General features: G+C 72.7%; 104 protein-coding genes and 2 pseudogenes (1 of these 106 only partly in view). 36 read left to right on the top strand and 70 right to left on the bottom strand.

What is annotated here, in order from left to right:
* The 3 genes from AC3A5R_RS00530 to AC3A5R_RS00520 form a co-directional block, all read left to right on the top strand.
* On the top strand, window positions 1-2,525 hold the 3' portion of the coding sequence (locus AC3A5R_RS00530) for a helix-turn-helix transcriptional regulator (protein WP_487618840.1). It extends 469 nt beyond the left edge of the window; the window shows 2,525 of its 2,994 coding nt (coding positions 470-2,994); its start codon lies beyond the left edge, outside the window; it ends in the stop codon at window positions 2,523-2,525.
* Window positions 2,526-2,611: 86 nt separating this feature from the next.
* Window positions 2,612-2,875, top strand: a complete 264-nt coding sequence (locus AC3A5R_RS00525) for a hypothetical protein (RefSeq protein ID WP_487618839.1) — start codon at window positions 2,612-2,614, stop codon at window positions 2,873-2,875.
* Between the two features lie 35 nt (window positions 2,876-2,910).
* Window positions 2,911-3,333: an ester cyclase gene (locus tag AC3A5R_RS00520; RefSeq protein ID WP_487618838.1), complete on the top strand. Its 423-nt coding sequence runs from the start codon at window positions 2,911-2,913 to the stop codon at window positions 3,331-3,333.
* Between the two features lie 56 nt (window positions 3,334-3,389).
* Here the strand turns inward: AC3A5R_RS00520 and mraY are convergent, their stop codons facing one another.
* Entirely contained in the window at window positions 3,390-4,502 is a 1,113-nt protein-coding gene (mraY, locus tag AC3A5R_RS00515) for a phospho-N-acetylmuramoyl-pentapeptide-transferase (RefSeq protein WP_487618837.1), read from the bottom strand.
* Between the two features lie 338 nt (window positions 4,503-4,840).
* Between mraY and AC3A5R_RS00510 the strand changes: the two genes are divergently transcribed.
* Window positions 4,841-5,665: a bestrophin-like domain gene (locus AC3A5R_RS00510; protein ID WP_487618836.1), complete on the top strand. Its 825-nt coding sequence runs from the start codon at window positions 4,841-4,843 to the stop codon at window positions 5,663-5,665.
* A 10-nt stretch (window positions 5,666-5,675) separates the two neighbouring features.
* Here AC3A5R_RS00510 and AC3A5R_RS00505 read toward each other — a convergent pair whose 3' ends face one another.
* The 4 genes from AC3A5R_RS00505 to AC3A5R_RS00490 all read right to left on the bottom strand — a co-directional run bounded on the left by AC3A5R_RS00505 (window position 5,676) and on the right by AC3A5R_RS00490 (window position 8,309).
* Window positions 5,676-6,341 (bottom strand): hypothetical protein, encoded by a 666-nt coding sequence (locus tag AC3A5R_RS00505; protein ID WP_487618835.1) that lies wholly within the window; start codon window positions 6,339-6,341, stop codon window positions 5,676-5,678.
* Window positions 6,342-6,426: 85 nt separating this feature from the next.
* Window positions 6,427-6,681: a hypothetical protein gene (locus AC3A5R_RS00500; RefSeq protein WP_487618834.1), complete on the bottom strand. Its 255-nt coding sequence runs from the start codon at window positions 6,679-6,681 to the stop codon at window positions 6,427-6,429.
* Window positions 6,682-6,881: 200 nt separating this feature from the next.
* Window positions 6,882-7,262, bottom strand: a complete 381-nt coding sequence (locus AC3A5R_RS00495) for an SHOCT domain-containing protein (RefSeq protein WP_487618833.1) — start codon at window positions 7,260-7,262, stop codon at window positions 6,882-6,884.
* Window positions 7,263-7,373: 111 nt separating this feature from the next.
* On the bottom strand, window positions 7,374-8,309 hold the full coding sequence (locus AC3A5R_RS00490; RefSeq protein ID WP_487618832.1) for a universal stress protein: 936 nt from the start codon (window positions 8,307-8,309) through the stop codon (window positions 7,374-7,376).
* 145 nt (window positions 8,310-8,454) lie between these two features.
* Between AC3A5R_RS00490 and AC3A5R_RS00485 the strand changes: the two genes are divergently transcribed.
* Window positions 8,455-9,126: a BON domain-containing protein gene (locus AC3A5R_RS00485; protein WP_487618831.1), complete on the top strand. Its 672-nt coding sequence runs from the start codon at window positions 8,455-8,457 to the stop codon at window positions 9,124-9,126.
* 12 nt (window positions 9,127-9,138) lie between these two features.
* On the opposite strand, the gene AC3A5R_RS00480 is transcribed toward AC3A5R_RS00485, so the two are convergent.
* From AC3A5R_RS00480 to AC3A5R_RS00460, 5 genes are all read right to left on the bottom strand, one after another.
* Window positions 9,139-12,039 carry a cation-translocating P-type ATPase gene (locus AC3A5R_RS00480; protein ID WP_487618830.1) on the bottom strand — a complete coding sequence of 967 codons (2,901 nt, stop codon included), beginning with the start codon at window positions 12,037-12,039 and terminating at the stop codon, window positions 9,139-9,141.
* Window positions 12,008-12,565: a dsRBD fold-containing protein gene (locus tag AC3A5R_RS00475; protein WP_487618829.1), complete on the bottom strand. Its 558-nt coding sequence runs from the start codon at window positions 12,563-12,565 to the stop codon at window positions 12,008-12,010. Before AC3A5R_RS00475 ends, AC3A5R_RS00480 begins: the two co-directional genes overlap by 32 nt.
* A gap of 137 nt (window positions 12,566-12,702) precedes the next feature.
* Entirely contained in the window at window positions 12,703-13,581 is an 879-nt protein-coding gene (locus AC3A5R_RS00470) for a universal stress protein (protein ID WP_487618828.1), read from the bottom strand.
* Window positions 13,582-13,588: 7 nt separating this feature from the next.
* The gene (locus AC3A5R_RS00465; protein ID WP_487618827.1) at window positions 13,589-14,050 is read right to left on the bottom strand and encodes a DUF6069 family protein; all 462 of its coding nucleotides are present in this window, start codon (window positions 14,048-14,050) and stop codon (window positions 13,589-13,591) included.
* A 214-nt stretch (window positions 14,051-14,264) separates the two neighbouring features.
* Window positions 14,265-15,098 carry an IclR family transcriptional regulator gene (locus AC3A5R_RS00460; RefSeq protein WP_487618826.1) on the bottom strand — a complete coding sequence of 278 codons (834 nt, stop codon included), beginning with the start codon at window positions 15,096-15,098 and terminating at the stop codon, window positions 14,265-14,267.
* 186 nt (window positions 15,099-15,284) lie between these two features.
* Between AC3A5R_RS00460 and aceB the strand changes: the two genes are divergently transcribed.
* On the top strand, window positions 15,285-16,907 hold the full coding sequence (gene aceB / locus AC3A5R_RS00455; RefSeq protein ID WP_487618825.1) for a malate synthase A: 1,623 nt from the start codon (window positions 15,285-15,287) through the stop codon (window positions 16,905-16,907).
* Window positions 16,908-16,983: 76 nt separating this feature from the next.
* On the opposite strand, the gene guaD is transcribed toward aceB, so the two are convergent.
* The 26 genes and pseudogenes from guaD to AC3A5R_RS00325 form a co-directional block, all read right to left on the bottom strand.
* Window positions 16,984-18,273 (bottom strand): guanine deaminase, encoded by a 1,290-nt coding sequence (guaD, locus tag AC3A5R_RS00450; RefSeq protein WP_487618824.1) that lies wholly within the window; start codon window positions 18,271-18,273, stop codon window positions 16,984-16,986.
* The gene (gene xdhC / locus AC3A5R_RS00445) at window positions 18,270-19,139 is read right to left on the bottom strand and encodes a xanthine dehydrogenase accessory protein XdhC (protein WP_487618823.1); all 870 of its coding nucleotides are present in this window, start codon (window positions 19,137-19,139) and stop codon (window positions 18,270-18,272) included. Before xdhC ends, guaD begins: the two co-directional genes overlap by 4 nt.
* Window positions 19,136-21,631: a xanthine dehydrogenase molybdopterin binding subunit gene (gene xdhB / locus AC3A5R_RS00440; RefSeq protein ID WP_487618822.1), complete on the bottom strand. Its 2,496-nt coding sequence runs from the start codon at window positions 21,629-21,631 to the stop codon at window positions 19,136-19,138. The genes xdhC and xdhB overlap by 4 nt, the downstream gene beginning before the upstream one ends.
* A complete protein-coding gene (locus AC3A5R_RS00435) occupies window positions 21,628-23,169 on the bottom strand; it encodes a xanthine dehydrogenase small subunit (RefSeq protein ID WP_487618821.1) in 1,542 nt (513 codons plus the stop codon). The genes xdhB and AC3A5R_RS00435 overlap by 4 nt, the downstream gene beginning before the upstream one ends.
* A gap of 196 nt (window positions 23,170-23,365) precedes the next feature.
* Window positions 23,366-24,205, bottom strand: a complete 840-nt coding sequence (locus tag AC3A5R_RS00430; protein ID WP_487618820.1) for a bifunctional allantoicase/(S)-ureidoglycine aminohydrolase — start codon at window positions 24,203-24,205, stop codon at window positions 23,366-23,368.
* Entirely contained in the window at window positions 24,202-25,572 is a 1,371-nt protein-coding gene (gene allB / locus AC3A5R_RS00425) for an allantoinase AllB (RefSeq protein ID WP_487618819.1), read from the bottom strand. Before allB ends, AC3A5R_RS00430 begins: the two co-directional genes overlap by 4 nt.
* Window positions 25,554-26,483 carry a fumarylacetoacetate hydrolase family protein gene (locus AC3A5R_RS00420; RefSeq protein ID WP_487618818.1) on the bottom strand — a complete coding sequence of 310 codons (930 nt, stop codon included), beginning with the start codon at window positions 26,481-26,483 and terminating at the stop codon, window positions 25,554-25,556. Before AC3A5R_RS00420 ends, allB begins: the two co-directional genes overlap by 19 nt.
* On the bottom strand, window positions 26,480-27,634 hold the full coding sequence (locus tag AC3A5R_RS00415; protein ID WP_487618817.1) for a glycerate kinase: 1,155 nt from the start codon (window positions 27,632-27,634) through the stop codon (window positions 26,480-26,482). Before AC3A5R_RS00415 ends, AC3A5R_RS00420 begins: the two co-directional genes overlap by 4 nt.
* Before the next feature lie 11 nt (window positions 27,635-27,645).
* On the bottom strand, window positions 27,646-29,415 hold the full coding sequence (gene gcl / locus AC3A5R_RS00410) for a glyoxylate carboligase (protein WP_487620090.1): 1,770 nt from the start codon (window positions 29,413-29,415) through the stop codon (window positions 27,646-27,648).
* Window positions 29,416-29,474: 59 nt separating this feature from the next.
* Window positions 29,475-30,377 (bottom strand): annotated as a pseudogene (locus AC3A5R_RS00405) (2-hydroxy-3-oxopropionate reductase); the annotation flags it as partial.
* Window positions 30,378-30,407: 30 nt separating this feature from the next.
* Complete coding sequence (locus AC3A5R_RS00400; RefSeq protein WP_487618816.1) at window positions 30,408-31,247, bottom strand: hydroxypyruvate isomerase family protein; 840 nt, start codon at window positions 31,245-31,247, stop codon at window positions 30,408-30,410.
* A gap of 214 nt (window positions 31,248-31,461) precedes the next feature.
* Window positions 31,462-31,788 carry a hydroxyisourate hydrolase gene (gene uraH / locus AC3A5R_RS00395; RefSeq protein ID WP_487618815.1) on the bottom strand — a complete coding sequence of 109 codons (327 nt, stop codon included), beginning with the start codon at window positions 31,786-31,788 and terminating at the stop codon, window positions 31,462-31,464.
* Window positions 31,788-32,318 carry a 2-oxo-4-hydroxy-4-carboxy-5-ureidoimidazoline decarboxylase gene (gene uraD / locus AC3A5R_RS00390; protein ID WP_487618814.1) on the bottom strand — a complete coding sequence of 177 codons (531 nt, stop codon included), beginning with the start codon at window positions 32,316-32,318 and terminating at the stop codon, window positions 31,788-31,790. The genes uraH and uraD (AC3A5R_RS00390) overlap by 1 nt, the downstream gene beginning before the upstream one ends.
* A complete protein-coding gene (gene uraD / locus AC3A5R_RS00385; RefSeq protein ID WP_487618813.1) occupies window positions 32,315-34,249 on the bottom strand; it encodes a 2-oxo-4-hydroxy-4-carboxy-5-ureidoimidazoline decarboxylase in 1,935 nt (644 codons plus the stop codon). The genes uraD (AC3A5R_RS00390) and uraD (AC3A5R_RS00385) overlap by 4 nt, the downstream gene beginning before the upstream one ends.
* 9 nt (window positions 34,250-34,258) lie before the next feature.
* Window positions 34,259-35,173 carry a factor-independent urate hydroxylase gene (gene pucL / locus AC3A5R_RS00380; protein WP_487618812.1) on the bottom strand — a complete coding sequence of 305 codons (915 nt, stop codon included), beginning with the start codon at window positions 35,171-35,173 and terminating at the stop codon, window positions 34,259-34,261.
* 223 nt (window positions 35,174-35,396) lie between these two features.
* Entirely contained in the window at window positions 35,397-36,638 is a 1,242-nt protein-coding gene (locus AC3A5R_RS00375) for a DUF6986 family protein (protein ID WP_487618811.1), read from the bottom strand.
* A gap of 117 nt (window positions 36,639-36,755) precedes the next feature.
* Window positions 36,756-37,334 (bottom strand): alpha/beta hydrolase-fold protein, encoded by a 579-nt coding sequence (locus AC3A5R_RS00370; RefSeq protein WP_487618810.1) that lies wholly within the window; start codon window positions 37,332-37,334, stop codon window positions 36,756-36,758.
* A gap of 94 nt (window positions 37,335-37,428) precedes the next feature.
* Entirely contained in the window at window positions 37,429-38,553 is a 1,125-nt protein-coding gene (locus AC3A5R_RS00365) for an alkaline phosphatase family protein (protein WP_487618809.1), read from the bottom strand.
* Window positions 38,554-38,564: 11 nt separating this feature from the next.
* Complete coding sequence (locus AC3A5R_RS00360) at window positions 38,565-38,705, bottom strand: hypothetical protein (protein ID WP_487620131.1); 141 nt, start codon at window positions 38,703-38,705, stop codon at window positions 38,565-38,567.
* Window positions 38,706-38,746: 41 nt separating this feature from the next.
* Window positions 38,747-38,821, bottom strand: a pseudogene (locus AC3A5R_RS00355) (hypothetical protein); the annotation flags it as partial.
* A 347-nt stretch (window positions 38,822-39,168) separates the two neighbouring features.
* Complete coding sequence (locus AC3A5R_RS00350) at window positions 39,169-39,978, bottom strand: phosphotransferase family protein (RefSeq protein WP_487618808.1); 810 nt, start codon at window positions 39,976-39,978, stop codon at window positions 39,169-39,171.
* A gap of 99 nt (window positions 39,979-40,077) precedes the next feature.
* Entirely contained in the window at window positions 40,078-41,370 is a 1,293-nt protein-coding gene (locus AC3A5R_RS00345) for an FAD-dependent oxidoreductase (RefSeq protein ID WP_487618807.1), read from the bottom strand.
* A gap of 54 nt (window positions 41,371-41,424) precedes the next feature.
* Window positions 41,425-42,165, bottom strand: a complete 741-nt coding sequence (locus AC3A5R_RS00340) for a maleylpyruvate isomerase family mycothiol-dependent enzyme (protein ID WP_487618806.1) — start codon at window positions 42,163-42,165, stop codon at window positions 41,425-41,427.
* Window positions 42,165-43,004, bottom strand: a complete 840-nt coding sequence (locus tag AC3A5R_RS00335) for a fumarylacetoacetate hydrolase family protein (protein ID WP_487618805.1) — start codon at window positions 43,002-43,004, stop codon at window positions 42,165-42,167. Before AC3A5R_RS00335 ends, AC3A5R_RS00340 begins: the two co-directional genes overlap by 1 nt.
* Window positions 43,001-44,164, bottom strand: coding sequence for a cupin domain-containing protein (locus tag AC3A5R_RS00330; RefSeq protein WP_487618804.1), 1,164 nt, complete (start codon window positions 44,162-44,164; stop codon window positions 43,001-43,003). The genes AC3A5R_RS00335 and AC3A5R_RS00330 overlap by 4 nt, the downstream gene beginning before the upstream one ends.
* Before the next feature lie 38 nt (window positions 44,165-44,202).
* Window positions 44,203-45,552 carry an MFS transporter gene (locus tag AC3A5R_RS00325; RefSeq protein ID WP_487618803.1) on the bottom strand — a complete coding sequence of 450 codons (1,350 nt, stop codon included), beginning with the start codon at window positions 45,550-45,552 and terminating at the stop codon, window positions 44,203-44,205.
* Window positions 45,553-45,651: 99 nt separating this feature from the next.
* Here AC3A5R_RS00325 and AC3A5R_RS00320 point away from each other — a divergent pair, with 99 nt between their 5' ends.
* Window positions 45,652-46,437 (top strand): IclR family transcriptional regulator, encoded by a 786-nt coding sequence (locus AC3A5R_RS00320; RefSeq protein WP_487618802.1) that lies wholly within the window; start codon window positions 45,652-45,654, stop codon window positions 46,435-46,437.
* A gap of 12 nt (window positions 46,438-46,449) precedes the next feature.
* Here AC3A5R_RS00320 and AC3A5R_RS00315 read toward each other — a convergent pair whose 3' ends face one another.
* From AC3A5R_RS00315 to map (AC3A5R_RS00300), 4 genes are all read right to left on the bottom strand, one after another.
* On the bottom strand, window positions 46,450-47,031 hold the full coding sequence (locus AC3A5R_RS00315) for a dihydrofolate reductase family protein (RefSeq protein ID WP_487618801.1): 582 nt from the start codon (window positions 47,029-47,031) through the stop codon (window positions 46,450-46,452).
* Between the two features lie 77 nt (window positions 47,032-47,108).
* Window positions 47,109-48,587, bottom strand: a complete 1,479-nt coding sequence (locus AC3A5R_RS00310) for an FAD-dependent monooxygenase (RefSeq protein WP_487618800.1) — start codon at window positions 48,585-48,587, stop codon at window positions 47,109-47,111.
* 125 nt (window positions 48,588-48,712) lie between these two features.
* Window positions 48,713-49,477, bottom strand: a complete 765-nt coding sequence (locus AC3A5R_RS00305) for a class I SAM-dependent methyltransferase (RefSeq protein WP_487618799.1) — start codon at window positions 49,475-49,477, stop codon at window positions 48,713-48,715.
* A gap of 110 nt (window positions 49,478-49,587) precedes the next feature.
* Complete coding sequence (gene map, locus AC3A5R_RS00300; protein ID WP_487618798.1) at window positions 49,588-50,367, bottom strand: type I methionyl aminopeptidase; 780 nt, start codon at window positions 50,365-50,367, stop codon at window positions 49,588-49,590.
* A 64-nt stretch (window positions 50,368-50,431) separates the two neighbouring features.
* On the opposite strand from map (AC3A5R_RS00300), the gene AC3A5R_RS00295 reads away from it, so the two are divergent.
* From AC3A5R_RS00295 to AC3A5R_RS00275, 5 genes are all read left to right on the top strand, one after another.
* Window positions 50,432-50,722, top strand: a complete 291-nt coding sequence (locus tag AC3A5R_RS00295; RefSeq protein WP_487618797.1) for a helix-turn-helix domain-containing protein — start codon at window positions 50,432-50,434, stop codon at window positions 50,720-50,722.
* 91 nt (window positions 50,723-50,813) lie between these two features.
* On the top strand, window positions 50,814-51,170 hold the full coding sequence (locus AC3A5R_RS00290) for a cupin domain-containing protein (protein WP_487618796.1): 357 nt from the start codon (window positions 50,814-50,816) through the stop codon (window positions 51,168-51,170).
* Between the two features lie 1,078 nt (window positions 51,171-52,248).
* Complete coding sequence (locus AC3A5R_RS00285) at window positions 52,249-52,431, top strand: hypothetical protein (RefSeq protein WP_487618795.1); 183 nt, start codon at window positions 52,249-52,251, stop codon at window positions 52,429-52,431.
* Window positions 52,432-52,510: 79 nt separating this feature from the next.
* Window positions 52,511-52,900 (top strand): MerR family transcriptional regulator, encoded by a 390-nt coding sequence (locus tag AC3A5R_RS00280; protein WP_487618794.1) that lies wholly within the window; start codon window positions 52,511-52,513, stop codon window positions 52,898-52,900.
* Window positions 52,901-52,953: 53 nt separating this feature from the next.
* Window positions 52,954-54,000, top strand: coding sequence for an aldo/keto reductase (locus AC3A5R_RS00275; RefSeq protein ID WP_487618793.1), 1,047 nt, complete (start codon window positions 52,954-52,956; stop codon window positions 53,998-54,000).
* A 69-nt stretch (window positions 54,001-54,069) separates the two neighbouring features.
* On the opposite strand, the gene AC3A5R_RS00270 is transcribed toward AC3A5R_RS00275, so the two are convergent.
* A complete protein-coding gene (locus AC3A5R_RS00270) occupies window positions 54,070-54,840 on the bottom strand; it encodes a DUF5995 family protein (protein ID WP_487618792.1) in 771 nt (256 codons plus the stop codon).
* Between the two features lie 113 nt (window positions 54,841-54,953).
* On the opposite strand from AC3A5R_RS00270, the gene AC3A5R_RS00265 reads away from it, so the two are divergent.
* From AC3A5R_RS00265 to AC3A5R_RS00245, 5 genes are read left to right on the top strand one after another with little or no spacing between them, the layout of a single operon-like run.
* A complete protein-coding gene (locus tag AC3A5R_RS00265) occupies window positions 54,954-55,565 on the top strand; it encodes a hypothetical protein (RefSeq protein WP_487618791.1) in 612 nt (203 codons plus the stop codon).
* The gene (locus tag AC3A5R_RS00260) at window positions 55,562-56,401 is read left to right on the top strand and encodes a hypothetical protein (RefSeq protein WP_487618790.1); all 840 of its coding nucleotides are present in this window, start codon (window positions 55,562-55,564) and stop codon (window positions 56,399-56,401) included. Before AC3A5R_RS00265 ends, AC3A5R_RS00260 begins: the two co-directional genes overlap by 4 nt.
* 9 nt (window positions 56,402-56,410) lie before the next feature.
* Window positions 56,411-57,064 (top strand): MBL fold metallo-hydrolase, encoded by a 654-nt coding sequence (locus AC3A5R_RS00255; RefSeq protein ID WP_487618789.1) that lies wholly within the window; start codon window positions 56,411-56,413, stop codon window positions 57,062-57,064.
* A 60-nt stretch (window positions 57,065-57,124) separates the two neighbouring features.
* Window positions 57,125-57,937: an ABC transporter ATP-binding protein gene (locus AC3A5R_RS00250; RefSeq protein ID WP_487618788.1), complete on the top strand. Its 813-nt coding sequence runs from the start codon at window positions 57,125-57,127 to the stop codon at window positions 57,935-57,937.
* The gene (locus AC3A5R_RS00245) at window positions 57,913-59,487 is read left to right on the top strand and encodes a hypothetical protein (protein ID WP_487618787.1); all 1,575 of its coding nucleotides are present in this window, start codon (window positions 57,913-57,915) and stop codon (window positions 59,485-59,487) included. The genes AC3A5R_RS00250 and AC3A5R_RS00245 overlap by 25 nt, the downstream gene beginning before the upstream one ends.
* Window positions 59,488-59,599: 112 nt before the next feature.
* On the opposite strand, the gene ppgK is transcribed toward AC3A5R_RS00245, so the two are convergent.
* Both ppgK and map (AC3A5R_RS00235) read right to left on the bottom strand, forming a co-directional pair.
* A complete protein-coding gene (gene ppgK, locus AC3A5R_RS00240) occupies window positions 59,600-60,364 on the bottom strand; it encodes a polyphosphate--glucose phosphotransferase (RefSeq protein WP_487618786.1) in 765 nt (254 codons plus the stop codon).
* Between the two features lie 92 nt (window positions 60,365-60,456).
* Complete coding sequence (map, locus tag AC3A5R_RS00235) at window positions 60,457-61,335, bottom strand: type I methionyl aminopeptidase (protein WP_487618785.1); 879 nt, start codon at window positions 61,333-61,335, stop codon at window positions 60,457-60,459.
* A 131-nt stretch (window positions 61,336-61,466) separates the two neighbouring features.
* Here map (AC3A5R_RS00235) and AC3A5R_RS00230 point away from each other — a divergent pair, with 131 nt between their 5' ends.
* Entirely contained in the window at window positions 61,467-61,694 is a 228-nt protein-coding gene (locus AC3A5R_RS00230; RefSeq protein WP_487618784.1) for a methionine aminopeptidase, read from the top strand.
* 75 nt (window positions 61,695-61,769) lie between these two features.
* Here the strand turns inward: AC3A5R_RS00230 and panB are convergent, their stop codons facing one another.
* The gene (gene panB, locus AC3A5R_RS00225) at window positions 61,770-62,663 is read right to left on the bottom strand and encodes a 3-methyl-2-oxobutanoate hydroxymethyltransferase (RefSeq protein ID WP_487618783.1); all 894 of its coding nucleotides are present in this window, start codon (window positions 62,661-62,663) and stop codon (window positions 61,770-61,772) included.
* 265 nt (window positions 62,664-62,928) lie between these two features.
* Between panB and AC3A5R_RS00220 the strand changes: the two genes are divergently transcribed.
* The 4 genes from AC3A5R_RS00220 to AC3A5R_RS00205 all read left to right on the top strand — a co-directional run bounded on the left by AC3A5R_RS00220 (window position 62,929) and on the right by AC3A5R_RS00205 (window position 71,061).
* Complete coding sequence (locus AC3A5R_RS00220; RefSeq protein WP_487618782.1) at window positions 62,929-65,265, top strand: immune inhibitor A domain-containing protein; 2,337 nt, start codon at window positions 62,929-62,931, stop codon at window positions 65,263-65,265.
* Window positions 65,266-65,383: 118 nt separating this feature from the next.
* A complete protein-coding gene (glnA, locus tag AC3A5R_RS00215; protein ID WP_487618781.1) occupies window positions 65,384-66,721 on the top strand; it encodes a type I glutamate--ammonia ligase in 1,338 nt (445 codons plus the stop codon).
* 30 nt (window positions 66,722-66,751) lie between these two features.
* A complete protein-coding gene (locus tag AC3A5R_RS00210; protein WP_487618780.1) occupies window positions 66,752-69,781 on the top strand; it encodes a bifunctional [glutamine synthetase] adenylyltransferase/[glutamine synthetase]-adenylyl-L-tyrosine phosphorylase in 3,030 nt (1,009 codons plus the stop codon).
* Window positions 69,778-71,061, top strand: coding sequence for an MFS transporter (locus tag AC3A5R_RS00205; protein ID WP_487618779.1), 1,284 nt, complete (start codon window positions 69,778-69,780; stop codon window positions 71,059-71,061). The genes AC3A5R_RS00210 and AC3A5R_RS00205 overlap by 4 nt, the downstream gene beginning before the upstream one ends.
* A 169-nt stretch (window positions 71,062-71,230) precedes the next feature.
* On the opposite strand, the gene AC3A5R_RS00200 is transcribed toward AC3A5R_RS00205, so the two are convergent.
* The gene (locus tag AC3A5R_RS00200) at window positions 71,231-72,244 is read right to left on the bottom strand and encodes a peptidoglycan-binding domain-containing protein (protein WP_487618778.1); all 1,014 of its coding nucleotides are present in this window, start codon (window positions 72,242-72,244) and stop codon (window positions 71,231-71,233) included.
* A gap of 432 nt (window positions 72,245-72,676) precedes the next feature.
* Complete coding sequence (locus AC3A5R_RS00195; RefSeq protein ID WP_487618777.1) at window positions 72,677-74,092, bottom strand: MFS transporter; 1,416 nt, start codon at window positions 74,090-74,092, stop codon at window positions 72,677-72,679.
* Window positions 74,093-74,363: 271 nt separating this feature from the next.
* Between AC3A5R_RS00195 and AC3A5R_RS00190 the strand changes: the two genes are divergently transcribed.
* Complete coding sequence (locus AC3A5R_RS00190) at window positions 74,364-74,768, top strand: response regulator transcription factor (RefSeq protein WP_487618776.1); 405 nt, start codon at window positions 74,364-74,366, stop codon at window positions 74,766-74,768.
* 82 nt (window positions 74,769-74,850) lie between these two features.
* Here AC3A5R_RS00190 and AC3A5R_RS00185 read toward each other — a convergent pair whose 3' ends face one another.
* The 3 genes from AC3A5R_RS00185 to AC3A5R_RS00175 form a co-directional block, all read right to left on the bottom strand.
* A complete protein-coding gene (locus AC3A5R_RS00185; RefSeq protein WP_487618775.1) occupies window positions 74,851-75,228 on the bottom strand; it encodes a DUF202 domain-containing protein in 378 nt (125 codons plus the stop codon).
* Entirely contained in the window at window positions 75,225-75,599 is a 375-nt protein-coding gene (locus AC3A5R_RS00180; RefSeq protein ID WP_487618774.1) for a YidH family protein, read from the bottom strand. The genes AC3A5R_RS00185 and AC3A5R_RS00180 overlap by 4 nt, the downstream gene beginning before the upstream one ends.
* Window positions 75,600-75,685: 86 nt before the next feature.
* Entirely contained in the window at window positions 75,686-76,948 is a 1,263-nt protein-coding gene (locus AC3A5R_RS00175) for an FUSC family protein (protein WP_487618773.1), read from the bottom strand.
* 237 nt (window positions 76,949-77,185) lie between these two features.
* Here AC3A5R_RS00175 and AC3A5R_RS00170 point away from each other — a divergent pair, with 237 nt between their 5' ends.
* Both AC3A5R_RS00170 and AC3A5R_RS00165 read left to right on the top strand, forming a co-directional pair.
* The gene (locus tag AC3A5R_RS00170; protein ID WP_487618772.1) at window positions 77,186-77,314 is read left to right on the top strand and encodes a hypothetical protein; all 129 of its coding nucleotides are present in this window, start codon (window positions 77,186-77,188) and stop codon (window positions 77,312-77,314) included.
* A 145-nt stretch (window positions 77,315-77,459) separates the two neighbouring features.
* Window positions 77,460-78,422 (top strand): DUF1254 domain-containing protein, encoded by a 963-nt coding sequence (locus AC3A5R_RS00165; protein ID WP_487618771.1) that lies wholly within the window; start codon window positions 77,460-77,462, stop codon window positions 78,420-78,422.
* A gap of 93 nt (window positions 78,423-78,515) precedes the next feature.
* Here AC3A5R_RS00165 and glnA (AC3A5R_RS00160) read toward each other — a convergent pair whose 3' ends face one another.
* The gene (glnA, locus tag AC3A5R_RS00160; RefSeq protein ID WP_487618770.1) at window positions 78,516-79,940 is read right to left on the bottom strand and encodes a type I glutamate--ammonia ligase; all 1,425 of its coding nucleotides are present in this window, start codon (window positions 79,938-79,940) and stop codon (window positions 78,516-78,518) included.
* Between the two features lie 177 nt (window positions 79,941-80,117).
* Between glnA (AC3A5R_RS00160) and AC3A5R_RS00155 the strand changes: the two genes are divergently transcribed.
* Window positions 80,118-80,600: an RDD family protein gene (locus AC3A5R_RS00155; RefSeq protein WP_487618769.1), complete on the top strand. Its 483-nt coding sequence runs from the start codon at window positions 80,118-80,120 to the stop codon at window positions 80,598-80,600.
* An 81-nt stretch (window positions 80,601-80,681) separates the two neighbouring features.
* Here AC3A5R_RS00155 and AC3A5R_RS00150 read toward each other — a convergent pair whose 3' ends face one another.
* The 5 genes from AC3A5R_RS00150 to lipB all read right to left on the bottom strand — a co-directional run bounded on the left by AC3A5R_RS00150 (window position 80,682) and on the right by lipB (window position 85,398).
* A complete protein-coding gene (locus AC3A5R_RS00150) occupies window positions 80,682-81,413 on the bottom strand; it encodes a DUF4191 domain-containing protein (RefSeq protein WP_487618768.1) in 732 nt (243 codons plus the stop codon).
* Between the two features lie 5 nt (window positions 81,414-81,418).
* Complete coding sequence (gene lipA, locus AC3A5R_RS00145; RefSeq protein WP_487618767.1) at window positions 81,419-82,444, bottom strand: lipoyl synthase; 1,026 nt, start codon at window positions 82,442-82,444, stop codon at window positions 81,419-81,421.
* Between the two features lie 114 nt (window positions 82,445-82,558).
* Window positions 82,559-83,647 (bottom strand): DUF2705 family protein, encoded by a 1,089-nt coding sequence (locus AC3A5R_RS00140; protein ID WP_487618766.1) that lies wholly within the window; start codon window positions 83,645-83,647, stop codon window positions 82,559-82,561.
* Window positions 83,644-84,606: an ABC transporter ATP-binding protein gene (locus tag AC3A5R_RS00135; RefSeq protein WP_487618765.1), complete on the bottom strand. Its 963-nt coding sequence runs from the start codon at window positions 84,604-84,606 to the stop codon at window positions 83,644-83,646. The genes AC3A5R_RS00140 and AC3A5R_RS00135 overlap by 4 nt, the downstream gene beginning before the upstream one ends.
* A gap of 114 nt (window positions 84,607-84,720) precedes the next feature.
* Window positions 84,721-85,398: a lipoyl(octanoyl) transferase LipB gene (gene lipB, locus AC3A5R_RS00130; RefSeq protein WP_487618764.1), complete on the bottom strand. Its 678-nt coding sequence runs from the start codon at window positions 85,396-85,398 to the stop codon at window positions 84,721-84,723.
* Window positions 85,399-85,455: 57 nt separating this feature from the next.
* Here lipB and AC3A5R_RS00125 point away from each other — a divergent pair, with 57 nt between their 5' ends.
* Together AC3A5R_RS00125 and AC3A5R_RS00120 are read left to right on the top strand one after the other, a co-directional pair.
* Window positions 85,456-86,532: a Gfo/Idh/MocA family protein gene (locus AC3A5R_RS00125; protein WP_487618763.1), complete on the top strand. Its 1,077-nt coding sequence runs from the start codon at window positions 85,456-85,458 to the stop codon at window positions 86,530-86,532.
* Window positions 86,533-86,660: 128 nt separating this feature from the next.
* Window positions 86,661-88,343, top strand: coding sequence for a serine/threonine-protein kinase (locus AC3A5R_RS00120; protein ID WP_487618762.1), 1,683 nt, complete (start codon window positions 86,661-86,663; stop codon window positions 88,341-88,343).
* Here AC3A5R_RS00120 and AC3A5R_RS00115 read toward each other — a convergent pair.
* The 3 genes from AC3A5R_RS00115 to lpdA are packed head-to-tail and all read right to left on the bottom strand — an operon-like array spanning window position 88,321 to window position 92,557.
* Window positions 88,321-89,226 carry a TIGR01777 family oxidoreductase gene (locus AC3A5R_RS00115; RefSeq protein ID WP_487618761.1) on the bottom strand — a complete coding sequence of 302 codons (906 nt, stop codon included), beginning with the start codon at window positions 89,224-89,226 and terminating at the stop codon, window positions 88,321-88,323. The two genes, AC3A5R_RS00120 and AC3A5R_RS00115, sit on opposite strands and share 23 nt — an antisense overlap.
* 39 nt (window positions 89,227-89,265) lie before the next feature.
* Complete coding sequence (gene sucB, locus AC3A5R_RS00110; RefSeq protein ID WP_487618760.1) at window positions 89,266-91,146, bottom strand: 2-oxoglutarate dehydrogenase, E2 component, dihydrolipoamide succinyltransferase; 1,881 nt, start codon at window positions 91,144-91,146, stop codon at window positions 89,266-89,268.
* 31 nt (window positions 91,147-91,177) lie between these two features.
* Window positions 91,178-92,557 carry a dihydrolipoyl dehydrogenase gene (gene lpdA / locus AC3A5R_RS00105; protein ID WP_487618759.1) on the bottom strand — a complete coding sequence of 460 codons (1,380 nt, stop codon included), beginning with the start codon at window positions 92,555-92,557 and terminating at the stop codon, window positions 91,178-91,180.
* A 189-nt stretch (window positions 92,558-92,746) separates the two neighbouring features.
* On the opposite strand from lpdA, the gene AC3A5R_RS00100 reads away from it, so the two are divergent.
* Both AC3A5R_RS00100 and AC3A5R_RS00095 read left to right on the top strand, forming a co-directional pair.
* Window positions 92,747-93,094 carry a hypothetical protein gene (locus AC3A5R_RS00100; RefSeq protein WP_487618758.1) on the top strand — a complete coding sequence of 116 codons (348 nt, stop codon included), beginning with the start codon at window positions 92,747-92,749 and terminating at the stop codon, window positions 93,092-93,094.
* A gap of 158 nt (window positions 93,095-93,252) precedes the next feature.
* A complete protein-coding gene (locus tag AC3A5R_RS00095; protein ID WP_323098732.1) occupies window positions 93,253-93,441 on the top strand; it encodes a DUF5302 domain-containing protein in 189 nt (62 codons plus the stop codon).
* 150 nt (window positions 93,442-93,591) lie between these two features.
* Here the strand turns inward: AC3A5R_RS00095 and AC3A5R_RS00090 are convergent, their stop codons facing one another.
* A complete protein-coding gene (locus AC3A5R_RS00090) occupies window positions 93,592-95,076 on the bottom strand; it encodes a leucyl aminopeptidase (protein ID WP_487618757.1) in 1,485 nt (494 codons plus the stop codon).
* A gap of 230 nt (window positions 95,077-95,306) precedes the next feature.
* On the opposite strand from AC3A5R_RS00090, the gene gcvT reads away from it, so the two are divergent.
* Window positions 95,307-96,425 carry a glycine cleavage system aminomethyltransferase GcvT gene (gene gcvT / locus AC3A5R_RS00085; RefSeq protein ID WP_487618756.1) on the top strand — a complete coding sequence of 373 codons (1,119 nt, stop codon included), beginning with the start codon at window positions 95,307-95,309 and terminating at the stop codon, window positions 96,423-96,425.
* Window positions 96,426-96,495: 70 nt separating this feature from the next.
* Here the strand turns inward: gcvT and AC3A5R_RS00080 are convergent, their stop codons facing one another.
* Genes AC3A5R_RS00080 through AC3A5R_RS00055 form a run of 6 tightly spaced genes read right to left on the bottom strand, consistent with a single transcriptional unit; the run spans window position 96,496 to window position 102,209 of the window.
* Window positions 96,496-97,308 (bottom strand): adenosylcobinamide-GDP ribazoletransferase, encoded by an 813-nt coding sequence (locus tag AC3A5R_RS00080; RefSeq protein WP_487618755.1) that lies wholly within the window; start codon window positions 97,306-97,308, stop codon window positions 96,496-96,498.
* Window positions 97,301-97,891, bottom strand: coding sequence for a bifunctional adenosylcobinamide kinase/adenosylcobinamide-phosphate guanylyltransferase (locus AC3A5R_RS00075; RefSeq protein ID WP_487618754.1), 591 nt, complete (start codon window positions 97,889-97,891; stop codon window positions 97,301-97,303). Before AC3A5R_RS00075 ends, AC3A5R_RS00080 begins: the two co-directional genes overlap by 8 nt.
* Window positions 97,888-98,760, bottom strand: a complete 873-nt coding sequence (locus tag AC3A5R_RS00070) for an ECF transporter S component (RefSeq protein ID WP_487618753.1) — start codon at window positions 98,758-98,760, stop codon at window positions 97,888-97,890. Before AC3A5R_RS00070 ends, AC3A5R_RS00075 begins: the two co-directional genes overlap by 4 nt.
* Window positions 98,757-100,385 (bottom strand): ABC transporter ATP-binding protein, encoded by a 1,629-nt coding sequence (locus AC3A5R_RS00065; protein ID WP_487618752.1) that lies wholly within the window; start codon window positions 100,383-100,385, stop codon window positions 98,757-98,759. The genes AC3A5R_RS00070 and AC3A5R_RS00065 overlap by 4 nt, the downstream gene beginning before the upstream one ends.
* Window positions 100,382-101,458 carry an energy-coupling factor transporter transmembrane component T gene (locus AC3A5R_RS00060; protein ID WP_487618751.1) on the bottom strand — a complete coding sequence of 359 codons (1,077 nt, stop codon included), beginning with the start codon at window positions 101,456-101,458 and terminating at the stop codon, window positions 100,382-100,384. Before AC3A5R_RS00060 ends, AC3A5R_RS00065 begins: the two co-directional genes overlap by 4 nt.
* A gap of 19 nt (window positions 101,459-101,477) precedes the next feature.
* Entirely contained in the window at window positions 101,478-102,209 is a 732-nt protein-coding gene (locus AC3A5R_RS00055) for an SCO2322 family protein (protein ID WP_487618750.1), read from the bottom strand.
* A gap of 305 nt (window positions 102,210-102,514) precedes the next feature.
* On the opposite strand from AC3A5R_RS00055, the gene AC3A5R_RS00050 reads away from it, so the two are divergent.
* Both AC3A5R_RS00050 and AC3A5R_RS00045 read left to right on the top strand, forming a co-directional pair.
* A complete protein-coding gene (locus AC3A5R_RS00050) occupies window positions 102,515-102,730 on the top strand; it encodes a hypothetical protein (RefSeq protein ID WP_487618749.1) in 216 nt (71 codons plus the stop codon).
* On the top strand, window positions 102,727-104,088 hold the full coding sequence (locus tag AC3A5R_RS00045) for a serine hydrolase domain-containing protein (protein ID WP_487618748.1): 1,362 nt from the start codon (window positions 102,727-102,729) through the stop codon (window positions 104,086-104,088). Before AC3A5R_RS00050 ends, AC3A5R_RS00045 begins: the two co-directional genes overlap by 4 nt.
* Window positions 104,089-104,170: 82 nt before the next feature.
* On the opposite strand, the gene AC3A5R_RS00040 is transcribed toward AC3A5R_RS00045, so the two are convergent.
* The 3 genes from AC3A5R_RS00040 to AC3A5R_RS00030 all read right to left on the bottom strand — a co-directional run bounded on the left by AC3A5R_RS00040 (window position 104,171) and on the right by AC3A5R_RS00030 (window position 106,300).
* Window positions 104,171-104,758 carry a DUF3043 domain-containing protein gene (locus AC3A5R_RS00040; protein WP_487618747.1) on the bottom strand — a complete coding sequence of 196 codons (588 nt, stop codon included), beginning with the start codon at window positions 104,756-104,758 and terminating at the stop codon, window positions 104,171-104,173.
* A 62-nt stretch (window positions 104,759-104,820) separates the two neighbouring features.
* Window positions 104,821-105,408, bottom strand: coding sequence for a protein-L-isoaspartate O-methyltransferase family protein (locus AC3A5R_RS00035; protein ID WP_487618746.1), 588 nt, complete (start codon window positions 105,406-105,408; stop codon window positions 104,821-104,823).
* A gap of 85 nt (window positions 105,409-105,493) precedes the next feature.
* Window positions 105,494-106,300, bottom strand: a complete 807-nt coding sequence (locus AC3A5R_RS00030; RefSeq protein ID WP_487618745.1) for a methyltransferase domain-containing protein — start codon at window positions 106,298-106,300, stop codon at window positions 105,494-105,496.
* A 95-nt stretch (window positions 106,301-106,395) separates the two neighbouring features.
* Between AC3A5R_RS00030 and AC3A5R_RS00025 the strand changes: the two genes are divergently transcribed.
* On the top strand, window positions 106,396-107,763 hold the full coding sequence (locus tag AC3A5R_RS00025) for a M20/M25/M40 family metallo-hydrolase (RefSeq protein ID WP_487618744.1): 1,368 nt from the start codon (window positions 106,396-106,398) through the stop codon (window positions 107,761-107,763).
* Window positions 107,764-107,781: 18 nt separating this feature from the next.
* Here the strand turns inward: AC3A5R_RS00025 and AC3A5R_RS00020 are convergent, their stop codons facing one another.
* A complete protein-coding gene (locus AC3A5R_RS00020) occupies window positions 107,782-108,603 on the bottom strand; it encodes a metallophosphoesterase family protein (RefSeq protein ID WP_487618743.1) in 822 nt (273 codons plus the stop codon).
* A gap of 4 nt (window positions 108,604-108,607) precedes the next feature.
* A complete protein-coding gene (gene nadA / locus AC3A5R_RS00015) occupies window positions 108,608-109,810 on the bottom strand; it encodes a quinolinate synthase NadA (RefSeq protein WP_487618742.1) in 1,203 nt (400 codons plus the stop codon).
* Between the two features lie 128 nt (window positions 109,811-109,938).
* Here nadA and AC3A5R_RS00010 point away from each other — a divergent pair, with 128 nt between their 5' ends.
* Together AC3A5R_RS00010 and AC3A5R_RS00005 are read left to right on the top strand one after the other, a co-directional pair.
* The gene (locus tag AC3A5R_RS00010; protein ID WP_487618741.1) at window positions 109,939-110,676 is read left to right on the top strand and encodes an SDR family NAD(P)-dependent oxidoreductase; all 738 of its coding nucleotides are present in this window, start codon (window positions 109,939-109,941) and stop codon (window positions 110,674-110,676) included.
* On the top strand, window positions 110,673-111,866 hold the full coding sequence (locus AC3A5R_RS00005; RefSeq protein ID WP_487618740.1) for an S-adenosylmethionine:tRNA ribosyltransferase-isomerase: 1,194 nt from the start codon (window positions 110,673-110,675) through the stop codon (window positions 111,864-111,866). Before AC3A5R_RS00010 ends, AC3A5R_RS00005 begins: the two co-directional genes overlap by 4 nt.
* Window positions 111,867-112,014 lie beyond the last annotated feature (148 nt).

The following is a 112,014-nucleotide window of genomic DNA, read 5'->3' as shown; positions in this document are numbered from 1 at the left end:
GAGCGGGCGCGGCGGGACAGCAGGGTGGCGACCTCGAGTACCGGGTCGTCGAGGAGGTCGTCGACCTCGTGGAGGCGGAGTGTGCAGAACGCGCGGTGCTGCTCGTCGCAGAGGACGTCCACTGGGCCGACGGGGCGAGCCTCTCGGCACTCTCGGCCATCGTCCGGCGGCTGTCGCTGTCGCCCCTGCTCGTCGTGGTCTCGACCCGGACGTCGCCGCTGTCATCGGAGGTCGTCCGCCTCCTCGAGGACCTGACGGCGGCCGGCGCACACTCTGTACGCCTGGGGCCGCTGGGCGCCGCCGAGGTGGCCGCTCTTGCCGCCGGGGAGCTCGGCGCCCCGCCCGGTCCCGCCCTCAGTGTCCTCCTCGACAAAGCCGGGGGAAACCCGTTGTGGGCCAAGGCGATTCTGCGGACGCTCACGCAGGAGGAGCTGCTGCGCGGCACCGACGACGGCACGATCGAGACGACAAGCATCGAGCTGCCGTCCTCGCTGAACGACCTCGTCGTCCGTCGGTTGCAGGCCTTGTCGCCGACGACCCTGGACCTGCTGCGCGTCACCGCCGCGCTCGGGGACGCGGTGTCGGTCCGCGACGTCGCGCTGGTGTCGCACCAGCCGGCCACCGAGGTCGTCCGCGGCCTCGGCGAGGCCTTCGACCTGCAGCTGCTCGACGAGGTCGACGGCCGGGTCGTCTTCCGCCACCAGCTGGTCCACCACGCCATCTACGAGCACACACCGGCGTCGTCCCGTCGCCTCCTTCACCGCGAGGCTGCCGCGACGCTGAGGACGGCAGGTGCCGAGCGGCTCGAGGTGGCGGGCCACCTGTTGCTCGGCGCCGAGGAAGGTGACGTGGAGGCGGTCGCCTGGCTGCGGGAGGCTGCCCGCGACGCGGCGGCACAGGCACCCGGTGCGGCGGTCGACCTCCTCCAGCACGCCGAGGCGTTGCTGCCCGCGGGCCAGGAGGACGCCGATCACGTGGCGGCAGAGGTGGTGCAGGCACTGCTCCGCGCCGGCAGGGTGGCCGAGGCGTCAGGGCGGGCCGAGGCCCTCCTCGCCCGGCCGCACGTCGCCGAGGTCGACACGCCGGTCCGGCTCGCCCTGGTCGGTGCCCTGGCGCTGCAGAACCGCACCACCGAGCTCGTCGACGTCGTGCAGCGGAGCATCGGCGGGCGGGTGTCACTGAGGCCCTTCGAGCAGGTTCCGATGCTCGCCCAGCAGAGCTGGGTCATGACGTACTCGGGGGACCACCGCGGCGGTGAGCAGGCAGCGCGGCGAGCCCTCGCCATCGCCGAGGCTGCAGGCGGCGGGGCGCTGGCCGTGTGGGCCCTCAGCGCGCTCAACGTGGCCCTGGGCCGGCAGGGTCGCTTCGAGGAGGCGCTCGACGACGCCCAGCGGGCCGCAGCCCTCGCGTCCGAGGCGCACGACGCCCGCGCGCTGCCACTCCAACCGAGGCTGCTGCTCGGCCTTGCGCTCTTCGACTGCGACCGCGTGGACGACGCGCGAGCGGCCTACCGCCAAGCCCTCGACGACGAGTTCGGCACGGGTTGGTGGCTCTCGGACACGCTGATGGCCGACGCAGGGGCGGCTTTCGCCGTCGGCGACTGGGACGACGCCCTCCCCGCACTCGTCGCGGGCGGCCAGGCCGCACGGGACAAGAACCACCCGCTGCTGCTGTCGCAGTCCCTGGCACTCCGGGTCGTCATCTCGACGGCCACCGGCGACCTGACGGCCGCGCGGGCGCTCTCGGCCGGGCTCACCCCGTGGCGGGCCGACGACCGGCTCGCCTACAACGGCGGGCTCATCGCCTTCGCGCTCGCCGGACTGATGTGCGAAGAGAGTGACCGACGCGGGGCCTACGACCTGCTCCTTCGCTGCTGGCGCGCCAGCGCTGCCATCGATGACCGGTTCTACCACCGCGCCCTCGCCCCCGACCTCGTGCGTCTCGCGCTGGAGCTGGGCCAGCGTGACCTCGCCGCCGAGGTCGCCGACGCCGTCGCCGCCCAGGTCCCGCTCGCCCCCGGCGTGCCGAGCGTTCGGGGCCTGGCGCTGCGCTGCCGGGGTCTCGCCGAGGGGGACGCGGACGCAGTCCTCGAGGCGGTGACCCTGGCCAGGGCCGGGCCCCTCCTCGTCGAGCACACGGGAGCGTGCGAGGACGCGGCGTCGCTGCTGGCCGCGTCGGGCCTGCGGGACGCGGCCGCAGCACTGCTCACCGAGGCCCTCGAACGCCACGAGCAGGCCGGCGCCGAGGCGTGGGCCGGTAGGGTCCGGGCGCAGCTGCGGGCCCTCGGCGTGCACCGGGGCTCGCGTGGCCCCCGGCACCGTCCGACCGCCGGTTGGGCCAGCCTCACCGCCACCGAGCACGCGGTGTCGCTCCTCGTGGCGGAGGGGCTGACGAACGGCGCTGTCGCGCGGCGCCTGTACATCTCGCCGCACACGGTCAACACGCACCTGCGCCACGTCTTCGGCAAGCTCGGCGTCACCAACCGGGTGGCGCTGGCCGGCGTGGTGCATCGCTCGATCGAGTGATGTCTCGGGCGTTCGCGCGCCAGACGATCGGACATGCAGCACGCGTCGGCGAGGGACGCCGACGATCCCGACGGGAGGTCGAGCACATGCCGAGAATCGTCATCACCCACGCCATCCAGGACCCCCAGCGCTGGCTCGCCGGCAAGGCCGAACGTGTCGCCGCCGCTCCGGGCGCCAGGGAGGTCACCGACCTGCTCGCGCTCGACGGGAGCAACCAGGCAGCCCTCGCGCTCGAGGTCGACGACGTCGAGGCGTTCATGTCGATGATCGCCGCGATGCCCCCGGAGGTGGCCGCGCAGGCCGAGTCACACGGCGTCATCCAGCCGTTCACCGTCTACGTCGAGGCCTGAGGCCCGCCACCACACCCACCCGGAAGAGGACGACCATGGACCACACCACGACGATGCGACGCACCTACGAGCTCATCAGCGCAGGAGACATCGACGGCTTCGGCGACCTGCTCGCCGATGACTTCGTCGAGCACCAGGAGGCGCCGGGCCTGCCGCCGACCAAGGCAGGCGTCCTCGACCTCTTCCGCGGCTACCGCGCCGCCTTCCCGGACCTGCACATGGAGGCCGTCGAGGTTCTTCCCAGCGGGGACCGGACCGTGGCGCGGGTGACGGTCTCGGGGACCCAGACCGGAGACTTCATGGGGCTGCCGGCATCCGGTCGCCACGCCGAGGTGGACCTCATCGACATCATGCGGTTCGACGATGCCGGTCTGGTCTGCGAGCACTGGGGCGTCGCGGACATGCTGTCGCTCCTGCAGCAGCTCGGAGCGATCCCGGAGGGCGCAGCGGCGTCCTGAGGTCCCGATGAAGCCGATGGCCGCGAGCCGGCCGCGAGCCGGCCGCGCAGGAGGAGCTAGCCGCCCGTGAGCCACTCGGCGTAGAAGAGCGCGAGCCCCGCCGTGATGCAGATCCCGGCGATGATCCAGAACCGGGCCACGATGGTGACCTCGGACCACCCGACCATCTCGAAGTGGTGGTGGAGAGGGGCGATGCGAAACACCCGTCTACCGGTGAACCTGAAGCTCGCCACCTGGATGATGACCGACGCGGTGACGATGACGAAGAGGCCGCCGAGGACCACGAGCAGCAGCTGGGTGTGGGTGAGGATGGCGAGCCCGGCCAACGCGGCACCGAGGGACAGTGAGCCGGTGTCGCCCATGATGATCTCGGCCGGAGAGGTGTTCCACCACAGGAAGCCGAAGCACGCGCCCCCGATGGCGCACGAGATGACGGCCAGGTCGAGCGCGTCGCCCACGTCGTAGCAGTGCGGTCCGGGCGCGACCGAACAGCCCTGGGTGTACTGCCACATGGCGATCAGCGTGTAGGCACCGAACACCATGACGGAGGCCCCGGTGGCCAGTCCGTCCAGGCCGTCGGTGATGTTGACGCCGTTGGACGCGCCCGCGATGAGGATGCTCGCCCAGGCGATGAAGAGGACCACCGCCGCCACGGGACCGGCGAAGGCGAGGTCGACGCCGGTGTCCCTGACGAACGAGATCGCCGTCGATGCCGGGGCCTGGCCGTTCTCGTCCTTCAGGAGCAGGGCGCCCAGGGCGAAGACGACGGTGACGAGCGTCTGGCCCACGAGCTTCTGTCTGCCGGTCAGGCCGAGGCTGCGTTCCTTGCGGATCTTCGTGTAGTCGTCGAGGAACCCGACCAGCCCGAGCCCGGTGAGCAGGAAGAGCACGAGCAGGGCGCTGAGCGAGATGCCGTTGTGGATCACCTTGAGCGTCCCCGTGGCGGTGAGGAGCAGCAGGAGCGCGTGCGAGCCGAAGTAGCCGACGAAGACCGCCCCGATGATCACCGCACCACCCATGGTGGGCTTGCCTCGCTTGACGTGGTGGTGGGTGAGGTCGTCGTGGATGAACTGGCCGTACCGTCGCCGGACCAGGAACCCGATGAACGGTTTCGTGCAGAGCAGCGCCACGGCCATCGAGACGCCACCAGCCAGCAGGACGTTGATCATCGGAAACCTTCGCTGCCCTTCATCCTCGGTCGGCGGTCACGGCCCACGCGAGGTGGGCGGGTGGCCGGTCACCGCGGTGACGAGGCCGCCGGCAACCCTAGGGCAGAAGCCCCGACCGGAGGTATGCGGTGTGCCGCGGTGCGCGGGCGTCGGCCACTGGGGCAGGACCATCTCCACGGTCGTTGCGGCGCGGTGAACCCGCTGACCTGCTCGCCGCGTACGGCCACCGGGGCGCTGTGTCCGCAGCCCCGTCGAAAACGACCGGATGGGCTGACGGGGACCCCCGAGAGCCCACAGACTTCAAGCATGGCCCTCACGACCGCGCCCGAGCGCTGCCCGTGAACGTCGTCTGGGGACTGCTCATCGCCGTCGCCCTCACGGCCTTGACGGTCACGGCGATGCTGCTGGTGCGCCGAAAGGCCCCCGTGGGCGGCTACTTCAGCGACGGCGACCGCGCTGCCGGGGTCTTCGGCGTGCTCGCGACCGGGTTCTCGGTCCTGCTCGGCTTCATCATCTTCCTGGCGTTCCAGTCCTACGACGGCTCGCGGGCGGGAGCGGCGACCGAGGCCACGGTCGTGGCCGAGATGACGCAGACGGCCCAGTTCCTCCCGTCCGATGTGTCCGGCCCGCTGACCGGCCAGCTCGTCTGCTACGCGAGGTCCGTGGCAGGGGCCGAGTGGGATGCGGTGGATGCGGGCACCTTGGGCGAGACGGTCAACCCGTGGGGCGCCCGGATGTTCCTGACGATCAAACCCGTCCAACCGGGCACGGCCGCCGAGCAGTCGGCGTACGACCGGTGGATGGACCAGACGACCCAGCGGCAGGAGGCGCGTGACGCCCGCCTGCACTCCGCGTCGGGGATCATCCCCGTGCCGCTGTGGATCGGCCTCCTGCTGCTCAGCCTGGCTCTCTTCGGCTTCATGCTCTTCTTCGCCGACAGCGGGGAACGGGCGCTGACGCAGGGCGTCCTGATGGGGACCGTGACGATGGTCATCGCCGTGCTCATGCTGCTCGTGGTGTTCTTCAACCACCCCTACGGCCCGGGCATCGGGACGCTGCAGCCGACGGCGATGCAGCGCACGCTCGAGCTCATGGACAGCCAGCTCCACGTCGTCGGCGTCACGGTCGACCCGCCGTGCGACGCGCGCGGAGTGGCCAGGTGACGGCGTCGCGCTAGGTCGCCGTGTCGCGCTCGGGAGGGCTGGTCACGAGGATGACGACGCTCACCATGAGCACCCACGCGGGGAAGATGAGCTGCACCCACTTGTGCTCACCGGCCGCCACCATCAGCCCCAGCGCCACGACGTAGCCGCTGAACACCACCCAGCGGGGGAGAGCCCCGGTCCGCAGGCCCACCGTGCTGACCGAGAGGGTGAACACCGCGGCCATCCGCAGCGCGTAGACCGAGATGAGGCCCTGGGTGGTCACGCGGCCGTAGTCGAACAGCTCGGCGCTCGGGTTCTGCGCGACGACGAGCGACATCACGGTGCTCGTGGTCACCGCGCCCATGAAGAGCATCGCGAGGAAGAGCAGGCCGCTGCCGAGGAAGACAGTGGAGAAGAGCCGGTCCTCGACGTCGCCCAGCTGGTCGCGGATGACGCCGATGAACCAGAGGAACGCGATGCCCGCGAACGGGACGAGGTTGAGGCTCAGGCCGATGAGCGAGCGCCTCGACGGGTCCGACTGCAGCGAGGCGATGCTCGTGTCCGAGAGGGCCAGGCGCACCATCGTCAGGGCGGCCAGCAGCAGGACGCCGAAGGCGATCCCGGCCACGGCGGCGGACCGCCGTCCCCGCCAGAACCGCGCCGTCAACCTGCGAGGGGCCGTCGCCCGACTCATGATTCGAGGCTAGTGGACAGCGGGCAGGGTCCGAGGCGGATGCGCAGACGCCGCCCTCGCAGAGGACGGATCGTCGGCCGTGGGCTCAGTGGCGTCGCGGCGGCAGGCGCAGCGCGGCGCGGCGCCGGCGCAGTGCGCCGATGACCCGACGCTGCTGCTGCAGCAGCAGGCGTCGCTCGGGGTTGGCCACGAGACGTCCGCCGAAGGTGACGAGACTAGGCAGGGTTCGCAAGCGCTCCTCGGTGGTCGCCAGTGCGCCGATCAGCTCCCGGATGCTCATCTCGGCCAGGCGCGAGGCGTGGTCGTCGACACGGGTGGGGAGGGTCATGGCGTGCGACATGCGGAGCTCCAATGCCGTTCGGTGCCGGCGACGGGACGACGCTGTCGACGTCGCCGGCGCGCGTCAGATCTCGATCTGACGCCTTCTGTGCAGGTCGTGCTGGTGACCGTACGTTCGCGGGCCGTGCCGTGGCAGGGACCTTGGTCCCGGGTCGGCGCGTCACCGCCAGTGGCCAGTGGCCGGTGGTCGGTGGCCGGTGGTCAGGCCAGGGCCTTGGTCTTGAGCGCCTCGAACTCCTCGGCCGTGATGGTGCCGGCGTCGAGCAGTTCCTTGGCGCGTGCGATCTGGTCGGTGGGGGAGGGCCCGCCGCCCGCGACGGTCCGGATGTAGTCGTCCTGTGCCGAGCGGACCGCGCCGGCGTCGCGCGTGGCCCGTTCAGTCATGGAGCGGCCGCGGACGATGAGGTAGACGATCGCGGTGATGAAGGTGAAGAAGATGAGGCAGGCCACCCAGAGCGCCTTCATCCAGCCCGACACCTCGGGATCGCGGAACAGGTCCATGACGATCGAGAACAGGACCATGAGATAGGTCGCGAAGGCGAAGAACACGATGATGAACCAGATGATGTCCCAGAACGACATGGCCAGCCTTTCCATCGGACGCGCCGACCCGCCGGACCGACGCTGAGGGGTTGGATCCAGCCCCTCGATCATCGCGCCCGCAGGGGCGACGCACGCCGTTTCGGCCGATCGTCAGCGTCCAGCCGTGTGTGCGGTGCAGGTGGGCACGATCGTCACGGGGCACGACGCGTGGTTGAGGACCGTGTCGCCGACCGAACCGACCGCGATGCGCTCGAGCGGACCGAGCCGGCGCGACCCGAGGACGAGGAGGCCGGAGCGCCGCGACTCGTCCTCGAGGGCGGGTGCCGCGGGGGCCCCGGGAGTGAGCAGCTCCACCGCGAGGTCGGGCGCGAGAAGCTGTACCTGCGCGGCCGCCTCCAGCGTCGCGGCCCTGGCCGCCTCCTGCCGGGCTCGCGCCCCCTCGCTGACCGGGCGGGCCTGCAGGTGGGACAGGCCGATCGGCCCCTGGTCCGGCTCGGCCCAGGCCGAGACGACCCGAAGCGGGACCGACCACCGGGCCGCGAGGTCCGCGGCGAACCGGACGGCGGCGGGAGACGGCTCGACGTAGTCGACCCCGACGGTGACAGGGCGTCGGTGGTCCGGGTCGTCGACCGTGCCGCGCACGACGGTGACGGGGCAGTGCGCGTGCTGGGCCACCGTCGAGGACACCGAACCGAGCAGCGCCGAACCGAGCGCCCCGTGCCCGCGGTTGCCCACGACCACCATCTGCGCCCGCTCGGAGGCGCGGACCAGGGCGGGCGCGGCGGCACCGACGACCGTGGCCACCTCGATCGCGTCGTCGGTGAGGACCTTCGCCGCCAGGCGTCGGGCGTCGTCGGCCATCGCCTCCGGGGCGTGACGCATCCGGCCGGGCACGACCGACGACGACAGCCCGATCGGGGCCGGCACTCCTTCGGCCGAGGGGGCGAGCGCCATCAGGATCTCGAGACGGCACGACCGGCTCACGGCTGCCCGGGCGGCCCACTCGAGGGCGGACTCGGCAGCGGTGGAACCGTCGTAGCCCACCGCGATCGGGGCCGGTCGGGTCGTCGACGCCCGTGCGTCCATGGGTACCTCCTCGGTGGCAGGGGAGGGGCGTCGCGCTCGGTGCGGACGCCCACGCCATCCACTGTCGGGCTCTGGCGCCCGACGGTCCCGGGCCGTAGGTCCTAGGTCCCGGCCGATTGTGACGGAGTCGGCGCAGGATCAGGTCATGACCCGGGATCTGACTGACACCGACCACGCCCTGGAGCTGCGCGTCACGGCGCACCTGCGGTTCGCCCCCGGCGTCGAGGCCGACCACATCGCGGTCACCGTCGACGACGGGACGATCGTGCTCGCGGGAGAGGTCGGGTCGGAGCGCGAGAAGGAGGCCGTCCTGCAGGCCGCCTTCCGCGCGGACGGGTTGAGGCGGATCGCGGACGAGCTCGTCGTCCGGCCGCGGGCGGAGAACGACGACGAGGCCGACGTCGTCCGGGCCGTGGCCGAGGCTGTGTCGGCGGACGCCACGATCCCCGAGGCGGCGGTGCGCTTCGTCGTCCACGGGAGCCGTGTGCTCCTGACCGGGTGCCTCGGCTCGACGGAGCAGCGGATCGCGCTGGACGACGCCGTCAGGGCAGCACCGGGCGTGACGGCCGTCGTCGACATGATCGACATCGAGCCGTACACGTCACCGACCGCCGACGAGGCCGCCGGCGCGATCCTGGCTGCGCTGGTCCGGAGCGCGCAGGAGACCGCCGCCCGCGTGCACGTCGAGGCGGTGGGCTCGGCTCTCGAGCTGACCGGCACCGTGCGAAGCCCCGAGGAGGCGCGCCTCGTGGCCCAGGCTGCGTCGGCGATCGCCGGTGTGACGGCCGTCCGCAACCGGCTGCGGGTCGCCCCCTGACGGTCGCGTCGCTCAGTACTGCGTCGCGGACACGTCCGACGTCGGCCCGACGCGTCCGCGCCGACCGTGACGCCGACGCATGATGAGGCGCCACAGCTCGTCGACGCCCCAGACCACGAAGGGGAGCGGGAGCAGGGCGGCGAGCTGCCACGGCTCTGGGACCGCCGTGCCGAACACCCGCTGCAGGGGCGGCCAGGACACGATCACGGCGGCGAAGACGAGCTCGAAGAGGATCCCCCACCAGAGCAGCCGGTTGGTGAACAGGCCCACCTGCCGCAGGGACGCGTGCTGGGTGCGCGCCGCGGTGGCGGAGCCGACCTGGCAGGCCACGATCCCGAGGAAGGTCATCGTGGTGGCCTGCTGCCAGACGAGCTCCAGCGGGCCGGTGCTGACGTCGGCGCCGGGGCGCCACCCGCCCGACAGGAGCGTGCCGAGGTACAGGGTGAGCACCAGCGCTGCGGAGACGCCACCGAGCAGCCCCCACGCCCGGCCCAGCATGGGCGGGTCGATGACACCGTGGCCCCGCTGTCGGGGAGGCGCGTCCATGAGACCGGGCTCCGGGGGCTCACGGCCGAGGGCGAGGGCCGGCAGCGTCTCCGTCCCGAGGTCGATCGCGAGGATCTGCATCACGGTGAGGGGCAACGGGATCCGCCCACCCGACAGGGCGTAGAGGAGGAACGGCACGACCTCCGGCGTGGCGTGGGCGAAGATGTACACGATGAACTTCCGGACGTTGTCGTAGATCTGGCGCCCCGCCCGGACGGCGGCCACGATGGTGGCGAAGTTGTCGTCGGTGAGCACCATCGTCGCGGCCTCTCGCGCGACGTCGGTGCCGGACCGGCCCATGGCGACGCCGATGTCGGCGCGCCGCAGCGCGGGGGCGTCGTTGACGCCGTCGCCGGTCATGGCCACCACATGGCCCTGGGCGCGGAGCGCGTCGGCGATGCGCAGCTTGGCCTCGGGCGAGCTGCGGGCGAAGACGAGCTCCCGGCTGCGGGCCAGCAGGTCCTCGAGGTCGGCGTCGGACAGGCGGTCGAGCTCAGGCCCCGTGACGATCGGTGTCGACTCGTCGCCGATGCCGACGCGCTGGGCGATCCCTCGAGCCGTGAGGCCGTGGTCGCCGGTGACGATGATCAGCCTGAGGCCCGCTCGATGGCACGACGCCACGGCGTCCGGGACCTCGGGTCGCGGGGTGTCGCTCATCGCGACGAGGCCCAGCAGCGTCAGGTCGCGCTCCACGTCGTCCCGGTCGACGGACCCTGAAGACGCCTGTGGCAGTGGACGGGTCGCGACGGCGAGCACCCGCAGCCCCTCGGCTGCCCAGTCCTGCACCAGGCTCGCCACCCGGAGCGCCTCGGGCGCGCCCAGAGGAGCGTCCTGGCCTCGGCCGGTCGCGATCCGGGTGCAGCGGGCCAGCACCTCCTCGGGCGCCCCCTTGGTGTGCACCACGGACAGGTCTCCCACGGCGTCGACCGTCGACATCCTGCGCAGGCTCGGGTCGAACCGGTACACGGGACGGTCCACGTCGTGGACCGGTGGGGCCAGCGAGGCCCTCGGCCCGAGGCGCAGGAGGGCGACCTCGGTCGGGTCGCCGGCCTCGTGGCCGGGGTCGTCGGGCGTCCACCCCGCGACGGTGCACGCCATGGCGGCCGACACGAGCCGGTGGCCGACGCCGTCGGCGCTGCTCAGGCGTGGGTCCGGGGCCGTCTCCGCAGGGTCGAGCCGGACCTCGCCGTCCTCGGTCCAGCAGCGCACCACCCGCATCCGGTTCAGGGTCAGCGTGCCCGTCTTGTCGGTGCAGATGACGGTCGTCGACCCGAGGGTCTCCACGGCGGAGATCCGCTTGACGAGCGCGCCCTGGCGCGCGAGCGACCTGACACCCAGGGCGAGCGCGAGGGTGATCGTCGGGAGCAGCCCCTCGGGGACGTTGGCGACGAGCAGGCCGATGGCGAACTGGGTCGTGTCCCTCAGCGACAGGCCGGCGACGAGGGTCCCCAACGGGATGAACGCGACGCCCATCGCCAGCGCCACGATGCCGATGAGCCGGGCGACGTGCTTGACCTGCCGCTCGAGCGGGCTCTGCTCGCGCCGCACGTGCTGGGACAGGGCGGCGATGCGCCCGAGCTCGGTGTGCATGCCGGTGGCGAAGACCACCGCCGTCCCCTCGCCCGACAGGCAGGACGTCCCGCTGAAGAGCAGGTCCGGCGCCTCGAGCAGCGGCACGTCGTGGCGCCCCTGCGGCGTGCGGAGCGCCGGCAGGGACTCGCCGGTGAGCGTCGACAGGTCGACCTCCACGGAGCCGGAGAGCACCCGGGCGTCCGCAGGGACCTGCTCTCCCTCGCCGACCTGGATGACATCCCCGGGCACGATGCTCTTGGCGTCCACGCGCAGCGCACGACCATCTCGCAGCACCCGCGTCTGCAGGGGCAGGTAGGCGGTCAGGGCCTCGACGGCCTTGACCGCCTGCTGCTCCTGCACGAACGCGAAGGCGGCGTTCACGAGGATGACGACGACGATCGCCGCGGCGAGGGGCGCGCTGCCGTTGAGCCAGGCCAACGACCCGGCAGCCCACAGCAGGAGGGCGAGCGGGTGCGTCAGCTGGCTGAGGAGCTCCTTGGGCCAGGACCGCTCCGAGCGCACGCTCAGCGAGTTCTCGCCGACCACCTCGAGCCGGCGGCGGGCCTCCCGGCTGCGCAGGCCCAGCCGGGTCGTCCGGAGATCGCGCAGCACCCGGTCGGCCGGCTCCCGGGGGTCCAGGCCGTCCGTAACGTTCGTGCCGTCGGTGCCGTCGGTGCCGTCGGTGCCGTCGGCCGTGTCGCTCGTGCGGGGTGTCGCGGCGTCCGGGGCGAGGCCACCCGGCGCCGGGTCGTCGAGGCGGCGGTCAGGTCGCACGGACCCTGACGTCGTGCTCACCGGTGAGCGTCTCGATGTCGCCGGTGGCCACCTCGATCAGCCGGTCGGCCAGGTGGCGCAAGGCGCGGGCGACCGCGATCTCGTCACCGATCTCGGGCACCGGCTGGTCGTCGGCCCCACGGACGCTCTCGCCCCGGGCGGTGAGGTGAGCCGGGGAGTCAGACAGCAGAACGACATTCGCGTGCGTCTCGTCGTCGCTCTCGAAGATCGTGACGCGAACCTGCCAGTCGTGCACGCGGCGGCGACCCGCGGACTCGGCGCCCCGAGCCGGGGCGTCATGGCTCGCCCCCGCCGTCGACGCGGCCTCCGGGGGAGACGGTTCGACGACCTCGTCGGGATGACCGGTGCCGAGGCTGAGGACGGCTCCGGGGCCCGGGTAGAACAACCCGGTGTGGCCATCGCTCCAGCGGATGAGGAAGGGCGGGGTGCCGCCGGCCCCTCGGGTCTCGAGCACCTCACCGTCGCGCATCGGCGCATCCACCGTCACCGGTGCGAGCACGATGCGGTCGCCGATGTTCGCCTTCATCGCGGCCTCCTGGTTCGGCCCGTCCGCAACGAGGGGCAGCGGGCTCGGGAATGGTGCTCCCAGCGTCGGGGCCGACGTCTCTCGCGGGTAGAGGCGCAAGTCCCTGGTCGGGGCGCTCCGTCGCAGAGGCCGGGAGGTCAGCCACGGACGACGAGGATCGGGACCTGCGCGCGGCGGACGGCGGCGCGGCTGACCGAGCCGAGGACCATCCGGCGGAACCCTCCGAGGCTGCGGCTCCCGACGACGAGCAGTCCTGCGCCCTGGCACGCGTCGACCAGTGCTGCGACCGGCTGGGTCTCCACGACCTGGTGCTGGCCGCGGGGCCCGGGGTGAAGGGCTGACAGCCGGTTCGCGGTCTCCTCGAGGGAGTGGCGTGCTGCGCCGTCGAAGTAGGTGAAGTCGTCGGCCGGGGCGTCCCCTCCGGCGTCGGGGCCGTGCCGTCCGTCGCCTCGCCCACGCCAGGCCTGCACCAGGATGAGGATGGCGCCGCGCTCCGACGCGATCTGCGCGGCCCGCCGGGCCGCCCGGGTGGCGCCGTCGCTGCCGTCGACCCCGACGACGACCGGACGGTCGGGCCCGACCGACACGGTGTCTCCCGGTGGCACCACCACGACGTCGCACCTCGAGTGCATCGCTACCGACAGGGCGACCGAGCCCGTGGCGTACTCACGTGCGCGACCGTGCTCTCGGTGCCCGACCACCACCAGGGCGGCGTCTCCTGACTCACGCACCAGGGCGACGGGCGCGTACCCGGGGATGACGGCGGCCTCGAGGTGCGAGTCGTCGAGCACCCTCGCAGCGCGCAGTCGGCCCCCGGCGAGGATGCTGTCGGCGTGGTGGTTGCCCCTGGGGGGCACCGCGCCGGCGCCGGGCGCCCCGTGGGACAGGGGGACCCAGGGCTCGGCCGTCACCACCCGGAGCACGACGCCCTGGATGCCGGCTTCGCGGGCGGCCCAGTCGACGGCCGACTCGGCACCGGAGCTACCGTCGAACCCCACCACGATGTCCGTGGCCATCGCTCCACTACCGGTCGAGGCGGGCGGTCCGAGACATGACGGCGCCGATGAGCGACCCGGTGCAGATGCCGAGGGCCAGGTTGATGGCAGCCGTCGCGACCTGGCTCGACCTCGCGACGTCGAACGCGAACGGAGCCGCGACGCCGCAGACGGTGGCCAGGCCGATGATCCAGGCGAAGAACGTCCGCGGTCTCGGGGTGGTCAGCAGCAGGGCGTGGGCCAGTCCCGTCGCGACGACCGCCAGGAGGAACGCGGTCACGGCGTAGTCGAACGCGAACGAGTGGGCGAGGTCGAGCAGCAGGGCCGGCCGGACGAGCCGGATGTCCAGGACGTCCTGGCAGATGAGGACGCCGGCAACGGCGAGCAGCGCAGCCACGCAGGCCGTGGCGAGGCCGCCTCCCCACAGCCGTCGCGCATCCACCGAGACACGCGTCTGCGGAGCAGGGCTCGAGAGGTCGGGACCGGTCATGCGTGCACCCCCTCGCACGTCTTTCGCGGGTCGGGCTGACCCGTTCGAACGGACACCAGCGTGCGTCAGACGCCGCCGCGGCACATCGGTCGGGCCGGATGATCTGCACCGGCCCTCGCGGCCTGCGCGCCGAGGGCGGGGGCGGCGGTGCGCAGGCGGACAGGGGAGGTCCCAGTGGGGGCCGTCACCCCCGTCGAGTGATGCCGGACAGAGGTCAGGAGCGAGCGTCGAGCTCGGCCGCGACCGCAGCGGCGGCGGCGCGCAGGGGACCGACCGCCTTGTCGATGACGGCGTCGCCCATCCGTGGCTGCGGCCCCGAGATGGACAGGGCGAGGCGGTGGTCGCCGGGCACGGCGACGGCGACGCACCGCACACCGAGCTCCTGCTCCTCGTTGTCGAGGGCGTAGCCGCGCTGCCGGGTCAGGCCGAGCTCGTCGACGAAAGCGTCAGGGCTGGTGATGGTGTGGACGGTGCGCGCACCCATCCCGGTGCGCGCGAGCAGGGCCCGCACCCCGGCGTCGTCGTCGCCGGCGAGGATCGCCTTGCCCACGGCCGTCGTGTGCGGGTCGACGCGGCGACCGACCTCGGTGAACATCCGCATGGAGTTCTGCGAGGGCATGACGTGCCCGACGTAGACGATCTGGTCGCCGTCGAGCATCGCGAGGTTGACCGACTCGCCGACCTGCGCGACGACCTGCTCGAGGTGGGGTCGGGCCCAGGCCGCGAGGCGACGTGACGTCAGCTCGCCGAGCCGGATGAGCCGCGGGCCGAGGGAGTACTGGCGCGAGGGCTCCTGGCGCACGTAGCCGAGGTCGACGAGCGTGCGCACGAGGCGGTGGATCGTCGGCAGGGGGAGCCGCGTGTCCGAGGCTAGCTGCGAGAGGCTGATGACGCCGCCGGCGTCGGCGATGGTCTCGAGGATCGTGAACGCCCGGTCGAGCGACTGCACACCGCCGGACGCCTTGGCACCCCGGACCCCGTCCGCCGACGACGATGCGCTGGACCGGGCGCTCGAGGAGGCCCCGGAGATCGACGTGCGTGCCGGCATGGAGTGCCTCTCGGGTTGGTGTCTCACGAGGAGGGTGCTGTTTGTGAGAAATGATTTCCGTATGATGAAATCATAGCGAGCGGATCGCCCGATGGCGGGCAGCACGCTCGGTCCAAGTCTTGCAGGACACCCGGCACCGTCGCCGAAGCGCCCGCTGCGTGTCCCCGGTCCCGCGGAGGAGCACTCATGCCTGGCACCACGTCGATCACGATCTCGGGCCCCGACGTCGAGCGGCAGGTCGAGGTCCTGAGCCCCGAGGCGCTCGCCTTCGTCGCCGACCTGCACCAGCGGTTCGCCGCGCGCCGGGACGAGCTGCTCGAGGCGCGCGCCCGCCGTCGCGCGGAGATCGCCGGCGGTGCCGGCCTCGACTTCCTGCCCGGGACGGCCGACGTGCGCGCCTCGGAGTGGACCGTGCCCCCGCCGGCGCCCGGCCTCGAGGACCGCCGGGTCGAGATCACCGGTCCGACCGACCGCAAGATGTCGATCAACGCGCTCAACTCCGGCGCGAAGGTGTGGCTGGCCGACCTCGAGGACGCCAACACGCCCCACTGGGCCAACGTCGTCGGCGGCCAGGTCAACCTCCGCGACGCCGTCCGCGGCACGATCTCCTTCACCGACCCCGCCGGCAAGGGGTACGCCCTCCGCGACGCCGGGTCCACACCGGTCATCGTCCCCCGCCCCCGCGGCTGGCACCTCGACGAGGCCCACCTGCTGCTCGACGGCCGGGCCGCCGTCGGCGCACTCGTCGATTTCGGGCTGTTCGCGTTCCACAACGCCCGCGAGCTCGTCGACCGTGGCCGCGGTCCGTACTTCTACCTGCCGAAGACGGAGTCGCACCTCGAGGCGCGCCTCTGGAACGACGTCTTCACGCACGCCGAGCAGGTTCTAGGCCTCGACCCCGGCACGATCCGCGCCACGGTGCTCATCGAGACGATCACCGCCGCCTTCGAGATGGACGAGATCCTCTGGGAGCTGCGCGAGCACGCCGCGGGTCTCAACGCCGGTCGCTGGGACTACCTCTTCTCGGTCATCAAGAACTTCCGCGACGCCGGGCCCTCGTTCACGCTGCCCGACCGCAACGACGTGACGATGAACGCGCCGATGATGAAGGCCTACAGCGACCTGCTCGTCGCCACCTGCCACCGTCGCGGGGCGATGGCGATCGGCGGCATGGCGGCCTTCATCCCGAGCCGGCGCGACGCCGAGGCCAACGAGCGCGCCTTCGCCAAGGTCCGCGAGGACAAGTCGCGCGAGGCCGCCGCCGGCTTCGACGGGTCCTGGGTGGCCCACCCCGACCTCGTGCCGCTCTGCGCCGAGATCTTCACCGAGACGCTCGGGGACCGCCCCAACCAGCTCGACCGTCAGCGTCCCGACGTGTCGGTCACGGCCGCCGACCTGCTCGACGTCGCGAGCACCCCAGGCCACCGCACCCTCGACGGCCTGCGCGGCAACGTCGCGGTCGGCATCCAGTACGTGCATGCGTGGCTCTCGGGCAACGGGGCGGCCGGCATCAACAACCTCATGGAGGACGCCGCCACCGCCGAGATCTCCCGGTCGCAGGTGTGGCAGTGGGTGCACAACGACGTCACCCTCGGCTCGGGCGAGACCGTCACCCGTGCCCTCGTCGAGGACGTCGTCGAGCAGGAGTTCGCCGGCCTGCGCGGTCGTGTCGGATCCGACGTGTTCGACGCGGACCCGTTGTGGGACAAGGCCCGTCAGCTCTTCGTGGAGTCGGCACTGGCCGACGACTTCCCCGACTTCCTCACCCTGCCGGCCTACGAGGCGCTGCTCGTCGGCGAGCGGTCCTGAGGTCCTGGCCCCACGCGACAGCGGGGACACCGTCACCGACGGTGTCCCCGCTGCGTTCCACCTCCCCGGTACGGCTCTACCCCTTGACGCGGTCGCCGCCGACCCACACGCCGGCCACGTGGCCGGGCGTCCCGAGGGCGAACGTCTTGGCGAGGGCGTCCTCGGGGCCCGAGGCGTGCCGGAGCCCGACCTCGAGCGGGTCGCCCGCCGCGGGACGCACCCAGACGGCGTCGAACTGGCGACCCACCGACAGGTCGCCGACCTCGTGGTCGAGCCCGAGCGCCAGGGCCCCGGCGCGGGTCGCGAGGAAGAGCAGGTCGGGTGAGGCGAGCGGCAGGCCCGCCGGGCCGAGCAGCTGCTGCATGAAGTAGGCCTGCAGGCCCTCCTTGAAGAGGGAGAACCCGGTGCCGGCGCCGACGTCCGAGCCGAGGGCCACGCGGACCCCGTGCTCCACGTGGGACCGCAACGGGAAGAGCCCGCTGCCCAGTGCGGAGTTGCTCGTCGGGCAATGGGCGACGGAGGCGCCTTGTGCCGCAAGGAGGCCCAGCTCGCGGTCGGTGGCATGGACGTTGTGCGCGAGCACCGTGCTGGGGCCGACCAGGCCGTGCCGGTCGTAGGTGTCGACGTAGTGGTCGGCCTCGGCGAACAGGCGTGCCACCTCGGCGATCTCGGCCTGGTTCTCGTTGACGTGCGAGGTGAACCACGTGCCGGGGACGTCCTTCATGACCGAGGCGCACGCATCGAGAAGGTCGTCGCTGGCGGAGTACGAGAACCGTGGCGTGACGGCGTACCGCGTCCGCCCCCGGCCGTGCCAGCGCCGGGTCAGCGCCACCGACTCCTCGTACGTGCGCTCGGGCGTCGACAGCAGCGGCTCGGGCAGCGAGCGGTCGCTGACGACGAGCCCCGCCGTGACGCGCAGGCCGACCCGGTCGACCTCCTCGAAGAGCACGTCGACCGCGCTCGCGAAGTGCGACCCGAAGACGAGTGCCGTGGTCGTACCGGCGCCCACGAGGCCGCCGACGAACTCCGTGGCGACCTCGCGGGCGTAGCCGACCGACGCGAGCCGCGTCTCTTCGGGCAGCGCGCACCGGTCGAGCCACTCGAGCAGCGGCATGCCGAGCGCGCCGATGGCGCGCACCTGCGGGAAGTGGACGTGGGTGTCGACGAGGCCGGGGAGCACGAGCCCGTCACGGAGGTCGACGACGTCGTCGTCCGGGTGCGACGCGCGCAGGGCTGCGGCGGGGCCGCGTGCGGTGATGACGCCGTCGAAGACCCGGAGCGCGGCGTCGGCCTCGGCGCGCAGGCGCACGCCCGACGGGGCGGTGGCGTCGGGGGTGTCGAGGAACGTGCCGAGGAAGAGGGTCATGCGCGCACCTCCCCGGCGGTCGCGTCGGTGGTCTCGCCGGTGGTCCCACCGGTCGGTCCCGCAGCGGGCGTCTCGGCCCGGAAGACCTGGACGAGGCGTGCGGCGACGCTCACGGCGATGGTGGCGGGGTCCTTGCCGGTGATGTCCGGCAGGCCGATCGGGGTCGTGATGCGGGCCAGGGCAGCGTCGTCGTGGCCCTCGCGGCGCAGCAGCACCTCGAACCGGCGCCACTTCGCGCTCGACCCGATGAGGCCGATCGACCCGAGGTGCGCGCAGCGCAGGGCCATGTCGCACAGCGCGGCGTCCTCGGCGTGGTCGTGGGTCATGACGAGCACGTGGGTGCCGGGCGGCACCTGGCCGAGGACGACCTCGGGCACGGGGGAGTGGTGCACGTGGATGCGCGCTACGGCATCGGACAGGCACGTGAGCCGGGCGGGCTCGACGTGCTCGGCGCGTGAGTCGACGAGGTGCAGCTCGACGTCGTGCCGGGCGAGGATGCGGGCGAGCTCGAGGCCGACGTGGCCGACGCCGAAGATCGCCACGGCGGGCACGACGGGCAGCGGCTCGAGCAGGAGTGTCACCTCGCCGCCGCAGCACTGCTGGCCGTGCTCGCTCGGCGCCTTGTCGCTCAGCGACGTGGTCAGGGTCTCGGGTGCGGTCGCCCGCGCGGCCAGCAGCTCGTGGGCCCGGGCCACCGCGGTGGCCTCGAGGTTGCCGCCGCCGATGGTGTCCCACTCGGCGTCGGCCGCCACGACCATCTTGGCGCCGGCGTCGCGGGGTGCGTGGCCACGGACGGCTGTCACGGTGACGAGCACCCCGGCCCGACGCTGCTCGCGGAGCGCCTCGACGGCGCGCACCCAGTTCACGACCGGGCCCCTGCCGTGACGGCGCCGTCGAGCGCACGCTCGGACTCCGGCTGCATCGCCGGGGCGCCCGGGGCGCCCGGGGCGGGCTGCTCGGGCTCGACGCCGTCGCCACCGACGACGAGGTGGGCGTGAGCGGCGCGCCGGTCGAGCGGCTCGTCGACGCCTTGGGCCCGGGCGGACTCGACGGCCCAGTAGACGGCCTCGGGCGTCGCGGGCGAGGCGAGGTCGACCGTGGCACCGGATGGGCCGAAGGCGGCGGCCGCCTCGCGGAGGGCCTCCCGCACCGAGAAGGCGAGCATGAGCGGCGGTTCGCCGACCGCCTTGGACCCGTAGACGACGCCGTCCTCGTGCGCGTGCTCGAGCAGCGAGACGTTGAACTGCTCGGGCATCTCGGAGAACGACGGCAGCTTGTAGGTGCTCGCCGCCTGGGTGGCGAGGCGACCGCGCGAGGGGCGGTCGGACTCGTCCCAACGCAGGTCCTCGAGGGTGAGCCAGCCTGCGCCCTGGACGAACCCGCCCTCGATCTGCCCGATGTCGACGAGCGGCGACAGGCTCTCGCCGACGTCGTGGACGATGTCGACGCGGCGGGTCGAGTAGGCGCCGGTGAACCCGTCGACCTCGACCTCGGTCGCGGCCACGCCATAGGCGAAGTACTTGAACGGCGAGCCCTGCATCCGCGAGGAGTCCCAGTGCAGCCCCTCGGTGCGGTAGAAGCCCGCGGCCCACAGCTGGACGCGCTGGAAGTACGCCTGGCCGACGAGCTCGTCCCAGGCGACGGACTCGCCGACGTCACCGAGGCCGCGCACCTGGCCGTCGACGAAGCGCACGTCGTTGGGGTGGACGCCGAGGCGTCCGGCGGCGACGGCGGTCAGCCGCTCCTTGATCTGCTCGCAGGCGTTCTTGACGGCGCCGCCGTTGAGGTCGGCGCCGGAGCTCGCTGCTGTCGCAGAGGTGTTCGGCACCTTGTCGGTGCGGGTCGGCGCGAGACGCACCCTGGCCAGGGGGATGCCGAGGGTGGTCGCCGCGACCTGGAGCATCTTCGTGTGCAGGCCCTGGCCCATCTCGGTGCCGCCGTGGTTGATGAGCACCGAGCCGTCCTTGTAGACGTGCACGAGGGCGCCGGCCTGGTTGAACGCGGTGAGGTTGAAGGAGATGCCGAACTTCACCGGCGTCACCGCGAGGGCGCGCTTGACGTCGTCGTGGCTCGCGTTGAAGGCGGCGATCTCGGCGCGTCGCCGCTCGACGTCGCCCTGTGCGAGGACGCCGTCCCAGGCGGCGACGATGCGCTCGGGGTGGCGCACCGGCTGGCCGTAGGGCGTCGACTGGCCCTCGACGTAGAAGTTGCGACGCCGCAGCTCGACGGGGTCGAGGCCGAGCAGGGGTGCGCAGCGGCCGAGGAGGTCCTCCATGACGAGCATGCCCTGAGGGCCGCCGAACCCGCGGAACGCCGTCTGCGACGTCTTGTTCGTCTGGGCGATGCGGCCGTTGACCCGCACGTCGGGCACCCAGTAGGCGTTGTCGATGTGGCAGAGCGCGCGGGCGAGGACCGGCTCGGACAGGTCGAGGCTCCATCCGCCGTCGGCCGTCAGGGTGGCGTCCAGCGCCTGGAGGCGGCCCTCCTCGTCGAAGCCGACGCGCCACTGGGCGTGGAAGCCGTGGCGCTTGCCGGTCATCGTGAGGTCCTGGGTCCGGTTGAGCCGCAGGCGAACCGGTCGCCCCGTCAGCGTGGCGCCGAGCGCTGCGATCGCTGCGAGGCCGTGCGGCTGCATCTCCTTGCCGCCGAAGCCGCCACCCATGCGCAGGCACTGGACCGTGACCGCGTGGCTCGGCAGTCCGAGCACGTGGGCGATGATCTCCTGGGTCTCGCTCGGGTGCTGGGTGCTCGACTGGGCGAAGACCTGGCCGTTCTCGTCGACGAGGGCGAGGGCGCAGTGGGTCTCGAGGTAGAAGTGCTCCTGGCCGGCGAACTCGAGCTCGCCGCTGAAGACATGTGCCGAGCGGGCGAGCCCGGCCTCGACGTCGCCGCGCTCCATGTGCGGCCGGGTGCCCTGGAAGGCCTCTGCCGCGATGGCCTCGCGCACGGTGACGATCGCCGGGTGCTCCTCGTACTCCACCTCGACGGCCGCGGCGCCGAGCCGCGCAGCCTCGAGCGTCTCGCCGAGCACCCAGGCGACGGCGTGGCCGACGAACATGACCTCGGTCGGGAAGAGCGGCTCGTCGTGCTTGACGCCGGCGTCGTTGACACCAGGGACGTCGGCGCCCGTGAGCACCCGCACGACGCCCGGGACGTCGTACGCGGGCTCGACGCGCATCGCCGTGACCGTCGCCCGCGCGTGCGGCGCCTGGACGGGGTGGGCGTGCAGGCAGCCGGCGGTTCGCCCGACGAGGTCGTCGGTGTAGAGCGCGGCACCCGTGACGTGCAGGGCCGCCGACTCGTGCGGCAGGGCCTCGCCGACGACGGCGTGCTCGGGGCGGTCGGACAGGCTGCTCATGCGCCCACCTCCTGACGGGTCGCGGTGGCGGAGTGGAGCTTGAGCAGGGCGCTGCCGAGCATGGCGCTGCGGTAGGCCGCGCTCGCGCGGTGGTCGTCCATCGGGGTGCCCTCGCGGCGCATGACCGCCGCGGCCTCACGGACGACCTGCTTGGTCCACGGCCGGCCCTCGAGGGCGGCCTCGGTCGCGGTCGCGCGGATGGGCGTCGCGGCGACACCGCCGAGCCCGATGCGAGCCTTGGTCACGGTGCCGTCGTCGACGGTCAGGGCGAAGCCCACCGCGACGCTGCTGATGTCGTCGAAGCGGCGCTTCGCGATCTTGTGAAAGGCAGCGATCGGGCTGAGCGGCAATGGGATCCGCACCGCACGGATGATCTCGCCGGGTCGCCGGACGGTCTGCCGGTAGCCGGTGAAGTAGTCGGCCAGCGGCACCTCTCGCTCGCCGTCGGCCGAGGCCAGCACGACGGCGGCCTCGAGGGCGAGCAGCGCCGGCGGGGTGTCGCCGATGGGGGACCCGGTGCCGAGGTTGCCGCCGATCGTCGCGCCGTTGCGGATGAGGCGTGACGCGAACTGCGGGAAGAGCTGGGCGAGAAGCGGCACGCGTCCGGCAAGGCGGGACTCTGCCTCCGAGAGCGTGAGGGCGGCGCCGATCTCGACCGACGCGTCGGTGACCTCGAAGGTGCGCAGCTCGGGCACGCGGTCGATGCCGACGACGAACGGGGCGCGCGCGCCCTTGAGGTTGACGTCGACACCCCAGTCGGTCGAGCCGGCGACGAGCACGGCGTCGGGGCGCTCGGCGAGCAGCGCGAAGACGTCGGCGACGTCGGTGGCTCGGGCGTACGAGCCGCCCGCAGCCTCGACGCGGGTGGCCACCGGCTCGGGGGCTGGACGGTCGCGACGCTGCGCGAGCGCATCGTCGCCGGCGGGCTCGCCCAGCGCGTAGGCGGCGTCGCGGATCGGTCGGTAGCCGGTGCAGCGGCAGAGGTTGCCCGACAGGGCGTGCAGGTCGAAACCGTTGGGACCGTGCTCGTGTCCCTCGCCCGACGCGTCGGCACCGTCAGCTGCCCCGTCGTGCGCGTCGCACCGGCCGGGGCGGTAGTACTCGGCGGCCATGCTGCAGACGAAGCCGGGCGTGCAGTAGCCGCACTGGGATCCGCCGCGCACCGCCATCTCGTGCTGCACGGGGTGCAGGTGGTCGGGGCTGCCGAGACCCTCGGCCGTGACGACCTCCTGGCCGTCGAGCGAGGCCGCGGGCAGGAGGCACGCGTTGATCGCCGTCCACGTCGTCGTGCCCTCGGCGCCGTCGGTCGCGGGCCGGGCGACGAGCACCGAGCACGCGCCGCACTCACCTTCGGCGCACCCCTCCTTGGCACCGGTCAGGCCGCTCGCCCGGAGCACGTCGAGCGCGCTCGTCCAGGCCGGGACCCCGGCGAGGCCGACCGCACGGCCGTTCACCGTGACGGACGGGGTGCCCGCCGGCGCCGCAGTCGCCGCGTCGGGGGTCGGGGCCGCGGGTGCGGCGGGAGACAGGGACGCCATCGTCAACTCCTCGTGGTGCGTCGTGCACCGTTCGGACCGGCCCGGACGGGGTCGGCCGCATGGTTGGGAGTGAACCGAACCGCCGGTTATCCATGCCGAACAGCGGTCGGGCGCTGCAACGATGGTACGCGCGAGGGCGTGCCGGAGGAAGGGTTCGGACTCCGTGTTTTTCCGCGATGTGGACTAAGGGTTCCGTTCAGAGGAACTGGCGCGAGAGCTTCGCGTGCCGGTTCACGTCCTTGTAGAGCAGGTACCGGAACCGTCCGGGACCGCCCGCGTAGCAGGCCTGGGGGCAGAACGCGCGCAGCCACATGAAGTCGCCGGCCTGCACCTCGACCCAGTCGTTGTTGAGCAGGTACATCGCCTTGCCCTCGAGCACGTAGAGCCCGTGCTCCATGACGTGCGTCTCGGGGAAAGGGATGACCGCGCCGGGCTCGAAGCCGACGATCGTCACGTGCATGTCGTGGCGCACGTCGAGCGGGTCGACGAAGCGCTTCGTCGACCACGCGCCGTCCGTGTCGGGCATGGGGACCGCGTCGACGTCGCGCTCGTGGGTCACGAACGCCTCGGGCGGCGCGATGCCGTCGACCGGCTCGTACGCCTTGCGGACCCAGTGGAACGTGGCGGGCTCCGCCGCGTCCCTCGCGACGTGCAGGCTCCAGCGTGCCCCGGCGGGGAGGTACGCGTACCCGCCCGGCTCCATGGCGTGCTCGTCGAGCCCGACGCGTAGTCGCATCGAGCCGCTCACGACGAAGAGGACTCCCTCGGCGCCTGCGTCGGGCTCGGGCCTGTCGCTGCCGCCACCGGGAGAGACCTCGACGATGTACTGCGAGAAGGTCTCGGCGAAGCCGGACAGCGGACGCGCGATGATCCACGTGCGCGTGCGTTCCCAGAAGGGCAGGGCGCTCGTCACGATGTCGCGCATCGTGCCACGCGGCAGCACCGCGTACGCCTCGGTGAAGACGGCGCGGTCGGTCGTCAGGTCGGTCTGGGCGGGCAGTCCGCCCTTCGGTGCGTAGTAGCGGGGGGTGCTCATGCCTCTCCTCTGCTGATGAGCCGGCCGCGCGGGTCGGCGTCGAGGTCGACGGGGGTGCCGGCGAGCCATGTGCGGCGCACGACGCCGGTGAGGCTGCGACCCGCGTACGCCGACACGGGGTTCTTGTGCTCGAGCGAGCCGGGGTCGACGACGAATGCCTCGTCGGGGGCGAAGACGGCGAGGTCGGCGTCGGCGCCGACGGCGATGCGTCCCTTGCGCTCGAGCCCGACCTGTCGGGCCGGCGCCTCGGCCATCCAACGCACGACGTCGGGCAGGCCGAGCCCGCGTCGGCGGGCGCCGGTCCACGTGGCGGCCAGGCCGAGCTGCAGTCCGGCGATGCCGCCCCACGCCTTGCCGAAGTCACCGCTGTCGAGGGCCTTGAGGTCGGCCGTGCACGGTGAGTGGTCGGTGACGACGAGGTCGATGTCGCCGTCGACGAGTCCCCGCCACAGCCGTTCGCGGTTGGCCGACTCGCGGATCGGGGGGCAGCACTTGAACTCGGTGGCGCCGTCGGGCACGTCCTCGGCCGTGAAGGTCAGGTAGTGGGGGCAGGTCTCGACACCGAGGCGGACGCCGTCGGCCCGTGCCGCGTGGATGGCGGGAAGGGCGTCGGAGCTCGACAGGTGGAGCACGTGGGCCCGACCGCCCGTGCGGCGTGCCTGATCGACGACCTGGCCGACGGCGAGGTTCTCGGCCTCGCGCGGGCGCGAGTGCAGAAACCCGGAGTAGGCCCGACCGTCGGACGGTGGCGCGTGGTCGATGGCGTGGGCGTCCTCGGCGTGCACGATCATGAGCGCACCGATCCGAGCTGTCTCGGTCATGGCCGCCGCGAACGCGTCGGGCTCGAGGGCGGGGAACTCGTCGACGCCCGAGTGCAGCAGGAAGCACTTGAAGCCGAACACCCCTGCGGCGTGGAGCGGTTCGAGGTCGGCGAGGTTGTCCGGCACGGCGCCGCCCCAGAAGCCGACGTCGACGTACGCCTGGTCGCGAGCGACGTCCTGCTTGGTGCGCAGGGCGTCGACGGTCGTCGTCGGCGGCACCGAGTTGAGCGGCATGTCGACGATCGTCGTGACGCCGCCCCGGGCCGCCGCGCGGGTGGCGCTCGCGAAGCCCTCCCACTCGGTGCGACCCGGCTCGTTGACGTGGACGTGCGTGTCGACGAGTCCGGGCAGGAGCACCTCGTCGTCGGCGAGGTCGACGACCGTCGCCGCGTCGAGGTCGCCGGGAGCGGCACCGTCGGTGGCGGCGTCGAGCGTGGCACCGGTGCGGACGAGCGCGATGCGACCGGCGCGCAGGCCGACGACCGCTGCCGTCTCGGCACCGTCGACGACGGCGCGGGGCGCGCGGATCAGCGTGTCGAGAGCCATGCGGCCGACTCCTTCGTCGTGGTCTCGTGTCCGACCGTATGCCGTGCGGCGGCGATCGGGGAGCGTTGCCGCCCCAGCGCGCCGCCGTCGGCCTCGACGACGTCGCCGTCGCGAAGGTACGGGCGCGGCTCGGCAGCGGCCACGGCGACGCCGGCGGGCGTGCCGGTGATGACGACGTCTCCGGGCTCGAGGGTCATGAGCGTGCTGACGTGCGCGAGACACACCGCGACGTCGTGCACCATGTCGTCGGTCCAGCCGTCCTGGCGGCGGTCGCCGTTGACCGCGAGGGTGAGGCGCACTCCGGTGCCGTCGGGGGCGGGCATGGCATCCGGCAGGACGAGCCACGGGCCGAGCGGGCAGTAGGTGTCGGCGCACTTGCCGGGCGCCCAGGTGGCCGCCCCGCCGAGCTGGAGGGTGCGGTCGGTCAGGTCGTCGGCGAGGGCGTACCCGGCCACGGCGTCGAGCGCCTCACCGGGCGAGGCACGCCGCAGGACGCGCCCGACGACGACGGCGAGCTCGACCTCGTGGTCCGTGGTGGTGGACCCGGCGATCAGGCGCACGGTGTCGTCGGGCCCGCAGACCGACGTCGGGGCCTTGAGGAAGACGACGGGCTCGGCGGGCTCGGGTGCCCCGATCGCGGCCGCGTGGCACCGGTAGTTGAGGCCGATGCCGACGACCTTTCCGGGGCGTGCGACGGGCGGACCGAATCGAGCGGACGTGCCGTGCGGCACGGGGGAGAGGCGGCCGGACCGGAGGGCGTCGCGCAGGACGGAACCGCCTGTGGCCGTGAGCCGCTCGAGGAACGAGGCGTCGATGTCGTGGGTCAGGGGTGACAGGTCGTGCAGCGAGCCGTCGGACGCCTCGACGACCGGACGCTCGTGGCCTGCGGGGCCGACGCGTGCGAGCCTCATCGTCCGACCCCCTTCGTCCCCGACGTCGCGGGGCGCTCGGCGAGCCCGAGGCCGAGGCGGCGCCCGATGCGTTCGAGGGCGGGGCCGGGGTCAGCGAGCGAGGCCTCGACCGAACCGGCCTCGGCCGTCGTGGTCAGCACCTCGGCGAAGCCGGCCGCCTGCGCCTCGGCCGGGTCGACCAGGGACCGCCCGACGACGGCGACGACGGGGACGCCGTGCTTGCGCGCCAGGCGGGCGACCGCCGTGGGCGCCTTCCCCCGCAGCGACTGCGCGTCGAGCGACCCCTCCCCGGTGACGACGAGATCGGCCCCGGCCACCGCGTCGGCCAGCCCCGTCAGCTCGAAGACGAGGTCCGCGCCGGGGCGGGCGCGGGCGCCGGCGAGCGCGAGCAGCCCGAACCCGACGCCGCCGGCCGCGCCGGCTCCCGGCTCGTCGCGCCGGTCGACGCCCGTGACGGCCGCGACGAGGTCGGCCCAGTGCGCCAGCGCGTCGTCGAGCAGGGCTACGTCGTCGGGCGAGGCGCCCTTCTGAGGGCCGTAGACGTGGGCGGCGCCGGAGGGTCCGGTGAGGGGGTTGTCGACGTCGCACGCGACGACGACGTCGGCCTCGCCCAGGTGCGGGTCGAGGCCGCTCGTCACAACGCGGTCGACGTCGGCGAGGGCAGCACCACCGTCGGCGACCGGGCGTCCGTCGGTGTCGAGGGTGCGCAGCCCGAGCGCGCGGAGCAGGCCCACGCCACCGTCCGTGCACGCGCTCCCGCCGATGCCGACGACGACCCGCGTGCACCCGGCGGCCAGCGCGGCGGCGACGAGCTCGCCCGTGCCGCGGCTCGTCGCCGTGAGCGGCGCCGGCGTCCCGCCCCGGAGCAGGTCGAGCCCGCTCACCGCCGCGAGCTCGACCACCGCGTCGCTCCCGCGTCGGGCCCAGGAGGTCTCGACCGGTGCGCCGGTCGGGCCGGTGGCCACGGCCGGCACGCGGTCGAAGCCGGCGGCGACCGCGGCGTCGGCGGTGCCCTCGCCCCCGTCGGCGACGGGGACCAGGGTCACCTCGATGCCGGGAACCGCACGCAGGCCGGTCGCGAGGTGCGACGCGACCTCCGAGGCGGTGAGCGACCCCCGGAACTTGTCCGGGGCGATGACGACGCGGGGCACGGTGGGACTCCTCAGTCGAGGTTGGCGTAGAGGGCGGTCGGCGCGTCGAGGTCGCTCGTCGCGAGCTCCTCGAACTCTGTGACGCCGGCGATCGAGGTGCCCATCGACACGTTGGTGACGCGCTCGAGGATGACCTCGACGACGACCGGCACGCGGTGCTCGACGAGCAGCTTCTTCGCCTGCTCGAGCGCGGGCAGGATGCCGTCCGGCTCGAACACCCGGATCGCCTTGCAGCCCAGGCCTTCCGCCACCTTGACGTGGTCCACTCCGTAGCCGTTGACCTCTGGCGCGTTGATGTTGTCGAAGGACAGCTGCACGCAGTAGTCCATGTCGAAGCCGCGCTGGGCCTGCCGGATCAGGCCGAGGTAGGCGTTGTTCACGAGCACGTGGATGTAGGGGATGTTGAACTGCGCCCCGACCGCGAGCTCCTCGATCATGAACTGGAAGTCGTAGTCGCCGGAGAGGGCGACGACGGTCGAGTCCGGGTCCGCGGTGGCGACGCCGAGCGCGGCCGGCACGGTCCAGCCGAGCGGGCCGGCCTGGCCGGCGTTGATCCAGTGCCGTGGCCCGTAGACGTGGAGCAGCTGGGCGGCTTGGATCTGCGAGAGGCCGATCGTGCTGACGTAGCGCACGTCCTTGCCGAAGGCGGTGTTCATCTCCTGGTAGACCCGCTGCGGCTTGACCGGCACGGCGTCGAAGTTCGTCTTGCGCCACAGGGTTCGCTTGCGCTCGGCGCACTCGGCCGCCCAGGCGGACCGGTCGGCGAGCGTGCCGGCGTCGCGGCGCTGCCGGGCCGCCTCGACGAACAGCTCGAGCGCGGCCTTGGCGTCGGACACGATGCCGTAGTCGGGGGCGAAGACCCGCCCGATCTGCGTCGGCTCGATGTCGACGTGCACGAAGGTGCGTCCGGCGGTGTACGTCTCGAGGTCGCCGGTGTGGCGGTTGGCCCACCGGTTGCCGATGCCGAGGACGAAGTCGGACGCGAGGAGCGTCGCATTGCCGTAGCGGTGGCTCGTCTGCAGGCCGACCATGCCGGCGTTGAGCGCGTGGTCGTCGGGAATCGTGCCCCAGCCCATCAGCGTCGGCACCACCGGGACACCGGTCAGCTCGGCGAGCTCGACGAGCAGTTCGGACGCGTCGGCGTTGACGATGCCGCCACCGGCGACGATGAGTGGACGCTCCGACGCGGCGAGCAGGTCGAGCGCCTTGTCGACCTGGGCCCGGGTGGCGGCCGGCTTGTAGACCGGCAGCGGCTCGTAGGTCTCGATGTCGAACTCGATCTCGGTCATCTGGACGTCGATCGGCAGGTCGATGAGCACCGGGCCGGGGCGACCGGAGCGCATGAGGTGGAAGGCCTGCTGGAACGTGCCCGGCACCTGGGCCGGCTCGAGCACGGTGACGGCCATCTTCGTCAGCGGCTTGGCGATCGAGGCGATGTCGACGGCCTGGAAGTCCTCCTTGTGCAGCTTGGCGACGGGCGCCTGGCCGGTGATGCAGAGGATCGGGATCGAGTCGGCGCCGGCCGAGTAGAGGCCGGTGATCATGTCGGTGCCGGCGGGTCCGCTCGTGCCGATGCAGACGCCGATGTTGCCGGCCTTCGCGCGGGTCCAGCCCTCGGCCATGTGCGAGGCGCCCTCGACGTGGCGGGCGAGTGTGTGGTGCAGGCCGCCCTGGGTCTGCATCGCCTTGTAGAACGGGTTGATCGCGGCGCCGGGCAGGCCGAAGAGGTGGGTGATGCCCTCCTTCTTGAGGATCTCCACCGCGGCCTGCGCTGCAGTCATGCGTGCCATGTTCGTGTCCTTGCGTGGGGCACCGGTCCGGTCGGGACGGGCGCGGGAGGTCAGGGGGTGGGCTGTCCGGACAGGCGCTGGACGCCGCGGAGCAGGCCGGAGTGGTCGAGGGCGCCGTCGCCGTTGGCGCGGGCCGCGGCCATGAGGGTGGCGACGAGGTTGCCCAGTGGCAGGACGACGCCGGCCTCGCGCGCGGCCGAGCTGACGATGCCCATGTCCTTGTGGTGCAGGTCGATCCGGAAGCCCGGGGCGAAGGACTCGTCGAGCATGTTGTTGCGCTTCTGGTCGAGCACCTTCGACCCGGCGAGACCGCCGCCGAGCACGGTGAGCGCGGCGTCGAGGTCGACGTCGTAGGCCTTGAGGAAGACGACCGCCTCGGCGAGGGCCTCGATGTTGGCGGCGACGACGAGCTGGTTGGCGGCCTTGACGGTCTGGCCCGCACCGTTGCCGCCGACGTGGACGACCGTGCCGCCGACGGTGTCGAGGATCGGCCGGGCCGCCGCGAAGTCCTCGGCCGAACCGCCGACCATGATCGACAGGGTGGCGTTGACGGCACCGGCCTCGCCGCCGGAGACAGGGGCGTCGAGCAGGCGGAAGCCCTTGGCGTGCGCCTCCTTGGCGAGCTCGGCGGTGACGTCGGGCCGGATCGAGGAGAAGTCGATGACGAGCGTCCCCGGCTGTGCGTTGGCGAAGACGCCGTCGTCGCCGAGCAGGACGGCCTCGACGTCGGGGGAGTCCGGGACCATGACGGCGACGACGTCGGCGGCCTTGACCGCCTCGGCGATCGAGCCGCTGCCGCGGCCGCCGGCCTCCTCGAGCGGGCCGTAGCGGTCGGGGGTGAGGTTGTGGCCGACGACGTCGTGGCCGGCGCGGGCCAGGTGCACGGACATCGGGCTGCCCATGATGCCGAGGCCGATGAAGGCGATGGTGGACATGTCGGTCTCCTTCGAGGTGGGACGGTGGTGGCTGGGTGTCCGCCGCGGTCAGGCCGAACGCGGGGTGGTGAGCTCGCCGAAGGCGGCGAGGCTCTCGAGGGTCGTCGTGAGCGGCTTGTACTCGAGGCCGACGAACCCGTCGTAGCCCGTGGCGGCGACCCGACCGAGTAGGCCTTCGAGGTCGAGCCGCCCGCTGCCGGGCTCGCCGCGACCGGGCCAGTCCGCGATCTGTACGTGGGCGATGCGGTCGGCGTACGCGGTGACGGCCGCATCGACGTCGTCGCCGTTGTTGGCGAGGTGGAACAGGTCGAGGAGAAGGCCGACGTTGCCGGCTCCTGCGGCGCGCAGGTCGTCGACGACGGCGACCGCGTCGGCCGCGGTGCGCAGCGGGTAGGGCTTGGGCCCGCTCACCGGCTCGACGAGCACGGTGGCACCGATGCGGTCGGCTGCGCGGGCGGCGAGGGCGAGGTTCTCCCGGCCGAGGGCGTCCTGCTCCTGCGGGGTGGCGCCGTCGACGCGGTTGCCGAAGAGTGCGTTGAACGCCCGGGTGCCGAGGCGTTCACCGATGCCGACGGTGACCTCGACGTTGTCGCGGAACTGCTGCGCGCGGGAGGGGATCGACAGCACGCCGCAGTCAGGGCCGGCGAGGTCGCCGGCGAAGAAGTTGAGCCCGGCGAGCTGCACGCCGGCGTCCTGAACGGCGGCCACGAGGGCGTCCACCTCGCGGTCGGCGGGCACCGGCTGGTCCGGCCAGGGCCACCAGAGCTCGATGGTGTCGAAGCCTGCGGCGCGAGCCGCGGCCGGGCGCTCGAGAAGGGGCAGCTCGGTGAAGAGCATCGAGCAGTTCGCCAGGTAGCGCAGGCCGTGGTGGTGGGTCAGCGTCGACATCGTTCACTCTTCCGAATAGTGGAAAACATATTCCGGTATGCAAAACAGTAGGGACATCTGTCGGCTCGGGTCAAGGGCCGGCGGCGACCGTCTCGCCGATTGGTCTTCGGGGTCGAGAACGCCGAAGTGCGCAGGGCCCCAGCGGATTTCGCTGGGGCCCTGCTGGTGGTGCGCGGTGGGTGGCACGCGCGGCCGGTGCCCGCGTGCCGCGCCCTCAGCTGCCGCGGTAGGTGGAGTAGCCGAACGGGTTGAGCAGCAGGGGCACGTGGTAGTGCTGGCCGGCGTCGGCCACCGTGAAGGCGATCGTCACCTCGGGGTAGAAGCCCGTCGTGCCCGTCGTCGCGAAGTAGGCGGCGGTGTCGAAGCGCAGCGTGTAGTCGCCCGCGTCGAGCCGGCGGGGCCCGATGCTGCCGACCCGCCCGTCGGCGTCGGTGCGGCCCTCACCGACGAGCGAGCCGTCGGCAGAGCGGAGCTGGACGGGGACTCCCTCGGCCGGTCGTCCGGCACTCGTGTCGAGCACGTGGGTGCTGAGGGTGCCCATCAGAGGAGTCCCTCCAGTCGCAGCAGCGCGATCTGGCGCAGCTGGTCGACGGTCTCGGCGCGCTCGGTCGCGTCGTCGTTGTCGAGGCGACGCCGCAGCTCGCCGAGGATCTCGGCGGCCGAGCGCCCGGCGGCACGGATGAGGAAGACGCGGTCGAAGCGTGCCTCGTAGGCCGCGTTGCCCGCCATGAGCGCCCGTGCGACCTCGGCGTCGTTCCGGTCGACGCCGGCCTGCTCCTTCGCGGACTGGGCTGCGTCGTGCTCGGGCGCGCTGGCCCGCTCGCCGATGCGCGGGTGCCCGGCGAGAGCCGAGGCGAGCTCGGCGTCGTCGAGGTGTCGGGCGGCCCGGTCGGCGGCTCCGAGGAGGGTCTCGCGGTCGCCGTACGGTCGTCCGCGAAGCACCTCCTCCACCCAGCGGTCGACGCCGAGGCACGCGTGCAGGCGTGGGCGCAGCTGCCCGGTGGGTGCGGCGTCGAACGCGGCGACGTCCGCCTCCGGGGGTGTGACCCCGACCTCCGTCTGCTCGCTCATGCCATCTGGTCCACGTCGACGATCCGCTGCCGGGCGCTGTGCACCGGGTTGGCGTCGGCGACGAGGTCGTCGAAGCGGTAGGCCGCGATCTTGCTGATCTCGACGAGCGCGGCCGCGTGCTCCTGGCTGGGGGAGTTGTTGAGCCGCTCCCAGCCGTGGCGCAGCACCTGCGCGTAGGAGTCGCGGTCGCGCACGCACGTCACGAGCGGGAAGCCGAATCGGTCGCGGTACCGCGACGTCAGGTCGAACAGCTCGTCGTGGCTCTTCTCGTCGAGACGGGTGAGTCCGAGCGCGGACTGGTCCTTGAGCGACAGCTCGCCCTCGTCGCCGCCGGCGACGCTCTCGGCCCCAAGCTCGGGGTAGGAGTCGATGAGCCGGCGCTGCTCCTCCGGGGGCGCGGTGAAGAGGGCCTCCTGGAACGCCTGCCGCAGGTCGTTCGTGTCACTGAACGGCCTCTGGTCGTAGGCCCGTTCGACGACCCAGCTCGGCCCCTGGAAGAGGCTGTGGAACGTCTCGACGAACTGCTCGCGCGACATCTCGTTGACCTCCGAGAGCCGGATGAGGTTGCCGGGCGTGCCCGCCACGGCCGGCCCGCGGCGCCGGCCGACGTGGTGGAACACGACGTTGAGCAGGATCGCGGTGATGCTGCCGAGCGTGATGCCCGAGCCGAGGATGATCTGGGCCCACTCCGGCACGGCCTTGGACACGTCGGGCTGCGCCGTCACGTACATGGCCAGGCCCACGCTCGTGCCGACGATGACGACGTTGCGGTGGTCGTGGAAGTCGACCCGGGTCAGCGTCTGGATGCCGACGACGGCGACGGTTGCGAACATCGCGAGGGCCGCGCCGCCGAGGACCGGGTGCGGGATCCCGGCGACGATCGCGCCCGCCTTGGGGATCAGACCGATGACGATCATGATGAGGCCGGCCATCGCGACGACGTAGCGGCTCTTGACCCGGGTGAGGCGCACGAGCCCGACGTTCTCGGCGAAGCACGTGTACGGGAACGAGTTGAGGATGCCGCCGAGGGTGGTGGCCACGCCGTCGGCGCGCAGGGCCCGCGCGATGTCCTCGCGCTCGATGCGCTTCTCGACGATCTCGCCGGTCGCGAAGACGTCGCCGGTGGTCTCGACCGCGGTGATGAGCATGACGACGACCATGGAGACGATGGCGGCGAACGAGAACTTGGGGATGCCGAAGAAGAACGGCGTCGTGACGCCGAACCAGCTCGACTGCCCGACCGCGTCGAAGTGCGCGTCGCCGAGCAGCCACGCGACGAGCGTGCCGGCGACGAGCCCCACGAGCACCGCGACGGTGGCCATGAAGCCCTTGAAGACGCGTTGGATGACGACGATGAGCGCGAGCGTGCCGAGGGCGTAGGCCATGTTGCGACCGCTCGACGGGTCGCCTTCTGGCCCGGCCCCGCCCACCGCGTCCGCTGCGGCGACCGGCAGCAGGGCGATGCCGATGATGAGGATGACCGAGCCGGTGACCACGGGCGGGAAGAACCGGATGAGCCGGCTGAAGTACGGCGCGAGGAAGAAGGTGAACAGGCCCGCGACGATGACCGCCCCGTAGATGACGAGCAGGCCCTCGGTGCCGCCGCCGGCGGCGAGGCCGATGGCGATCATCGGCGACACGGCGGTGAAGGTGACGCCCTGCAGCAGCGGCAGGCGCACCCCGACCTTCCAGAACCCGATCGACTGGATGATCGAGGCGATGCCGCACGTGAAGAGGTCGGCGTTGATGAGGTGGATGAGCTCCTCGGTGCTCAGGTGGATGGCGCCTGCGAGGAGGATGGGCACGATGACGGCGCCGGCGTAGAAGGCGAGCACGTGCTGGAAGCCGTAGACGAAGAGCTTCGGTGCGGGCAGCACCTCGTCGACGGGGTGGCGGGACCGGCGGGGACGCTCGGTGGTGGGGGCGCTCATGGCGGGTCCTCAGCAGAAGCCCGGCGTCGCGAGCCAGGCCTCCGGTGCGCCGGGCACGTCGTCACGGAGGACCGACGCCTCGATGAGGCCGTACGGGCGGTCGGCGGCGATGAAGACCTCGCCGTGGTTCTCGACGTCCGGGAAGCGGGAGAAGTCGACGAGGAAGTGGTGCTTGTTCGGCGCGGAGAAGCGGATCTCGGCGACGTCGGGGTGGCGCTCGAGGACGGCCTGGCCCATGGCGTGCAGGGTCTCCTGCAGGGCGCGGCTGTAGGTCGTCGCGAAGAGCTCGAGGAGGGTGTCGCGCACGCTGTCGTACGCCTTGTTCCAGTCGACGTCGGTGCCCGTGTGGCGCCAGCGCGCGACGAGCGAGGTGGCGAGGATGCGGTCGTCGGCCTCGGCGAGGGTCGTGTACTCGTCCTTGAGGTAGCCCTTGAACTCCGAGCCCGTCGACTTGAGCACGACGAGGTCCTTGAGACCCGAGATGACGTGCGGGCTGGCCTCCTGGCCCTCCGTCCCGCGCTCGAGCGTGACGACCGTCGTGCGGACGTCGCCGCCGCGGCGGACGAAGGCGTGGTCGTGGCCCGCGCCGCCGACCGGGATGCGGTCCCAGGCGTACTGCTCGACCTCGATGCGGGCGGCGGTCGCGGCGGGGGCGGCGTCGAGGAAGCGGTGGGCGAGCGCCAGGGCGTAGTCCTCGGGGGAGGTGACGCCGTGCTTCTTGGCCCAGGCGAACGCGGTGTTCTTCTGGGTGTCGGTCGGCAGGATCTTCGACTGGTCACCGGTGACGTGCGCGTCGGCGAAGTCGCCGCGCAGGGACGTCGAGACGTTGAGGTCGGTGATCTCGTGGCGGGCCGTGTCGCGCGTGATGCGCACGACCCGGCTCTCTGCCTTGCCGTACTGGTTCGGGCCCAGAACGATGCTCATGGTTCAACTCCGTTGTCGAGGTGTGGCGGTTCTGTACGCGACGCTGCCTTCCCAACAGGGTGCCGTTGTCGGCGTCGCGATGGGGCGAAGATCGAGCCCGGTCTTAAATTCCGTGATGTGGAAGCCCATTATCGAATAATGGAAGGCTAGGGATCGATCTCACGACCGTCAACCGTCTCGGCGCATCCGTCTCGCGACCCGGTCACCCGGTTTGGGGCTGTGGTCAGACACGGCGGGCCAGGCGCTCGAGGTCCGCGCGCGCGGCACCGCACCGCTCGACCGCCTCGCCGGCGTCGACCGCGCCACAGTCGACCCCGCGCAGCACGAAGTCGGCCAGGGCCCGCGCCGTGGCCGGCTCGTCCATGAAGGCGGAGTCCCGCTGCCCGAGGTAGTCGGCGAGGCGCGCAGACGCCTGGTGGAAACCGTTGCGGTAGAAGGCGAACGTCGCGGCGTAACGCGACGGGAGCTGCGCCGGGTGGAGGTCCCACCCCTGGTAGTACCCCCGGGCGAGCGACCGGCCGACGAGGCGGTGGTGCAGCGCCCAGGCGGAGGCGACGGCCTCCGGTGACCCCACGGGCAGGATGTTCGTCGACCCGTCGGACAGGCGCACCCCGGTCTCGGCGGCGGCCACCTGCATCACCGCCTTGGCGTGGTCGGCCGCCGGGTGGTCCATGGCCTGGTACTCGGCGGCGATGCCGAGCGAGGCCGAGTAGTCGTAGGTGCCGTAGTGCAGGCCGGTGCACCGACCGGCCGACGCGTGCACCATCCGGGCGACGAGCGCGGTGCCGTCCGGGCCGAGCACCGCCTGTGGCGTCTCGACCTGGATCTCGAACCCGATGGGCCGCTTCAGCCCGAGCGTGCGCTCGATGCGCTCCGACGCGACGACCATCGCCTCGACCTGGGCGACGCTCGTCACCTTGGGCAGAGTGACGACGAAGCCGTCCGGGAGGGCGCCGTCGACGGCGAGCCGGTCGACGAACCGCACGAGCGTTCGCACGCCGCGGCTGCGTGTCGGTGCCTCGAACGACTTGAAGCGGATGCCGGTGAAGGGTGGGGCCGAACCGCCGGCGACGCTCTCGCGCAGCAGCGCTGCCGCTCGGTCGACGGCGTCGTCCTCCTCTGCGTCCGAGCGTGGTCCGTAGCCGTCCTCGAAGTCGATGCGGAGGTCCTCGACGGGCTCGGTCTCGAGCTTGCGGCGCACGGCGGCGACGAGGTCCGGGTCGCCGGCCAACGCGTCGAAGGCCTCGCGGTCGGCGTCGAACGCTGCCAGCGCCGCTGCGCCCCACGACGCGGTCAGCCCCGCCTCGAGCCGGTGGGCCGGGACGTAGACGGTGTGGACCGGCTGGCGCCCGGCGCGGGGCCCGGGGAAGTCGCGCGCGAGGGCCGTATCGGCCTCGCGCAGCAGCCCGTCGAGCTCGGTGGTGAGCCCGGAGGTGAGGTCGGCGGTCGCGTCGTGGACGGTCATGGCGGCTGCTCCTTTGCAGAATTTCTGTCTGCTGGATACTAACTTCTGCATCGCGGAATCCCAGGGCGGTCCGACACTCGAACGGCGGAGCCCTGGTTCGGCTGCCGCCGGGCTCGGTCACGTGTGGGCGGCCAGCCATGTCATCTCGGACGCCGCGTGTGCTCGCCACCAGTCGTCCTCGTGGCCGCCGGGATCGAAGTGGGTCTCGACGCCCGTGAGCCGTTGTGCCAGCGCGCGGTTGGCCGCGATGAACGGGTCCGACCGCCCGCAGTCGAGCCGCACGGGGATGCCCGCCAGCCGCGTCACACGCCCGAAGACCGAGTGGCGGTCGAAGTCGACCCGGTCGTCGTAGGCAGCCTTCGGCGTCTCGGACGCCGTGCGCCACAGGGCCGCGCTCGCCGCCACGACGGCGTCGACGCGGGCCCGGCCGAGGTCGCCGGCGAGCAACAGGGCGCCGTAGCCGCCCATGGACCAGCCGAGCAGGCTGACGCGCGTCGCCTGCGGCAGACCGCACCGGTCCAGTGCGAGCGGGATCAGCTCCTCCGTGACCAGCGCCCCGCTGTCGGTGCCGTTGCGGCGGGCGTCCCAGTAGCCGTTGCCGCCGTCCACCGAGACGAGCGCCAGACCCGTGGTGGCGACGGCGTCGCCGTAGCCGTGCAGCACCGACCGGCGACCGACGTGGTCCGGACCAGACATGACCGGAGCGTACGGTCTGACCGTCAACCGTTCGGGTTCCCGTGCCGCGACACCGGTTGTACCGCGTCCGACCGGCTGCGCTGAGCGACAGGGGTCAGGTCCAGCGGCCGTCCCACACGTCGAGGCCGAAGCGCGGCAGGCCAGGGCTCCCCGCGTAACCGAGGTGCGGCAGTCGCCACAGGTCCTCGATGCTCGCCAGGAGCGAGTAGTGGTTGTACGGCGTCGTGCTCGTCGACCCCGGCGTGACGAACGGCGACAGCACGAGGGCACCGACGCGTCCGCCGCCGGGACCGGTGATGCCCGGCAGGGGGCTGTTCGGACCGGGGCCCTCGCCGCAGCACGCCGTGGCGTCGGCCTGCGCGCCGTCGGACTCGTCGAAGGTGATGACCAGGGCGCCGTCCTGGCGGAAGGCCGGGGAGCTCGTGATGCGGGGGACCCACGTGCGCAGGAAGGCGTCGGCGCTCGTGAGGCCACCGGGCTGTCCGTCGACGCACGGCGCGTCGTGGCCGTCGTGGCAGAGGTTGGGGGTGATGTAGCTGAGGGCCGGCGTCGTGGCGGTCGTCGCCAGGTCGGTCGTCAGCGCGTCGAGGTCGACGACGCGCTGCGCGCACGAGGCGGAGTCGGTCACCGACCGCAGGTACATGAAGGGGTTGTGCCGCACGGCGTACTGGTCTCCGACGCGCGCCTTCTGCGTGTCGTCGACGGCGCCGAGCTGCGGGTGGCGGCACGGCGTGCCCATGTCCTCCATGTAGCCGCGCCACGAGTGTCCGGACGCGTCGAGCTGGCCGGGCAGGCTCGGCACCTCCGCAGGCAGGACGCACCCGCTCCCGACGTACTGGCCGGGGTCGACCGTCGGGCCGGCCGTCGTGAACGGCGAGTACACCTGGCAGTCGGCCTGGGTCTGGGCATTGGGTCCCTGGCCGGTCACCTGCGCGATGTAGTTCGGCAGGGAGTTGTGGGCCGTGCCGAAGTACTGGTTGAGCAGGACGCCCTGGTCGCGCAGCGTCTGGGACAGGTAGGGCGCGGCGGAGCCCGGGCCCCACGTCTCGTCGAAGCCCTTGTTCTCGAGGTTGATGACGAACACGTGGCCCACGGGCGGTGGCAGCTGCGAGGCCTTCGGGGTGGCGGCCGGGGCGCTGCACGCCATGCCGAGCGAGACGAGGGCGGCGAGAACCAGAGCCGTCGCGGTGACGAGCAGGGGGCGGCGTCGTGACGTCATCGGGGGAGGCTTCATCCGTGGTCGAGTGCGAGCTTCTTCAGAGCGTTCCAGTCCTCGTAGTCGGCGAACCCGGCCGCAGGACAAGGAAGCCCGACGAACGGTGGTACAGGGTACGCCGGTGAGCTGAGGTCGCGCCGGGTGAAGTCGAGCACCTCGGCGAGGTTGCGGTCGACTGTGCCACGTGGTCGAAGAACCCGCCCCACTCGTCGTGGTTGACGACGAGCAGGGTCCTGTCCCATCCGGGCCCGGTGCGGACGGCGTCGTACACCTGGTCGAGGAAGACTACGGATGTCGGCGTGCGGGTGGTCGTCGGTCGAGGAGCCGGTGCCCTCGTCGAGGAACTTCGGGTCGACGAACGAGACGGCCGGCAGCGTGCCGGCCGGCCGTAGAAGGCCAGGTCGGCGTCGGTGTAGTAGCCGACGGCGAACTCGTCGTTCTCGCCGGCGCGCAGCCACCCGTCGCAGGCGCCGCCGTTCAGCTCGATGCGTCCGCCCTCGAAGGAGTGGTCCGGGTCGTGATGCTCGTGCCCGGCCCAACCGGCGGCCGTGCCGGTCCGGCACGGCCTCCGGCCAGACGTCACGCGCCGTTCACCGTCGCGTCACCGACGTCCGGCGCTCACACCTGCGACCTCAGCACGTCGATCTCGCACCCCGGCGCGGCCGGGTCGAAGCCGTGCTCGAGGAGCCAGCGGATCGCCGTCAGGCTGCGGAGTGACCACCAGCCGCGGACCGCGTCGACGTCGACGCCCGTGCCGTAGCCGGCGACGACGTCGTCGAGGTTCTCCCGGTGCCCGAGCGTCAGGCTCGCGAGGTCGTACATGGCATCGCCCTGCCCGGCCTCGGACCAGTCGAGCACCCCGGTGACCTCGTCGCCCTCGACGAAGACGTGGGCGACCTGCAGGTCGCCGTGCATGAACACCGGCGGCCGCCGGAGCAGCGCGCCCTCGGCGATCTCGCGGTTGCGCCTGACGAGACCGGCGGGCACGACACCAGAGGCCAGCAGCCACGCGCACTCGCGGTCGAGGGTCGCGGCCTTGTCCTCGAGGCTCGCCCCGGGCCACGGAGGCAGGGGCGCGTCGTGCAGCCGGCGCACCGTGGCACCGGCGGCTCTCCACGCGGCAGGCGATGCCGTCGACGGCCGGCCGAGGCGACCGAGCGCCACGCCCCGCAGGGCGGCCAGCGCGAGCACGGGCGGCCTGCGCCACAGGATGTCCGGGGTCGGGACCGGGGCCACTGCCATGGCCTCGACCTCGACGTCGGTCCGTGCCTGGTCGGCATCGACCTTCAGGAAGATCCCGCCGACGCGGAGCGTGGCGCGCTCGTGGTGCGCCACGACGACCTCGACCTCGTCCGGCTGCGCGCCCGCCCGGGCGTCGCTCAGGGCGTCGGTCAGGGCGTCCTCAGGCGTGTCGGTCTCCGCGTCCACGCCCGCCAGTGTCGCGCACCGACCGGGCAGGCCCCCACCCGATTTCGGGCGAGGGCCTGTTCGATCGTGCCGGTCGTGCCGGTGGTGCCGGTCGGGGGCTCAGACCCCCGCGGACACGGCGGCCGGGGAGCCGAGGGGCTCGAACATCGGCGGCTCGTCCTCGGGCAGCAGCGCGGTCGAGCCGTAGAGCCAGTCCACGAAGGAGTAGTCGCGCACGTCGCGCGAGCGCATGACGTCGTTGCGCCAGAGCCGCTCCTCACCGGTCAGGTGCCAGAGCGCGCCCCAGGCGCGGGCGGTCGTGAGGACGCGCCGGCAGTGTTCCGGGCGCACCGCCTGGTAGGCGGCGAGGGCGGAGTCCCAGTCGAGCGTCTCGCCGTCGGCACCGGCGGACAGCTGCACGCCGACGTGCTCGGAGAGCACCCAGGCGTCCTCGATGGCCATGACCGCGCCCTGCGCGAGGTACTGCAGCGGCGGGTGGGCGGAGTCGCCGGTGAGGGCGACACGGCCCACGACCCACTGGTCGATGGGGTCGCGGTCGTACATCCGCCACCACTTGTCACGCCACATGAGCGGAAGGCCGGCACGCACGTTGGCGCACGTCTGGTCGAAGGCCGCGTCCAGCTCGTCGGGCGTTCCCCAGTCCTCTTCTCCCGCAAGAGCCTTCGGCGACTCGAAGACGGCGACCTGGTTGAGCATCTCGCCGCCACGCAGCGGGTACTGCACGAAGTGGCACCTCGGCCCGACGTAGACGACGACGTCGTCCAGGGCGATGTCGAGCTGCTCGACCTGTCCCATCGGCACGGCGCCGCGGTAGGCGACGTAGGCCGACGACACCGGCTGGTCGTCGGACACGAGCTTCCTCGCGACGGAGTGGAGCCCGTCGGCGGCGATGACGGCGCGCGCCGTCTCCCGTCCACCGTCGTGCACCACGGTCGCGCCGTCCGCCTCCTGCTCGTAGGCCGTCACCGCCACGTTCGTGACGAGGTCGACGCCGGCTCGCTGGCACGCGCGGAGCAGCGTCCCGTGCAGGTCGCTGCGGTGGATGACGACGTAAGGGAAGCCGTAGCGTTCCCGGGCGTCACCGAGGTCGAGCCGAGTCAGCTCGGAGCCGTCGACCGCGTCGCGCATGACGAGGTTCTCGGGCGCGACGCCGAGGGCGAACACCTCGTCGAGCAGACCCCACTGGTCGAGGATCCGGGTGCAGTTCGGGGCGATCTGCAGGCCGGCACCGACCTCGCCGAACTCGGCCGCGCGCTCGAGCACCCGCACGTGGAGTCCCTTGCGGGTCAGGGCGAGGGCGTTGGCGAGGCCGCCGATGCCGCCTCCGACGACGATGGCGTCGGCCGGCCGGACCGGCGCGGGCGCCTGGGCGGGGGTGGTGTGGGTGGTCATCTCGACTCCTTCGTCGTCTCGACGCTCGGTGTGGGTTTTCGGGTGGTTCAGGCGTCAGAGCCAGCGGGGCAGGACGGGGAGTGCGTCCCCGCCGGCACTGAGACCGGTGGCATGGCGACCGGTGACGTAGGCCGCGAGCTGGGGGAGCGGCCCACGCACCGTCACCGCGTCACCGAGCCCGACCACGGGCCAGGCGGTGCTGCGAGGCGTTCCGTCGAGGGTGTCCGTCGGGTCGGTGGAGACGAGCACGACGGCGGGACCGTCTGCGCCCCGTGAGCGCTTGGCGGCCGCGTCGTGCAGGACCTCGACGAGGAAGTCGGTCGGCAGGTCCTCGAACCCGACGCCGCCCTCGAGGTCGACGGCGTGGACCATGACCTCGCGGGTGCGCATCCACGGCACCTCGGTGGCCGGGACGGTGCGGCCCTGGGCGGTGCGCACGAGGTTCGTCCAGCTCTGACCGTCGAGCCGGCCGAGGGCCCGGTCGAGCCCTGCGGCACTGTCGGAGAACCACTCCCGCAGGCGCGCAGCCGGCAGGAGCGATCCCTTCGCGATGTCGGACTCGCGCTGCTCGGGCGAGGCGTACATCGGGTTCTCGACGCCCGTCCGCGCCCACGTCGTGAGGTTGACGAGTGCGTCCGCGTTGGCCGCGACGTGCGCGACGACGTGTGCCCGGGTCCAACCGGCCAGCGCCGTCGGCTCCACCAGAGCGGTGTCGTCGAGGCTGTCGAGGGCCCGCTGGAACAGGGCGGTTCCCGCGGTGACGAGGTCGCGGGACGAGAGCAGCGAGGACGACATCAGCCGCGCCCGTCCGCGACCACGACGTTCTCGCACCGGCCGAGGCCCTCGATCTCGGTGACGACCTTCTGGCCGGCCTGGAGGTAACGAGCGGGCTTTCGGGCGTGGCCGACCCCGCCGGGCGTGCCGGTCGCGATGACGTCGCCGGGGCGCAGGGTGATCATCGTCGACAGGTACTCGACGAGGGCCACCGGGTCGAAGAGCAGGTCGCCGGTGCTGTCCTCCTGCAACACCTCGCCGTCGACCTCGGTTCGGATCGCGAGCGTCGGGCGCACTCCGCCGGGCAGCTCGTCGGGCGTGACGAGCCACGGCCCGAGGGGCGTCGTGGACTCCCAGTTCTTGCCCTGCAGCCACTCACGCGTGCGGAACTGCCAGTCGCGCGCGGTGACGTCGTTGAGCACCGCGAAGCCGGCTATGGCCGCCTCGGCCTCCGCCGTCGACGCGCGACGCACGGTCGACCCGATGACGACGGCGAGCTCTGCCTCCCAGTCGAACTGGTCGGTCTCGTCGGGGCGCAGGATGTCGTCCTCGGCGCCGACGAGGGTGTCGGCGTACTTGCTGAAGATCGTCGGGTACTCCGGCAGGTCGCGCCCCATCTCGAGGATGTGGTTGCGGTAGTTGAGCCCGACGCAGAAGATCTTGCCCGGGTGCGGCACGACGGGAGCGTAGGCCGCCTGGCCGGCTTCCAGCGCGGGCGTGCTGGCGGCTGCGGTCTCGCGCCAGTCCGCCTGGGCAAGAAGGGCGCCGACGTCGGTGACTCCGAGGGGAACGAGGTCCGAGCCCTCCACGCGTACGGCCTGGGTGGAGCCGTCGGCGGTGCGGACGGTGGCGAGCTTCATGCGTTGTTCCCTTCGATGTGGGTGTGGGCGAGGTTGAGGCGCTCGAAGATCGGCGCGTCGGAGAACCGGAAGAGGTCGAGGGCGCCGGAGTCGGAGTCGGACGCCGAGGCCTCGGAGCGGACGGAGAGCGGCTGCCAGGACGGGACGACGAAGAGGTCGCCGCGCGTCACCGACCAGCTGAAGTCGCCGACGGTCACCGTGCCGGCGCCGTCGAACACCTGGTAGACCGACGAGCCGGTCTGGCGGACCGGCGCGGTCTCGGCGCCGGACGCGACGCGGTGGAACTCGGCGCGGATCGTCGGCAGCACGTCGCCGGCATTGGTGGGGTTGGTGAACCGGATGGCGGCGTGTCCGTGCTCGACGGTCCCGGCGAAGCCCTCGGCCTCGAGCTCGAGCTGGTCGGTGAGGGCACGGTCGGTGTCCTCCCAGCGGTAGCAGAGCAGGGGCGACCCGGGAGCCTCGCCGAGCTGCGACACCGGTGCGATGCCCGGGTGGCCCCACAGGCGCTGCGAACGGGAGCGCTCGGGCGTGATGCGCTCGACGTCGGAGATGCGGTCGCGGCCGAACTCGAAGAACTGCGCCTCGACCTCGTACTGGAATGGGATGTCCAGTCCGTCGATCCAGGCCATCGGCCGGTCGGCCGCGTTGTGGTGGGCGTGCAGGTTCCAGCCCGCCTGCGGCAGGAAGTCGCCGCGGCGCATCGGCACCGGGTCACGTCCGACGACCGTCCAGACGCCCTCTCCCTCGACGACGAAGCGGAAGGCGTTCTGGGTGTGCCGGTGCTCGGGGGCGTCCTCTCCGGGCAGGAGGTACTGGATCGCGGCCCAGAGCGTCGGCGTGGCGTAGGGCTTGCCGCCGAGCGACGGGTTGGCCAGCGCGATCGCGCGCCGCTCACCACCGCGGCCGACGGGCACGAGGTCGCCGGCACGTCCGGCGAGCTCGAGCAACGTCGCCCACTCCCAGCGGTGTGGCTGCGCCTTCGAGCGGGGGTGCGGCGGCATGAGGTCGCCGATCTCGGTCCAGAGCGGCACGAGCAGCTCCTTCTCGAAGCCCCGGTAGAGGTCCTCGAGGTCGGGCGTGACGGTCGGCTGGTCGGGGGCGCTCACGGCGGCGAGGCTCACGGGGGAGGCAGCGGCGTCGGGGTCGGTCGTGGGGGGCATGGCAGTTCCTTTCAGCGGTCTCAACGGGCTCAGTCGGCTCAGTGGACGAGCTCGGCCGGAGCCGGCGCCGAGGCCTGACGGGCGGCGGGTCGGGTGGCGACGAGCGTGACGAGGAGCAGGACGGCGGCCGCGCCGGCGGCGATCGCGAAGGCGAGGAAGTTGCTGCCGACGCCGAGGTTCGCGGCGAGCAGCCAGCCACCGACCTGGGGTGCCAGGACGGCGCCGAGCCGTCCGACGCCGAGGGCGAAGCCGAGCGACGTGCCGCGCAGGGAGGCCGGGTAGTGGTTCGCGACCGCGGCGATGATGAGGCACTGGGTGCCGTGGGTGCCGACCCCGGCGAGGATGAGCGCGCCGTAGACCGGCGCCAGGTCGCTCGGGTAGGTCAGCAGGAAGGCGAGGCCGAGGGCGGCGGCCGCGGCCGCCCAGACGGCGCTGCGGAGCGGTCCGAACCGCACGCCGGCCCACGCCGTGACGACCGAGCCGAGCACGGCGCCGAGGTTGAGGGCGAGCAGGAAGTGCAGCGGCTGACCCATCTCGAACCGCGGGTCGGAGGCCATGAGCTTGGGCAGCCAGGTGCCGAGCCCGTACCAGGCGAAGAGGGTGGCCACGGTGGCGAGGGCGAACAGCACGGTCGGGCGCCGCCAGTCACCGGTCAGGATCGCGCGGAAACCGGCGCGGTGGTGCGGATCGGCGTGCTCGGACGGGTCGTGGACGAGCCCGTGGCGTGTCTCGACGGCGACGGCCTCCTGCACCCGGCCGCGGGCCCGTAGCCAGGTCGGCGACTCGGGCAGGAAGACGAAGCAGAGGGGGAGCAGGACGACGACAGCCAGCACGGCCACGGCGTACATCGCCCGCCAGCCGTGCTCCGGCAGCAGCCAGAGGCCGACGAGGGCGGCGGCCGAGCCGCCGATCGGGACGCCCGACATCATGACGGTCGAGACGGCGGACCGGTGCCGCCGCGAGACGAACTCGGCCGTGAGCGCGTTGGCCGACGGGACGAGACCACCGAGGCCGAGCCCGGCGACGAAACGGAACGCGCCGAAGGCCGCGGGGCCGGACGCGACGGCACACAGGGCCGTGAACACCGAGAACCACAGGGTGCACCACAGGATCGTGCGGCGGCGGCCGAGCCGGTCGGCGAGGTAGCCCGCGCCAAGGGCCCCGACGAGCATGCCGGCGAAGGCGAGGCTGCCGATGAGTCCGGCGGAGGCCGGCGTCAGGCCCCAGCCCTTCTCCTTGAGCAGCGGCGGGATCGTCGTGCCGTAGACGATGAGGTCATAGCCGTCGAAGACGACGATGAGCCAGCAGAGCAGGGTGACCAGCCAGGCGGGACGGCGCGAGAGGCGCTCGGCGCGGGCCGGTGGGTGGGTTCGGGGCGTCGTTGCCATGCCGACCATGGTGGGATCGTTCGACATGGCAGAACGAGACAATTCTTCATGGCAGAATCAGAGAGGTCCCACGTCACCACGTCGAGCGAGGTTCACGACATGAGCACCGGCCTGAAGACGAAGCCGCAGTACGCGCTCCGCAGCGTCGACCACGCCCTGCAGCTCGCCGTGATCCTGCAGGTCGAGGGTCCGCAGACCGTCTCCGACGTCGCAGACCGGCTCGGCGTCGCGCGCTCGACGGCCCACCGCCTGCTGACGATGCTCGTCTACCGCGACTTCGCCCGGCAGGGGCCCGACCGCCGGTACCACGCGGGCCCGGTGATCTCCCTCGAGGCGGACTCGCGCAGCCACACCGCGCTCCTGCGGGCCGTCGCCCTCCCACACCTGCAGGTGCTCGTCGGCCGCGTCGACGAGTCGGCCAACCTCATGGTGCTGGCTGGGGACCACGCCCGGTTCGTCGCTTCGGTCGAGAGCTCCCAGTCGCTGCGCGTGGGCAACCGCGAGGGCATGGTCTTCCCGGCCCACCTCGCCTCCGGGGGCAAGACGATGCTCGCGGACCTGCCGCCCGAGGAGCTCGCCGAGCTGTACGGCGACGCCCGGTGGGACGGGCGCGAGGGTGAGCGGCCCGACCTCGCCGCCGTCGAGAAGGACCTCGCCGGCGTCCGCCGCCGTGGCTTCGCCATCAACAAGGACCGCACCGAGACCGGCGTCACCGCCATCGGGCGCGGCGTCCGCGTCGGCACCCGGACTGACGCCGCCGTCACGGTCTCGATGCCGACGGTCCGGTTCCGCGAGGACCGTCTCGTCGACCTAGTCAGCGCACTGGCCCTCGCGGCGCGCGACATCGAACGCGACATGGAGCAGGCCCTGCGCGCCGATGGGTGAGCCGCCGGCGGCTCAGCCCGCGGGCGGGGCGGGCCGGTAGACGAGCCAGAGCGCGCCGCTCGAGGTCGGCGTCGCGCTCTGGAGCGAGAGCCGCTGCAGGGCGGGCAGCCCGTCGAAGAGGCGTCGGCCCTCCGGGTCGAGGACGGGGGCGACGGCCAGGTGCAGCTCGTCGACGAGGCCCTCGGCGAGGAGGGACCGCGCGAGCTCGATGCTGCCGTGCACCCCGATGTCGCCGCCGTCCGTCGCCTTGAGCCCGCGCACGACGTCGGCGAGGGGACCGGTCAGCGCCTCGGCCTCGCCCCACTGCGTCGTGAGCGGCGTCGAGGTGACGACGTACTTCCTGACGCCGTTGATGAAGTCGGCGAAGGGCTGCTCGTCGGACGTCGGCCAGTAGCGAGACCACTCGTCGTACATGTGGCGACCGAGTAGCACGGCGTCCTGCCGGCCGATGAGCCGCGCCTCGAGCTCGATGAGGTCGTCGTCGAAGGTCGGTGGGTGCGGGGTCTCGGGGTCGACGTCGGGAGGGAAGGCGCGGGTCGGGTCGTCGACGGCGCCGTCGAGCGAGGTGATCGTGTAGAGGACGATCCTGCGCATGGGTGCTCCTGCTTCGCTGGTGATGTGGACAGTGTCAACCAGTGAACCAGCCGGCGCCGACACGGCGGTGGAACCTCCTACGACGGGCCCGGGCCCGCTCCGAACCAGGTGTCCACGGCCTCGTCGAGGCCGGCCGTCGTCCCCTCGCCGACCCAGGCGACGTGCCCGTCGGGCCGCACGAGCACGCCGGTCGGGGCGGGGACTGGCCCGAGCGCGGGCAGCACCCACTCCTGCTCGCAGCGGGCGCGCACGTGCCGGACGCGTCCCTCCCACCCGCCGGCGTCGCCGTGCACGGCCCCGGGCTCGCCGAGGTCGAGCAGCACGGGCCGGGCGTCGTGCAGCAGCTCGAAGACCCGGCACGGCCCGTCGGACGTCACGAGGTCGAGGTCGGGCACGCGGCGGCCGAGCAGCGGGTGCCCGTCCCCGAGGTCGAGCGCCACGTCGAGCCCGGTCAGCAGGGCGGCCAGGCGCTCCCGGGGCCCGGCGTCGGTCAGCAGCTCGGTGAAGGTGTCGCGGATGGCGTCCGTGCGTGCGTCGCCCCGTTGGAGGAAGGCCTGGGTCATGACGTTCTTGAGGACGCGCGCCGTGGCCGGGTGCCGCTCCGCCTCGTAGATGTCGAGCAACGACGCGGGGGAGTGGCCGCGGACCACCCGGGCCAGCTTCCAGCCGAGGTTGACGGCGTCCTGGACGCCGAGCCCGATGCCTTGGCCACCGGTCGGTGGGTGCGTGTGTGCGGCGTCGCCCGCGATCAGGACGCGCCCGCTCCGGTAGGAGGACGCCTGTCTCGCGGCGTCGGTGAACCGTGAGATCCACGACGCGTCGTGCACCCCGAAGTCGGTGCCGTACACGAGCGTCAGCGCCGCGCTGAGGTCCGAGAGCGTGGGCTCGGTCGCCGGGCCGACGGCCGCCTCGGTCACGACGATCCCGACGGTGCCGCCGCCGACCGGGTTGATGCCGTGGATGCCGATGGCGTCCTGGCGCAGCCCGGTGGGCGCCTCGTCGGTGAGTGCTGCCTCGGCGATGAGGTGGCTGCGGGTGGCCTCGGCGCCGACGAGCTCGATGCCGATGGCTCGTCGGACCGTGCTTCGTCCGCCGTCCGAGCCGACGACGTACCCCGCGCGGAGCGGGTCGCCTTGTGCGAGAACGACGTCGACGCCGGTGTCGTCCTTCTCGATGCCGACGACCTCGGCGTCGTGGCGGATGTGCACACCGAGCTCCTCGACCCACCCGCGCAGGACGTCCTCGACGCCGGTCTGGGACAGCGCGAGGGTGTACGGGTGCCGAGTCGGCAGGGCTGTCACGTCGAGCGGCGTGCCCGCGAAGCTCAGGGTCTGCGCGGTCCGGCCGGCAGAAAGGAAGCGGCCGGCGATGCCGCGCTGGTCGAAGATCTCGAGGGTGCGCGAGTGGAACCCCCGCGCCCGCGTCCCGGCCAGCTCAGGCGTCGGGCGCCGTTCCAGGAGAACGACGTCCACCCCTGCCAGGGCCAGCTCGCCGGCCAGTACCAGGCCCGTCGGCCCGGCGCCGACGACCACCACCTCGTGCTCTGCACTGCTCATGACATCCCCCGTCCGCTCGACACGAAGGAGCAGTCTGGCCCACGGCAGGGGCCTTGCCGCAAGCCCCTACCGCCGCGGTAGCGTGGAGAGGGATGGGGGTGGCCGCAGTCGGCGCTCGACAGCGGTCAGGCCGAGGCAAGGACGTACGCGGCAGTGCTGGGCAGCCGCAGAGTGCCGTCCGGCGCGAGTTGTCCTGCGGCCTTGCGGAACCCGCACTCGGCGGCCGCCTGTACGTCGGGCGTCTGCGCCAGGTACGTCTGTCCGGCGCCGGCCACGCCGCCGGCGATCCCGGCCCACAGCGCGTCGACGCCGATCTCCCAGTCCCACGTCAGCTCGGTGTTCCGCACGAGGTCCAGGCCGGCCGACGTCGCCAGCGCGCCCAGTCCCGCGACCGAGCGTTCGAAGTCGAGCTCGGGGGACAGCCGCGTGCCGGCCTGCTGCACGACCTCCGCGGCGCGGAAGGCCTCGCCCACCAGGGTGGCCCACCCGGGCAGCCGTGTCGTCCAGATCGTGGCGGCGACCCGGCCGCCGGGCCGGGTGACGCGGGCGAGCTCGCGTACTGCCGCGCGCGGGTCGGGGACGTGGTTGACGACGAAGTTCGCGGTGACGGTGTCGAACGAGTCGTCGGCGAACGGCAGGCAGGGCAGGGACGCCTCGAGGACCGTGCCGGGTACGACGGCTGCCGACAGCGCGACCATCTGCGGGTCGGCGTCGACGGCGACGACCGCCCGCCCCAGCGCGGCGGCGCGCGCCGCGAGGTGTCCGGTGCCCGAGCCGACGTCAAGATGGCGGGCGCCCGTGGTGTCGGACAGCAGGGCCTCGACGGTGCCGGCGCACAGCGTCGCGAAGGATGTGCGGTACGCCTCGGCCACGCCGTCCCAGGTGCTCACGGCGCCCATCCAACCGCACGCGTTGTCGGGTAGGTCGCCGAGGTCGCCGGCACCGTGTCGGGCCGGAGTCCCAACAGCTCGTCGCGCGCCACCAGGTGACCGGCGGCGGGTCAGGAGGCCGGCGTCGGCAGCGTGAGCACCTCGACGCCGTCGTCGGTCACGGCGATCGTGTGCTCGCTGTGCGCCGTGCGGCACCCGGTGGCGCTGCGCAGCGTCCAGCCGTCGGCGTCCGTGACGAGCGCGTCGGTGTCGGCCATGACCCACGGCTCGATGGCCAGCAGCAGGCCCGGGCGCAGCCGGTAGCCGCGCCCCGGGCGTCCGGTGTTGGCCACGTGCGGGTCCTGGTGCATCGTCGATCCGACGCCGTGACCTCCGAACTGGGTGTTGACGCGGTAGCCCGCCTTTGTGAGAACCGACCCGATCGCGTGGGAGACGTCGCCGAGGTGGACCCCCGGGCCGGCGGTGTCGATGGCGGCGGCCAGCGCCCGCTCGGTGGCCTCGATGAGGGCGAGGCTCCCCGGCGGGCGTGCCCCGCCGACGACGAAGCTGATGGCGGAGTCGGCGACGAGCCCGTCGGTGGACACGGCGAGGTCGAGGGAGAGCAGGTCGCCGTCGGCGAGCACGTAGTCGTGCGGACGCCCGTGCAGGACGGCGTCGTTGACCGACGTGCAGATGTGGTGGCCGAACGGCCCGCGTCCGAACGAGGGCGCGTAGTCGACGTAGCAGGACTCGCCACCGGCGGCCGTGATCATCTCCCGGGTCCACCGGTCGATCTCGAGGAGGTTGGTGCCGACCTCGGTCCGGCTCCGCAGGGTGCGAAGGGTGTCGGCGACGAACGACCCTGCGGCCCTGGCTCGCGGCAGCTGGCTGGGGGTCAGGATCTCGATCATGGGCGCCCTCCCGTGGCTCCAATAACTATCCCGGCAATGTTATCCCGGTATTAGTATCGGGACCATGGTCAGGTTGCCACTCACCCCCGCGGAGGTCGAGCGCGGACGTCGTCTCGGAGCGCTGCTGCGCCGGGCGCGGGGCCAGCGTTCGATGCTCGACACCGCGCTGGCCGCCCGGGTGTCGCCGGAGACCCTCCGCAAGATCGAGTCGGGCCGCGTCGCCACCCCGGCCTTTCCCACCATCGCGGCGATCGCCGACGTCCTCGACCTCTCGCTAGACGCGGTGTGGGCCGAGATCGCCGGGCCCGCGCGTGGCGCTCCGGACCCGTCGAACCGACGGTCCAGCGTCGCGTAAGCCGGCCGAGACTCGTCTGCGAAGCGTCGGTAGCGCCTGACGCGAGCGTCCAGCCGCGTCAGGATGGTCGGACGACGGAGAGGAGCGCTCGATGGGCGAGGCGGAGCAGGGACCCGAGACCAGGGGTGTGGAGGTGGAGCTGCTCGCGAGCGTCGACCTGGGACCCGAGATCGAGGGCCTCGAGGGGCGGTCGCTGAGGATGCGGAAGGTGACCATCGAGCCCGGTGGCGTCCTCGGCCCGGTCCACGACCACCGGGACCGGCCCGGCACGGTCTTCGTGATCCAGGGGGTCATCACCGACCACCGCGACGGCGTCGACACCGAGTACGGCCCCGGCCCGGGATGGCCCGAGGACCACGGCACGCTGCACTGGCTCGAGAACCGCGGTTCGACTGCGGCGGTGGAGATCTCGGTCGACATCGTCAGGGAGTCACCCTCGCCCGGCTGACGGCGGCCCCGCCGACGTGCGCGAGAGCGGCCCGGCTGCGGAGCGCGACGGCAGGTCGTTCTCCGGGCCGAAGCACTGGCACACCTACGAGCTCGTGGCGCGCGCGCCGGGGCACCGGGACCGCTGACGTCGGGACGGCTCGATGCGCGTCGCGGTGCTCACGCCCCCGCCGATGACCGGCCCGCACCCGACGACACGACGCCCGCCCGTCGGGCATCCTGTTCGGGACGGACAGGGGCGTCGGGTGCACAGACGGACGATTGAGGGCGGGCGCCGCACCGACGGTGCTGCCGAGCTGCGTGCCGACTTGCGTGCCGCACCCGCTGCACCTGTTCGATCCCTCGCACACCATGAACGCCGTCGACCAGCAGTCCCTCGCGCGAGGGATCGACCTGCGCTTCATCACGAGCGAGCGCAGTCGCCACGCCAACCCCCTCACATCACCTCCGAGACCCCGTACGTGCGATTCGGCCCGGCCGGGTCGCAGTTCATCCTCATCGACGGCGCGACGGCCGTGGTCGGGGGGTCCCCAGAGCGATGCCGGCTACGCGACGGCCCGGCTGGCATGACGGAGCCCCGGTCCATCGGGGTCGGACCGGGGCTCCGCACGGCGTCCGCGGCACGTGAACGTGGAGGGGTGGCGGACGCTGGGTCGGTGCGACCGTTCGGTCAGGGGTTGTCGAACGGGCGCTCCGACGCCTCCATCGTCTCGCAGTCCGCGGGCGTTACACGAAATTCGATCCTTGTGAAAAAACTTTGAAAACCGTGTCATGAATCCGTCAGCGCGTCGTCTACCTCAATGACGGGGCCAGGCCGGTTCGTGGAGGGGCGGGCCCGGCCTCGTCGGTGGAGGCTCACCAGCAGGACGGACCCAGTCCGTGACCGAGGTGGCGTCCACGTCGTTGTAACTGACATCGGGCGCGAGCCCGAGCTGGCGCGAGTGGTTCCGGGCCGGTGAGCGTCAGGGGGAACCTCACGGGTCCGCGGCCACCGCAGGAGTGTGGAAGGAGCGGGTCAGCGTGTCGATCATCAGGGGCACCCGGGCCACCCGGTTCAGCCGGTTCGCCGAGGCGAGGCCATGACGGAGGACAACGTCTGTGCGCACCGGCGGCTGGACCAGCACTCGTGCTGGGCATGGCCCGATGCCGAGGAGCGTCGGTTGCACGCCCTGAGCGAGGCGTCGGCCGTCGGAGGACGCGCCCGGGTGCGGCGGCTGCGCCGGGCGAGGCTCGCCTGCCGCAAGGCCCCCCGCGGGGCCTGAGGGCCCACGCGGCCCGTGTCGGGCCGATCGACCGAGGACCCCTTGACCTCGAGCGCACTCCAAGGGCGACGATGGAGCGGTGACCGCCATCGACACCGGAATGACCATCGCCGAGGCCGCCGAGCGCACCGGCCTGACCACCCACACGCTGCGCTACTACGAGCGCGACGGGCTCATGGTCCACGGTGTCAGCCGCTCGAGCGCCGGCCATCGGGTCTACACCGAGCTCGACCTCGGCTGGATCAAGATGCTGACGTGCCTGCGTGCCACGGGCATGCCGATCCGCGAGATCAAGGCCTACGCCCAGCTGTGCCGGGCCGGGGAGAGCAACGAGATCGAGCGGCTCGAGCTGCTGCAGGCCCACCGCGCCCGCGTGCTGGCGCAGCTCGCCGAGGTCACCGACCACCTCGGCGCCATCGACAACAAGATCGGCATGTACCGCGCTCGTGTCGAGGGCGACCGTGCCTGAAGGCAGCGGATCGCCTTGACCTCGAGCGCGCTCGAAGGTCTTGACTCGTCGACATGACCGCGAACACCCCCGAGACGAACCCTTCCGAGACGAGCACCCTCCAGGCCCTACCGGCACGCACGCTCGGCAGCGGTGCCGCCGCGCTCACCGTGTCGGCCCTCGGCCTCGGCTGCATGGGCATGTCGGAGTTCTACGGCACCGGCGACGAGCAGGAGGGCATCGCGACGATCCACCGCGCGCTCGACCTCGGTGTCACGTTCCTCGACACCGCCGACATGTACGGCCCGTTCACGAACGAGCGGCTCGTCGGCGCCGCCGTCGCCGGCCGGCGCGACGAGGTGCAGCTCGCGACGAAGTTCGGCAACGAGCGCGCCGAGGACGGCACGCGACTGGGCATCAACGGGCGACCGGAGTACGTGCACCGCGCGGCCGACGCCTCGCTCCAGCGGCTCGGCGTCGACCACATCGACCTCTACTACCAGCACCGCGTCGACAAGGACGTGCCGATCGAGGAGACGGTCGGGGCGATGGCCGAGCTCGTCGCGGCCGGCAAGGTGCGCCACCTCGGCCTGTCCGAGGCCTCGCCCGACACGATCCGCCGCGCCCACGCCGTGCACCCCATCACGGCGCTGCAGACCGAGTACTCGCTCTTCACCCGTGACGTCGAGGACGAGATCCGGCCTCTGCTGCGCGAGCTCGGGATCGGCCTGGTGCCCTACTCGCCCCTGGGCCGCGGCATCCTCACCGGCGCCATCTCGGCCGAGGCCGACCTCGAGTCCGGCGACTCGCGGCGCACCGCGTACTTCCCGCGGTTCCAGGGCGAGGCCCTCGCGGCCAACCTGACGCTCGTCGACCGGGTCCGCAAGCTCGCTGCGGCCAAGGACGTCACGCCGGGGCAGCTGGCCCTGGCGTGGGTCCTCGCGCAGGGCGAGGACGTCGTGCCGATCCCGGGCACCAAGCGGGTGCGTTACCTCGAGGAGAACGTCGGCGCCGCGGCGGTGTCGCTGACGCCGGGCGACCTCGCGGCGCTCGAGGCCGCCGTCCCGCGCGACGCCGTCGTCGGGGCCCGCTACGGCGACATGTCCTCGATCGACGCCTGACGCGTCGTCTGCCGCATCGTCGGATGCGTCATCGGACGCGTCGCGACCGCGTGGCGCGGCCGCCGCCGCTCACGCGACGGGCGGCAGCGTGACGCCGAACCCGGCGACGGCGAGGCGCAGCAGCACCTGGCCGGGGGCGAGCAGGTCGGCGACGCGCGCCGCGCTCAGCACCTCGAGCTCCGCGAGCCGCGTCGCGTACGCCTCGGCGCCGGCGAGGCGCGCGTGCTGGAGCTCGGCCGTGTTGTGCCAGACCTTCTGGCGTGCCTCGCGCAGGAACCGACGCGACGCGCCCCGGTTGGCGGGCACGAGAACGCGGTCGAGCAGCGTCCGTCCTGACGTCGACGCCAGCTCGGCGTCCTCGGCGGCGACCCGGCCGGCGAGCACGGCGTCGATGCGTTCGTGGTCCCGGCGGCGCCGGGCCAGCAGGTAGGGGTCCTCGAAATCGGCGTCGTCGATGACGGCGAGCAGCGCCTGCGGGAGGTCGTAGTTGACGTGGGCGTTGATGCCAGCGAGGACGTTGCGCAGCGCGGGCAGGCCTTCGGGCACGTCGAACGCAAGACGCCAGGGACGGGACACGGTCCCAGCGCCCGTCAGGTCGGCGTCGAGCGCCTCGAGGTAGAGGCCGGCGAAGACGACGTCCCAGCGCTCCACCCAGTCCGGGTCCTCGAAGCGCGCGTCCTCGACGGCGCGACCCACCGCGAGCGTCGTGCGCCGGTAGGTGGCGAGGAAGTCGCGCTGCGCCGAGCGCCCTGCGCCGCTGGGCGATTCGAGCCGTTCGAGCCGTTCGTCCATCGTCGCCACGACGTCGGCGACGGTGCGTCCGTCCACGGGTCCGCTCATGTCCAGAACTTCCTCACGGGGCGACTCCTCGTCCCTATTCTGGGGGGACGAGCGCACGGCGTCAGCGGGTTCCGCGCACGCGCCGCCGGGCGTCCCTCGTGCGAGGAGGCCTCATGCGTCACGCGTCCGGCCGTGGGCCGCGCTCGTTCGACCCGGTCGCCGTCGGGCACCATGAGACCGACGCCTGGACCGCGTACTACCTCCACGAGTGGCCGGCCTTCCTGCGCGGGGCGTACGGCATGGTCGCCTCGGGCTTCGGCCTCGGTCGCATCGACACCGCCCGGGCCGCGTGGTGCGTCCTGCGGGCCAACCAGCTGTGGTCGCCCGTCCCGGACAACGACGCCGAGGGTGCGCGCGAGCAGATGCGCCGCTTCTACGCGCTCGTCGCCGACCGAGGCGACCTGCCGATCGACCCCGTCCGGGCCAGCGCGCTCGAGGTCGAGTGGTGGCGCGTCCACCGGGCGCACCAGTACCACGAGGACGTGACGCTCGACGAGCTCGTGGCGGCGCTCGTCGACCTCTACGCCTACGTCTACGGGGCGGACCGGGAACGTGTCGAGCCTGCGGCGCGGCACCGGGTCGAGGCGATGGGCCTGTCGGACCGGTGGGTCACCGGCGGGTGCGACCGGTCCGACCCGATCCTCGCAGCCGAGCGGCGCGCGCTCGTGGCGAGCCACAGCGCGCTGCTCGACGCGGTCTCACGCGTCGGCGGTGGGGAGCCGTGACGGCGGTGCCGACGCGCGCGCAGCCGGTGCGCGACGACCGGGTGCTCGGATCGACGCGGGTGCTCGCGTGGGGGATCACGCCGTTCCTCGCCGTCGCGGTCGTGCTGCTCTACGGCTTCCCGGCCGACACCCGCCGGCTCTTCGCATGGCCGATCTCGCCACCACTGACGGCGATGGTGCTCGCCTCGGCCTACCTCGGCGGTGTCTGGTTCTTCGTGCGCACGGCCCGCGCGCACCGTTGGGCTCTGGCGTCGGCGGGACTGCCGGCCGTCACGGTGTTCGCGGCGCTGCTCGGCGTGGCGACGATCGTGCACTGGGACCGCTTCACCCACGGGCACCCGGCGTTCTGGGTCTGGGCCGCGCTCTACTTCGTCGCGCCGCCGGTCGTCGCCGTCGTGTGGGTCGTCAACATGCGCGTCGCCGCACCGCCCCGCGACGACGAGCGACGCGTCGGGCGGGTGGCATCGGGCGTCATCGAGTTCGGGGGAGCGGCGTCCCTGCTGCTCGGCATGCTCCTCTGGGCCTTTCCGGGCGCCCTGTCACGGGTGTGGCCGTGGACGCTGACCCCGTTGACGGCCCGTGTCGTCGGTGCGGTCTTCTGCCTCGGCTGCGCCGGGCTCGTGGCCTTCCGCGACCCGCGGTGGGTGCGCCTGCATCTGCTCGTCGAGGCCGAGACCGTCATGGTCGCGGCGATGCTCGTCGCGATGCTGCGCGACCGCGAAGCGCTGCACCCGGACAGACCGCTGACCTGGCTGCTCCTCGGCGGCATGGTGCTCGCCCTCGCCGGCTCGGCGCGCCTGCTGTACTCCATGTCCCGGCCGGAGGTGCTGGGTTAGGTTGAGGCCATGCGCGTGACTCACCTCGGACATGCCTGCCTCCTCGTCGAGACGGCCGACCGGCGGATCCTCATCGACCCCGGTTCGTTCTCGCGGGGCTTCGAGCAGCTGACCGCTCTCGACGCGATCCTCGTGACACACAACCACGCCGACCACTTCGATCCCGAACGCGTCGCGGCGCTCGTGCGGGCCAACTCGTCGGCGCCGGTGCACACCGACCCGCTGACCGCCCAGAAGCTGCGCGAGGAGGGGCTCGACGCCGTGCCGACGCGTCAGGGGGAGCCGTTCGAGGTCGGTGACGTCACGGTCACGCCGGTCGGCGAGCTGCACGCCTTCAACCACGAGGCCATGCCGCGCATCCCCAACGTCGGCCTCGTGCTGCGGGCCGACGGCGAGCCCTCGCTCTTCCACCCCGGCGACGCCTACGACGCCGAACCCGGACCGGTCGACGTGCTCGCGCACCCGCTCAACGCCCCGTGGGCAGCGAGCCGCGACTCGATCGCGTTCGTCGGCCGCATCGCCCCGAAGGTCTTCATCCCGATCCACGACGCCCTCCTGTCCGACGTCGGCCGCGACATGTACGCCACGCACGTGCGCAACCTCGCCGGCGTCGAGGGCCTCGACTACATCGACCTGCGCGACGACGAGTCCGCCACCTTCTGAGCCGTGCAACTGCTGAGCCACTGACCTCCTGACCACCCGACCGCACTCCGGGGGGAGAGCATGAGCGAGTCACCACCGCCGGACCTGCCTGCGCCGCAAGGGGTCCCGGACGACGGGCCGGCCATCGCCGTGCGCGGTCTGGGCAAGCGCTTCGGTGACCTCATGGCCGTGCGCGGCATCGACCTCGACGTCCCGCGCGGGTCGTTCTTCGGTCTCGTCGGGCCCAACGGCGCCGGCAAGACCACGACCCTGTCGATGGTCACCGGCCTGCTGCGCCCCGACGCCGGACGCGCGTTCGTCCTGGGCCACGACGTATGGGCCGACCCCACCGCGGCCAAGCGGCTGCTCGGTGTCCTTCCCGACGGGCTGCGGACGTTCGACCGCCTCACCGGGCTCCAGCTCATCACGTACGCAGGGCTGCTGCGCGGCATGCCCCGCGAGCTCGCGGCCGAGCGTGCCACCGAGCTCGTCGACGCGCTCGGCCTCACCGGTGCGCAGGGCACCCTGGTCGTCGACTACTCCGCCGGCATGACGAAGAAGGTCACGCTCGCGGCGGCGCTCGTCCACGCGCCGCGCGTCCTCGTGCTCGACGAGCCCTTCGAGGCCGTCGACCCCCTGTCGGCCGCTACGATCCGGCGCATCCTGGCGGACTACGTCGATGCCGGCGGCACCGTGGTCCTCTCCAGCCACGTCATGGATCTCGTCGAACGCATCTGCAGCCACGTCGCCGTCATCGCCGAGGGGTCGGTCCTCACCGCCGGCGAGCTCGACGCGGTGCGCGACGGCCGCTCGCTCGAGGAGCGCTTCGTCGACCTCGTCGGGGGCTCGACCGAGGTGGTGGGGCTGTCGTGGTTGCGCACCTCGTCCGACTGAAGCTCGCACTGCTGGCGAATGTCTTCCGCCGCAGCCGGGCCCAGACCATCGGCGCGGTCGTCGGCGTGGCGTACTTCTCCGTGCTCGTGCTGGGCCTGACGCTCATCGTCGCGACGCTGCGCACCTCGCTCGAGGTGGCCACCGTCGCGCTGCCGCTGGCCGGTGCGCTGGGCATCGTCCTCTGGACGGTCGTGCCGCTCTTCTCCTTCGGGTCCGACCCGACCCTCGACCCGAGCCGGTTCGCGCTCTACGCGGTCCCGCCGCGGGCGCTGGCGGTGGGCCTCATCACGGCCGCGCTCGTCGGGCTGCCGGCCGTGGCCAGTGCGGTGCTCGGCCTCGGCGTGGTCGTCGCGTGGTCGCAGACGTCCGCCTCGACGCTCGTGGCCGTCGTGGGCACCAGCGTCGGCATCCTCACGGCGATCACCCTCTCGCGGTGGGTGTCCGCGCTGGCCGCGGTCGCGACGTCGAGCCGCCGGGGCCGTGACACGCTCGTCGTCGTGGGGCTCGTCGTCCTCGTCCTCGTCGGCCCGCTGGTCTGGGTCGCGGCCAACGCCCACGACCTCCAGCGGCTCGCCGTGGCCGTGTCGAAGGTCGTCGCGTGGACGCCGCTCGGCTGGGCGTGGGCGGCGCCGGGCGACGTCGCTGCCGGCCGACCCCTCGTCGGGGCCGTGCGGCTCGTGCTTGCCCTCGGCTTCCTGCTCGTCGTCGGTGTGCTCTGGTCGCGCGCGGTGACCCGGCAGGTCGAGAACCCGCGGGCCGTCCCGCGTGGGGGCTCCGGCACGAGCGCCCCCGGCGACCTCGGCCTGCTGGCCCGGGTGCCGGACCACCCGGCGGGAGCCGTCGCCGGGCGCGTGCTCACGTACTGGCGACGCGACCCGCGCTACCAGATCAGCCTGCTCATGACGCCGCTCTTCCCGCTGGCGCTGCTCATCCCCTGGGCGAGCGCCGACATCGACTGGCCGCCCCTGCTCATGGGCCCGCTGCTCGCCTTCCTCCTCGGCTGGAGCGAGCACAACGCCATCGCGTACGAGTCGCAGGCGTTCTCGCTGCACGTCGCCGCCGGGATCCGGGGCCTCGACGACCGGCTCGGACGCGTCGTGCCGGGTCTGCTGCTGGCCGGCGTCCTCGTGCCGGTGTACGTCCTCGTCGGCGTCTGGCTCGGTGGTCGGTGGGACCTGCTGCCCCTCGCGCTCGGCGTCTCGGCCGGGGTGCTCGGAGCCGGGATCGCGGTGTCGAGCGTCATGAACATCGTGCTGCCGTACCCGGTGGCCGAGCCGGGGGAGAGTCCGTTCAGTGCGCCGCCGGGCGCCGCGGGCATCACGATCCTGGCCCAGACCCTCGCGAGCGCCGCCACCTTCGTGCTGTCCGCGCCGCTGCTGCTGCTCGCGTGGTTCGCCTACGCGACGCAGGCGGCGCCGTGGCTCGTGTGGGTCACCGGAGTGGTCGGCGTGGCACTGGGGCCCGTCCTCGCCGGCGTGGGGCTCAGGTACGGGGCGCGCATCTTCGACCGGCGGGCGCCGGACCTGCTAGCCGACCTCCTGCGCGTCTGAGCAAGGCGCGCCCGGGCACACGGCCACGGGATGGGTTGCGGCACAGAAGAACCCGCGCTCCCCGTCGATGAACGCGGAGCGCGGGCACTGGTCGGTGCCGGCGCCGGGCGGGTCAGGCCTTGGCGAGGTCGACGGCCAGGCGCGCCGCGCCGATGATGCCGGCCTGGTTGCGCAGCTGCGCCGGCACGATGGGGCACCGCAGCTTGAGGCGCGGCAGGAAGTCGTCGCTGTCCTTGGAGATGCCGCCACCGACGACGATGAGATCGGGGGAGAAGAGCTTCTCGATGACGTCGTAGTAGCGCTGGAGCCGCTCGACGTACTCGTCCCAGGAGAGCCCCTCGACGTCCTTGACCGACGACGCGGCCCGGTCCTCGGCGTCGAAGCCGTCGATCTCGAGGTGGCCGAGCTCGGAGTTGGGCACGAGGCGGCCGTCGTGGATGAGGGCCGAGCCGATGCCGGTGCCGAGCGTCGTCAGGATGACGAGCCCCTGCACGCCCTTGGCGGCGCCGTAGTACATCTCGGCGAGGCCGGCGGCGTCGGCGTCGTTGAGGACGGTCACGGCCCGGCCGGTGTGCTCCTGGATGAGCGCCTCTGCGTCGGTGTCGATCCACGTCGGGTCGATGTTGGCGGCCGACAGGACCCGGCCGCGGATGACGACGGCGGGCACGGTCACGCCGATGGGGGAGTCGCCCGTGACGTCGGCGAAGTGGTCGACGATCTGGTCGACGACCTCGGCGACGGCGTCGGGCGTCGCGGGCTTGGGGGTGAGGATCTTGTGCCGCTTGCCGGCGAGGTCGCCCGCCTTGAGGTCGACCGGCGCGCCCTTGATGCCGCTGCCGCCGATGTCGATACCGAGGGGCTTGCCCTTCTTGCCCATGTCCCTGCTTCCTTGTCGAGGACGTGTCGTGGTGCTGGACCGGTCGGCCTCCAGCCGGCCTTGGTGCGAGCGTGTGGCGAGCGTGTGCGAGGTTACGCGGTCGCGCCGGTGGCGAGCGTGAGGATCTCGTTGCCGTCGTCGGTGATGACGATGGTGTGCTCGAACTGCGCCGAGCGCTTGCCGTCGCGGGTCACGACGGTCCAGGAGTCGTCCCACATGCGCCATTCGTGCGTGCCGAGGTTGAGCATCGGCTCGACGGTGAAGGTCATGCCGGGTTCGATGACGGTGGCGTAGTTGGGCGCGGCGTCGTAGTGCGGGACGATGAGCCCCGAGTGGAACTCCAGCCCGATGCCGTGGCCGGTGAAGTCGCGCACGACGCCGTAGCCGAAGCGCTTGGCGTAGCTCTCGATGACGCGTCCGATGACGTTGATCTCGCGGCCGGGCCGGGCGGCGCGGATGCCACGCATCATCGCCTCGTGGGTTCGCTCGACGAGCAGTCTCGACTCCTCGTCGACATCGCCGACGAGGTAGGTGGCGTCGGTGTCGCCGTGCACGCCGCCGACGTAGGCCGTGACGTCGATGTTGACGATGTCGCCGTCCTCGAGCGGGCGAGCGTCGGGGATGCCGTGGCAGATGACCTCGTTGACGCTCGTGCACACCGACTTCGGGAACCCCTTGTAGCCGAGCGGCGAGGGGTAGGCGCCGTGGTCGAGCAGGTACTCGTGGGCGACGGCGTCGAGCTCGTCGGTGGTGACACCGGGGGCGATGCGCTGGGCCGCGGCCGCCATGGCGTCCGCGGCGACCCGGCCTGCGAGCCGCATCCGCTCGATGGTCTCGGCGTCCTTGACGGCGACGTCGCCGTCCTCCCGGGGGTTCGGGACGTCGACGTAGTGCGGGCGTTCGATCGAGGCCGGCACCGGGCGTCGCGGACTGAGCGGGTGTGGTGACACCCCGGGCTGGAGCAACGGCATACGGTGGAGTCTAGGTCGTCGCAGGTGGGCAGCCACGAGGGCTGCCCACGAGACGGACCCCGGCTGAGGACGCCTGCCGGCCGCGCGCGGTCGCGGGCGCAGGTGGTCCCGTGGAGAGAAGGAGTGCGTCAGTGAGCTTCTGGTACAACGTCGACACCGGTCAGGTCGAGACCGACGAGAACCGCAGCCGCGGTGAGCAGGTGCTGGGCCCGTACGCCACCGAGGACGAGGCCCGCCGGGCTCTCGACACCGCGCACGCGAAGACCGACAAGTGGGACTCCGAGGACCGAGCCTGGAACGAGAAGGGCACCTCGGGCACGTCGGGGACCTCGTGGGACGACGAGGAGGTCGAGGACTGACGCGCCCCCGCATCGGTCCTGACAGTGCCCGGCACCACACGGTGCCGGGCACTGTCACGTGACGTCGCGGGACCGTCAGGACTCGAAGGAGTGCTCGGGGCCGGGGAAGGTGCCGGCTTCGACGTCGTCGGCGTAGGCGCGTGCGGCGTCGAGGAGGGTGCCCCGGAGGTCGGCGTACTTCTTGACGAACCGGGGAGCGCGGCCCGCGCGCAGGCCGGCGAAGTCGCTCCAGACGAGCACCTGCGCGTCGGTGCCGGGGCCGGCGCCGATGCCGATGGTCGGGATGGCGAGCACCTCGGTGACGCGCTCGGCCACCGGCGCCGGGACCATCTCGAGGACGACGGCGAACGCGCCGGCGTCCTGCAGGGCCCGGGCCTCGTCGACGAGGGCATCGGCGGCGTCACCGCGGCCCTGGACCCGGTAGCCGCCGAGCTGGTGCTCGCTCTGCGGGGTGAACCCGAGGTGCGCCATGACCGGGATGCCGGCGTCGGTCAGCGTCTTGACGAGGGGCACCATCGCGGTGCCGCCCTCGAGCTTGACCGCGTGCGCCAGGCCTTCCTTCATGAGGCGGACCGCGCTGGCGAACCCCTGCTCGACCGAGCCGCCGTAGGAGCCGAAGGGCATGTCGGCGACGACGAGGGCGCGTCGGGCGGCGGTCGCGACGGCGCGCACGAGCGGCACCATCTCCTCGAGGGTGACCGGCACGGTCGTCTCGTAGCCGTACACGTTGTTGCCCGCGGAGTCGCCGACGAGGAGAACCGGGATGCCGGCCTCGTCGAAGATCTGTGCCGCGTACATGTCGTACGCGGTGAGCATCGCCCAGCGCCGGCCCTCGGCCTTCATGGCGTGCAGGTGGGGGATGCGCACCTTCCGCGATGTGGGGGCCGTGGCCGCCGCGCTCGCGGGGGGCTGCTCGCCCCGGCTGCCGGCGCCGTAGGGACTCTGCTCCTCGGGGGCGTCTGTGCTCATCGGGGGAGCATATCGGTGGCGTCACCGCCGGTCCTGGGGCGGCGAGCTGCAACGCGTGGGGCTGGTGTGACCTGTATCCGATCTCGTCCCGGAATCCAAGAGCAGAGCGGCTGTCCTTTACGAAGATTTTACGTTTCAGGTGCCGAAATACCTTGTGTCACAACTTTTTTCGAAACCTCTGTGACCCAGAGCCAAATTGTCTGTGATCTGTGCTCTTATACGCGAGGCGCCCGATTTGCGGCGCCTGTGACCAGGAGGACAGATCGTGAACAAGCGCCATTGGAGTGCTGTTTCGGGGTTGGCCGTGGGGGCGCTCGTCGTCACCGGTCTCACGGCCCCGGTGCAGGCTCAGGCAACCCCCGTTGCCAAGGCCCCGGTCAGCGGAGACCCCGCAGCGGCCCAGGCCTCCCGCCCGGACAACCTGCCCAACCCCCTTGCCGATGCGCAGACCGCCGAGCGCAAGGACGCCGTCGCCAAGCTCCTCAAGGGCGAGGCCACGACCAAGACCATCAACGGCAACCGTGTCATCGAGGTCAAGGGCAAGGGCAACGACGCCAACGGCAAGCCGAAGAAGTCCAAGTACGTCAACTACCCGGTGAACCGCGAGGAGGACATCTTCACGATCCTCACCGACTTCGGGAACAAGACCTACACCGGCCAGTCCACCGCGCCGGGTCCGGTCCACAACCAGATCGCCGCGCCGGACCGCAACTGGGACGGCAGCTCGACCGACGACAACTCCACGTACTGGATCCCGGACTTCAACCGCCAGCACTACATGGACATGATGTTCGGCGACGGTGAGTCCTTCAAGGACTTCTACCAGAAGCAGTCCAACGGTCGGTTCCTCGCCAAGGGCGACGTCTCCGACTGGGTGACCGTGCCCTACAACGAGGCGCGTTACGGCTCCAACACGGTGCCGCAGTCCAATGGCTACTGGAACTACATCAACGACACCGCGCAGGCTTGGTTCAACGCCGAGAAGGCGAAGGGCAAGACGACCGCCGAGATCCGCGCCTACCTGCAGCAGTTCGACAAGGTCGACCGCTACGACTCCCAGGGTGACGGCGTCTACAACCGCCCCGACGGCTACATCGACCACTTCCAGGCGATCCACGCCGGCGAGGGCGAGGAGGCCGGTGGCGGCGCCCAGGGCACCGATGCGATCTGGTCGCACCGCTGGTACGTCAACTCGACCGGTGCCGGCAAGGTCGGCCCGGAGGGCAACAAGCTCGGCGGCATCCAGATCGGTGACACCGGCATCTGGATCGGCGACTACACCACCGAGCCCGAGAACGGCGGCCTCGGCGTCTTCGCGCACGAGTTCGGCCACGACCTCGGCCTGCCCGACCTCTACGACACGGCCGGTGGCGACAACAGCACCGCGTTCTGGACCCTCATGAGCGGCGGCTCGTGGCTCAACCACGGCACCGACTCCATCGGCACGACGCCCGGCTACATGGGTGCGTGGGAGAAGCTCCAGCTCGGCTGGCTCGACTACAAGACCGTGCCATTCGGTGAGAACACGTCGGTCAAGCTGAGCCAGGCCGACCTCGCGACGAAGACCGGCTCCGTCCAGGCCATCGTCGTCCCGCTCCCCGAGCGCACGGTCAAGTCCGACCGCAACACCCCTCACTCCGGCAAGGCCGAGTGGTGGAGCGGTTTCGGTGACAACCTCAACTCGACGCTGTCACGCCCGGTCGACCTGACCGGTGCCAAGACTTCGGCGTCCATCAGCGCCTTCGTGCAGGGCAACCTCGAGAAGGGCTACGACTACCTCTACGGCGACGTGTCGACCGACAACGGCAGCACGTGGGTTCCGGTCGGGGCTCCGATCGACGGTAAGTTCGCCTGGGCGCAGAAGACGTGGGACCTCTCGGCCTACAAGGGCCAGAACATCCAGTTCCGCTTCCGGGTCGCCACCGACGGTGGCGTCTCCAGCGAGGCCTTCGTCGACGACGTCGCCGTCACGACGGACGGTGTCACCGGCGCGGTGGACGACGTCGAGGCCGGCGCCGGTGCGTGGACCGCCAAGGGTGGGTTCTCCATCATCGACGGCACCACGAGCAAGCAGGTGCAGGACTTCTACTTCGCTGAGAACCGCACCTACAGCGGCTACGACAAGACGCTGCAGACGGGCCCGTACAACTTCGGCTGGGGCACCACCAAGCCCGACTGGGTGGAGCGCTTCCCGTACCAGAACGGCATGCTCGTGACGTACGCCAACGGCGAGTACGGCGACAACAACACCTCTGCCCACCCGGGTGGCGGCGAGATCCTTCCGGTCGACGCGCGTCCGGCGCCGATCATGCTGAACAACGCCAACGGCACGCAGACGATGCTCGGCAACCGTCGCCAGCCGTTCGACGCCACGTTCGGCCAGGAGGCCACCGACGCGGTGAGCTTCCACCGCAACGGAGTCGAGACCACGGTCCCGTCGCAGCCGGCGATCCCGACGTTCGACGACTCCGACCCGAACCGCTACTGGTCGGCCGCGAACCCGTGGGCGTCCACCAAGGTGGCCGGCTCGGGCACGACGATGACGGTCACGCACACGCGTGACGGTGGCAACGAGCTGCAGGTCATGGTCAAGTTCAAGTGACCCTCGTGTCCTGACGCGCGGGCCCCCGGGGATGTTCCCCGGGGGCCCGTTCGCGTGCCGCGTCTTGCGGTGCGAGTGTCTTCACATCGGCGTAACACCCATGGGGCAGGATCGACACATGAACCGTCAGGAAGAGTTCGTGCTGCGCACGATCGAAGAGCGTGACATCCGGTTCGTCCGGCTCTGGTTCACCGACGTCCTCGGCACCCTCAAGTCCGTGGCCGTCGCGCCGGCCGAGCTCGAGGGCGCCTTCGCCGAGGGCATCGGCTTCGACGGCTCGGCCATCGAGGGCCTGACGCGTGTCTATGAGGCGGACATGCTCGCCAAGCCCGACCCCTCGACCTTCCAGATCCTGCCGTGGCGCGGCGACCCGCCCGGCACGGCGCGCATGTTCTGCGACCTCCAGCTGCCCGACGGCTCGCCGAGCAACGCCGACCCGCGGCACGTGCTCCAGCGTGCCCTGACCCGGGCCGCCGACCTCGGTTTCACCTTCTACACCCACCCCGAGATCGAGTTCTTCCTCCTAGAGCAGGGTCGCGACGGCCAGGGCCGGCCGGTCCCCGTCGACGACGCGGGTTACTTCGACCACGTGCCCCACGGCACGGGCCACGACTTCCGTCGCGCCGCGATCACGATGCTCGAGAACATGGGCATCTCGGTCGAGTTCAGCCACCACGAGGGCGCGCCCGGGCAGAACGAGATCGACCTGCGCTACGCCGACGCCCTGAGCACGGCCGACAACATCATGACGTTCCGGACGGTCGTCAAGGAGGTCGCGTTGACGCAGGGCATCTACGCGACGTTCATGCCCAAGCCGTTCGCCCAGCACCCGGGCTCGGGCATGCACACCCACCTCTCGCTCTTCGAGGGCGACTCCAACGCGTTCTACGAGGCGGGAGCCCCGTACCAGCTGAGCAAGGTCGGGCGTCAGTTCATCGCCGGCCTCATCACCCACGGTGCCGAGATCGCTGCGGTCACCAACCAGTGGGTCAACTCCTACAAGCGTCTCTGGGGCGGGGGCGAGGCGCCGGCGCACCTCACGTGGGGCCACAACAACCGCTCGGCGATGGTCCGGGTGCCGATGCACAAGCCGAACAAGGGTCAGTCGACGCGCGTCGAGGTGCGCTCGCTCGATGCCGCCTGCAACCCCTACCTCGCCTTCGCCGTCCTGCTCGGGGCCGGCCTCAAGGGCATAGAGGAGGGCTACGACCTGCCGCCCGAGACCGAGGACGACGTGTGGAGCCTCACCGACGCCGAGCGTCGGGCCATGGGCATCAAGCCGCTGCCGGCCTCGCTCGGCCGGGCGCTCGAGGTCATGGAGAGCAGCGACCTCGTCGCCGAGATCCTCGGTGAGCACGTGTTCGACTTCTTCCTGCGCAACAAGCGCCAGGAGTGGCTCGACTACCGGCACGAGATCAGCCAGTTCGAGCTCGACCGCTACCTGCCCCGCCTCTGACGCGACCCGAAGCGAGCTGACCCGACACCGATGTCATCGCGCACGACCACGACCACCGGCGCGCTCGCCCGGCTCGGCTTCGCCGACCCGGCCCGGGCCGCGGGGCTCCTCGACGACCGGGCGCTGGCGCCTCTGCGGGCAGCCACGTCCGACGGACAGCTCGACGACCTCATCGCGTCCGTGGGCGACACCGCCGACCCCGACGAGGGGCTCCTCGGCCTCGTCCGGGTCACCGAGGCCCTGGCCCGACTCGACGACGACCCCGACTGGGGCATCACGGCCCTCGCGCGCGAGCTGGCCACCGCGGGCGCCGGCCGCGACCGCGTCACCGCCGTGCTCGGCGCGTCGACGGCGCTCGTCGACGACCTCGTGCGCCACCCGGAGCACTGGGTCGAGGCGGCCCGGGCCCGACGCGTCGGCGGGGAGGAGATCCGCGCGGAGCTCGTCGGCGCCGTCACGGACCGACCTGACGACCGTCCGGCGCTAGAGTGCCTGCGCATCGCCTACCGGCGCGGGCTGATCCGGATCGCGGCCCTCGACCTGACGACGCCCGACCCCCTGGCGATGATGCCCACCGTGGGAGAGGCCCTCGCCGAGCTCGCCGAGGCCGCCCTCGAGGCCGCCCTGGCCATCGCCCGTGAGGAGTACGGGGAGGGCCACGAGGCGTGCCGTCTGGCGATCATCGGCATGGGCAAGACCGGCGGGGGAGAGCTCAACTACGTCAGCGACGTCGATGTCATCTTCGTGGCCGAACCCGCCGACGGCGTCGACGAGGACACCGCCCTGCGCGTCGGCACGGCCCTCGCGACGGCGACGATGCGCGCGTGCTCCGCGCCGACGCCCGAGGGCACGCTGTGGCCGGTCGACGCCGCGCTGCGACCCGAGGGCAAGCAGGGCCCGCTCGTGCGCACCATCAGCAGCCACAAGGCCTACTACGAGCGCTGGGCCAAGACGTGGGAGTTCCAGGCGCTGCTCAAGGCGTGGGTCTCGGCGGGGGACAAGGAGATCGGCCTGCGCTACAAGGCCGAGATCACCCCGATGGTGTGGGAGGCCGCCAGCCGCGACCACTTCGTCGAGGATGTCCAGGCCATGCGCCGACGCGTCGAGCAGCACGTCCCGGCCGGCGAGGCCGAGCGCCAGCTCAAGCTCGGGCCCGGCGGCCTGCGCGACGTCGAGTTCAGCGTCCAGCTGCTCCAGCTCGTCCACGGCCGCACCGACCCGTCGCTGCGCTCGGCCACCACCCTCGAGGCCCTGGCGGCCCTGGCCCGCGGCGGCTACGTCGGTCGCGACGACGCCGCGGTGCTCGACCGCGCCTACCGCCACCTGCGCTGCCTAGAGCACCGCATCCAGCTGCACCGGCTCCGGCGCACGCACCTCATGCCGGTGACCGAGCCCGACCTGCGCCGGCTCGGCCGGTCGATGGGCCACCGCACGCACCCCGACAAGGCCGTCGTCTCCGACCGGCAGGCCTCGGCCCGCGAGGTGCGCCGACTGCACGAGCGGCTCTTCTACCGACCGCTGCTGGCCGCCGTGGCGAAGCTGAGCCCCACCGACGCCCGCCTCAGTGCCGAGGCCGCCAAGCAGCGACTCGCGGCCCTCGGCTTCCGTGACCCCGCCGGGGCGCTGCGTCACATCGAGGCCATGACGACCGGCGTCAGTCGGCGCGCCGCCATCCAGCGCACCCTGCTTCCGGTGATGCTCTCGTGGTTCGCCGACGAAGCCGACCCCGACGCCGGCCTCCTGTCGTTCCGGCGGGTGTCCGACGAGCTCGGCACGACGCACTGGTACCTCAAGATGCTCCGCGACGAAGGCCGCGCCGCCGACTGGCTCGCGCACTGCCTGGCTCGAAGCCGTTACGCCGCAGACCTGCTCGTCAGCTCACCGGAGAGCGTGTCCATCCTCGGCGACCCCAACGGGCTCAGGCCACGGGGGCGGGCCGCCATCGAGGCGACGATGCGCTCCGCCGCCCGACGACGAGAGACCGCGGGCGACGCCGTGGCCGCCGTCCGGGCCATCCGCCGTCACGAGCTGCTCCGGATCGTGCTGGCCGACCTCGTCGGCGAGGTCGATCTCACCGGCGTCGGCACCGCGCTCACCGACCTCACGGCGGCAACTGTCCAGGTGTCCCTCGAGGCGGTCGTCGCCGAGTCCGAGCGGGAGAACGGACCGATCGGCGGCGAGCTCCTCGTCGTCGGCATGGGCAGCTTCGGCGGCGCCGAGCTCGGCTACTCCTCGGACGCCGACGTCATGTTCGTGCACCGCCCGGCCGACGGCAGCGCCGAGGCCGACGTCCAGGCCCGCGCCACGGCCGTCGTCCAGGATCTGCGCAAGCTGCTCTCCGGCAACGGGGCCGACCCGGCCCTCGGCCTCGACGCCGACCTGCGGCCCGAGGGCAAGAACGGGCCGCTCGTTCGCAGCCTCGACTCCTTCCGCACGTACTACGAGCGGTGGGCCCTGACGTGGGAGTTCCAGGCACTGCTCCGGGCGACACCCGTGGCCGGCTCCGACGAGCTCGCCGAGGCGTTCCGGGCGCTCATCGACCCGCTGCGCTGGCCCGAGGGCGGACTCGACGAGAGCCAGGTGCGCGACATCCGCACGATGAAGGCGCGCGTCGAGAGCGAGCGGCTGCCGCGCGGCGCCGACCCGCGCACCCACATCAAGCTCGGGCGTGGCGGGCTCACCGACGTCGAGTGGACCGTGCAGCTCGGACAGCTGCGCCACGCCCACGACCACCCCTCGCTACGGGTCACGAGCACGATCGCCGCGCTCGAGGCCCTCGCCGCCGAGGGGCTCGTCGGGGCCGACGACGCCCGGGCCCTGCGTGAGGCGTGGCGGCTCGGTGCGCTCCTGCGCAACGCGGGGGTCCTGTGGCGCGGACGGCCCATCGACAGCGTCCCGTCCGACGTGCGCGACGCCGACGGCATGGGCCGGATCATGGGTCGGCCGGCCGGAGACGGCGCCGAGCTCTGGGAGCTGTGGCGGCGGGTCGCGAGGAGATGCCGGCACGCCACTGATTTCAACTTTTACGACTCCCCACCTCGGGGTAGCGTCATCCCGTGAGACCGAGCGGAGGCGAGTCCGAGACCGGCGTGCCCTCGTACGCCGCGGTCCTGCGTACCCCGCAGTTCCTGCCGGTATTCCTCGCCAACGCGCTGTCCATGTGGGGCGACTACATCGCGCGCGTGACCATCGCCGCGGTCGTCTTCCAGCTGACGAAGTCCCCGCTCGCGACGGCGACCACCCTGGCCGTCAGCCTGGTGCCCTCCTTCTTCGGCCGCAGCCTCGTCGGGCCGGTCGTCGACCGGTTCCCGTACAAGCTGGTGCTCATCTGGTCCCACCTCCTCCGTGCCGCCTGCGTCGTCGTGCTCATGTGGCTCCTCGTGGGCAGCTCGGTGGTCAACCTCCCTGCGGTCTTCGGGGTGCTCTTCCTGCTCGAGCTCGTCGGCGGCGCCTCCGTGGCCTCGAACATGGTGCTGATGACCGACCTCTTCGAGGACCGCCGCACCTACGCCCGGGCCATCGGCCTCGGGGCGATGGCCGAACAGACCAACCAGGCCATCGGCCTCGCCCTCGGTGGCGGCATCGTCGCCCTCGTCGGGGCCGAGACCGGTCTGCTCATCGACCTGCTGACCTTCGTCGCGGCCGCCATGGTCATCGCGGTCGTCGTCCAGCTGCGGCCCGTCTCGGGTGGGCGCGGCAAGGGCCTGCGCGGCTTCGTGACCGATCTCGGGACCGCCGCCGGCGACCTCGCACGCCACCCCGTTCTCGCCCGGCTCGTCCTGCTCAGCGCGGTGGCCTGTCTCGGCATCTCTGCGCCCGAGGCCCTCGCCATCCCGATCGCCGCCGAGCACGGCTGGGCCAGCTGGGGTGGTGTCCTCATGGCCTCGCCCATCGTCGGGGCCATCCTCGGCATCGTCCTGATCGGCCGCCGTGACGTGCACCAGCAGAACCGGTCGATCGTGCCCTTGGCGCTCGCGATGCCGCTGCCGCTGCTCGCCACGGCGTTCGACCCCCCGATCGTCGTCGTGGCCGCGCTCTTCGTCGTGTCTGGCATGTGCCAGGCGTTCATGGTGCCGCTGCAGGCCACCTTCGCTCTCGTCACCGAACCCGAGCTGCGCGGGCGCATCTTCTCCCTCGCCGGCTCGGTGTCGATCGCCGCGGCCGGCATCGCCTTCCTCGCTGCCGGCTGGGTCGGCAAGCACATGGGCGCCGCCGAGGGCGTGGCCATCTGCGCGGGCGTGTGCCTCGTGCTCATCGTGCTGCTCGCGATCTCGTGGCCGCACCGACACGTGCGCCGCGCCGTCGAGCGCGCCTACGCCCCCTCCTCCCGCGCGGCCTGACGCGTCGCCCGGCCAACGGACGCACGTCGGCTCCCACGTGCCGGGACGCATCGGCTACCCATGCGCCGGACGCGTCGGCTTCCACGCGCCGGGACGCATCGACCCGCCCGGCGGGGCGCCGGGCGGGTCGATGGTCATCGGGGCGACCCGGGGGTCGACGCGTCTCGGGTCAGTGCATCCCGTTCGCCTTGAGCAGGACGCGCCACGTGGAGTGGTAGGCGACGCCGGTGGTGGGCAACCCGTGGGCCTTCTGCCACGACTTGAGCCGGCTCACGGTCGCGGCACCGAACGTGCCGTTCTGGGTGGCCCCGATCGCCTTCTGGAGGACCGTGACCGCAGTGCCGGCCATCCCGGGCCGCAGCACCATCCCTGACCGGGGGGCCAGCTGCTTGAGGAGCGGGCTGGCCGAGGCCGGGGCACCGACGGCGGGGTACGAGGAGCACCTGCGCGGGTTGGCCTTCGAGTACCACGCAGACCAGGAGAGGTCGGCCGGTCGGCAGGGGCCCCAGTCGACCGGGGCGACGGCCTTGGTCCAGAAGGAGGTCCGGCCCATGGCTCCCTCCCACGAAAGGGAGAGGTGGATGTGGTTGCGGTGGCAGTTCGTGTCAGCCGACGGGGCGGGAGTCGAGGCGCAGTTGAGGTACGGACGCCAACCGTCCTGGGTCCGGTACGAGCTCCACATCTTGTTGTTCCAGATGATGTACATGACGCCGAGCCGACGGGCGTTGGCGAACGTGTTGCCCTTGTCGTCGGTGGCGAGCAGCCACGTGATCAGGGCGTTGGCGTCGGTGCGCTGCGCGGTGTTGCGCACGTTGAAGAACGTGTCGAGGGCCCGTCCGTCGAAGTGCTCGGAGTTGGGCGTGGTGGCGCCGGTGCACGCGCGCAGCGTGCTGTAGCTGTTGGCGTACGTCGCCTTGATGAGGTTGCCGAGCTTGATCGTGCCGGCGCGGTTGCGCAGGTCGCACGCCGTGTCGGGGACGTACGGGGAAAGACCCTCGATGGCGGCGGGCAGGCCGCTCGGGATGGGCGGGACGGTGGCGTCGCCGGCCCGAGCCGGTGACGCGAGCGCGGGGACGAGGACCGCGGCGACGAGCGCTGCGACGGCGACGAGGGCGCGGATTGGGCGACGACGGCGGGTGGTCGTGGCGGTGGGGGACTGGCGTGGTGTCGTGGTGGGATACATGCGGGTGGGTCTCCAACTGCGTGCGGGATCGGCCCGGTTGGGAACCGGGCTCGTCTGGCGCGAGGGGTGGTGTCGTCAGGTCCCGCACGTACGTCCGGACGCACGAGGGCCGGGGGTGGCTCTCGGAGGCGGGAGCGACGACTGTCCGAAGTATTCCTTTTGTGACTGTTTCGTGTCTCGAGAACGCGGAATGTCGTGTTGACCGTGCAGGTCCGCCGGACGGGTTCGGCCCACCGAGCAGGGCTGCATGGTCCGCGGCGATACCGCCCGCACGATGACGCCAGGTGGTGCCTTGTCGTGGTGATGCGGGCCTCCCGCCCACGGCACGGCGCCACGTGGTCGCTTGTCCTGGCGACCGTGGCGCCCCGCCCGCGACGGAGCGCCCCGCCCGCGACGGGGCGCCCCGTGGACGGTGGACGGGTCGCCGAGCCGTCAGCGCGTCGACGACCCGGCGGCGCGACGGCGGGTCGCGACGTCGACGGCGCTCGTGACCAGCGCGACGGCGACCAGGCCCGCGGCCACCCGCAGGGCCACGCCGGCGTCGGGCGGCGTCGACGCGAAGAACACCGACCCGACGAGGGCGATGCCGACCGCGGTACCGATCCGCTGTCCGGTCTGCAGCAGGCCACCCGCGGTGCCCGCCCGGGCGACGGGGACGTCGGCGACGGTGAGCGTGACGTTCGGGGAGATGACGAAGCCGCTGCCGATGCCGGCGACGAGCAGCGGACCAGCCAGCGCCCACCCGGACGCCGCGCCGGTGGCCGCCCCGAGGACGATGTCGGTTGCGACGAGCCCGACGAGCACCACGGCGAGCCCGGCCGTGACGAGCGAACGACCCCAGCGTGAGACGAGCCGCCCGCCGAGCGCCGAGGCGACCGCCGACCCGGCCGCGAAGGGTGTGACGGCGAGCCCCGCGAGCAGCGGCGAATAGCCGAGGGCCTGCTGGAAGTGGATCGTCAGGACGAAGAAGATGCCGGTGAAGCCGGCGAAGTAGATGGTGCCGACCGCGGCACCCGCGGCGTAGCCCGGCACGCCGAAGAGGTGCAGGTCGACGACCGGCTCGCGATCGTGCCGCGCCTCGCGCCGCTCCCAGAGGAGGAAGACGCCGAGCAGCGCCAGACCCCCAGCTGCCACCCACCAGGAGACCGACCGCGCCCCGTGACCCGTCTCGACGACCGGTAGCAGGAGACCGAGCACGGCCGCACCGAGCAGCACGACCCCGATCGGGTCCAGCTCGAGGCGGCGGCTGCGGTCGCGCGCCGGCGGGCCCGGCAGCCAGCGCCGCGCGAGCACGACCGCGGCAAGCGCCACGGGCAGGTTGACGAAGAAGATCCAGCGCCAGCCGTGCTCCGCGCCGAGCCGGTCGAGGATGAGGCCACCGGTCACTGGGCCCACCGCCGTGGAGATGCCGATGGTCGCGCCGAGAAGGCCGAACGCCCGGCCGCGCTCGGCGCCGCGGAACAGCTGCTGGATCAACCCGGACACCTGCGGGTTGAGGATGCCGCCGGCGGCGCCCTGGACGAGCCGGGCAGCCACGAGGAGCGCGCTCGTCGGGGCGAGGCCGCAGGCGAGGCTGGCCAGGCCGAAGAGGACGACGCCGACGATGAAGACGGGCCGTCGCCCGAGGGCGTCGCCGAGGCGGCCGGAGGGCACCAGCGTCAGCCCGAAGGTGAGGGCGTAGCCCGACACGACCCACTGCAGCTCGCTGGGCGAGGCGTCCAAGCCGGTGCGGATCGAGGGCAGGGCGACGTTGACGATGCTGACGTCGAGCAGCGTCATGAACCCCGCCACGAGGCAGACCCACAGCGCCTTCCAGCGACGCGGGTCCGGAGCGTCGGTTGCTTCCACGACGGGCGCCGGGGCGCCCGGTGGGTGGGGAACGGGCTCGTTCACGTCAGGAGACGTACCCGGGGGGTGCGATGGCCCGACCCGGCGTCCACGAGGCGGACGCTTGGCGTTCGTACGTGCCCCGACGTGGACCGGTCGGGTCGGGACGGGGGTGTTTGCCGGCCGGCTGCCCGTTCTGTGCCTATAAAGGACCGTGACGGCCGGGTCGATGGCCCGCGTCGCGCGTGGTGGTGCCTGCCGCCGTGCGTACCCGACGACGAAGGACACCGCAGTGAGCGACCCGAACCAGCCGGCCGACCCGGGTCGCCGGACCCGCATCCTCATCGCCGACGACGACGCCGACATCCTCGACATCGTGGGGCTCAAGCTGTCCGAGTCCGGCTATGAGGTGGAGCAGGTGCCGGACGGGATCACCGCCTGGGAGGCCTTCTCGACCGAGCCGCACGACATGGTCGTCCTCGACGTCATGATGCCGGGCCTGTCGGGCATCGACGTGCTGCGGATGATCCGGGGGAGCGACCGACCGGCGACTCCGGTGCTCATGCTCACGGCCAAGGCGCGCGACCACGACGTCGACACGGCCTTCGCCATCGGCGCGGACGACTACGTCGTCAAGCCGTTCAGCCCGCGGGAGCTGCTGCACCGGGTCAACGGGCTGGTCGCCGGTCGCCGCTGAGGCGTCGGGAGCGAGTCCCCGCGCGACGCGTCTCGTCCGGTCGATGCGGCGTGTCTCCCTCCCCGCCGAGCGGGTGCGGGCCTCAGGCCGTGGCGATGACGACGACGCACACGATGGCGAGGACGGCGACCAGCACCGTCGCGGCCGCGGTGCGTGCGACGTCCGCCCCGGCCGGGGCGGATGTCGGGACCGACGCGTCCGGGTCCGTGGGGGCGGACCCGGACGCCCGCACCGTGGCATCGGCCCGGTGGTAGCGCCGTACCGACGTGAGGGCGAGGTCGAGGCTCCAGACGAGGCCGAGGGCGCAGGCGACGTAACCGAGGACGCCCAGGTGCGGGGGCAGGACGCGCAGCCCGACGAGTGAGCCCACCGCCACGGACAACGCCGTGCGCCGCCAGGCCAGCGCCGTGCGCTCGGGCTGCAGGCCGCGGTCGCGCGGAGTGGGGAGCGGAGCCGTCACAGCAGCACGCCCACCAGGACCCCGAGGGCGACGAGGCCGAGCATCAGCGCGATCGGCAGCTTGAGGCCCGATGACGGCAGCGGCGTCCCGCGCCGCATCGCACGCTCCGTGCGCGTCCACGCGAGCCAGGCCTGCGCCGTCGCCGCGAGCCCGGCGAGCACGAGCACCACGGCGATGGTGACGCGCAGCCACTGCGTGATGGGCACCTGCAGCGCCTCGATGGCCAGTCCGGCGGCGATGAAGGCGAGGGCCGTGCGGATCCAGGCCAGGAACGTCCGCTCGTTGGCGAGACTGAACCTCGGGTCCGGCTCGTCACCGTCGGCGTACACCGAGCGGGGGAAGCGCTCGCGCGGGTCGCGGTCCGGCCTCACCTGGTCTCCTCGTGGTCGTCCGTGGTCGTCACCCGCCGTGCGTCCGGTGACGCGGGCGCCGGTGGGGTCGTCGATGGCCCCAGTGATCATCTCGCGCCGTCGCCGGGCCCGTGCGTCTGGGCGGACTCCTCGGCGCGCCGCCGGGACGTGAGCCGGAAGAGGACCCCACGCTGCGCCGGCCGGCGCACCGGTCCCGCGGTCGGCACCGCTGCGCGCCCGCGGGCGTCCTCGAGCTCCTGCAGGGCTCGCAGGGCGTCACTGATGAGGGAGCCGTAGACCGGCCACTGGTCGGGGTCGTCGAGCGGCGTCTCGCGCACCTCGTCGCGCAGCTCGACGAGGACCTTCCGAGCCTGCCCCACCGCCGCGTCGAAACCGTCGCCGCCGGCGCCGCCGGCGCCGTCGCCGTCGTCGCGGCGACCGAGCCGGCTCACGGCACGGCCGGTGGCGCGCAGGGCGTCGGCATAGCGGCCGAGGAAGGTGGCGGAGGGCACCGGCTGCGCCCGGTCGGGATCCGCGGCGTCGACGAGGGTGCGCGCCACGCCGGTCACGTGCCAGAGACAACGACGCAGTGCGGCCACGGTCTGGGCGTAGCCCTCCCAGTCCAGCGTCGCCGGACGCAGGTTCGCCCGCGGGTTGAACCGCGTGCTCTCGCGGCCGGTCTCGATGTCGTCGATGACAAGGGGGGTCTTGTCGGTGATCTCGTTGCCCCGCTGGTACCAGTGGCGCGCCGAGTCCGCGTCCCACTCGCCCTCGAGTCCGGTGGCGATGTCGCCGAGCAGCTCGCGCACCTGCCGCGCGAGTGCGGACACCCGCTGACGGGGCTTGGTCAGGTGCAACGGGGTGAGGACGACGGCGTTGGTGGCGACGCCGATGATGCCACCGGCGATGGTCTCGACGATCGTCAGGTACGTGAACTGCTCGTCGGTGCCGCCCGCAGTGATGAGCGAGAGCAGGACCATAGAGGGGACCTGGGACCCGTGGGTGCCCAGCCGCGACCAGCGGCTGATGACGAGGGCCACGAGCGTCACACCGAAGACCGTGAACCACGTCGCGCCGAACAACGTCGCCGCGAGCCACGCGACGCCGAGCCCGAGCACCACCGCCGCGACGCGCTGGGCGCTGCCCGCGATCGAGCGCACCATCGTGCGGTCGACGACGAGCAGGGCCGCCATCGGGGCGTAGAAGGGGATCGGGCTGTCCAGCACGTGCAGGGCGAACTGCCATGCCAGCACCGCCGCGAGGGCGGCCTTGAGCAGCAGGAGCAGGGCATCGCGCTCCGGCCCGGCCCGGTGCAGGGCGGTGCCGAGCGCCCGGACACGGACGCGTGCGTCGGCGCGCCAGTCACTCATCGGCGCACCGGGTCGAAGGGAGGGAGGGGTGAGGGGACATCAGACATCCTCGTGAGGGGTGCGGCCCCGACCGCACGTGGTTGCTGACGCCCGTGACCATACCCAGCCGGATAGGTCCCGATTCCGGTGGTTGCTCCTCGCCGTCACCGGGTACGCCGTGGGGGACGACGTCTCCTCGGGGAGGGGGCGACCAACCAGTCGCACCGACGTCGGCAACCGTCCACACGAGGAACCCTCATGAGCCTTCTGCTGCTCACCACGCCACTGCTCTTCGGCGGGCTCCTGCTCGCCCTCCAGGTCGTCGAGTCGCGCACGTTCAGTCCGGGCGCGACGACCCGCGTCGATCCCACCGACGCCGACCTCTGACGTCGACCTACGGCGCCGGTCCCCTGGCGCCGGGGCCCGCCTCACCCTCGAAGGGCGAGGCCCGGTAACGGCCCGCGGCCCTACGCTCGGCGACACCGGTGCCCGCGGACCCGACCGCGGGCCGACACCGCGTGAGGGACGGGTCATGGGTCTGTGGGTCAGTGCCGACACCTTCGTCCGGGCCGAGACGGCGCGCATGCTGCACGACCTGCAGGAGTCGGCGGGGGAAGTGAACCGTTTCCGGCACAACCGGGCGCCGGCCGCGATCGACGAGCAGACCGTCATCCGCCTCAACCGGGACACGCTCTACAGTTTCGCCGTGGCCGACCTGACCGGTGGCGTGACGCTGTCACTGCCGCAGACCGGCGGCCGGTACCTCTCGGCCATGGTCGTCGACGAGGACCACTTCGTCGTGGAGGTGCTGCACGACGCCGGCGAGCACCGGCTCGGGGTCGAGGACGTCGGCACGGACCACGCGTTGCTGGCCGTGCGCATCCTCGTGGACCCCGACGACCCGGCGGACCTCGCGACCGTGGCAGGCATCCAGGACGCGATCTCGGTGGACGCCGGCTCGGCGCAGCCCTACCTGTCGCCCGACTACGACCAGTCCTCCCTGGACGAGACGCGCCAGGCGCTGCTGGCGCTGGCCCGCAACCTCCGTGGCTCGGACCGGATGTTCGGCTCGCGCGACGAGGTCGACCCGGTGCGCCACCTCATCGGTACCGCTGCAGGCTGGGGCGGCCTGCCGAGCAGGGAGGCCGTCTACCTCGGCGTCGACCCGCGGGTCCCGCCGGGCTCGTACAGCCTGACCCTGCACGACGTCCCCGTCGACGCCTTCTGGTCGGTCAGCGTCTACGACGCCGCGGGCTACTTCGAACCGAACGCGTCCGGGCGGTACAGCCTCAACAGCATCACCGCCGTTCGCGACGGTGACGACCGGGACGGACCGATCACCGTCCGCTTCGTGCCCGACGACACCGTCACCGGGCCGAACACGCTGCCCACGCCCGGAGCGGGCTGGAACTATCTCGTGCGGCTCTACCGGCCACGCGAGGAGGTCCTCGATGGGCGGTGGACCCTGCCCCCGCTGGTCGCCGCACCGTCGTGACACGAGCGCGACGCCCACGCCGCGGGATCGGGGGTGATCCTCGGGCGAGGGCGTCGCGTCGCTGCAGGTCAGGGCCGGCGTCGGCCCAGTCGATCAGATGTCGAAGTACATCTCGAACTCGTGCGGGTGCGGGCGGAAGCGGATCGGGTCGACCTCGTTCTTGCGCTTGTACTCGATCCAGGCGGCGATGAGGTCCTCGGTGAAGACGTCGCCCTGGAGCAGGTACTCGTGGTCCGCCTCGAGCGCGTCGAGCACGGCAGGCAGCGAGCCGGGCACCTGCTGGATCGCGGCGTGCTCCTCGGGCGGCAGCTCGTAGAGGTCCTTGTCCACCGGCTCCGGCGGCTCGATGCGGTTCTTGATGCCGTCGAGGCCGGCCATGAGCTGGGCCGCGAAGCACAGGTACGGGTTGGCCGACGGGTCGGGCACGCGGAACTCGATGCGCTTGGCCTTGGGCGAGGTGCCCGTGATCGGGATGCGCACGCAGGCCGAGCGGTTGCGGGCCGAGTAGACGAGGTTGACCGGGGCCTCGTAACCCGGGACCAGGCGGTGGTAGGAGTTCACCGTCGGGTTGGTGAACGCGAGCAGCGACGGGGCGTGCTTGAGCAGGCCACCGATGTACCAGCGCGCGAGGTCGGACAGGCCGCCGTAGCCGCGCTCGTCGTAGAAGAGGGGCTCGCCGTCCTTCCAGAGCGACTGGTGGGTGTGCATGCCCGAGCCGTTGTCGCCGAAGAGCGGCTTCGGCATGAACGTCGCCGTGTGGCCCTGCTTCCAGGCCGAGTTCTTGACGACGTACTTGAACTTCATGAGGTCATCGCCGGAGTGCAGCAGCGTGTTGAAGCGGTAGTTGATCTCCATCTGGCCCGCGGTGCCGACCTCGTGGTGGCTGCGCTCGACGTTGAGACCGACCTCCTTGAGCTCGAGGCAGATCTTGTCGCGGAAGTCGGCGAAGTGGTCGACGGGGGAGACGGGGAAGTAGCCGCCCTTGTAGCGAGTCTTGTAGCCCTTGTTGCCGCCCTCCTCCTCGCGACCGGTGTTCCACGCGGCCTCGACGGAGTCGATGAAGTAGTAGCCGGCGTTCTGCTTCGTCTCGAAGCGCACGTCGTCGAAGACGTAGAACTCGGCCTCGGCGCCGAAGTAGGCGGTGTCGGCGATGCCGGTCGACTTGAGGTACTCCTCGGCCTTGCTCGCGATGTTGCGCGGGTCGCGGCTGTAGCGCTCGTCGGTGAACGGGTCGAGGATCGAGAAGTTCATGACCAGCGTCTTCTCGACGCGGTAGGGGTCGACGAAGGCCGTGGCGGGGTCGGGCACGAGCTTCATGTCGGACTCGTGGATCGCCTGGAAGCCGCGGATCGAGGACCCGTCGAACATCTGGCCCACGGTGAAGAAGTCCTCGTCGACCGACTCAGCCGGCACGTTGAAGTGCTGCATGACGCCGGGCAGGTCGCAGAACCGAATGTCGACGAACTTGACGTCCTCGTCCTTGATGAACGCAAGGACCTCGTCAGCTGAGCTGAACATCCAACCTCCTGATGTGGGGCGAGGTCGTCACCGGGCAAGCCAGGGTGACGGCCTCGTGCTGTCGGGATCGACCCTAGCGAGTCGCAGTTTCCCTGCCATGACCCGAATGTTTCGCCGGTGTTACGGATGGACAGGCCCGGGCAAAGGCTGTGGCCCGTGTCTCGTTACGCTGGTGCCGTGGTGGACCGCAAGGACTTCGGCTCGTGGCTGCAGGGCCCGCGCGAGCGCACGCAGCAACCGGACGACTGGCGCGGACGGGCGCTCGGCCTGCCGCCGAGCGGCGCCGGCTCGGTGGGCGGCTTCGGCATCCGGCTCGTGGGCGTCCTCGTCGACTGGGCCCTGGCGACGCTCATCGCGCGCGGGTTGTTCGGGGTGCCGCTGCCCTTCTCCGAGCCGCCGGCGACGGGGAGCCAGAACTTCGTCGTCCTCGGGATCTTCGCCGTCATGAACCTGCTGCTCGTCGGCACGCTCGGCACGACGATCGGGCACCGGGTCGCGGGGCTGCAGGTCCGCTCGCTGTCCGGCGACCGCGTCCACCCGGTACAGGCGTTGGTCCGTACCGTCCTGCTGTGCCTCTTCATCCCGGCGATCGTCTGGGACCGCGACGGGCGAGGCCTGCACGACAAGGTGCCCAACACCGTCATCGTCCGCACCCGTTGACGATCGAAAGAGCAGTTCGTCCCCCTCACGGCGAAAGAGCAGTCCGCCCGCGAGGGACGAACTGCTCTTTCGATCAGGCGGTCACTTGCCGCGAAGGGCCTTGCGGTCCATGCGGGCACGGGCCGGGTCGACGCCGGGGGGCAGCGGGGCGCGCAGGCCGCCGATGGCCTTGAGGCGCTTGTTGACCATCGCCATCTCGTCCTTGGTGATCTGCGGCTTGAGGCGCTGGACCTTGCTCGCGAGCTTGGGCAGCGGCACCTCGCCATCGCCGTTGCCGACGCGGATCGTCGTGACGGGGACGCCGGGGGCGACGCGCTCGACGCGCTTCTTCTCGGCGACGAGCAGCTTCTGGACGCGTCCGGTCGGGCCCTCACCGACGAGCACGACGCCCGGGCGGCCGAGGGCGCGGTAGACCATGGCGGCCGAGCTGATGTCACCGGCGCGGGCGACGTCGGCGGCGACCGGCTCGCGGTCGGTGTACCACCCGCGGCGGATGGAGGTGAGGGCGGCGCCGGCGGCACCGGCCTGGCCCTCGATCTGGGAGTAGGCGGCCTTCTCGGCGCGCCGGCTCAGGACGATGGTCGCGGCGAGGATGCCGAAGAGCACACCGAAGATCGTGAAGATGATCGTCATGTGCAGGAGCAGGCCCGCCACGAGCAGGACGCCGAGGACGACGAGGAACGACAGGAGCATCCACCAGCCGATGGTGGGGTCCGTCGCGTGCGCCGCGCGGTAGACGTCGCGGATCTGGGACAGCCGTCCCGGCTTCTTGTCCGTGGGCGCGCTCGAGGCGCCGTCCTTGTTGCGTGCCATGGTGCTCAGGATACGGCGCTCTGGGTGCGGGCCACCAACGACGCCGCCTCCTGGCGGGCGGGGGACTCCGCGGCCTCGGCGAGGTGCGACAGGTGGGCCGGGATCTCGCGCCCCCACTTGCGCATCGCGGTGGCCCAGAGGCGCCCGGCGCGGTACGAGGAGCGCACGAGCGGGCCGGCCATGACGCCCTTGAAGCCCATCTGCTCGGCGACCTCGGACCAGTGCACGAACTCCTCGGGCTTGACCCAGCGGTCGATGGGGTGGTGCAGCTTCGAGGGGCGCAGGTACTGGGTGATCGTCAGGATGTCGCAGCCGGAGTCGTGCAGGTCGCGGATGGCCTCCTCGATCTCGGCGTCGGTCTCGCCCATGCCGAGGATGAGGTTGGACTTGGTGACCAGCTGCGCCTCGCGGGCCATCGAGAGCACCTTGAGCGACTTCTCGTAGGTGAACGCCGGGCGGATGCGGCGGAAGATGCGCGGCACCGTCTCGAGGTTGTGCGCGAAGACCTCGGGGCGGGCGTCGAACACCTGGCCGACGAGCTCGGGCTTCGCGCCGAAGTCGGGCGGGAGGATCTCGACGCCGGTGTTCGGGTTGAGCAGGTGGATCTGGCGGATCGTCTCGGCGTAGAGGCCGGCCGCGCCGTCGGGCTGGTCGTCACGGGCGACGCCGGTGACGGTCGAGTAGCGCAGGCCCATCTGGCGCACCGACTCGGCGACGCGTCGGGGCTCGTCGAGGTCGAGCGAGGTGGGCCGGCCGGTGGCGATGTCGCAGAAGTCGCAGCGCCGGGTGCAGACGTCACCACCGATGAGGAAGGTGGCCTCCTTGTCCTCCCAGCACTCGAAGATGTTGGGGCAGCCGGCCTCCTGGCACACGGTGTGCAGACCCTCGGACTTCACCATCGAGTGCAGGGCCGTGTACTCGGGGCCCATCTTGGCGGTCGTGCGGATCCAGGAGGGCTTGCGCTCGATGGGGGTCTCGGCGTTGCGCGCCTCGACGCGCAGCAGACGACGGCCGTCGGGAACGACAGACACACGGGCTCCTTGGTCGGGACTTCCTGCTCCGGACAGGTTACGCCTCCCGCACGACGCTCCCGACCACGCCCGTGCCCCGTGGCCGGCGTGACGTCTCGGCGTCAGTCTCCGAGGTCAGCTCACGTCACGACGCCGGAAGGTGAGCACGGCCGCACCGACGACGACGATGCCGACCACGAGCAGGTAGACCCAGCCGTGCGTGTAGCCGACGCTCTGCTCGGCGTACGTGCACCGCTCGGCCGTGCACGTCTGTGCCATGTACGCGTAGCCCTTGTGCAGGAACGCGAACGCGTTCGGCACCACGGCGAACGGCGTGAGCCGGCCCTGGAGCAGGGCGTGCACGGCGAACCCCTCGACGAGCACGACGTAGCCGAGCAGGACCCCCACGACCGCGGCCGTGTGCCGGATGAGCAGGCCCAGGGCCGCGCCGAGCACGCCGGCCACGAGGACGAGGACGACGGCGCGGAGCACGAGCTGCCCGAGCGACTCGTCGAGCGGGGGAGGGTCCGGCAGCTGGAGGTCCGAGCCGGGCCGGTTGATGGTGGCGACCATCCGCGCCCCCAGGGCGAGCAGCGCCACCGAGAACCCGGCGAGGGCGGTGGCGCCGATGGCGGCGGCGACGAGCTTGCTGGCCGCGACCTGCACCCGGCGCGGCTTGAACGTCAGCCAGCTGGCCATGGACCCCGTGGTGAACTCCGCCGCGACGAAGCTGCCCATGAGGATGAGCACCAGGAAGGCGAGCACGGAGACGAGCGGCTCCATCGCGGCCTCGGTGATCGAGTCAGCGAGTGGCACGACGATGCCCATCTCCTCCAACGTCGGGCCCTGGATCGTGCCGATGCTGGCGCAGCCGAGGTCGATGGTGGGGTCGTTGCTCGCCTGGCGCTCCTGGGTCTGCTGGGCCTCGCAGTCCTTGATCATCTGCGGCAGCTGCTCCTTCATCTGCTCCTGCTGCCGCTTGTTGTCCTCGAGCATGATCCGGTACTGGTCGAGCTGCTGCGCGAGCCGTTCCGGCGTGGAGGAGCTGTACGCGTTGTAGACCATCGCGAGGACGAAGAGCACGACGCCGGCGAGCACTGCCTTGGTGAGGCGACGCCACCACAGACGGCGCAGCTCGACGCCGACGAGCCCGGCGAACGACGTGCCCGTGGGGCGCACCTCGGAGCGCGGGCGGGCGTCGGGGGACAGGATCGTCTCGCTCACGCCCGGCCTCCCTTCGCGCCGGCGCCGGCTTCCCGGTCGGCCTTGCTCCCGAGGCCCTCGTCGGCAGTGAGGGCGAGGAACGCCGACTCGAGGTCGGGTCGGACCGGCACGAGCTCGCTCACGTACAGGCCGTGCCCGGCGAGCGCCCGCGTGACCGACGACGGGTCCTCGGCGCCGACCAGGAGGTGCTCGCCGTCGCGTGTCGCGGTGAACCCCGCGTCGCGCAGGACCTGCTCGGCCCGCTCCGGCGAGGCGACCCCGACGCGCACCTGGGACGTACCGGTCCCGCCGAGGATCTCGCTGACCGGGCCCTCGGCGAGCAGCGTGCCGTGGCCGATGATCGAGACGGTGTCGGCGACCTGCTCCACCTCGGCAAGGATGTGCGAGCTGACGAGGACCGTCTTGCCCTGTGCGCCAAGGGATCTCATCGTGTCGCGCACCTCGCGGATGCCGGCCGGGTCCAGGCCGTTGGTGGGCTCGTCGAAGATGAGCAGGTCGGGGTCCTTCAAGAGGGTCGCGGCGATGGCGAGGCGCTGCTTCATGCCGAGCGAGAACCCGGCGTACCGGTCCCGACCCCGGTCGCCGAGGTGGGTGGCCTCGAGGACCTCCTGCACGCGGTGGCGCGGCGCGCCGATGCCTCCGGCGAGCAGCTCGAGGTTGCGGCGGGCCGTGAAGGCGGGGAAGAACTTCGGCGACTCGACGATGGCGCCGACCCGGTCGATGACGTGCGGCAGCCGGTGCGGCACCGGCTCGCCGAACACCTCCGCGGTGCCCGAGTCGGCCCGGGCGAGGCCGAGGACCATGCGGATCGTCGTCGTCTTGCCCGAGCCGTTGGGCCCGAGGAACCCGTGGACCCCGCCCAGCGGCACGGCCATCGACAGACCCTGGACGGCCACGCGTCGGACGCCTCGGCTCAGATAGGTCTTGCGCAAATTGACGGTGCGGACGGCGACGTCCATCGAACCCCCTGGGTGGACCGGCTGGTGCAGCACACCCTAGGGGGACGGACGCGTCGGCGGGCGAGGACGGGTGCCGCGCCCCCGCGCCGGCCAGGCGGGGCTCGGACGCCTGGGTCAGGCGCCCTCGGTCGCGCCGGCGAGGGCGCGTCGGTTCGGCCGGAGCGTCGGCAGGATGTCGGCGAGGTGCTTCTCGACGTGGGGGAGCACCTCGGTCACCGGGACGCGTCGGCCCAGCTCGGCCGAGAGCGACGTGACGCCGGCATCGGGGATGCCGCACGGGACGATGACCTCGCCCCACGACAGGTCCGGGTCGCAGTTGAAGGCGAAGCCGTGCATCGCCACCTGCCGGCTGACGCGGATGCCGATGGCGCCGATCTTGCGCCGCGGCCCGCGGTCGTCGGCGGCGATCCACGTGCCGCTCTCGCCCTCGGAGCGGCCCGCCACGACGCCGAAGTCGGCGCACACGCGGATCATCATCTCCTCGAGGGCGCGGACGTAGCCCACGACGTCGATGGGGGCGGGCAGCCGCACGATCGGGTAGCCGGTGATCTGGCCGGGGCCGTGCCACGTGATCTTGCCGCCGCGATCGACGTCGACGACGGGCGTGCCGTCCTTGGGTCGCTCGTGCGGCTCGGTGCGCTTGCCGGCCGTGTAGACCGCGCGGTGCTCGAGCAGGTACACGGTGTCGGGCTCCTCGCCGGCGACGACCCTTGCGTGGGTGTCGCGCTGCACCTGCCAGGCCTGCTCGTAGTCGACGAAGTCGGGGTCGAGACCCAGGTGCACGAAACGCATGGCGTCAGCGTACGCCGCACCGTGAGGGCGTCCGCGCCGGTGTGGTTGGGTGGTCGCATGCCCGACAGCGACCCCGCCGCCCGCCCCGTTCACTCCCGCCGGGTCGGACTCGTCGGGTACGGCTCGGCGGGGCGCGGCATCCACGCGCCGCTGCTGACGCGGGCCGGACTGACGCTCGCCGCCGTGTCGACGTCGAGCGCGGAACGGGCCGAGCAGGTGCGGACCGACCACCCGGAGGCCGACGTCGTGCCCGACCTCGAGGCGCTCCTCGGCGTCGCCGACCTCGACCTCGTCGTGCTTGCCTCGCCGAGCGGGGTGCACGGCGAGCAGGCCGAGGCGGTCATCGATGCCGGGATACCGCTCGTCGTCGACAAGCCGCTCGCCGTCGACGCCAGCAGTGCCCTGCGCGTCGTCGACCTCGCCACCCACCACGGCGTGCCACTCACCGTCTTCAACAACCGACGCTTCGACCCCGAGCTGGCGGCGCTGCGCATCGTGCGCGACGAGACCCTCGTGGGTGACATCTGGCGCGCCGAATACCGTTGGGACCGTTGGCGGCCCGTGCCCAAGCAGCGCTGGCGCGAGACCGTCGGCCCCACGGAGGGTGGAGGACTGTTGCTCGACCTGCACAGCCACCTCGTCGACCAGGCGGTGCTGCTCCACGGCGAGGTGGAGTCCGTGTACGCCGAGCTCGACGCCCGCACCGTGACGGCCGAGGACGACACCTTCCTCGCGTGCCGGCACACCTCGGGCGTCGTGAGCCACCTGTTCTCCAGCTCGGTCAACGGGGCGCCGGGGCCGCGCGCGCGGGTCAACGGCTCGACCGGGGCGTACGTCATCGGCAAGCAGTTCGACGACGTCAGCTCGTTCACCGAGTTCTTCAACGAGGGCGACGCCGTGGGCTGGATCGTGCGTGGCGACGAGCGCGAGCCGGGCCCGGTGGTCACCGATGCCGACCAGGCCGACTTCTACCGGGCCGTGGCGGGCGCCCTCGCGACCTCCGACCCGCAGGCGACGATGCCCGTCGACCCGCGCGACGCCGTGCACGTGCTGGCCGTCATCGACGCCGCCCGCGTCAGTGCCCGCGACCGTCGCGTCGTCGACGTGGTGACCCCGGGCCAGAGCCCCGACTGAGCCCGACTGAGGCCGGACTGAGCCCCGACTGAGGCCCGGTCGAGCCGTGGCCGAGCCCTCACCCGGCTCGCCGCGGGCCCTGTGGATGACGCCCGCGGCGCCAGCGGTGGCTCTGTTTCGATGACCGGGTGAACGACGACGAGGAGCAGCACGAGACGCCCGAGGTCCCCGGCCATCGGCTCGAGGCCGTCATCGGTGCCGGTGGGTCCTCGGTCGTGTGGGCAGGGGTCGACGCGTCGGGCCGACGCGTCGCGGTCAAGGTCCCGCACGACGGCTCCGGCTCGGAGCGTTCGGTCGCCGAGCAGCAGGTGCTCCTCGCCGTCCGCCACGAGCACCTCGTGGCGCTGCGTTCGGTCGTCCCGCTCGAGGACGGCCGCGAGGCGCTCGTGTTCGATCGCGTCGACGGCGTGGCCCTGGCTGCGATGGTCGAGGCTCGCGGTCACCTCCGGACGGGCGAGATCATCACCGTCCTGACGCCGCTGTGCGACGCGGTCGCGACGCTGCACCGCGCGGGCGGCCTGCACGGTGACATCTCCGCCGCGAACGTCCGCGTCACCCCTGACGGCCGGCCGGTGCTGCTCGACCTCGGCGCGGCGCGCCTCGCCGGAGCTGTCGACGAGCAGGTCTGGGGCACCTCGGGATTCGTCGCTCCCGAGGTCGTCGCCGGCGCCGCACCCTCCGAGGCGAGCGACGTCTACGCCATCGGTGCCCTCGCCTGGTTCTGCGCCACGGGCAACGGCGCACCCGGCACCATGCTGCGCCTCGACCGCGACGTCGTGGCCTCCCACGTCGGGGAACAGCTGGCCGACGCCATCGGTGCGTGCATCGACCCCGACCCGTCCGAGCGTCCGCCCTCCGACGCGCTTGCCCGGCTCTTCTACGAGGCGGCACCCGCCGACCCGGTCGAGGTCGTGCTCGGAGCCGACCTCGCCTCGGCCCTGACGCACCGTCTCCGCGCGCAGGCTCGTGACGAGGCCCCGTCGGCCGACCCCCGACGCGAGCGCGGCCTGCCACGCCTGCTGTCGGGCGTGGGTCTCGCGTCAGCGCTCGGGCCCCTCGTCGCGCCCCTGGCCCCGTATCGGCTGGTTCGCGGCGTGCGCCGTCCGCTCGTCGCTCTCGTGGGCACGGCGGTCGTGGCGGTGGGTCTGGGCGGTTGGGCCGTCGCGTCGCGCGGTGGCGCGGGTGGTGGCCGGCCCGAGGTGCCTGGAAGCGTCGCCGTCGCAGCCACCGCGGGAGCCACGACGCCGGCCCCGACACTCGCCGGCCCGCGGGCGAGACCGCCAGCGACACCGCCCGCGCCGGCGGTCACGACGCGCGTCGCGCCGACCGGCCTCGACCGTCCGGCCCTGGACCCGGCTGTGCTGCTCCGGTCGCCGACCGCGCCGGCCGACCACGCCGCCGAGCTGATGCAGGTCCTCGGCGATGCCCGTACCCGGGCGCTCGTCGGCCGCGACGTCGCAGGACTGGCCGCGGTGCACCGCGTCGGCGGTCCCAGCTGGACCTCCGACCGGCAGGTCGTCGCGACCCTGCGCTCGACCGGCACACGGTGGGAGGGCTTGCGGCTCGAGGTCGCCACCGCCACGTACGTCCCGGTTGCCGGCTCGGGTCCCGCGCCGGGCGCCACCGCCGGGTCCGCCTCGCCGACCGCCGTCGTGCGCGCCCGCGTCGACTGGACCGCCTACACCGTCGTCACTGACGCCGGTGCCCGGGCGGCGCGTGCGGCGGAGGAGGGGGAGATGCTCGACTTCCACTTCGTGCGTGGAGCGCAGGGGTGGCGGATCGAGTCGATCAGCCGCGCACCAGCCACCTGACCGCGCTCTCGAGGTCCGGGTGCTCGAAGGTGAAACCCGCCGCCAGCAGCGCCTCGGGCACCACTCGTTGGCTCGCGACGATGGAGTCGGCGAACTCGCCCACGACCGCCCGCAGGGCCAGGCGTGGCGCGGGCAGCACGGCGGGCCGGTGCAGGGCCGTCGCGATGGCCCTGGCGATCTCCTTCTGCCGGGCCGACCCCGGTGCCGCGAGGTTGAACGCCCCGGTGAGGTGGGGCTGGTCGATCAGATGGGTGATGGCGCGAACCTCGTCGACGAGCGTGATCCACGGCCACCACTCGTCGCCGCCGGCCATCGGCCCGGCGAGACCGAGGCGCGCGAGCAGCAGCACCGGCTTGAAGGCGCCGCCGTCAGGGCTCATGACCAGGCCGCTGCGCACGCACGCCACCGGCACCCCGGCCTCGCGGGCGGGGTCGGCGGCGCCCTCCCACCGTGTCACGATGCCGGCCAGGACGTCGCCACCCGGGGCGCTCGCCTCGCTCAGCACCTCGCCGTCACGGTCGCCGTAGTAGCCGACCGCCGAGGCGTTGACCAGGCGGGGGGTCGCGCCCCGGCCACGCGCCTGCGCGAGGGCCTGCGCCACCGTGCCCGTGGCGTCGGTGCGGCTGCGCTCGACCTCCCGCTTGTACGCGGCGTCCCAGCGTTTGTCGCCGATGCCGACGCCGGCGAGGTTGACGACGGCGTCGACGCCCTCGAGCGCCGAGGGATCCAGCTCACCGCGCGAAGGATCCCACCGCACCTCACCTGGGCCGGAGGGGTGGCGTCGCACGAGCCTGACGACCTCGTCGCCACGGGCCTCGAGATGACGACGAAGCGCGCCGCCGATCAGGCCGGACGAGCCGGTGATGGCGACGCGCTTCGTCATGGTTCACACCCTACGGGCGTTGCGGGGCGATCGCCCGGCTCAGGCCTCGAAGCGGCCCTCCTCGAGACGCTCCTTCATCGTGCCGAGGAAGCGCGCGGCGTCGGCGCCGTCGACGATGCGGTGGTCGTAGGACAGCGCGAGGTACATCATCGAGCGGATCGCGATCGTCTCGCCGCCGTCGGCGTCGGTGACGACGACGGGACGCTTGACGATCGCGCCCGTGCCGAGGATCGCGACCTGCGGCTGGTTGATGATCGGGGTGTCGAAGAGCGCACCACGGCTGCCGGTGTTCGTGATGGTGAACGTGCCGCCGGCGAGGTCGTCGGGCGTGATCTTGTTGCTGCGCGTGCGCGCCGCGACGTCGGCGATGGCCCGGGCGAGGCCCGCGATGTTGAGGTCGCCGGCGTTCTTGACGACCGGGACGATGAGGCCCTTCTCGGTGTCGACGGCGATCGAGAGGTTCTCGGTGCCGTGGTAGACGACCTCGTCGCCCTCGATGCTCGCATTGACCATCGGGTGGGCCTTGAGCGCCTCGGTGGCAGCGAGGGCCAGGAACGGCAGGAAGCTGAGCTTCGTGCCCTCACGGGCCTCGAAGTCGCCCTTCACCCTGGCGCGCAGACGGGCGATCTTCGTGAGGTCGACCTCGACGACGGTCGTCAGCTGGGCGGACACCTGCAGCGACTCGACCATGCGGGTCGCGATGACCTTGCGCAGGCGGCTCATCTTCTCGCGCGTGCCGCGCTTCGGGGAGACCGCGGCGCTCGCGGCCGGTGCCGACGGGGCTGCCGCCGGGGCCGGAGCCGACGCGGCAGGAGCCGGGGCCGCGGGAGCCTTCGCCGCCTCGGCGGCGTCGAGGACGTCCTGCTTGCGGATGCGGCCGCCGACGCCGGTGCCGCTGACCGACCCGAGGTCGATGCCGTGCTGCTGCGCGAGCTTGCGCACGAGCGGCGTCACGTAGGCGGCGGCGTCGTCGCGCGACGGCGTGTCGGCGGGTGCCGAGCCCTCGGGCGACTGCTGGGCCGCGGGACGCTCGGCGTCGGCGGGCAGGCCTGCGGCCTGCTGCTCGGCCGTCTCGGCCTCGGCCTGGGCGGGAGCCTGGGCGGCCGGGGACGGCGCGGGCGCCTGCTCCGCCTGCTTCGGCGCCTCCTGCTTCGGGGCCTCCTGCTTCGGGGCCCCCTGGGCCGGGGCAGCCTGTGCGGGCTCCTCCTGCTTCTGGGCCTCCTGGGCGGGGGCCGCCGCGGGGGCGCCACCGATGACGGCGAGGTCGCCGCCGACCGGGACGGTCTCGTCCTCGCCGACGAGGATCTTGGTCAGGGTGCCGGCGACCGGCGACGGGATCTCGGTGTCGACCTTGTCGGTTGAGACCTCGAGGAGCGGCTCGTCGACGGCGACCTCGTCGCCCTCGGCCTTGAGCCACCGCGTGACGGTGCCTTCGGTGACGGACTCGCCGAGCGCCGGCATGGTCACGGTCTGGCCCTCGCCGCCCTCGGACGGGGAGGCGGCCGCCTGCGTCTGCTCGGCCTGTGCTGCCTCGGGCTCGCTCGTGGCGGCCTGGGGCTCCTGGTCGGTGCTCGGCGCCTCGGGTGCCGGCGCGTCCTGCTGCTCCTGCTGCTCGTGCTGCGCAGCCTGCTGCTGCTCGGCCTCCTGCGCGGCAGGGGCGTCGCCGCCCCCGGCGGGGGCTGCACCGTCGCCGATGACGGCGAGGTCGGCGCCGACCGGCACCGTGTCGTCCTCCTGCACGAGGATCTCCTGCAGGGTGCCCGCGACGGGCGACGGGATCTCGGTGTCGACCTTGTCGGTCGAGACCTCGAGGAGCGGCTCGTCGACCTCGACGCTGTCCCCGACATTCTTCAGCCAGCGGGTGACGGTTCCCTCGGTGACGGACTCACCCAGGGCCGGCATGGTCACGCGTTCTGACATGACGTGTTCTCTCCTCTTCCCAGTTACTGGCTCAAGCGTGTGCGTGCAGCGGTTTACCCGACAGGGCCAAGTGTGCCTCGCCGAGCGACTCGTTCTGCGTGGGGTGCGCGTGGATGAGACCGGAGACGTCCTCGGGGTGCGCCTCCCAGTTGACGATGAGCTGGGCCTCGCCGACCTGCTCGCCCATCCGTGCGCCGATCATGTGGACCCCGACGACCGGACCGCCCTTCTCGCGCACGAGCTTGACGAAGCCCTGGGTGCCGAGGATCTGGGACTTGCCGTTGCCGCCGAGGTTGTACTCGTAGGTCTCGACCTCGTCGTAACGCTCGCGCGCCTGGGCCTCGGTGAGGCCGACGCTCGCGATCTCGGGGTCGCAGTAGGTGACCCGGGGGATGCCGCTCTCGACGATGACCGCCGGGGCGAGGCCCGCGATCTCCTCGGCGACGAAGATGCCCTGGGCGAAGCCGCGGTGGGCCAGCTGCAGGCCCGGCACGATGTCGCCGACGGCGTAGACGCCCGGGACGCCGGTGCGCAGGCGCTCGTCGGTGGGGACGAAACCGCGGTCGACGGTGACGCCGGCGGCCTCGAAGCCCAGGCCCTCGGTGACGGGGCCGCGGCCCACGGCGACGAGGAGCAGGTCTGCCTCGATGGTCTCGCCCGACTCGAGCGAGACGGTGACGACGTCGCCCGACTGCGTCGCGCCGGTGAAGCGGACACCCGTCTTGAACGCGATCTTGCGCTTGCGGAACGAGCGCTCGAGCTGTTTGCTGATGGCCTCGTCCTCGGCCGCGACGAGCCGGGGGAGCGCCTCGACGACGGTGACCTCGGAGCCGAAGCTCCTGAAGACCGAGGCGAACTCGACGCCGATGACGCCGCCACCGAGCACGACGACGCGCGCCGGCACGTGGTCGATGGTCAGGGCCTGCTCGCTCGTCATGATGCGGCCGGCGATCTCGAGGCCGGGCAGCGTGCGCGGGTAGCTGCCGGTGGCGAGCACGACGTTGCGGCCGGTGATGCGACGGTCGCCGACGACGACGGTGTTCGGGCCGTCGAGGACGCCCGCGCCCTCGACGTACTCGATCTTCGCGGCCTTGACGAGTCCCTGCAGGCCCTTGTGCAGACGGGAGACGACACCGTCCTTGTACGCGTTGACGCCGCTCATGTCGACCGACTCGAAGGTCGTCTTGACCCCGAAGTGCGCGCCGTCGCGTGCCGTGTCGGCGACCTCCGCGGCGTGCAGGAGGGCCTTGGTCGGGATGCACCCGACATGGAGGCACGTGCCCCCGAGCTTGCCCTTCTCGACGAGGGCCACGGAGAGCCCCAGCTCCGCCGACCGGAGGGCGCAGGCATATCCGCCCGAGCCCCCACCGAGGATGACGACGTCGTAGTCGCCTGCGGCGTCAGCCGACATGTGGGTGCGCTCCTTCAGATGTGGTGGGCACCCGGGGGTGTGGGTGCAAGAGCATCTTGTCATTGATCCCGAGGGACGTCACAGGCAGGTCACGCCTGCAGCCGCCCCCGACCAGGGCACGCCTCAGACACACCTCGGAGACGCGTCGGACCCGCATGTGTGCACGGGTCGACCACGTACAGTTCCGCCATGGGCTGGTTCTCGCGACGCTCCGGGGGCAAGGTGTCCGCGCGTCTCGGACGCTCGGACGGGCCCACCATGGACATCGACCGCAAGGCCGTCGAGACCCACCTGCGCACCTTCGCCGAGACGCGTCGCGGCGTCGAGGCCTACGTCGAGCCGGCCACGAGCGTTACGCCGACGACCGTCGTGCTCATCGCCTGGGACGGCGAGTGGACCCGGCGCGCCGTCGGCACCCCGAAGGACGCCTACGAGCTGGCCCGCCGCCTCGGCGTCCCCGCCTACGACGTCAACCACACCGGCTACCCGAACCGCATGCGCGAGTACAACACGCGCAAGCGCCAGGGCGACGCCTGACGCGACGCCTGACGCGACGCCCGACGCGACGCCCGACGCGACGCCCGACGCGACGCGCCGGGCAAAGGGGTGGACCGGCAACGGCCTGGCTGACAGGGTTGACAACGTCCGCACCGTGCCGTTCCGGCGCGCCCCGCCCCGCATCCAGGAGGACTCGAATGTCGAAGCAGGAAGGCGCCCCGGTGGGCCCGGACGAGGAGATGAAGGCCAAGTTCCGGGCTGCCCTCGACAAGAAGCACGCCCACGGCGGCAAGGACGTCTCCGACGACCACGACCGTTCGAAGGTGCACGGCGCGCACGGGCCGGCGAAGAACCAGCAGATGTTCCGCCGCAAGTCCGGCGGCTGACCGCACCCGCCCCACCACCCCAACCGTCGAGAGGCCACGAACGGTCGCCTCATCCACGTCGAGAGGCCAGGACGCACGTCGCGTCCTGGCCTCTCGAGTGTCCCGACCCAGCCGAACGTGGCCTTTCGACGGTGGGAGGGAGCGGGGGCTTCAGGCGTAGGACTCGGCGAGCCCCACGAGGGTGCGGACGCCGAAGCCGGTGCCGCCCTTGGGGGAGTATCCGTTCGGCGCCTTGTCGTTGTAGGCCGGGCCGGCGATGTCGATGTGGCTCCACGGGATGCCGGTACCGACGAACTCGCCGAGGAAGAGGCCGGCCGTGAGCATGCCGCCCTCCGGGCCGCCCTTGTGGGCAAGGTCGGCGTTGACCGAGTCCAGGCCGCCGCGCAGCTCCTTGGGCAGCGGCATCGGCCACATCGCCTCGCCGGCGCCCTGGGCGGCGTCGAGCACCCGGGTGCGGAAGGCGTCGTCGTTGCCCATGACGGCCGCGGTGTCGGCCAGCGCGATGACCTGGGCGCCGGTCAGCGTCGCGATGTCGACGATGGCGTCGGGCGTGGACTCGGACGCGAGGGCGATGCAGTCGCCGAGGACCATGCGCCCCTCGGCGTCGGTGTTGAGCACCTCGACGGTCTTGCCGCCGCGCATCGTCACGACGTCGCTCGGCCGCTGCGCGCTCGCGCTCGGCATGTTCTCGGCCAGGCCGAGGTAGCCGGTGACGGCGATGGGCAGGCCCAGCTCGGCGATCGCGAGGACCGCGCCGGCCACGGCAGCTGCACCCGCCATGTCGCACTTCATCGTCAGCATGCCGTTGGCGGGCTTGATGCACAGGCCGCCCGAGTCGAAGGTGATGCCCTTGCCGACGAAGGCGATCGAGGCCTTCGGGCGCGACGGGGAGTAGCTGAGCACCGCGATGCGGGGATCGTTGACCGAGCCCTGGCCGACGCCGACGGTGCCGCCGAAGCCGCCGGCGCGCAGCGCCTTCATGTCGTAGGACTTGAGCTTGACCTTCGTGCCCTTGGTGCGCTCGGCGAGCGAGTCGACGAACGTCTCGGGGTAGAGCAGGTTCGGCGGGAGGTTGACGAGGTCTCGGGTGTAGGCGATCGCCGTGCCGAGAGCCGCGGCGCGCTTGACGACTCGCCGCGAGGCGGCGTCGCCCGGGCCGACGAGGGCGAAGGCGGCGGACTGCTGGTCGGCCGAGGCGGACTCGGAGCCGACCTTCGACACCGCGTAGGCGCCGAGGGCCACGCCCTCGGCGGTGGCGGCGACGACCTCGACGGACGTGCCGGGGACCGCGACGACGACCTTCTTCTTCGCGGCGAGGCCACGCGCGGCCGCACCGATGCCACGACGGACGTCCTCGAGGGCTCCGGCGTCGGGCGAGGCCGTCAGGGCGCCGACGCCGGCGAGGACGACGAGGCGGGCGCTCACGTCCGGGACCGAGGGCAGCGTCGTCACCTCGCCGACCTTGCCGGCCAGCTCGAGCTCGGTGACGGCGGAGGTCAGGTGGGCGACGGCCTTGCGGGGCAGGTCGTGGCCCGGGGCGAGGGTCGCGCCGTCGTCGCCGGTGACGAGGGCGACGACGAGCGCGTCACCGGCGGTGTCGGCGGCCGAGCGGTTCGAGATGGTCAGCTGGGCCACGGAGGCCTCCTTTGGACGGTGGTGCCGGTCGGTCCACTGGACGTGGTGCGACGACGATGGTCGGCGGGCGCCGCACGGGTGCGCGCGTCCTGGTGCCGTCCCGGCGCACGGTCCGTCGTGCGGTCTCGGCGTCGGGAGGCGACGGCGCCGATGATAACGAGCCGCGCCCCCACGTCCTCGCAGGAGGCGGCCGGCGGGGCCGATGAGCCCCGGGCGGTAGGTTGAGCGGCATGACGACAGCGCCGTCGGGGACGACCTCCCCGCTCACCTCGCCCCTCCACGACCGCCACGTCGCCCTCGGCGCGAAGATGGCTGACTTCGGCGGCTGGGACATGCCGATCGAGTACCCCGGTGGCGGCGTCGTCCGCGAGCACACGGCGGTGCGCGAGCGCGTGGGCATCTTCGACGTCAGCCACCTCGGCAAGGCCACCGTGTCGGGCCCGGGCGCCGCCGACTTCGTCAACGCGTGCCTCACCAACGACCTGCGCCGCATCGAGCCGGGGTCGGCGCAGTACACGCTGTGCTGCGACGAGTCCGGCGGCGTCGTCGACGACCTCATCGCCTACCTGCGTGCCGACGACGACGTCTTCCTCATCCCCAACGCCGCCAACACCGCCGAGGTCGTGCGCCGCCTGCGCGCGGCCGCGCCCGACGGCATCGAGGTGACCGACCGGCACCGCGAGTACGGGGTCATCGCGGTGCAGGGCACGAAGAGCGACGAGGTGCTCGAGTCGCTCGGCCTGCCCACCGGCCACGACTACATGTCGTTCGTCGAGGCGCAGTGGGAGGGCCGCCCGGTCATCGTGTGCCGCACCGGCTACACCGGCGAGCGCGGCTACGAGCTCGTGCCCCGCTGGGACGACACCCCCGCGCTGTGGGACGCCCTCGTCGCCGCGGCGGAGCCGTTCGAGGGCCTGCCCTGCGGGCTCGGCGCTCGCGACACCCTGCGCACCGAGATGGGCTACCCGCTGCACGGCCAGGACCTCTCCCTCGACATCTCGCCCGTGCAGGCCCGCGCCGGCTGGGCGGTCGGCTGGAAGAAGGACGCCTTCTGGGGCAAGGACGCGCTCGTCGCCGAGAAGGCGGCCCCGACGCGGCTGTCCCGCGGCCTGCTCGTCACCGGTCGTGGCATCCCGCGGGCGCACTGCACGGTGAGCCGCGACGGTGAGGCTGTCGGTGAGGTGACCTCGGGCACCTTCTCCCCGACGCTCAAGCAGGGCATCGCGCTCGCGCTGCTGGCTCCCGACGTCGCCGACGGCACCACCGTGTCGGTCGACGTGCGCGGTCGCGCGGTCGAGGCGACGGTCGTCAGGCCCCCGTTCGTGCAGGTGCAGGTCCGCGAGGCCTGACGCCCGCCCCTCGAGAAGGTGCCCACTCGATCGTCTGGTCCACAGTGGGCACCTTCTCGCGGTCGGAACGTCAGGACATCAGGCGCACGGCGACCGACGCGACGACGAGACCGGCCGCGAGGGACACCTCGACCGCCGCCCCGACGACGTCGCCCGTGACCCCGCCCAGGCGTCCGACGGCGTGCGCACGCACGACGAGCGCCCCGGCGGCCGCGCCGAGCACGCAGGCCGCTCCTGCCACGACGGCTGCCACGACGCCGGTGTCGGGCCGCTGCTCGGTGGCGAGGGCCGTGAGGGCCGCCGCGAGGCCCCCGACCGCGGTGCAGGCCACGACGAGGCCCGCGAGGGCGCCCCGACCGACGGTGCCCGCGACCGACCGACCCAGCCCCTCCGGACGAGCCGCCGGGACGCCGCTGCGGGCGCAGACGGCCGGCGCGAGACGGCTGCCGAGGAGGGCGACGACACCCAGCGCGACGCCGACCGCCGACGGGAGCAGCGCGGCGAGGGCTGCCGCGTCGAGGCCGAGGACGAGCACGAGGGCTGCGGCGCCGGCGGGGCCGGTGTCGCCGCGCCGCATGACCTCGAGGGACCGCGCCGGGTCGTGGCCCGACGTCAGGCCGTCGGCGAGGTCGGCGAGCCCGTCGAGGTGGAAGGCCCGTGAGCCGAGGGCCACGACGACGAGCGCGAGCACGGCCCCGACCGCGGGCGGGGCGGCGCCGAGCACGACCGCGACCCCGAGGGCCGCCCAGGCGACGGCGAAGGGGAGCGCGGTGACCGGCGCGAGGAGCAGCGCCCGGCCCAGCTCGCGTGGTCCGACCGACGCAGGGGCCGGCACGCGCAGGGCTGTGAAGGTGCCGAAGGCGAGGCGCCAGGCGTCACGCATCGAGGGTCCGCGGGCCGGGGTGCGAGGGCACGACCGGCGCGTGCGAGAGGTCGAGGACGCGTCCGGCGACGACGAGGTGGACCCGCGCGGCCACCACGGACACGGCCGCGTTGAGCCGGCCGAGCTCGTCCTGGAAGAGGCGACCCGAGGCCATCGTCGGCACGAGCGACCACCCCACCTCGTTGGTGACCACCACGACGGGAACGGTTGCGGCACAGAGCGACTCGACGAGGGCGGCGCCGCGTCGACGAACCTCGGCGGCCGCGGCATCGAGGTCGTCCCACCCGGCGGAGTCGACGACGCTCGTCAGCCACGTGCCGAGGCAGTCGACGAGCACGGGGCCGCTCGCCGTCGCGAGGACGCCGGCGACGTCGGCGGTCTCCACGGTGCGCCACGTGTGGGGCCGCTGGGCCTGGTGCGCCTCCACCCGCGCCCGCCACTCGGCGTCGTCGGGCCCCGGCAGGGGCCCGGTGGCGACGTAGGTGACGTCGCGGTGCGCCGACAGCAGGTCCTCGGCGTGCCGGCTCTTGCCGCTGCGGACCGGGCCGGTGACGAGCGTCGTGCTCGCGGCCCGACGCGTCACGGTGCCTCCTCCGTGGAGTCCGGACGTGGTTCGAACCGCACCGCGGCGTCGAAGGCCGCGCGCCGCGCCGCACGCCGGAAGACCCGCAGCAGGGCCGGCCCCGCGGCGACGACGAGCGCCGCGTTGAGCAGCCCCCGCGGCAGGTCCCACGCGAGCGACGTGGAGACGTAGAAGACGGCGTAGTGCTGGAGGTTGACGGCGAGGGGTGCGCCGGGCACGAAGCCCATGCCGACAGGAGCGCTCGCCCCGAGGAAGGGCCAGAACCAGAGGTTCATGACAGCGCCGTAGACGAGACCCGTGACAAGCGCGTAGGCCGCGAGCGCCCACCGTTCGGCGCGGTGCCCGGCGGGCACGGGCAGCAGCCCGGCGCCGAGGCCGATGGCGCCCGAGCACACCATCTGGAAGGGCAGCCACGGGCCGACGCCGCCGGTGATGAGCGCGCCGGTCGTGACCGCGAGGGCGCCGGACACGAAGCCGACCCCCGGCCCGAGGACCCGTCCGGCGACGATGACGACGAAGAACATCGGCTCCAGGCCCGCCGTTCCCGCGCTGAGCAGGCGCAACGCGCCACCGGCGGCGGCCGCGACGCCCAGCACGGCGATCGTCTTGGCGTCGAGCCGGCCGGCCGTCACCTCGGCGAGGCACACGACGGCGAGCAGGCCGAGGAGCACGGCGAAGAACCACGGCGCGTCGTTGCCGTGGTCGGTGGCCACCTGCCCGGGCGCGAAGAACGGCCACGTGAAGGCGGCCAGGCCGACCAGGCCGACGGCGAGGACCGCGAGGACGGCGGGCCATCGCAGCGGGATGACGCGCCGCGACGCCGGCACGGAGGTCCGTACCGCTCGCGGGGCGGTCGCGCCCGTCGTCATGCCGTCCGCCCGAGGGCGCGGGCCACCTCGCCGACGGTGAGCCAGGTCTGCGGCAGCAGCACCTTGGTCACCTGCGGGGCGAAGGCGGGGGAGGAGGCGAGGACGTCGCGCGCCGGGCCGTCGGTGACGACCTCGCCGTCGGCGAGGATGACGACGCGGTCGGCGACCTCGGCCGCGAGCTCGACGTCGTGCGTCGCGACGAGGACCGTCGTGCCGGACTCCGCCAGCTCGGCGAGCACGCCGCAGAGGCGCTGCTTGGCCCCGTAGTCGAGGCCCCGCGTCGGCTCGTCGAGCAGGAGCACCTCGGGGCTGCCGGCGAGGATGACGGCGAGGGCGAGCTCGAGGCGTTGCCCCTCGGACAGGTCGCGCGGGTGCGCGTCGGGGTCGATGCCGTCGGCGATGCGGGCCAGGACGCCCGTCGCCGTGCCCTCCGGGACACCGAAGTCGGCGTCGGCCGCGGCGCACTCGGCGGCCACCGAGTCGGCATAGAGGAGCAGCTCGGGCTGCTGCGGCACGAGCCCGACGGCGCGCACCCGGTCACGGGGCGCGAGGGCGTGCGGGTCGGCGCCGTGGGTCCCGGCGCGGACCCGTCCGCCGGAGAGCCGGTGCTGGGCCGCGACCGCGCCGAGCAGGGTCGACTTGCCGGCACCGTTGCGACCCATCAGGGCCGTCACCGAGCCTCGTGCCACCTCCAGGTCGACGCCGTCGAGGACGACGCGCCCGGCGCGCCGCACGCCGACGCGCTCCAGCGAGAGCGCCGCGCCGCCCGGGGCGGAGCCGGCGAACCGCACGGGGTGGTCCGGCGGGGTGCGCGCGCCGAGCGTCTCGCGCAGCGATGCGGCCCGACGCCGGGCGTCGCGGATCGACAGCGGCGTCGGGGTCCAACCCGCGAGCCGGGACAGCCCGACGACGGGCGGGAAGATCTGCGACAGCGCCATGGCCTCGGCCGGGTCGAGCAGCTCGGAGACGTGGCCGTCGTCGACGAGGAGCACGCGGTCGGCGTGGTGCACGACCCGTTCGAGACGGTGCTCGGCCAGCACCACGGTGACGCCGAGGTCGTGGACGATGCGGTGCAGCGACGCCAGGACCTCCTCTGCCGCAACAGGATCGAGGGCCGACGTCGGCTCGTCGAGGACGAGCACGCGCGGCCCGGCCGCGAAGAGGGCAGCGATGGCGACGCGCTGCTGCTGGCCACCCGACAGGGTGCCGAGCGCGCGGGCCCGCAGCGGAGTCAGCCCGAAGAGGTCGAGCGTCTCCTCGACCCGGCGCCGGATCGTCGTCGGGTCGAGCCCCATCGTCTCCATGCCGTAGGCGACCTCGTCCTCGACGACGTCGGTGACGAACGTCGACGACGGGTTCTGCTCCACGAGGCCGACGACGGTGGCGAGGTCCCGGGGCCGGTGCGCGGCGGTGTCGAGGCCGTCGACGACGACGCGGCCGCTCAGGGTGCCGCCGCTGAAGTGCGGGACGAGGCCGTTGACCGTGCGCAGGAGGGTCGACTTGCCGCTGCCGGTGGGGCCGACGACGAGGACGAGCTCACCTTCGGGGATCTCGAGGGAGACGTCGAGGAGGCTCGGCCCCTCGGCGCCCGCGTACGTGACGCTGACGTGCTCGAAGCTGATCACGGCATGACCTCCCGGGGGCGGGGCGTCAGCCACGCCGGCAGGGCCGCGACGAGCACGGCCGCGACGGCGACGAGCGGCACCGCCGGCAGCTCGGCGCGCTGGGTGGGCGTCACGCCGTTCCAGCCGCGCAGCCCGGCGATGACGAGGACCGCCGCCGGCACGACGCCGGCCACGACGGTGAGGGTCTCGGGCCACTCCCAGCGGTCGCGCCGGTGGCCCGACCGGCCCTCGCGCGACGCCCCGACGACGAGGCTGCTCGCGGCGAGTGCGACGCCGACGACGAGCAGGGGCAGCCCGAGCGCGCCGCCGGCCGACGCGTCGAGGAGCCCGTAGAGACCGCCGAGGACGCCGACGAGGCCGTGCAGGGCCAGGCCGCTGGCGAGGCGACGGGTGCCGGTGCTGCTGTGCACCGCCCGACCGTAGCCGCGCGACTCCATCGACGCGGCGAGACCGAGCGAGCGCTCGAACGCGGTCTCGAGGACCGGCACGGTCAGCCGGGCCGTCTCGCGCAGGCTGCGGGCGTCGCGGCCCCGGAGGGCACGCGCGGACCGCACGGTGCGAGCGTCGGCGAGCAGCTGTGGTGCGAAGGTCAGCCCGACGACGACGGCCGTGCCGACGTCGTACAGCGTCGCCGGCAGGTAACGCAGGAGCCGGCGCGGGGTGGCCAGCGCGTTGGCCGCGCCGAGGCAGGCGAGCACCGCGGCGAGCCGCAGCGCGTCGTAGAGGCTGAAGAGCAGCGCCTCGAGCGTGATCGGGCCGCCGAGGCGGATGACCGAGAGCCAGTCCGGCAGCGGCACCTGCGGCAACGTGACGATGACGACCTCGCCGTGGACCCCGTTGCCCAGCAGCGCGGTCATGACGACCCGGAACGCGAGGACGACGGCGGCGATGGCGAGGAAGCCCGGCAGCGGGTTCGGCGTGGCGGGGTCGCGCCGCTCGGTGACGACGAGGACGCAGACGGCGATGACGAGCAGCAGCACGGCCGGGTTCGTCGTCCGGGACGCGGCCGTGGCGAGCCCGAGCCCCCACAGCCACCAGGCTGCGGGGTGCAGGAGCCGCGCACGGGGTCGCATCGCCGTCGAGTCGCCCGCCTCAGGCGTCGGAGCGCGAGCGCCGCGAGCGGACGACGAGGTAGCCGGCGAGCGCGAGGACGACGAGCGCGACGACGACCCAGGCCACCGTCGTGCCGGTCGAGGACGACGCGGGCTGCGCGGTGGCGTCGACCGGGGCGCTCGCGGCAGGGGCGGCGCTCGTCGACGCGGCGGGTGCGGCGATCGTCACCGGGGAGTCCGCGGCCTTCGCCTCGGCGCTGACCTGCTTGACCGGGCCACCGCAGCCGCTCGCGGGGTAGCCCGCGACGGCGCACACGAGGCCCTTCTCGATGCGCAGCTCGCCGGCCTTGGCCAGCACGTCGGTGCTCGTCGCGGCCGTGGGCACGACCGCGCAGACCGCCTGGGGAGCCGGGGGCGTCGCGGCGTCCTCGGCGTCGGCCGGGCGGCCGTAGTCGACGACGACGCCGACGCGCTTGGAACCCGACACGGCGGGCGTCGAGGCGCAGATGGCATCGAAGGTGAGCACGGCGCGCGGGAGGCGGGTCGAGCTCTCGTCGCCGACGGCGAAGCGCCAGCCGTCGACGCTGCCGTCGGCGGGGACGGTCTGGTCCGAGCCCTTCTGGGCGAAGGTCCACTGGCCGTTGGAGAGCTGGTAGAAGCCCCAGAACCGGTAGGCGGCCGCCTGCGCGGGTCCGGTGGTGAGCACGGTGACGGCCGCGGCGACGAGCACGGCGAGCAGCACCCGGAGCGGGGTGCGGGCAACGGTGGACACGGTTTCCTCCTCGCGGTCGGACACCGTGCCGGGCCCCCAGGTCACGGAGCCGTCCTCGGTGACTCCGGTCCGCATTCCACGACAGACTGACTGGGAGCCGGACGGGCGTGGGTTTTCCGGCTGCCGGCGCGACGCCCGGTGGGGGCGCGGTTCCGGGTCACGGTTGCGGGTCAGCGCCGGAGTCGCACCGGCTTGCCCCGACGTCCATCGGTTAGGCGAACCGTGGCACGCGCCCGGCCCACCCGTCAAACGACCGGGCCCCGTCGGCGTGAGTCGGCGTCCGGCAGGCGTCTAGGGTGACGGGCATGAGCGGAGACTGGTCCTGGCTGTACCTCGACGCGCACGGTGAGCCGATGGAGGGGGAGGGGCTGGCCACGACGGGCTTCCCGACCCAGGGCGACGCCGAGAACTACCTCGGCGAGACGTGGCGCGACCTGCTCGGCCGCGGCGTCGAGTCGGTGACGCTGCGCGAGGCCGGTGCCGTCGTCTACGGCCCGATGAGCCTGCGGGCCGCCGAGTGAGCGCAGTCGCCGCGTCGCACGACAGCCTCTCGTCCGGCCTGGCGCGCGAGCTGCTCGGGCGCGTCACGACGGCGCAGCGAACGTGGCGCTCGCCCGGCGTCAGCGCCGGCGTCGTGCGCGACGGTGTGCTCGTGTGGTCCGGCCACGTCGGCTCCGCCGAGCTCGGCGACGTGCCCCGCCCGGCCGACGACGACACCCAGTTCATGATCGGCTCGGTGACCAAGACGTTCACCGCCCTCACGGTCATGGCGCTGCGCGACGACGGCCTGCTCACCCTCGACGACGAGCTCGGCACCTACCTGCCGGCTACCCGCCACGCACGGGTCCCTTTGCGGCAGATGCTCGCCCACGCCTCCGGGCTCCAGCGCGAGCCCGTCGGCAACATCTGGGAGTCGCTGTCGGCGCCGGAGAAGGAGGCCTTCCTCGCCGGTGTCGAGGACGCCGAGCAGGTGCTTCCGGCGCACCATGCCTTCCACTACTCGAACCTCGCCTACGGCCTGCTGGGCCACGTCGTCGAGACCGTCACCGGCCGCGGCTGGGAGGACGTCGTGCGCGAGCGCGTCCTCGCGCCCCTCGGGATGACCCGTACCGGCCTGGCCCCGGCACCCGAACGGGCCCGCGGCTACCAGGTCGACCCCTACCGCGGCACGGCCACCGAGGAGCCGCTCTTCACGCTCAACGCCACGGCTCCGCTCGGCGGCCTGTGGTCGACGGTCGCCGACATGGCGCGGTACGCGGCCTACGTCGCGCGCCCGGACGACCGGGTCGTCGCGCCCGAGACGGTCGAGGAGATGTGCCGGCCGCTCATCATGACCGACGTCGACGGCTGGTCCGGCGCCTACGGGCTCGGCTTCGGCATGGGCCGGCGCGGCGACCGGGTGTACGTCGGCCACGGTGGTGCGATGCCCGGCTACCTCACCGGCCTCCGGGTCCGGCGTCGCGACGGCGTCGGGGCCGTCGTCTTCGCCAACTGCACGTCGAACGCCCTGACGCTCGCCCTCGCCACCGACCTCGTCGAGGCCGTCCTCGACACCGAGCCCGCGCACGCGCCGGCCTGGGTCCCCGAGACGCCGCGGCCCGCGCTCGAGGAGCTGCTCGGCCTGTGGTGGTCGGAGGGGTCACCGATCACCTTCTTCGTCCGGGAGGGCCTGCTGTGGGCGCGCCTGTCCGAGGACGACGCGCTGTCCGAGACCCGTTTCGAGCCGGACGGCCCGGACCGCTTCCGCGCCGCCGCCGGGCGCGAGCGGGGCGAGGTGCTCGAGGTCGTGCGCGCCGCCGACGGGTCGGTCGAGAAGCTCTACTTCGCGACGTACGCGGTCACCCGCGAGCCGCTGGCGTTCGCCGACCTGCAGCACTGAGGCGGCCGCCTTCCCCGCCACCGCACAGAGCCCTCGGACGCCGGGCGGCGTCCGAGGGCTCTCGGGCTCGTGCGGGGCAGCCTCAGCGGGGCTGCTCGCCGCGGGCGACCTGCGGCTTGGGCATCCGGGTGCGGCGCATCTGGAAGGCGCGCATGATCGCGTACCAGGCGTCGCCCTTCTCGGCGCCGCCGAACGTGGCCTCGAGCTTCGGGCGCGTGCGGCGCCACATGAGGTAGGCGTCGACGATCGCGACGAGGATGAGGCCGTAGACGAGCACGAAGACGAGCATGAGCGCCCAGTTGGTGCGCACGAAGCTGAGCAGCAGCACGAGGAGCATCACCGGCAGCATGAACTCGCCGATGTTCCAGCGGGCGTCGACGGTGTCGCGGATGAAGCGGCGTCGTGGGCCCTTGTCACGGGCCGGGAGGTACTTCTCGTTGCCCGCGAGCATGCCTGCGCGCTGGGTGGCCATCGCCTCGCGGCGGGCCGTCTTGTCCTGCTTGCCGGCAGCCTTGCGGTCGGTGACGATGAGCGGACGCTTGTTGAGGGCCTCCTGGTCACGGCGCTTGGGGGTGGGCCGGTTCTTGGCGCCGGGGCGCGCCTCGGAGTCCTGCACCGCGGTGGAGGAGGAGGCGAGCTCGTCGTTGAGGGTCTTCTTGCGTCCGAACACGGGACCACTCTAGGCGAGGGTGGGGGCTGGGCCGGAATCGTCCACCCCGCCCGACGCATGCCTCACTCGTGTCCCTGCGACCCCTCGAGTCGTTCCCGCAGCGGCACGAAGCGGTACCGGCCGTGCCCGCTCGTCGTCACGACGCCGTCGACCAGCTCCGCGAGGAGCATCGTGCCGGCGACGGGCACGACCATCCGGCCGGGGTCGGCCAGCTGGTCGATGAGGGCCCGGGGGAGCGAGGCCGCCTCGGCCGACACGAGGATGCGGTCGTAGGGGCCGCGGTCGGGCAGCCCGAGCACGCCCGGTTCGGCGACGGCGATGGAGGCCCACGGCGCGTGGCGCCGGGCGAGGTTGTCGGCACCCCAGGCCGCGAGGTCGGGCTCCAGCTCGACGCCGACGACGACGCCGTCCGGCCCGACGAGATGGGCGAGCAGCGCGGTCGTCCAGCCCGAGCCGGCGCCGACGTCGAGGACGCGCTGGCCCGGCTGGACGTCGAGCAGGCGGAGCATGTCGGCGACGGTCCGCGGTTGCGAGTTCGTCTGCCCGTGCCCGATGAGGATGGGGCCGTCGTGGCCGGCCCGCCAGCGCGCGGCGCGAGGCAGGAACCCGGTCCGCGGCACCGCCTCGAAGGCCCGGTCCACCCGATCCATCCACCGAGTCAACCACCGACGCCGGCCCCGGTCGACGGGGCGGCCCGCACGCGCGAGCCTCCGTCCGGGCCGGCGTGGTGGCGTGTCAGGCGGGCGCGGCGACGACGTGCAGCAGGGTGCCGAGCGCGCGGTACGGGTCGGTCCGGCCGAGGCGCTCCTCGAGGTCGAGCAGCGTTCCTAGCGCCTCGACGTCGGGCGTCGGCTCGTCGACCGGGACGGTGTCCGACGCGACCCGGACGCCGTACCAGGCCTGGACCGCGAGGCCGTTCGCAGTGCAGTCGGCCGTCAGTGCCTCGAGCGTGTCGGCGCGGGCGTCGACGCCGATCTCGTTGCGGTAGCGAGCATCCCGACCCTCCGCGCGGGCTGCGTCGATCTCGTCGAGCATCGCGGTGGCGCCGGCCCAGTCGCGGCGAGCCGCCGGTCGCCACGCCATCGCGGCTCCGTTCCGCGCGACGAGCGACACGATGCCGCCCGGTGCGGTGCGGCGCGCGAGAGCGGCGATCGCGGACCGGCTCTCCGGCAGGTACATGAGGACGCCGTGGCACATGACGACGTCGTAGGCCGTGGGTCGGGTGACGCTGGCGAGGGAGGCGAGGTCGCCGGCGAGGAGCGTGACGCGGTCCCGCTGCCCCGGCTCCAGCGAGGCCGCGGCCTGCTCGAACGACGCGCGCATCCTGGCATCGGGCTCCACGGCCGTCACGCTGTGGCCCGACCGGGCGAGGTGCAACGCCTGGGTGCCCTGTCCCGCGCCGACGTCGAGCACGCGCAGCGGCCCCCGGGGAAGGTGCGCCGCGAGCTGGCGCGTCACCATCTCCTGGCGCACGACGTTGCGCAGGTTGCCCAGCCGGTGCAGCCACGGATCCTGTCCCGGCGTGAAGGCGTTCGTTCCCACGGCGCCAGAACCTAACCGACGCGCATGCGAACCGCGCAGCCACCCGCGATGTCGGCCGGCGCGGAGCGCGCCCCGGCGGTCGGTAGGGTCGGCCTGTGACCGACGACGTGCTCTCCCAGGACCAGATCAGCGCCATCCGCGACCGAGTGGCCCGGCTCATGCCACAGGTGCGGGCCGACCTCGAGGACCTCGTCCGGATCCCGAGCGTCTCCGCGACGAGCTTTGACCAGAGCCACGTGGCCCGCAGCGCGGAGGCCGTCGCCGAGCTGCTGCGCCGCGAGGGGCTGGAGGTCGAGATCATCGTCGAGGGCGGCCGCCCGGCCGTCATCGGCCACCTCGACGGCCCGGAGGGTGCGCCGACGGTGACGCTCTACGCCCACCACGACGTGCAGCCCCCGGGAGAGGACGCCGACTGGGACACCCCGCCGTTCGAGCCCACCGAACGCGACGGTCGCCTCTACGGCCGCGGGGCCGCCGACGACAAGGCCGGGGTCATGGCGCACGTCGCCGCCCTTCGGGCCCACGCCGGCAACCTGCCGGTCGGCGTCACCGTGTTCGTCGAGGGCGAGGAGGAGTACGGCTCCGCGTCACTGCCGACGATCCTCGAGAAGCACGGCCACCGCCTCGCCGCCGACGCCATCGTCATCGCCGACTCCGGCAACTGGGCCATCGGCGAACCCGCCCTGACGACGACGCTGCGCGGTGGCGTCCGGGCCGTCGTGGGTGTCCAGACCCTCGACCACTCGGTGCACTCGGGCATGTTCGGTGGCGCGGCCCCGGACGCCGTGACCGCGCTCATCCGCCTCCTCGCGACCCTCCACGACGACGCGGGCAGCGTCGCCGTCCAAGGCCTCGACAAGGGCACGGCCGCCGAGCTCGACTACGACGAGGCGCGCTTCCGCGCGGAGTCCGGTCTGCTCGACGGCGTCGACCTCATCGGCACCGGCTCGATCCTGACGCGGCTGTGGAACCAGCCGTCGATCACGACCATCGGCATGGACGTCACGTCGGTCGCCAAGGCCTCGAACACGCTCGCCGCGCGCGCGTCGGCCAAGGTGTCGATGCGCCTGGCCCCGACGCAGGAGCCGGTCGCCGCCTTCGAGCTCTTGAAGACGCACCTGCTCGAGCACGCGCCCTGGGGCGCGAAGGTCACCGTCGAGCTGGAGGAGCACGGCTCCGGCTTCGCCGCCGACGCCGAGGGCCCGGTCTACGACCAGGCCCGCGCCGCCTTCTCCGACGCGTGGGGCGTCGACCCCGTCGACATGGGGGTGGGCGGGTCGATCCCGTTCATCTCCGACTTCGCCGCGCGTTTCCCCGACGCCGCGATCCTCGTCACCGGGGTCGAGGACCCCGACACCCGCGCCCACGGTGCCAACGAGTCGCTGCACCTCGAGGAGTTCGCGCGCGTCTGCGAGGCGGAGGCGCTCCTGCTCGCCCGCCTGGGCGCGATGCCGCGGGGGTGAGCCGGGGGAGCGGACGCGTCAGGAGCCGGAGCCGCGGCCCCGGTAGATGCCCTCGTGCAGCTCGAGGGCGTACGCGTCGGCGCCGGGCATGCCGAGGTCGCGGGCGGCCGTGACCTCGGCCTCGATGTCGTACGGCACGCGCACGAACTGGATCGAGAACGGTTGGGGGGCTAGGGAGTCCGCCAGCCCCTCGAGGATGCAGTAGGGCGCGGTGGGGTCGTCGAGATGGTTGCCGACGGCTCCGGCGTTGAAGAGCTGGAGGCCCTCGTCGACCTCGAGGTAGGTGCCGTGGATGTCGCCGTAGCCGACGACGTCGGGCGTGGTGCCCTCGGGCCAGGCCTGCGCCGGGTGGCCCGGGAGGGCGGGCGCCCAGGGCCCGGTGAAGTCGGTGTTGGTGAACATGCCGCGGAACTCGTCCTGCGTGTGCTCCCAGCGCACGCGCACGAACTCGCTCGTCTGTGATGCATGGAAGAGGCGGATCCGCTTGCCGCTCATGACGAGGTCGTAGGCGTTGGGCAGGCCTGACAGCCACGCCGCGTCCTCGTCGGAGAGCTCGTCGCGCGTCCACTGGCCGGCCTCGAACCGCGGGACGTCGCCGCGACCGACGTAACCCTCCCAGTCGCCGATGAGCGAGTCCCAGTTGCCGCGGACGGTCAGCTCGCACGCCTCACGTGTGCGCTTGATCGCCTCGGCGCCGCGCGGCCCCTTGCCGACGACGTCGCCGAGGTTGAGGACGCGGGTGATGCCGCGCGCCTCGATGTCGGCGAGGACCGCCTCCAGGGCGGTGACGTTGCCGTGGACGTCGGAGATGACGGCGATGCGGTCGAGCGGCAGCGCCACGGGCTCAGTCCTTGTGGGTCTTGCCGGGCAGGGCGAGCATCCGGTCGAGCGCGGCACGCGCGTCGGCGGCGACGGTCGGGTCGACGCGGATCGGGTTGACGACCCGGCCCTCGACGAGCGACTCGAGCGCCCAGACGAGATGGGGGAGGTCGATGCGGTTCATCGTCGAGCAGTAGCAGACGTTCTTCTCCAGGAAGGCGATCCGCTGGTTCGGGAACTGGGCGGCAAGGCGACGCACGAGGTTGAGCTCGGTGCCGACGACCCACGAGGTGCCGTCGGGCGCGGCGGCGATCGTCTGGATGATCTTCTCCGTCGAGCCGACCTCGTCGGCGAGCTCGACGACCTCGTAGCGGCACTCGGGGTGCACGATGACCTTGACGTCGGGGATCTCGCGGCGGGCCGCCTCGACGGCCTCGACGGAGAACCGCCCGTGCACCGAGCAGTGCCCGCGCCAGAGGATCATCCGGGCTGACTCGAGCTGCTCGCGCGTCAGGCCGCCGTTGGGGCGGTGCGGGTCCCAGACGACGCAGTCGTCGAGGGAGAGACCGAGCTCGCGAACGGCGGTGTTGCGGCCGAGGTGCTGGTCGGGCAGGAACAGCACCTTGCCGGTGCCGTCGCCGTCCAGCCCGAGGCCGCCGACCTGCTCGAAGGCCCAGTCGAGGGCGGTGCGGGCGTTGGACGAGGTGCAGATCGTGCCGCCGTGGCGTCCGGTGAACGCCTTGATGGCCGCCGAGGAGTTCATGTACGTGACGGGGATCGTGTGCTCGGCGATGCCCGCCGCGGCGAGCTGGTCCCAGCAGTCCTCGACCTGGGCGATCGCGGCCATGTCGGCCATCGAGCAGCCGGCGGCGAGGTCGGGCAGGATCACGGTCTGCTCGTCGCTCGTCAGGATGTCGGCCGACTCGGCCATGAAGTGGACGCCGCAGAAGACGATGTAGGGCGCGTCGGGCCGGGCCGCGGCGTCACGGGCCAGCTTGAAGGAGTCGCCGGTGACGTCGGCGAACTCGATGACCTCGTCGCGCTGGTAGTGGTGCCCGAGCACGAAGACGCGGTCGCCGAGCGCGGCCTTTGCCGCCCGGGCGCGCTCGACCAGGCCGGGGTCGGACGGTGCGGGCAGGTCGCCCGGGCACTCCACGCCGCGCTCGGTGTGCAGGTCGGTGCCCTGGCCGAGCACGAGGAGGGGCAGCGGTGCCGGTGCCGTCGTCATGCCCAGATCGTATGCCGCCGCTCGGGCCTGTCGTGCCACGGCCCGACCGGGTGGACGGGTCGAGTCTTGACCTCAAGCTGACTTGAGGTCAGACGCTGTGGCTCTCGACCACGAACCAGGAGATCCCGATGCCCATCGCACTCGTCACCGGTGCCAGCCGCGGTCTCGGCCGCGCCCTCGCCACCGCCCTCGTCGGCCGCGGCTGGTCTCTCGTCCTCACGGCCCGCACGACGGCCGACCTCGACCGAGCGGTGGTCGAGATCGCCGCCGGCGCGAGCGCCGGTGTCGTCGTCGGCGTGGCGGGCGACGTCTCCGACGCGGTGCACCGCCGCGAGGTCGTCGACGCCGTCCGGACCCGCAGCGCCGGGGCCGGCCTCGACCTGCTCGTCGCCAACGCCAGCACCCTCGGACCGCTCCCGATGCGCGGCCTGCGCGAGGTGACGAGCGACGACCTCGCAGCGGTCCTCGCCGTCAACGTCCTCGCGCCGCACGAGCTCGTCCGCGCCCTCCTGCCCGACCTCGAACGCGCCGGTGGCGCCGTCGTGACGCTCTCGTCCGACGCAGCCGTCGGGCACTACGAGACCTGGGGCCCCTACGGCGCCTCGAAGGCAGCGCTCGACCACCTGACCCTGACTCTGGGGGAGGAGGTGGCCGGTGTCCGCGCGTGGGCTCTCGACCCCGGGGACATGCGGACGGGCATGCACCAGGACGCGTTCCCCGACGAGGACATCAGCGACCGACCCCTGCCGGAGGAGGTCGCCGTCCCCGCGGTGCTCGCGCTCCTCGACACGCGCCCACCGAGCGGCAGGGTCGTCGCGGCCGACCTGCTTGCCACTCTCGGCACCGCCCCGGTGGTGGCCCGGTGACGACGCTGCTGCGCCACGCCCCCTCCACCCGCTTCCGTCCCACCGGGGACCTCACCGCCGAGACCCCGCCCGAGGAGCGGGCGGGCGGCCGCGACGCCGTGCGGCTCCTCGTCGCGCAGGGCACGGCGACCGGTCCGCGGGTCACACACACCGGCTTCGACCGCATCGGCGAGCACCTGCGACCCGGTGACGTCCTCGTCGTCAACACGTCGGCCACCTGCGCCCGCGAGGCAGACGCGGTCCTGGCCGGCCGGGGGCCAGTGGTCCTGCACGTCGCCACGGCCCTCGACGAGCAGACCGCCGTCGTCGAGCTGCGCACGGCCCCCGACGCGTCTGCTCCCGTCCTCGACGCTGCCGTCGGGGACCTCGCGGAGGTCGACCTCGCGCCACCCGACACCGACGAACGGGCGCTGTCGGGGCTGCCGGCGACGTCGGTCCTCCGGGCCCGCCTGCGCCTCGAGGCGCCCTACCCGCAGGTCGGTTCGTCGCCCACGGGGGAGGGCAACCGCCTCTGGCGTGCTGCGGTCGTGACCCTCGACGCGTCGGGCACCGACGACCCGTCGGCGGCCCACGACGTCGGCGAGCTGCTCGCGGGGCTCGAGCGTGTCGGCCGGCCGATCGCCTACGGCTACCTGGCCCACCGGTACCCCCTCGCCGCCTACCAGACCGTGTTCGCGAGCGTCCCGGGCAGCGCCGAGATGGCCAGCGCCGGCCGCCCCTTCACGACCGACCTGGTGACCCGCCTCGTCAGCTCGGGCGTCCTCGTCGCCCCGGTGCTGCTGCACACCGGCGTGTCGTCGCAGGAGGCGGGCGAGGCGCCGCAGCCCGAGTGGTTCTCCGTGCCGGACGCCACCGCCGCCCTCGTCAACCACGTGCGGAGCCGGGGCGGACGCGTCGTCGCCGTCGGCACGACCGCGACGCGGGCGGTCGAGTCGGCCACCGACGTGTCCGGCGCCGTCCACGCCACCGAGGGGTGGACCGACCTCGTCATCGGGCCCGACCGACCCGTGCGCGTCGTGGGCGGCCTCGTCACCGGCTGGCACGACCCGGATGCCTCGCACCTGCTGCTCGTCGAGTCGGTGGCCGGCCCGGCACTGACCCAAGCCGCCTACGACGAGGCCGTCGCCCACGGGTACGGCTGGCACGAGTTCGGCGACGCCGGTCTCTTCCTGCCCCACCGCACCGCGTGATCGAAAGAGCGCCTCGTACCCGGTGAGGCGCGGCGGATTCAAGTGGTCGTCGCAACGCCCGTGTGAAGGGGGTTGTCAATGGTGGATTCGGTGGTGCGGCAGGGTCGGCCCCCGGCCGGTCGTGAGGTGTGGCGGCAGTTCTGGGTGT

The sequence above is a fragment of the Intrasporangium sp. Soil_C_50 genome (assembly GCF_057656595.1).
The sequence above is the reverse complement of the archived record's forward strand: the minus strand, read 5'-3'. Positions and strand labels throughout refer to the sequence as shown.

Bases quoted from the DNA above. Each gene is read 5' to 3' on its own strand.
- AC3A5R_RS00125 (WP_487618763.1), top strand. From the start codon at position 85,456: ATGCCCGACAGCGACCCCGCCGCCCGCCCCGTTCACTCCCGCCGGGTC.
- glnA (WP_487618770.1), bottom strand. From the start codon at position 79,940: ATGTTCAGCTCAGCTGACGAGGTCCTTGCGTTCATCAAGGACGAGGAC.
- glnA (WP_487618781.1), top strand. From the start codon at position 65,384: ATGAACCGTCAGGAAGAGTTCGTGCTGCGCACGATCGAAGAGCGTGAC.
- AC3A5R_RS00330 (WP_487618804.1), bottom strand. From the start codon at position 44,164: ATGCCCCCCACGACCGACCCCGACGCCGCTGCCTCCCCCGTGAGCCTC.
- lipB (WP_487618764.1), bottom strand. From the start codon at position 85,398: ATGCGTTTCGTGCACCTGGGTCTCGACCCCGACTTCGTCGACTACGAG.
- AC3A5R_RS00010 (WP_487618741.1), top strand. From the start codon at position 109,939: ATGCCCATCGCACTCGTCACCGGTGCCAGCCGCGGTCTCGGCCGCGCC.
- AC3A5R_RS00200 (WP_487618778.1), bottom strand. From the start codon at position 72,244: ATGTATCCCACCACGACACCACGCCAGTCCCCCACCGCCACGACCACC.
- AC3A5R_RS00325 (WP_487618803.1), bottom strand. From the start codon at position 45,552: ATGGCAACGACGCCCCGAACCCACCCACCGGCCCGCGCCGAGCGCCTC.
- AC3A5R_RS00100 (WP_487618758.1), top strand. From the start codon at position 92,747: ATGGGCTGGTTCTCGCGACGCTCCGGGGGCAAGGTGTCCGCGCGTCTC.
- xdhB (WP_487618822.1), bottom strand. From the start codon at position 21,631: ATGAGCAGCCTGTCCGACCGCCCCGAGCACGCCGTCGTCGGCGAGGCC.
- AC3A5R_RS00475 (WP_487618829.1), bottom strand. From the start codon at position 12,565: ATGAAGGCGAACATCGGCGACCGCATCGTGCTCGCACCGGTGACGGTG.
- AC3A5R_RS00490 (WP_487618832.1), bottom strand. From the start codon at position 8,309: ATGGACGCACGGGCGTCGACGACCCGACCGGCCCCGATCGCGGTGGGC.
- lpdA (WP_487618759.1), bottom strand. From the start codon at position 92,557: ATGTCGGCTGACGCCGCAGGCGACTACGACGTCGTCATCCTCGGTGGG.
- AC3A5R_RS00365 (WP_487618809.1), bottom strand. From the start codon at position 38,553: ATGACGTCACGACGCCGCCCCCTGCTCGTCACCGCGACGGCTCTGGTT.
- AC3A5R_RS00050 (WP_487618749.1), top strand. From the start codon at position 102,515: ATGAGCGGAGACTGGTCCTGGCTGTACCTCGACGCGCACGGTGAGCCG.
- AC3A5R_RS00470 (WP_487618828.1), bottom strand. From the start codon at position 13,581: ATGGCCACGGACATCGTGGTGGGGTTCGACGGTAGCTCCGGTGCCGAG.
- AC3A5R_RS00430 (WP_487618820.1), bottom strand. From the start codon at position 24,205: ATGAGCACCCCCCGCTACTACGCACCGAAGGGCGGACTGCCCGCCCAG.
- AC3A5R_RS00460 (WP_487618826.1), bottom strand. From the start codon at position 15,098: ATGCCGGCACGCACGTCGATCTCCGGGGCCTCCTCGAGCGCCCGGTCC.
- AC3A5R_RS00420 (WP_487618818.1), bottom strand. From the start codon at position 26,483: ATGAGGCTCGCACGCGTCGGCCCCGCAGGCCACGAGCGTCCGGTCGTC.
- AC3A5R_RS00375 (WP_487618811.1), bottom strand. From the start codon at position 36,638: ATGACCGTCCACGACGCGACCGCCGACCTCACCTCCGGGCTCACCACC.
- AC3A5R_RS00070 (WP_487618753.1), bottom strand. From the start codon at position 98,760: ATGACGACGGGCGCGACCGCCCCGCGAGCGGTACGGACCTCCGTGCCG.
- AC3A5R_RS00150 (WP_487618768.1), bottom strand. From the start codon at position 81,413: ATGGCACGCAACAAGGACGGCGCCTCGAGCGCGCCCACGGACAAGAAG.
- AC3A5R_RS00495 (WP_487618833.1), bottom strand. From the start codon at position 7,262: ATGTCGTTCTGGGACATCATCTGGTTCATCATCGTGTTCTTCGCCTTC.
- AC3A5R_RS00315 (WP_487618801.1), bottom strand. From the start codon at position 47,031: ATGCGCAGGATCGTCCTCTACACGATCACCTCGCTCGACGGCGCCGTC.
- AC3A5R_RS00285 (WP_487618795.1), top strand. From the start codon at position 52,249: ATGACGGAGGACAACGTCTGTGCGCACCGGCGGCTGGACCAGCACTCG.
- AC3A5R_RS00340 (WP_487618806.1), bottom strand. From the start codon at position 42,165: ATGTCGTCCTCGCTGCTCTCGTCCCGCGACCTCGTCACCGCGGGAACC.
- AC3A5R_RS00520 (WP_487618838.1), top strand. From the start codon at position 2,911: ATGGACCACACCACGACGATGCGACGCACCTACGAGCTCATCAGCGCA.
- AC3A5R_RS00525 (WP_487618839.1), top strand. From the start codon at position 2,612: ATGCCGAGAATCGTCATCACCCACGCCATCCAGGACCCCCAGCGCTGG.
- AC3A5R_RS00115 (WP_487618761.1), bottom strand. From the start codon at position 89,226: ATGACGAAGCGCGTCGCCATCACCGGCTCGTCCGGCCTGATCGGCGGC.
- AC3A5R_RS00505 (WP_487618835.1), bottom strand. From the start codon at position 6,341: ATGAGTCGGGCGACGGCCCCTCGCAGGTTGACGGCGCGGTTCTGGCGG.
- AC3A5R_RS00255 (WP_487618789.1), top strand. From the start codon at position 56,411: ATGCGCGTGACTCACCTCGGACATGCCTGCCTCCTCGTCGAGACGGCC.
- gcvT (WP_487618756.1), top strand. From the start codon at position 95,307: ATGACGACAGCGCCGTCGGGGACGACCTCCCCGCTCACCTCGCCCCTC.
- AC3A5R_RS00400 (WP_487618816.1), bottom strand. From the start codon at position 31,247: ATGTCGACGCTGACCCACCACCACGGCCTGCGCTACCTGGCGAACTGC.
- nadA (WP_487618742.1), bottom strand. From the start codon at position 109,810: ATGACGACGGCACCGGCACCGCTGCCCCTCCTCGTGCTCGGCCAGGGC.
- AC3A5R_RS00270 (WP_487618792.1), bottom strand. From the start codon at position 54,840: ATGAGCGGACCCGTGGACGGACGCACCGTCGCCGACGTCGTGGCGACG.
- AC3A5R_RS00135 (WP_487618765.1), bottom strand. From the start codon at position 84,606: ATGGACGTCGCCGTCCGCACCGTCAATTTGCGCAAGACCTATCTGAGC.
- AC3A5R_RS00275 (WP_487618793.1), top strand. From the start codon at position 52,954: ATGACCGCGAACACCCCCGAGACGAACCCTTCCGAGACGAGCACCCTC.
- AC3A5R_RS00465 (WP_487618827.1), bottom strand. From the start codon at position 14,050: ATGACCGGTCCCGACCTCTCGAGCCCTGCTCCGCAGACGCGTGTCTCG.
- allB (WP_487618819.1), bottom strand. From the start codon at position 25,572: ATGGCTCTCGACACGCTGATCCGCGCGCCCCGCGCCGTCGTCGACGGT.
- sucB (WP_487618760.1), bottom strand. From the start codon at position 91,146: ATGTCAGAACGCGTGACCATGCCGGCCCTGGGTGAGTCCGTCACCGAG.
- uraH (WP_487618815.1), bottom strand. From the start codon at position 31,788: ATGGGCACCCTCAGCACCCACGTGCTCGACACGAGTGCCGGACGACCG.
- guaD (WP_487618824.1), bottom strand. From the start codon at position 18,273: ATGACCCTCTTCCTCGGCACGTTCCTCGACACCCCCGACGCCACCGCC.
- mraY (WP_487618837.1), bottom strand. From the start codon at position 4,502: ATGATCAACGTCCTGCTGGCTGGTGGCGTCTCGATGGCCGTGGCGCTG.
- AC3A5R_RS00080 (WP_487618755.1), bottom strand. From the start codon at position 97,308: ATGCGTGACGCCTGGCGCCTCGCCTTCGGCACCTTCACAGCCCTGCGC.
- AC3A5R_RS00435 (WP_487618821.1), bottom strand. From the start codon at position 23,169: ATGGCGTCCCTGTCTCCCGCCGCACCCGCGGCCCCGACCCCCGACGCG.
- aceB (WP_487618825.1), top strand. From the start codon at position 15,285: ATGCCTGGCACCACGTCGATCACGATCTCGGGCCCCGACGTCGAGCGG.
- pucL (WP_487618812.1), bottom strand. From the start codon at position 35,173: ATGAGCATCGTTCTGGGCCCGAACCAGTACGGCAAGGCAGAGAGCCGG.
- AC3A5R_RS00370 (WP_487618810.1), bottom strand. From the start codon at position 37,334: ATGTCTGGTCCGGACCACGTCGGTCGCCGGTCGGTGCTGCACGGCTAC.
- AC3A5R_RS00175 (WP_487618773.1), bottom strand. From the start codon at position 76,948: ATGAGTGACTGGCGCGCCGACGCACGCGTCCGTGTCCGGGCGCTCGGC.
- AC3A5R_RS00210 (WP_487618780.1), top strand. From the start codon at position 66,752: ATGTCATCGCGCACGACCACGACCACCGGCGCGCTCGCCCGGCTCGGC.
- AC3A5R_RS00250 (WP_487618788.1), top strand. From the start codon at position 57,125: ATGAGCGAGTCACCACCGCCGGACCTGCCTGCGCCGCAAGGGGTCCCG.
- map (WP_487618798.1), bottom strand. From the start codon at position 50,367: ATGATCGAGATCCTGACCCCCAGCCAGCTGCCGCGAGCCAGGGCCGCA.
- AC3A5R_RS00320 (WP_487618802.1), top strand. From the start codon at position 45,652: ATGAGCACCGGCCTGAAGACGAAGCCGCAGTACGCGCTCCGCAGCGTC.
- AC3A5R_RS00500 (WP_487618834.1), bottom strand. From the start codon at position 6,681: ATGTCGCACGCCATGACCCTCCCCACCCGTGTCGACGACCACGCCTCG.
- map (WP_487618785.1), bottom strand. From the start codon at position 61,335: ATGCCGTTGCTCCAGCCCGGGGTGTCACCACACCCGCTCAGTCCGCGA.
- gcl (WP_487620090.1), bottom strand. From the start codon at position 29,415: ATGACTGCAGCGCAGGCCGCGGTGGAGATCCTCAAGAAGGAGGGCATC.
- AC3A5R_RS00035 (WP_487618746.1), bottom strand. From the start codon at position 105,408: ATGGATCGGGTGGACCGGGCCTTCGAGGCGGTGCCGCGGACCGGGTTC.
- AC3A5R_RS00165 (WP_487618771.1), top strand. From the start codon at position 77,460: ATGGGTCTGTGGGTCAGTGCCGACACCTTCGTCCGGGCCGAGACGGCG.
- AC3A5R_RS00335 (WP_487618805.1), bottom strand. From the start codon at position 43,004: ATGAAGCTCGCCACCGTCCGCACCGCCGACGGCTCCACCCAGGCCGTA.
- AC3A5R_RS00290 (WP_487618796.1), top strand. From the start codon at position 50,814: ATGGGCGAGGCGGAGCAGGGACCCGAGACCAGGGGTGTGGAGGTGGAG.
- AC3A5R_RS00310 (WP_487618800.1), bottom strand. From the start codon at position 48,587: ATGAGCAGTGCAGAGCACGAGGTGGTGGTCGTCGGCGCCGGGCCGACG.
- AC3A5R_RS00060 (WP_487618751.1), bottom strand. From the start codon at position 101,458: ATGCGACCCCGTGCGCGGCTCCTGCACCCCGCAGCCTGGTGGCTGTGG.
- AC3A5R_RS00095 (WP_323098732.1), top strand. From the start codon at position 93,253: ATGTCGAAGCAGGAAGGCGCCCCGGTGGGCCCGGACGAGGAGATGAAG.
- AC3A5R_RS00485 (WP_487618831.1), top strand. From the start codon at position 8,455: ATGACCCGGGATCTGACTGACACCGACCACGCCCTGGAGCTGCGCGTC.
- panB (WP_487618783.1), bottom strand. From the start codon at position 62,663: ATGAGCACAGACGCCCCCGAGGAGCAGAGTCCCTACGGCGCCGGCAGC.
- uraD (WP_487618813.1), bottom strand. From the start codon at position 34,249: ATGAGCGCCCCCACCACCGAGCGTCCCCGCCGGTCCCGCCACCCCGTC.
- uraD (WP_487618814.1), bottom strand. From the start codon at position 32,318: ATGAGCGAGCAGACGGAGGTCGGGGTCACACCCCCGGAGGCGGACGTC.
- AC3A5R_RS00345 (WP_487618807.1), bottom strand. From the start codon at position 41,370: ATGACCACCCACACCACCCCCGCCCAGGCGCCCGCGCCGGTCCGGCCG.
- AC3A5R_RS00170 (WP_487618772.1), top strand. From the start codon at position 77,186: ATGAGCCTTCTGCTGCTCACCACGCCACTGCTCTTCGGCGGGCTCCTG.
- AC3A5R_RS00295 (WP_487618797.1), top strand. From the start codon at position 50,432: ATGGTCAGGTTGCCACTCACCCCCGCGGAGGTCGAGCGCGGACGTCGT.
- AC3A5R_RS00265 (WP_487618791.1), top strand. From the start codon at position 54,954: ATGCGTCACGCGTCCGGCCGTGGGCCGCGCTCGTTCGACCCGGTCGCC.
- ppgK (WP_487618786.1), bottom strand. From the start codon at position 60,364: ATGGGCAAGAAGGGCAAGCCCCTCGGTATCGACATCGGCGGCAGCGGC.